Below are 111,301 nucleotides of genomic sequence, written 5' to 3' on the forward strand. Positions count from 1 at the left end.
CGGGCCATAGCTGCGGAAGAAAGACCACAGGCCGACCGCTAGCCCGGCATAGATCGAGGCGAGATAGGCCAGTGCTAGTCCGCTGTCGGCAAGCGCGGGAATGAAGACGAAAACGCCCGCCATGATGGATATCGTCCACGGCTCTACCACCGCGCGGGCGCGCACCGTGGTGGCGATGTCATAGCGATAGGCCTGCGCTGCCAGCACGATTTCGGTCAGCGCATAGCCGGGAATGGCAAGGACGATCAGCCGGTCGAGCTGGGTGAACTCGCCGCTCGGGAAGAGCGGGGCGGGCACGAACCAGAAGAAGACCGCGGCAATCGCGGAAAAGACGATCGCCAGCAGCATCCCGTCATAGACGAGGTTCGCAGGATGCGCGTCCTCCCCTTCGGCAAGACGCTGCGCAAGGCCGCGCTTCTCGCCCATGGAACACAGCAGCGCGACCAGTTCGACGACCACCAGTGCCGATGCAAAGCGGCCCAGCGCATCGGGGCCGTAAAGGCGGCCCGCGATGAACAGGAAGGGCAGGCGCGCCAGCAGGCGCAGCAGGAAGCCGAAGAAATTCTGCCGTCCGCCCTTGGCAAGGGCAGTGAGATCTTCATCCTGCGCGGCGGCACTCATCCGGCATCGCCCAGTTCGGCCTTGAGCGGGCGGGCAAGGATGCCTTCGACCACAGCCTTGGGATTGCCGCCCTGCAGCAGCGCATAGACCGCGGCGACGATGGGCATGGCGACGGCGTGGCGCGCGGCCAGTTCGACCAGCACGGGCGCGGTATGCGCGCCTTCGGCAACGGTGCGCCGGTCCGCCATCAGCGCCTCGGCGCTCTGGCCTTCGCCCAGCGCCTTGCCGAGCGAGAAATTGCGGCTGGAAGTGGAAGAGCAGGTTAGCACGAGGTCGCCGAGGCCGCACAGGCCCGCCAGCGTTTCCGCCCTTGCGCCCAGCGCCTCGCCGAAGCGCAGCATTTCGGCATAGCCGCGCGCGATCAGCGCCGCGCGGGCGTTCTGGCCGAGGCCGAGGCCGTCGACCACGCCGCAGGCAATGGCGAGGACGTTCTTCACCGCGCCGCCGATCTCTGCACCGGTCACGTCGTCGGAATAATAAGGGCGGAAGGCGGGGCGGGCGACGACGGGCGAGAGCCTGTCCCATTGCGCCTCACCGCCGGCGCAGGCGAGCGTCACGGCAGTCGGCAGCCCTGCGGCCACTTCATGTGCGAAGGTGGGGCCGGACAATACGGCAATGGCGCTGCCGGGGGCGGCTTCCTTCGCCACGTGGTTCATCAGGCGTCCCGAACCGGCTTCGATACCCTTGGAACACAGCACCAAGTCGCGCGGGTGGGACGGCATGGCAGCCAGCACGCTGCCCATGTGCTGGGCCGGCGTGACCACCAGCAGCACGTCGAGCGCGGCCATGTCGGCAAGGTCGGAGGTGGCGGTAATGCTCTCGGCGAGGCGTGCGCTCGGCAGGAACAGCGAATTGGTGTGCGCGGCATTGATCTCGGCGACCAGCTCTTCCTCGCGCGCCCAGATGCGCACTGCGCGCCCGTCGCTTGCCAGCATCTGCGCCAGCGCCGTGCCCCATGCACCGGCTCCCAGAACCCCGACGCTCGTCATGCCTTCACTCCTGCACCGCGCACGGGTTCTGCCTCGGGATCGAGCGGCCAGCGCGGGCGGGCCGAAATATCGAGCGGGTCGGGCGCAAAGCCGTCCATCTGCAGGCGCTCGACACCGGCCCAGGCGATCATCGCCGCATTGTCGGTGCAGAGGCGGGGCGGCGGCGCGGTGAAGCGCATCGAATGCTCTCCCGCGAGGGTTTCGAGCGCATAGCGCACGGTCGCATTGGCGGCCACGCCGCCTGCCACCACCAGTGTTTCAACGGGTCCCATCGCTGCCAGCGCTATCCGCAGCCGGTCGATGACGCAATCGACTGCGGCCTGCTGGAAGCTCGCCGCGATGTCCTCGGGCGCATATTTCCCGCTCTCGTGAGCGCGCATCACGGCGCTCTTGAGGCCAGCGAAGGAGAAATGCGGTTCGCCGCTGCCGACCATGGGGCGGGGCAGCGGGACGGCCTTCGCATCGCCCGTCGCCGCCAGCCGTTCGACCGCAGGGCCGCCGGGGAAGCCGAGGCCGAGGATCTTGGCGGTCTTGTCGAACGCCTCGCCCAGCGCATCGTCGATGGTCGTCGCCAACCGGCGATAGCGGCCGACCCCGTCGACGCGCAGGATCTGGCAGTGCCCGCCCGACACCAGCAGCAGGGCATAGGGAAATGCGAGCTCGGCATCGGCAAGGCGCGGGCTTAGCGCATGACCTTCGAGGTGGTTGATGGCGATAAGCGGCGTATCGCTCGCCATTGCCAGCGCCTTGGCGCTGACCAGCCCGACCATGACCCCGCCGATGAGGCCGGGGCCGGCCGTAGCCGCAATGGCATCGCAATCGTCCAACGTGACGCCTGCATCCTCCAGCACGCCCGCGATCATCGGGGCGAGCCGTTCGGCATGGGCACGCGCGGCGATTTCGGGCACGACCCCGCCGAAGGGGGCGTGTTCCTCGTCCTGCGAGGCGATCCTTTGCGCGACGATCCGCCGGTTGCCGTCGACCAGCGCGGCGGCGGTTTCGTCGCAGGAACTTTCGATACCGAGAACAAGCGTCATAACTTCGCTTTCCCTTAGCGGTCTCGCTCGCTAGGGCAAGCGACCGCAATGTCCGACACACCGATCATGCGCCTTGGAACCCGCCGTTCACCGCTCGCCATGGCGCAGGCCGAAGAGACGCGCGCGCGCCTGTGCGCCGCCCACGGCTGGGACGTGGGAGCGGTCGAACTCGTCCCCGTTATCGCCAGCGGCGACCGGATCCAGGATCGCCCGCTCGCCGAAATCGGTGGCAAGGCGCTGTGGACGCGCGAACTCGACATCTGGCTGAACGAGGGCCGCATCGACGCCGCGGTCCATTCGATGAAGGACGTGGAGACGATCCGCCCCGATGCGCTGGCCATCGGCGCGATCCTGCCGCGCGCGGACAAGGCCGACGTGCTGCTGGGCGCAGCCTCCATCGCGGCCATTCCCACAGGTGCACGGGTCGGCACCAGCGCCCCGCGCCGGGCCGCGCAATTGCTCCATGCCCGCCCCGATCTCCAAGTGGTCGGCATTCGCGGCAATGTCGCCACGCGCATGGCGAAGCTGGAAGCGGGCGAGGCAGATGCGACTTTCCTTGCCGCTGCGGGTCTGATGCGGCTGGGCGAGGACAATACCGGCACGCGGCTCGATCCGCAGGAATGGCTGCCCGCGCCTGCGCAGGCCGCCATCGGTGTCGAATGCCGCACCAGCGACGAACGCACGCGCGAGCTTCTTTCCGCCATCGACCACGAACAGAGCCGGCAGGAAGTGCTGGCCGAACGCGCCCTGCTCGAAGGGCTGGGCGGGACCTGCCACAGCCCCATCGCCGTGCTCACCACGCAAGAGGGCGAGCGCCTGCACATGCGCGCCGCCATCTACAGCCCCGACGGATCGATCCGCGTCGAAAGCGAAGCGCGCTTCGAGCCGGGCGACACGGACGAGGCCATCGCCCTTGCGGGCGACATGCTGCGCGAGGCGCCGAGGGAAGTGTCGGTCAATTTCGGGCAGATGGGGTGAGCCGCCCGGTCTTCGTCTTCCGGCCCGAACCGGGCCTGTCCGTAACGCTGGAAACCGCCCGTGCACTGGGGCTGGACGCGCGCGGATGCCCGCTTTTTGAGGTCGAACCCGCCGAATGGGGCGCGCCGACCGCCGATGATTACGACGGACTGTTGGTCGGCAGTTCCAACGTCTTCCGGCACGGCGGCATCAATCTCGACCGGTTGGTCAAGCTGCCCGTTTATGCCGTGGGCGAAGCGACAGCCGAGGGCGCGCGCGAAAAGGGATTCATCGTGTCGCGCACGGGTCGCGGCGGCCTGCAGGCGCTGCTCGACGAGGCGAAGCTGGACGGTCGCCGCCTGCTGCGGCTGGCCGGCGAGGCGCATGTCGAACTGGACCCGCCCGAAGGCACCCATATCGACACCCGCGTGGTCTATCGCACCGTGCGGCTCGATATTCCGGAGGACATGGCAGCAGCGCTGGGCAAGGGCGGCATCGTGCTGCTCCATTCGGGCGAGGCCGCAGTGCGCCTGCGCGAGGAATGCGAGCGGCTGGGCATCGACCGGTCGGCCATCACCGTCGCGGCGCTCGGCCCGCGGATTGCCGGCATGGCAGGCGATGGCTGGCAATCCGTCCACACCTCGAGCCACCCTCGCGATGCCGAGCTACTGGCCTTGGTGGAACAACTGTGCCAGACAGGAGCGGGGTAATCAGGCGTCCGGAAAGTGGCGTCGGGGTCGTGGATTGGAGTATGATGGACGAGTATTCGAGCACTCGGCGGGCCGGGGACAGCACGCGCTCCATGCTGCTTGCCGTGACCGGCGCATTTGCGCTGGGGGCTGCCCTGGTGGGCTACGTCGCCTGGCGGATGAACGCCTCGGAAGAAGTTGCGCAAGAACCGGCACAGATCGCCGAACCCGCTGCCACTGAAACTGCTGCACCCAGCCCCACGCCCAGCGCCAGTGAAAGCGCCGCCGCACAGGCGGTGGAACGTGTCGCCGAGCAACAGGGCGGCATCGACCAGCGCCTTGCCGCTGCCGAACAGCGCCTCGCCCGGCTGGACCTCCAGGCCGAAGCATCGGCAGGCAATGTCGCCCGCGCCGAAGGGCTGCTTATTGCCTTCGCCACGCGCCGCGCGATCGATAAGGGGGCCGAACTTGGCTACCTCGCCGACCAGCTGCGCCTGCGTTTCGGCGATGCGCTGCCCAATGCGGTGAACACTATCCTAACCTTCTCGCGCGAGCCGGTTACGCTCGACCAGCTGATCGCCCGGCTCGACGGGCTCGCCCCGCAATTGCAGTCGGGCGAGGGCAAGCCGAGCCTCGAACGCTTTGCCGACGAACTGGGCGCGCTGTTCACCATCCGCCGCGAAAGCGCGCCGTCGCCGCAGCCCGAAAAGCGGCTGGAACGGGCACGCCTGTTCCTGCAGTCGGGCCGCGCGGATGCCGCCGTTGCGGAGGTTCGCAACCTGCCGGGCGCGGTCAATGCTGAAGGCTGGCTGCGCGATGCGGAACGCTATGCCTCGGCGCAGCGTGCGCTGGACCTGATCGAGACCGCAGCCGTGCTCGAACCGCGCCGCCTGCGTGACGGGGCTGGCAACCGGATCGAACAGCCGAGCCCGGTGGAGTAGGCGCTCAGGCCTTCATCAGCTCGGGCACGTCGCCCGAAACGCCGCGGGCCTCGTCCATAAAGAACTTCTTGAGCCAGCCTGACCGCTGGACGCCCGCCATGCCGAGCCTGCGCACCGCGCTGGCCGCCTTGCCGGGTACGCCGAACAGGCGGGTGAGGCTGTCGGTTGCGCCCATGACCATGATAGAATCGAGCGCGCGCCACTTCTCGTAGCGGTCCAGCACCTGCGCATCGCCGATGTCGAGGCCGAGCCGGCGCGCATCGCCCAGCACTTCGACCAATGCACCGACATCGCGCAGGCCGAGATTGAGGCCCTGTCCTGCGATCGGATGCATCCCGTGAGCACTGTCGCCGACCAGCGCCATGCGCTCGCCCACGATGCGCGCGGTGTGCTGGAAGGTGAGCGGGTAGGAGGTGCGCGGACTGTTCAGAGTGAGGTCGCCGAGCAGGTCTCCCATGCGCTTCTGCACTTCGGCAAGGAAGGCACGCTCGCCCATTTTCAGCACGCCGGCCGCGTCTTTCTCGTCCACCGTCCAGACCAGCGCGCTGCGGTGCTGGCCGTCGGGCCCGTCGAGCAGCGGCAGGAGCGCGAAAGGTCCTGCGGGATAGAAGATTTCCCATGCCACGCCGCCATGCGGTTTCGAGTGGTCCAGCCCGGTGATGATGGCGCGGTGCGAATAGTCCCAGCTCGCCATCTTGAGCGCGGCATCCTCGCGCGTGGGGGAGCGGCGGCCTTCGGCGCCGACCAGCAAATCGGCCTTGAGCACCTGTCCGTCCGTCAGCGTGGCGGAGACGCCATAGGCATCGCGGTGGCGTTCGGTCACGTCGACCGGCGCGTGGAGCGTGATGAGCGGTTCCGCTTTCACCGCGTCGAACAACGCGGTGCGCAGCACGCGGTTGGCGAACATCCGGCCCAGCGAGCCTTCGTGTTCTTCGGGCGTGAAGTCGAGGCGGCCCGGCTTCATCTGATCGAGAACGGCAATGCTCTCGATCGGGCAGCCATGCGGCTCCAGCGTTTCGGCGAGGCCGATGTTGCGGAACAGGCGCCAGCTGGCGGTCGAGATGGCGGAAGCCCGCCCGTCGAAGCCTTCCGCGGTCAGTTCCGCCGGGTCGGCCCGGTCGACCAGGTGGCTGGTAAAGCCCTGTTTCGCGGCTGCCAGCGCCAGTGTGGAGCCGACGAGTCCGCCGCCGAGAATGAGCAGGTCGCGCTTGTCTGTCATGGGCACCGTCCCTAGAGCGGGCGGCGTGACACTGGCAAGGATTATGGACGTCTGGCGGGTCAGGATGGCAGCGATCCTGATCGCTGTCCTGTGCCTGCTGCCGGTGGTGTCCCACGCGCAGGAGCGCGCGCCTCGCTATGGCGACGACAATATCGCGGTCCAGCTGTACGCCAATGGTGCGCCGAAAGCGGGCGAGGAATGGCTGCTGGCCCTGCGGTTCACGCCGAGTGCGCCCGAATGGCACGGCTATTGGGCGAACCCGGGCGATGCGGGGCAGGGCATGGATCTCCAACTCGACCTGCCCGACGGCTGGGTGGTCGGAAAGCCGCTCTACCCCCTGCCGCAGACCCTGCTGATCGGCGGGCTGATGAACCACATTTTCGAGGGCGAGTATGCCGTCCTCGTGCCGGTAATGCCGCCCGAGGGTGCCGACGTGGCCGGTATCGCGTCGGTAACGGGCTATGTCGAATACCTTGCCTGCACCGACCGCGTCTGCGTGCCGCAGGATGCGGCGCTGCGGGCTACGTCAGGCGGCGACTTCGCTACCTGGCGCGCAGCAGTCGCGCCGCTGCTCGACAGCACGGCAGGCTTCGAGATTACAGGCGAACGCCTGCGCATCGGCATCCCGCTGCCCGCCTCGATGGAACTGGGCGATCTCCACCTTTTCCTCGAGAATGCCGACCTCGGGAACGGCCTGAGGCCGCAATATGCCGCGATCCAGACATGGGTGCGCGAGGGCAATCTCCTCGTTGCCGAACTGCCGCTGACCCGTATCGGGAAAGCGGGCGGAGACACGCCCGCCCAAGTCGAAGGCATTCTCTCGCTGGGCGAAGGGCGCGGCGTGCGTTTCGTCGCCGAACCTGCCGACGTACCGCTCGAAGCAGTGAAGCCCCTGAGGGGCCCGGATGTCATGCCCGAATTGTGGGTGCTGCTCCTCGCATCGCTGCTTGGCGGGCTGCTGCTCAACGTGATGCCCTGCGTGTTTCCGATCCTCAGCCTCAAGGCGCTGGCGCTGGCGAAGGCTGGCGGCGACGAGGCGGCGGCGCGGCGCGATGCGCTGGCCTATACCGCAGGCGTCGTGCTGGCCTGTGCGGGGCTGGGCGCGCTGATCCTCTTGCTGCGGTCGGCAGGGCAACAGGTGGGCTGGGCGTTCCAGTTGCAGGAGCCCGCGATCATCGCGTCGCTCTTCGTGCTGTCTGCGGCAATCACGGCCAATTTCTTCGGCCTGTTTTCCATTCCGGGGATCGCGATTTCGGGCGGAAAGCCCAGTTCGGGCGGCTCCTTCGCCACAGGCCTGCTCGCCGCATTTGTTGCCACGCCTTGCACCGGCCCCTTCATGGCGCTCGCGCTGGGTGCGGCGCTGGTGCTGCGCCCGGTAGAGGGGCTGGCCATCTTCACCGCGCTCGGCGTGGGTCTTGCGCTGCCTTTCCTGCTGGTCGGTTTCGTGCCCGCGATCCGCAAGCGCCTGCCTGCACCGGGACCATGGATGGAGCGTTTCCGCCGCTGGATGGCGCTGCCGATGGGCCTCACTGCGCTCGCTCTGGCCTGGTTGCTCTGGCGTGTGGGCGGGCCGCTTTTCTTCCTCGCCGGAACGGGCGTCGCGGCAGGCATATTGCTGGCGCTTGGCGCTTTCCTGCCCTCGCGCGCCGGAGAGAAGCGCGACACGCGGCTGACCGCGGTCGGCCTCGCCATAGCGGCGATATCGGGCCTCGCGATGGCCGAAACGTTCGACCCGCCTGTCGCGGAAGAGGCCGAGAGCCTGCTCGCTCCGCGTCCCTTCTCGCAAGACGCGCTGGCCGAAGCGCGGGCAAGCGGGAAGCCGGTCTTCGTCTGGTTCACCGCCGACTGGTGCGTCACCTGCAAGGTCAACGAGAGCGTCGCCATCGAGCGCGAGGAAGCGCGCGCGGCCTTCGAGCAGGCGGGCGTCGTATCGCTGCGCGGAGACTGGACGCGCAAGGACGAAGAAATCGCCAGCTTCCTTGCCAGCCAAGGGGCGGCAGGTGTGCCGCTTTACCTGTGGTATCCGGCCGGCGGCGACGCGCAGCAATTGCCGCAGGTGCTTACGCCGGATCTGCTTCCGCAGCTTGCTCAGTCGGGGGCGGAGCGCACTCGCCGATAAATTCGCCCGGAAGGCGGCTGGGGTTAAGTTTGAGCGATCCTGCACCCGGCACGGTCGCTTCCACGCTCCGCGGGCCGGTCAGCACTTCGAGGCGCGGATCGTCGGCGGCAATCCGGCCGCGCCAGACCCATGCTTCTTCCGCTTCTTCCGCATCGATCCACAGGCGTTCGACATGGCCGTTGCCGATGAGCGCTAGGACCGCCTTTGCATCGGGATCGGCTTCCGCGAAACGCGTGTAACGGATGCGCCCTTCCTCGCAGGCGAGAGCGAAATAGGGTGCAGCGCCAGGCTTGCCGTAGAGCAGCCGTTCACCGTCGGTGCTGCGCGCCCAGACTGCCCCGTCCGTATCGGGCGAGGCTATCGGCGTGCGCGGCGCGGTGCGTTCGCCCGCGATCCGCTCGCGCGTGACGTATTCGTCCGAGGCGGGCGGTTTGCAGGCAGACAGCAGGAGAAGGGCGCAAAGCGCGGGCAGGCGGACCATGACCGGCAGCTATGCCACGCGCTGGGTGTGCGTCAACGCGCCCGGATGAAAGCCCTGAGATCGGCGCTGAGTTTTACCCGGTCTTCGTCGCGCACATACATCATGTGCCCCGCGTCGTAGTAGCGGAAGGTCAGCCGGTCCTGCGGGATCCCCACCCGGTTGAGCGAATATTCCGCGCCGAAGAAGGGGGTCGCGAAATCGTACCAGCCCTGCGCGTTGAACAGGCGCAGCCCTGCGTTTTCGCGCATCGCCTTGCCGACGAAGGGCGCGACGTTGAGATAGGCGTTGCGGCCCCAGCCGCTGCCCAGCGACCAGTCCCAGTGCTGCCCCGGCTCGCGTCCGATCGACTGGTATTCGCGGCTCGTCTCGAAACCGAGGCTGTCGCGCAACCAGGAGTTGATCGCGGCCGTGTAGCCTGCATCAATGCCGTAGAAGCTGGGGTCGTTGTCCGGCGTCTCGCCTGCATTGTCATAATCGCGGCCGGTATAGCGCGCATCGAGGCGCCCAATGGTGAGGCCGCGGTCGCGCAACAGTTCCTTGTAGAACCGCTCCGACGTCACGCGCAGTTCCGCCTGGTCGAGATAGGCTTCGGAAAGGCCCGTCAGGCGCGACAGCTCCGCACGCACGGCCGCGCGTTCGGCGGCGGACAGGTCCTGTCCCTTCAGCAGTGCGGTCGCATAGGGGCCGATGGCGAATTGGCGTGCTTCTTCCGCGATCGCTTCGACCGACGGCGCTTGCACCTTGCCGTGATAGAATGCGGCCGCCGCCATGTTCGGCAGTGTGAGGATATAGGCCATCTCGTTGCCCGGCGTCGGTTCGCGCCCGGCGAAATCGAGGATGGTGGAAACGAGGATCAGCCCGTTCAGCCCCACATCGTTGAAGGTGCCGCCTTCCAGCTCGTCCACCACCATCGCGGTGCGTGTCGTGCCGTAGCTTTCGCCGCCGAGGTACTTGGGGCTATTCCAGCGGCCGTTGTCGTTGATCCAGCGCCGGATGACCTGCGCCACGGCCTTCGCGTCCTGCCTGAGGCCGTAGTATTTCTTCGGGTCTGTTCCGTCGGTGAGATAGCTGAAGCCCGTGCCCGGGGGATCGATAAAGACGAGGTCGGCGACGTCGATCAGGCTGTCGGGATTGTCGAGCAGCGGGTAGGGCGGCGCGCCGTCGTCGCGCGCGTCGGAGGGTATGGCGACCCGCTTCGGCCCCCATGCGCCCATCTGCAGCCACACCGAACCCGAACCGGGGCCACCATTGTAGATGAAGAACACGGGCCGCGAGGTATCGCGCGGGCTCTTCACATAGCTGGTGGTGACGATCACCGCTTCCTGCTTGCCATCGTCGCCGGTGAGGATCGTCTCGCCCACGGTCGCCTTGTAGGCGATGCGCTGCCCGCCGAAGGTGCCGGACAACTCGCGGCTCTGGACCTGCGGCGTGATTTCCCTGGCGGATTTCTCGGCCTTTTCGGCCTTGTCCTGCGCAGTGGCGGCTTGCGGGATCATGGCGAAAGCGCTCGCGGCGGCGAGGCCGGCGGCAAGGGTGCGGAATGTCATCGATTGCCCTCTCATCATTGGCCCGCGGTATGCAAAGCCATGGGCGGAGCGTCAATCTAGGGCTTGCCGCCCATGCGCTTGTAGCGCGTCTTACCGTAGCGGGTCTTGCGGGTGCCGGGGCGGCCTGCATCGCTGCGCCCGACGCGCGGGGCCTTCTTTTCTTCGTCGCCAAGGCCGAGCTCGTCGTTTTCGAGTCGGCGGATCTCGTCGCGCAGGCGCCCGGCTTCCTCGAATTCGAGATCGGCGGCGGCAGCGCGCATGCGCTTTTCGAGGTCCTCGATATAGGCGCGCAGGTTGTGGCCGACGAGGTTGTTGCGTTCGTCATCGCCCGTATCGACGGTTACGCCATCCTGCGCGGCGGTATGTGCGACGATGTCGGCGATCTGGCGCTTGATCGTCTGCGGCGTGATGCCGTGTTCCTCATTGTAGGCGCGCTGCTTCTCGCGGCGGCGCTCGGTTTCCGCCATGGCGCGCTCCATGCTGCCGGTCACGCGGTCGGCATAGAGGATCACGCGGCCATCGACGTTACGCGCGGCGCGGCCGATGGTCTGGATCAGCGAGGTTTCCGAACGCAGGAAGCCCTCCTTGTCGGCATCGAGAATGCAGACGAGACCGCATTCGGGAATGTCGAGGCCTTCGCGCAGCAGGTTAATGCCGACCAGCACGTCATAGACGCCAAGTCGCAGGTCGCGGATCAGCTCGATACGTTCCAGCGTCTCCACGTCGGAATGCATGTAACGCACACGCACGCCCGCCTCGTGCATGAATTCGGTGAGGTCTTCCGCCATCCGCTTGGTCAGCGTGGTGACAAGCGTGCGGTAGCCCAGCTTGGCGGTCTTCTTGCATTCCTCGATGCAGTCCTGGACCTGGTCTTCCACCGGCTTGATCTCGACCGGCGGGTCGATGAGGCCGGTGGGGCGGATGACCTGTTCGGCAAAGACGCCGCCGGTCTGCTCCATCTCCCACGAACCGGGCGTGGCCGAGACGGCAAAGGTCTGCGGGCGCATCGCGTCCCACTCGTTGAAGCGCAGCGGGCGGTTGTCGATGCAGGACGGCAGGCGGAAGCCGTATTCGGCCAGCGTAAGCTTGCGGCGGTGGTCCCCGCGCGCCATCGCGCCGATCTGCGGCACGGTCTGGTGGCTTTCGTCCACGAACAGCAGCGCATTGTCGGGCAGGTATTCGAACAGCGTCGGCGGCGGCTCGCCCGGCAGGCGGCCGGTGAGGAAGCGGCTGTAGTTCTCGATCCCCGCGCACGAACCGGTGGCAGCGATCATCTCGAGGTCGAAATTGGTGCGCTGCTCCAGCCGCTGGGCTTCGAGCAGGCGGCCTTCCTCGTGCAGTTCCTTGAGCCGTTCCTGCAGCTCGAACTTGATGGCCTCGGCGGCTTGTTTCATCGTCGGGCCGGGAGTGACGTAGTGCGAATTCGCATAGACACGCACCTTGTCGAGCGTGGTGCCCTTCTTGCCGGTGAGCGGGTCGAATTCGCTGATTTCCTCGATCTCGTCGCCGAAGAAGCTGATCCGCCAGGCCATGTCCTCGTAATGCGAGGGGAAGATTTCGAGACTGTCGCCGCGCACACGGAAATTGCCGCGAGCGAAGGCGGCATCGTTGCGCTTGTATTGCAGCGCCACCAGCTTTCGGATCAGCTCGCGCTGGTCGACCGTTTCGCCGGTCTTGATGTCGAAGATCATCGCCGAATAAGTCTCGACCGAGCCGATACCATAGAGGCAGCTGACCGAAGCGACGATGATCACGTCGTCGCGCTCCAGCAGGGCGCGGGTGGCCGAGTGGCGCATCCGGTCGATCGCCTCGTTCACCGAGCTTTCCTTCTCGATGTAGGTGTCGGACCGCGGCACGTAGGCTTCGGGCTGGTAGTAGTCGTAATAGCTGACGAAATACTCGACCGCGTTTTCGGGGAAGAAGCTCTTGAACTCGCCATAGAGCTGCGCGGCGAGGATCTTGTTCGGTGCCAGGATCAGGGCGGGGCGCTGCAGTTCCTCGATCACCTTGGCCATGGTGAAGGTCTTGCCCGAACCGGTCACGCCCAGCAGCACCTGCGTCTGTTCGCCGTCCTTCGCCGCGCTTGTCAGTTCCGCGATCGCGGTCGGCTGGTCGCCCGAAGGCGTGTAGTCGGACACGAGCTTGAACGGCCGCCCGCCCATCGACTTTTCCGGGCGTGCAGGCTTGTGCGGCACGAACTCGCCGGTGGTGTCGGGTTCTTCGAGTCCGCGTCGGATAACTAGCTCTGCCATGCGCGCACATATGGGGAACGTTCCGGCGCGGTGCAACGCCGCTTGCGTCGCGCCCAGCGGCTGCTAGCGTCGCGGGCAAATCACTACGGAGCTTTCCATGCGCCTTCCCATTACGCTTGCCATCGCCAGTCTCGCCCTCGCATCCTGCGGTAGCTCGGACGATGCGGACACGGACGGGGACGGCAGCGTCTCGGCCGAAGAGATCAAGGCCGCCACCGCCAAGGTGAAGCCGCTGGAAGCGGGCCAGTACAAGATGAACATGGAACTGGTCGAGCTGGTCGATCCGACCATGAGCGAGCAGGAAATCGCGCAGGCGAAGGAATTCATGGGCGCCATGGGCGGCATGGCTCCGCCGCGCTGCCTCAATGAAGAGGACGCCAAGAAGGGCATGGTCGGCGTGGCCGAGCAGCTCCAGAACGGCGACTGCAACGTCGACAGCCTGACCTCCAATGCCGACGGCATGCAGGCGGCCATGACCTGCAAGGCGGCAGGCGGCGATGCGAAGGTCTCGCTCGCCAGCACCTCGACCGGTACGGCGTCCGAAATGACCATGACCGCCATCGAACCGTCCGAACAGGGCGAGAAGAAGGTCACGATGAAGGTCTCCATGACGCGGACCGGCGACTGCACCTGACCTGCGCCATGCGGCACTTGCGTCCGTGATGTGACGCGGGGCGGTTCAAGGAACCGAAATCCGGCGTAGTGGATTATTACGGAACGATGGCAACGTTACCGTTCTACGAATCGCGCCAGGAAATGAGCCGCCGGCTGGCGCTGGCGGCCGAACCGTGCCCCGACGACGCGCGCGGGCCGCGGGCCCTGCTGCTGGCCAAGGAGTTCCTGTGGCCGGTAGAGCCGATCCGGCGCCGGTTCGAGGATTTTACTGTCGAGAAAGCGCGCAATCCGCGCCACGTGATGCTGCTGCCCGGCTTCGGAGCGCACCCGATCCGCATGCGCTGGATGGCGCGCAAGCTGGAAGAGGCGGGTCATACTGCCAAACGCTGGGGCCTCGGCTACAACCTCGGTGCGACCGCTGACCGTTTCGCCAAGGTGGAGCGCCGCCTGCTCGACCTCCATTCGCGCTATGGCGAGCCGATCGTGCTGGTCGGCTGGAGCCTTGGCGGGGTGATGGCGCGCGAACTGGCCAAGAAGCACCCCGGCAAAGTCGCCAAGGTCGTGACCATGGGATCGCCCTTTTCCGGCTCGCCCCGTGCGAACAATGGTTGGCGCGCCTATCAGGCGATTGCCGGACACCGGGTGGACGAACCCGAGATCGACACCGTGGTGAGCGAAAAGCCGCCGGTCGAAACGGTCGCCTTCTGGTCGCCGCGCGACGGCATCGTGCACCCGCGCTCCGCCTGCGGGCGGCCGGGCGAACGCGACCGTGCCGTTGCCCTGCGCTGCTCGCACATGGGTTTCGTCCTCACGCACGAGGCCATGGGCGCGCTTCTTTCGGAACTTGATCGCGCTTGAGCCTTTAGTCTGTTAAGCAGGACGCCGGGTCCTGCAGCCCCGCGCGTCCTGCGTGGGGGTCAGACTATCGGGGGTTCATGAGCGGCGAGGCCGAATTCTTCAACGAGATGCGCGAACCCGACGGATCGGTTCGCGATGCCTACGCCGACTATTGCGGCTGGTTCAACGACCAGGACAGCAAGCTGCTGAAGCGCAAGCACGCGGAGGCCGAAACCAACTTCCGCAAGACCGGCATTACCTTCAACGTCTATGGCGAGGACGAGGCGGAAGAGCGCCTCATCCCCTTCGACATGGTCCCGCGCATCATCACGGCGGGCGAATGGCGTCGCCTCACGCGCGGCATCGAACAGCGCGTGTCCGCGCTCAATGCCTTCATGCACGACCTCTACCACAGGCAGGAAATCGTGCGCGCCGGACGCCTGCCGCAGCGCCTGCTGCGCGACAACGAGGCGTGGCTGCCCAACATGGTCGGCTTCACGCCGCCGGGCGGGGTCTACACCCATATCGTCGGCATTGACCTCGTGCGCACGGGGCCGGACGAGTTCTTCGTGCTGGAAGACAATGCTCGCACGCCATCGGGTGTCAGCTACATGCTGGAAAATCGCGAAACCATGATGGCGATGTTCCCCGAGCTCTTCCTGCGCTGCCCAGTCGAGAGCGTTTCGGATTATCCGCGCCGCCTTGCCAAGAGCCTTGCCGCCTGCGCGCCCGATTGCGCGGGCGACAAGCCGGTGGTCGCGGTGCTGACGCCGGGCATCTACAATTCCGCCTATTTCGAACACGCCTTCCTCGCCGACCAGATGGGCGCGGAGCTGGTGGAGGGCAGCGACCTGCGCGTCGTCGATGGCCGCGTCGCGATGCGTACGACCAGCGGCTACAAGGCTGTCGACGTCATCTATCGCCGCGTGGACGATGAATTCCTCGATCCGCTCACGTTCAATCCCGACAGCATGCTCGGCGTGCCGGGGATCATGGATGTGTACCGCGCGGGCGGGGTAACCATTGCCAACGCGCCGGGTACGGGTGTGTGCGACGACAAGGCGATTTATTCCTTCATGCCCGAAATCGTCGAGTTCTACACCGGCGAGAAGCCCTTGCTGCCGAATGTGGAAACGTGGCGTTGCGCAGACGAGGACAGCCTGAAATATGTCCTCGACAACCTCGGCGAGCTGGTCGTGAAGGAAGTGCACGGTTCGGGCGGTTACGGCATGCTGGTCGGTCCCGCCTCGACCAAGAAGGAAATCGAGGACTTCCGCGCCAAGCTGGTCGACAACCCCTCGAACTACATCGCTCAGCCGACGCTTTCGCTCTCGACCTGCCCGATCTTCACCAAGAAGGGCCTCGCGCCGCGCCATGTGGACCTGCGCCCCTTTGTGCTGGTCTCGCCCGACAAGATCGACATCACGCCCGGCGGCCTGACCCGCGTAGCGCTGAAGGAAGGCTCCCTGGTCGTGAATTCGAGCCAGGGCGGCGGCACGAAAGATACCTGGGTGCTCAAGGACTGATGCTGGGAAGAACCGCCAACGGACTGTTCTGGATGTTCCGCTATCTCGAGCGGGCCGAGAATACCGCGCGGCTGATCGACGCAGGGCTGCGCATGGCACTAACCCGCGACCTCGTCACTGCTGAAGAGGAATGGCGCTCTGTGATCGCCACCGCGGGGCAGCGCGCTGGCTACGAGGCCAAGCACGGCACCTACACCGGTAACCAGACCTGGAATTACATGCTGCGAGAGAAGGGTAACTCGTCATCGGTGCTGTCGATGTTCAGCCTCGTGCGACAGAACGCACGGCTGGCGCGCAACGCCATCAGCGGCGAATTGTGGGAAGCGATCAACGAGAACTGGCTAGTGATCGAGGACCAGCTGTCCAAGCCCGTGGGCGAGAACCGCGTACTCGATACGGTAGCGACGATCCGCCGTGCCGGTACAATGGCACATGGCGCACTGGCCGGGTCCATGCTGCGCGACGAAGGCTATCACTTCGCGCGCGCGGGCACCTTTATCGAGCGGGCCGACAGTATCGCGCGCATCCTCGACATCAAGTACTACCTCCTGCTGCCTTCGCTCTCCTATGTCGGGTCCAGCCTCGATACGGGACAATGGGACCAGGTGCTCCGGTCGGTTTCGGGCGACCGCGCCTACCGCTGGCTCAACGCAGGCCAGATCGATGCACGCGGGATCTGCGAATTCCTGATCCTCGACGAGAGTTTCCCGCGCAGCCTCGCCTTCTGCTATTGTGCGCTGCGAGACGACCTCGCCGCCCTTGCGCGCCTGCACGGCAGCGAAGGCCACAGCAACATGCTGATGCGCGATGCCGATACGCGACTGACCGAACTGACCATCGACGACATCTTCGATCAGGGCCTGCACGAATTCCTCGTGGAATTCACCGCGAACAATGCTTCGATCGCCGATGCCATTGCCAACGACTACAGGTTCCTTGTCTGATGCGCCTCTCGATCCGCCATACGACCCGCTACCGTTTCGACCAGCCCGTGGTGCACGCATTGCAGCGGCTGCGGCTGGTGCCCAAGCAGACGCAGGGGCAGGAAATCCTCGACTGGTCGATGGAATACGAGAACGCCCGCGAGGAACTGCAGTTCGAGGATCAGCACCATAACACCACAACTCTGGTGTCGGTCGAACAGGGCACGCGCGAGGTCACGATTACCTGCAGGGGCAGGGTCGACACGCACGACCATGCCGGTGTTATCGGACAGCACGCGGGGCATCTGCCCCTGTGGAGCTTCCTCACGCAGAGCAAGCTTACCCGCCCTGGTCCGGGCATGCGCAAGTTCATCGGCGAAATGCGCAAGTCCGACGCAGACCGGCTGGAAATGCTGCACGAGCTTTCGCGCGCGATCCTGGGCCGGGTGGAATATACGATCGGAGCCACTCATCCCGGCACTTCGGCAGAGGAAAGCTTCGCCGCGCGCGCAGGGGTCTGCCAGGACCATGCGCACATCTTCATCGGCAGTGCGCGGGCCATGGACATCCCGGCGCGCTATGTCTCCGGCTACCTGATGATGAATGATCGCGTCGAACAGGACGCGACCCACGCCTGGGCAGAAGCCTATGTCGAAGGGCTTGGCTGGGTGGGCTTCGACGTGTCCAACGGGATCTCCCCCGATACGCGCTATGTCAGGGTTGCCACGGGGCGGGATTATCGCGATGCCGCGCCGGTGACGGGCATCAGCTTCGGCAATACGACCCAGGTGCTCGAAGTCGACGTGGCGGTCGAACAGCAGCAAGTGCAGCAGTAATCGCGAGAGTGGACCGGGAATGACCTATTGCGTGGGAATGGTGCTCGAAAAGGGCCTCGTCCTGATGAGCGACACCCGCACCAATTCAGGCGTCGACAACATCTCGGTCTTCCGCAAGATGTTCACCTGGCAGGTCCCGGGCGAACGGATCATTACGCTGATGACGGCGGGCAATCTCGCCACGACGCAGGCAGTCATCAGCCAGCTCGAAGAACGCGCGAAGGAACCGGACGAGCGCGACAACGCGATCCTCAAGTCGCCGACCATGTTCCAGGTGGCGACCGAAATCGGGCGACTGCTGCGCGACATCATTTCCGAACGGCAGGGCGTGAACGGCGACCGCGGGCATGGCCGCTTTACGGCCTCGATCATTGTCGCAGGCCAGATCAAGGGCATGGAGCCGCGCTTGTTCATGGTCTACCCCGAAGGCAATTTCATCGAGGCCAGCCTCGATACACCCTTCTTCCAGATCGGTGAAACCAAGTACGGCCGCCCCATCATCATCCGCGGCTACGACCGACAGATGAGCCTTGAAGACGGGGTGAAGCTGCTCATGGTCAGTTTTGATTCCACGCTGAAGGCCAATCTCTCGGTCGGCCTGCCGCTCGACCTGCAAGTCATCGAACGCGACAGCTACGAGTCCAGCCACCAGCACCGCGTGACCCATGACGACCCCTATTTCCAGGCAATTTCGTCGAGCTGGGGTGACGCGCTCAAGAACGCGTTTCACTCGCTTCCCGACTACAGTTTCTACTTCGAGGACTAAGCACGGAGAAGTACATCCGGTGCGGGTGGAGTTTTCGGTGAGGAATCCCGCCAGAGTTCCAGTCTTTACGGAAGTATTCGCTCCGCATCCGTAGTTTTACGGAATGCGCATTCTTCCCTAGGGTGGCAAAGTTCTCCTTATGGAACAACAGCATACCCTTCACATCGTCGACGGCTCCAGCAGGGCGCGGGCAGAGCAGGCGCATCTCGGCTTCGACATCGGACACCACTGCGAAGTCTATGCGGATGTCGATGAACTCATCGCCGCCGCACCGGACAGGGGCGTGGTCATCGCCTGCGACGAAGAGGGGCGCGGTTCGGTCGCCCAGGTGTTGAGGCGGCTGGCGTATGCAGGACTATGGCTGCCCGTGGTCGCCACATCGTCGGACCCGCGGCCCGGCCGGGTGGTGGCAGCGATCAAGGCTGGCGCGCTCGATTACCTTCGCCTCCCGCTGCAGGTCGAACGCCTCGCCGAAACGGTGGTGCGCATTGCAGAGGAAGCGGAAGCCTATGGCATTGCGCGCCGCAAGATGATCGACGCCCGCAATCGCCTGGCCACACTGTCACCACGCGAGCGGGAAGTGCTCGACTGGCTGGCGGAAGGGCGGAGCAACAAGATGATCGCGCGCGAGCTCGCAATCAGTCCGCGCACGGTCGAAATCCACCGCGCCAACATGATGAGCAAGCTGGGCGCACATCACGCCGCTGAGGCTGTCAGGTTGCGTATCGAAGCGCATCTGGATGGCGTGCAGGCGAGTTTCGCCTAGCTATTGCAAAAGAGCCCACGGGTCGCACCAAGGGCCGCTTATCGGCAGAAACTCCCGCTACCGAATTCCAGGTGCAGGTGATCGCGGTGCGCCGCGTTGTAATCCGGACCAAGCACGGTCCCGAAGCGCTTGCAGGCGCTGGCATGGACGGTGCGCAGGAATTCGCGTTCCTCGCGCGATGCGCTCCACCCTTCCTTTACCGTGATCCGCCGCCCGTCGGCCAGGACGAAGCCGGACACGTCGACGGCGTGCGCGCGCGAATGGGCGGACAGGCGGTTCGTTCCCGCAACATTGCGGCAGGCGTAGCTGCCGAAAGTCTCGATCCGGGCAAGCCCGCTGCCGAGGATCTGCCGCGCTGCGCGGTCGACGCCGAAACGCGCCCATGCGGCAAAATCGTTCGCAACCGGACAGGCGACGGAGGGGAGATTGGTGACACCGAAGCTCGAGCCGTCGCCCGCCAGCTGGTCGAGGCTTACAGTGTTCGAAGTGGAACAGCCGCCCGCCTGCAATTTGTCGGGCAGGGGCGAAAAACGCGCACCCGACTTGCCCAAGTCGGCCAGGCATTGCCGCCCTTCGGCGGACTGCAGGATCGGGGCAGTCGAAACGGGGCCGGCCTTGATCGGCGCCTCGCTGCGGCGATCGGGCACCATGCCGCACGACGCGGCAAGCAGCGATACGGCGATTGCGGCAAGAGACCCGATCCTCATCGCACCAGAGGATACATCGTGCCCGAATCGCGGGCAAGCGACTGATTATTCGGGTGCGGCGAGCTGTTGCCAGAGTTCGATCTTCACCCCGTTAGGGTCGAGCAGCCAGGCGAACTTGCCGTAGCCTTCGTCCACCTCGTCGAGCACGTCGACACCCTTGGCGCGAAGCTGGGCCACGAAGCCGTCGAGATCGTCCACGCGAAGGTTGATCATGAAGCTGGCCGAACCCGGCTTAAGGTAACTGTCGTCCTTGAAGTGGCTGATGAGCGAATAGGGCTGCTCACAGGTTTCCTCGCTCCAGCGGAGCATGGGGCCATAGTCGCCGTCGATACCCAGCGTGTCGCGATACCAGGCGCGTGTCGCCTCGGGGTCGTCGACCACGTAGAATACGCCGCCAAGGCCGGTGATCTTCGCCATATCCGCCTCCTTCGTCAGGCGACCGCCTGCTTGCCGTCCGGCGCCGTCGCCTTGCTGACCAGCCAGATGGCGAGCCATGCCGCAATGAAGCCCGGCACGATCTCATACAGGCCGCCATCGAATCCGGGAAGCTGCGCATTCCAGCCCAGTGCAATCCACGCCGCGACCACCGCCGCACCGGTGACGAGACCCGCCACGGCACCTGCGCCCGTCATGCGGTCCCAGGTCAGCGACAGGATAATGAGCGGACCGAAGGCCGCGCCGAAGCCTGCCCAGGCATTCGACACGAGGCCGAGCACCTGGCTTTCGGGATCGCGCGCGATCCAGATTGCCGCCAGTGCCACTAGCGCGACGCAGATGCGGCCCACGTTGACGCTCTCGCGCTCGCCCGCTTCCTTGCGGAAGAACAGCTTGTAGAAATCCTCCGTCAGCGACGAGGATGCGACCAGCAATTGCGAGCTGATCGTCGACATGATCGCGGCCAGCAGCGCTGCGAGCAGGAAGCCGGTGACCAGCGGGTGGAACAGCAGGTTCGCAAGGACGATGAAGATCGTCTCCGGATCGTCGATCACCAGCCCGTTGCGCTCGACATAGGCGCGGCCCGCAATGCCGATGCCGATCGCCCCGATCAGGGCAACACCCATCCAGGTCATGCCGATATTGCGCGCGGTCCTGACCTCTTCCACCGAGCGAACGGCCATGAAGCGCACGATGATGTGCGGCTGGCCGAAATAGCCCAGGCCCCAGGTCACCGCGCTGATGAAGCCAAGTGCGGTCAGGCCCTGCGTCAGGCTGAGGAAGCCGTCGACCGGCACCTGCGTCAGCGATCCGCCCGCACTGCCCCCGGGGCCGAACATGATGACAAGCGGCATGATGACGAGCGCGGTCACCATGATGAGACCCTGCACGAAGTCGGTCAGGCTGACGGCGAGGAAACCGCCGACCATGGTATAGGCCAGCACGACGAGGCAGGTGATCCAGATGCCGAGCATGTAATCGCTCATCCCCACATCGGGCAGCAGGCCGGCAAAGCTCGTCTCGAACAGCTTGCCCCCGCCGACGAGGCCGGCGGCCGTGTAGACGGAGAAAAAGACCACCACGATCAGCGCGGAAATGACGCGCAGCGCGACTGCCTTGTCGGGGAAGCGGTTGGCGAGGAATTCGGGGATGGTCAGGGCATTGCCGAGGTCCTGCGTCTGCTTGCGCAGGCGCGGGGCCACGATCAGCCAGTTGAAATAGGCGCCCACGAACAGACCGATCCCGATCCACGCCTCGACCAGGCCTGCAGCGTAAAGCGCGCCGGGCAGGCCGAGCAGCAGCCAGCCGCTCATGTCGGATGCGCCTGCGGACAGCGCTGCCACCGACGGGGGCAGGTTGCGTCCGGCGAGGAGGTATCCCTCGCTCGTGTCGGTCGAGCGCCGCCAGGCCCACAGGCCGATGGCAAGCATGAGGATGAAATAAAGGGCGAGAGAAATCAGTGTTCCGGTCTGCATGGCGAGGCAGGTAACAAATGCAACCGGCTTTGGCCAATCTTCTGTCTGCCGCTGCGCATCTGTGCGGCCGTCCTCGCTGTTCCGTGCAAATGCAGAGATGAAAAGATATATTTTATGGGAACATAATCTCCACAAGCAGGTTCGGACTCTTGAATTTATTAAGGGTCGTATCGATGAAAAAAATTATTAGTATTATTTCCGCATCCGTCGGTTTTATTTCAGCTCCCGCAGTAGCGCAGGAGGTGCCGACCGACACCTACGATGGATTCTACATCGGGGCAGCGCTCGGCGGCGACTTCGTCGACGATGCCAGGGATGATCGCTTGGTTTTCGATACCGACGGGAATGGGGCTTTCAACGATAACGTGCGCACCGCGACAGGCGCGAATGCGTTCTCGCCCGGATTTTGTGCCGGTGATGCAAACGGCGCGCGCTTCACGGATGGTTGCGGTGATGACGAGGCCGGTCTCGGTTATTCGGTACGCCTCGGCTATGACCAGCGCATCGGGAACTCCCCGCTCGTCGCGGGTTTTCTCGTCGAAGGGGAAATGAGCAACGCAACCGATTATACGACCGGTTTCAGCACGACACCCGCGAGCTACACCTTCGCTAGGGAACTGGACAAATCCATCGCCTTGCGTGGACGGATCGGAGCATCGCCGGGCGATGGACGCGGTCTGATCTACGCCACGGGCGGGTTCGCTTACGGCCAGATCGACCACGAGTTTTTTACGACCAACGGGGTCAACACCTTCGAGGTAGTGGACGGCGACAAGTGGCAATTTGGTGCGCAGTTCGGCGGCGGTGCCGAAGTGATGGTCACTAGCGGTGTCACCTTCGGCATTGAATATCTGTATTCCAGCTACGACGATGATGACGCCTATGTCGCAGTCGGCCAGGGTAGCGCGCCGGCTACCAACCCCTTCGTTCTCCGGAATGGTGGCACAGACTTGAAAACGAACGCGGGCGATTTCGACAAGCACAGCGTCAGGGCCACGATCGGCTACCGTTTCTGAGGCTCATACCCTCCAACTGAAAAAGGGCCGCTTCGATGGAAGCGGCCCTTTCTTATTGTGGCTGACTATGACTGCGCGGCGCGCTTGGCGCGCTTGCGCTCGTGCGGATCGAGGATGGCCTTGCGCAGGCGGATGCTTTCCGGCGTCACTTCGACCATTTCGTCATCGTCGATATAGGCGATCGCCTGTTCGAGCGTCATGACGCGCGGCGGGGTGAGGCGGATGGCGTCGTCCTTGCCGGTCGAACGGAAGTTCGTCAGCTGCTTCGACTTCATCGGGTTCACTTCGAGATCGTCCGGCTTGGCGTTTTCGCCGATGATCATGCCTTCATAGATCTTCGCGCCGCCACGGATGAACAGCTCGCCGCGTTCTTCCAGCGCATTGAGTGCGTAAGGTACGGCTTCACCCGGGACCATCGAGATGAGGACGCCGTTCTGGCGGCCTTCGATCGGCCCGCGATAGGTGTCGTACTTCTCGAACAGGCGGTTCATGATGCCCGTGCCGCGCGTGTCGGACAGGAATTCGCCGTGATAGCCGATCAGGCCGCGCGAGGGGGCCGAGAAGGTGATGCGGGTCTTGCCCGAACCCGAGGGACGCATCTCGGTAAGTTCGGCCTTACGGCGCTGCATCTTCTCCACGACCGTGCCGGAGTGTTCGTCGTCGACGTCGATGACGACCGTCTCGAACGGCTCCATGCGCTGGCCGTTTTCTTCACGGAACAGCACGCGCGGGCGGCTGATGCCGAGTTCGAAGCCTTCGCGGCGCATCGTTTCGATGAGCACGCCCAGCTGCAGTTCGCCGCGACCGGCGACTTCGAAGCTGTCCTTATCCGCGCTCTCGGTGATGCGGATGGCGACGTTGGTTTCCGCCTCGCGGTAGAGACGGTCGCGGATCATGCGGCTCGTCACCTTGCTGCCTTCGCGGCCCGCGAGCGGGCTGTCGTTGACGGCAAAGCGCATGGCCAGCGTCGGCGGATCGATCGGCTGCGCTTCGATCGGCGTCTTCACGCTGGGATCGGCGATGGTGTTGGCAACGGTCGCCTTTTCGAGGCCCGCGAGGGCGATGATGTCGCCCGCCTGCGCGCTGTCGACCGGCACGCGGTCGAGGCCGTCGAACGACAGCAGCTTGGTCGCGCGACCGACTTCGAGGACGTTGCCCTGCGCATCAAGCGCGTGGATCGGGTCGTTGAGCTTGATCGTGCCCGACTGGACGCGGCCCGTGAGCACGCGGCCCATAAAGTTGTCGCGGTCGAGCAGGGTGGCGAGGAAGCTGAACGGCGCATCGACATCGAGGCCGGGGGCCGGCACGTGGTCGACGATCAGCTTGAACAGCGGCTCGAGATCGCCCGAACGCGCGGTTTCGTCGTCGCTGGCATACCCGTCGCGGCCCGAAGCCCACAGGCTCGGGAAGTCGAGCTGCTCGTCATTTGCATCGAGCGAGGCAAACAGGTCGAACACTTCGTCCAGCACTTCCTGCGGGCGCGCGTCGCCGCGGTCGATCTTGTTCACGACCACGATCGGGCGCAGGCCGAGGCCCAGCGCCTTGCCGGTGACGAACTTGGTCTGCGGCATCGGGCCTTCGGCGCTGTCGACCAACAGGATGACGCCGTCGACCATGCTGAGGATACGTTCCACCTCGGCGCCGAAGTCGGCGTGGCCGGGCGTGTCGACGATGTTGATGCGCGTGCCGTTCCATTCGACGCTGGTGCACTTGGCGAGAATTGTGATCCCGCGTTCCTTTTCCAGGTCGTTCGAGTCCATCGCACGCTCTTCGATCCGCTGGTTTTCGCGGAAAGTGCCGGATTGGCGGAAGAGCTGGTCGACGAGCGTGGTCTTGCCGTGGTCGACGTGGGCGATGATCGCCACGTTGCGGAGGTCGCGGGACATTGATGTGCTTTCTTATGGGTGTCGTAGCGGCGGCACGGATTCGGCCTGCGCCAATTCGTGCGCGCCCCTAGCCGAGATGGTGCATTGCGGCAAGCATCGCGAACTGTTGCGTGAATGGCACACAGCGCATCGCGCTGCGAATAGACCTGCCTAAATGCTTGTCGCAAAACGGGCTGGACAATAATTCGGCGCCAGCCTGCGTGATTTTGGGGACTGCGCGGCAGACCAGAACACGTTCTTGAGAGAGGATTTACTCGATGAATTTCATTCGTACCGGCCACAAGACGGCCGTTCGTACCGCCCTGCTGGCAGGTGCCGCAGCGCTCGCGCTGCCCGGCGCCGCCATCGCGCAGGACGCCGATGCTGACGAGGACGTGGCGGCCGAAGAAGAAGCCGACAGCAACGTCATCATCGTTACCGCCACCAAGCGCGAACAGACGCTGCAGGAAATCCCTGTCGCCGTCAGCGTCACCACCGCCGAAACGATCGAGCGCGCGCAGATCCGCGACCTCGGCGACCTGCAGACCCAGGTTCCCTCGCTCCGCGTGAACCAGCTGCAGAGCTCGGCCAACACCAACTTCCTCATCCGCGGCTTCGGCAACGGCGCGAACAATGCCGGTATCGAACCGTCGGTCGGCGTGTTCGTGGACGGCGTCTATCGCAGCCGTACCGCCTCGCAGATCACCGACCTGCCCGACGTGCAGCGCATCGAAGTCCTGCGCGGTCCCCAGTCGACCCTGTTCGGCAAGAACGCCAGCGCGGGCGTCATCTCGATCGTCACCAGGGAACCGCAGTTCGACTTCGGCGGCGCGGTCGAGCTGAGCTACGGCAATTACAACGCGATCGTTGGCAAGGGCTATGTCACCGGCCCGCTCTCCGACAACTTCGCCTTCAGCCTCGCCGGCGGCATCAACAAGCGCGACGGTTACCTCACCGACATCGGCACCGGCAACGACGTCAACAACCGTGACCGCTGGTTCGGCCGCGGTCAGCTGCTGTTCGATAACGCCGATGCCCTCAAGGTCCGCATCATCGCCGATTACGACAAGATCGATGAAAACTGCTGCGGCGTCATCAACCTCCAGCAGAGCGCCGCAACGCAGGCGATCTTCGCGCTGGGCGGCCAGCTGAGCGATGCGAACGATCCCTTCGCCGACATCGTTTCGGTGAACTTCGATTCCAGCAACGACATCGAGAACAAGGGTATTTCGGGCCAGATCGATTACGATCTCGGTGCCTTCACCCTGACCTCGATCACCGCCTATCGTGAAAGCGACCTCGCCACGGACCAGGATTCGGACTTCACCACCACCGACCTGATCGGCCGCAACTTCGCCGACACCGGCCTCGAAACCTTCACGCAGGAACTGCGCGTTTCGGGCGAAATCGGCGACCGTCTCGGTGTCCTGCTCGGCGCGTTCTACTTCAACGAGAGCATCGAGCAGACCAACCAGCTGTTCTACGGCCAGGACTTCCGTGAATACGCGAACCTCCTGATCGCCCCGCAGCTGGCCGCGCTTGGCCCGAACGACCTCGCGATCCTCGACCTCGAAGCGACCATCGGCGCGCTGACCGGCCGCAACCTCATCGGCCAGTTCTTCGCTCCGGGTACCGGCCTGACCGAAGCCTACACGCTCGACAACGAAGCGCTGTCGCTGTTCGGGCAGTTCGACTTCGAAATCACCGACGGCCTGACCCTGACGCTGGGTGCCAACTGGACGAAGGACGACAAGGAAATCACCACCAATGTGATCTCCAACGACGTCTTCTCGGGTCTCGACCTCGTCGGCGTGGGCAACACCGCCATCTTCGCACAGGGCCTCGCCACGCAGGTCGGCTCGCTGCTGATGCTTGGCCGCCCCGCAACGCAGGCGGAAATCGGTGCCTTCGCCGCCGGCAACCCCGCTGCCTTCGCGCAGGTTTCGGCAGGCGTGCAGGCTTTTGCCGATGCGAACGACACCAACCCGGCCGTGAACCCGCTGCTGGCCCTCCAGCCGCTGCAGTTCCTGCCGCCCTTCCTCAATGTTCCGAACGCGGTGGAAGACGGCACGACCGGCGACGACGACTGGAGCTGGACCGCACGCCTGGCCTACGACGTCTCGCCCTCGCTCAACATGTATGTGAGTTATGCGACCGGCTTCAAGGCAAGCTCGTTCAACCTGTCGCGTGACAGCCGTCCGCTGCAGAGCGACCTGCCTGCCATCATCGCGGCCGGTATCAACCCGGTGAACCTGTCGACCGGTTCGCGTTTCGCGGGTCCGGAAGAAACCGAGGTCATCGAGCTCGGCTTCAAGGGTAACTGGGACTACGCCTCGGCCAACCTCACGTTCTTCAACCAGAAGATCGACGGCTTCCAGTCGAACATCTTCACCGGCACGGGCTTCGCGCTGGCGAACGCCGGTCTGCAGGAAACCTTCGGTGTGGAATTCGACGGTAACGTCCGTCCGACCGACGACCTGACCTTCACCGTCGCCTTCACCTACCTCGACCCGGAATACGTGAGCTTCACCAACAGCTCGATCGGCGATCTTTCGGGCCGCACGGTTGCAGGCATCTCGCAGCTCTCCGCGAGCTTCGGCATGCTCTACGACAAGGAAGTGAACGATGCGGGCGATCGCATCATCTTCGCGACCAACTACTACTACGAAGCGCCGGTCCAGGTCGCTGACGGCCTGCCGGGCTTCGTCAGCGGCGGCCAGGAAGCGGCCTTCGCTGCTGCCCGTCCGTTCCGTCGTGAAGTGGACGAGCTGTCGGCCAGCCTGACCTATGCCTTCGACATGGGTCTCGAACTCAGCATCTGGGGCCGCAACCTGCTCGACGACCGTTACATCACGACGATCTTCGACTCGGTCGCCCAGTCGCGGTCGATCTCGGGCTATCCGAACCAGCCGCGCACCTACGGCGCTGCGGTGAAGTACAAGTTCTAAATACAATCCATTCGGATATATAATTGGAAAGGGGGCTTTATCGCCCCCTTTCTTTTTGCCTGAAAGAAGAACGAATTATTTACTTGTGAATTTGTATTTCCTGCGAATTCTGGAGGGGAATACAATGGAATACATGCTTCTTCCTTATGCCCGGTTCTTCGAATTCGGTGGCAGGTCGACCCGGATGGAATACTGGATGTTCACGCTGTTCTTCTGCGTGGTCATGCTGGTCATCCTGATCGCGGGCGGCGCTTTCGATTCCTTCCTGTTCGGACAGGCCTATGTCGAACCGGACCTCGAATCTGCCGGGCTTGGCCTGCTGGTCTTCGGCCTGTTCCTGCTGGTTTCGCTGATCCCCATGCTCGCATTGACGATCCGGCGGTTCCACGATGTCGGACTGTCCGGCTGGCTGTATCTCGGCCTCGCACTGCTCTCGCTCGTCCCGTTCGTTGGCTGGCTGGCGTCGATAGGGATCTTCGTAATCACCGTGCTGCCGAGCGATCGCAGCGACAACCAGTGGGGCGACAATCCCCACGGGCTGGGCCTCGACCATCGTTATGGCCTGCGCGAGGAGTATCGCGCTGGGAAGGGCGTGCGGTACCGCTAGAGCGCGCGCAGCGCCTGCGCCGGCCTGGCGCGGAGCAGCGGCAGCGAGGCACCGACCGCAAAGGCGAGCACGACCGCCAGGCCGAGGCCAAGGACGGCAAGGATCTCGCCCCAGTCGGGCAGCCAGTCGAATTCGAACAGCTGGGTGATGACCAGCCAAGCGGTCAGGCTGCCGAGGCCGAGTGCGACCAGCGCCAGCGCTCCTGCCAGCAAGCCGTATTCGATCAGCTGCATGGTCAGTACCTGCCGCCGGTCGGCGCCAAGGACACGCAGCACGACCGTATCGTAGGTGCGCGATGCCCGTGCCGCAGCGATGGCGCCAAGCAGAACAGCAAGCCCGGCAAGGACCGCGACGCTCGCCGCTGCCAGGGTGGCCAGGCCGACCTGTTCGAGGATCGTGCGCGCCTGCTGCAACACGCCGCCCACTTCGATGACCGAGCTCGACGGAAATTCGCTTACCAGTGTCTGCAGCAGCGGACCGGTCGGCGTGCCTTCGCGGAGCTCGACAGTTGCGGCGAGGTTGTGGGGCGTGTCGCGCAGGGCATTGGGGCTGAGCACGAAGACGTAGTTGAAGCCCATGCTTTCCCAGTCGATCCGGCGGGTATTCGCGATCCGCGCATTCACTTCGACGCCGAGCACGCCGAAGGTCAGATAGTCGCCGATTTCGAGGCCGGCCGCCCGGGCAAATTCCTCGTCGATGGATACCAGCGGCTCGCCGTCGTACATCTGGCCCCACCATTCGCCGTCCGTCACCGAATTGCCGTCCGGCACCGTGTCCGAATAGGTCAGGCCGCGTTCTCCGCGCAGCGCCCAGGCACCGTCGGGAATTTCCTCCAGCGTGGCCGTGCGGGTCATGTTGTCCTTGGCCCCGAAGGCGAGAACGGCTCCGCGCAGGGCAGGAACGGTGCGGATCTTAGCTTCCGGGTCCGTCTCGTGGACGAGAGCGTGGAACTGCGCCTCGCTCTCGCGCGGGATGTCGAGCACGAAATAGTCGGGCGCCTGCGCCGGAACGCGCTTCTCGATATTGCCGTCGATGGCGCTCTGTACCGCCGCCAGCAGGACAAAGGCTGCCAGCCCGAAGCCGAGGGCGGTGACCAGCGCGCCGGTGCTGGAGCCCGGGCGATGGATATTGGCAAGCGCCGCGCGGGCGACCGGACTCGCCGGGCGGGGCAGGGCGGCGGCGACAGCGCGGATCGTCCAGCCGAGCGCTGCAAGCAGGCCGAGAACCACCGCAGCACCGGCTAGGAAGCCGCCCGACAACAAAGGCTGCTGCGCGGTGACAAGCGCCAGGCCTACGATCGCCGCGAGTCCCGCGAGCACGACCAGCAGTGCGGACTTGTCTCGGGCCAAGGGAGCCACGCGGGCCCGCATGAGCGCCATCGCAGGGAAATGCCGCGCCCGCATCAGCGGCGGCGCTGCAAACACCAGCGCCACCAGCAGGCCGTAACTGGCTGCGAGCATCAGCGCGCCGGCATCGAATACGAAGCCGGTGTCGACCGGCAGCAGGCCTTCGAGCGCGGTCGCCAGGAGCGGCACAGCAGCAACGCCGACCGCGAGGCCCGCAAGGCTTCCCACCGCGGCGGCGGCCAGTATTTGCAAGGCATAGATGCGCGCGATGTCGCTGCTGGTCGCGCCGAGGATCTTGAGCGTGGCGACCGACTGGCGGCGCGCGTCGAGATAAGAGGAAACGCCCCCGCCGATGCCGATCCCGGCGATAACCAGCGCGGCCAGACCGACGAGAGTGAGGAATTCGCTCATGCGGCTGACGAACCGGTCGGTTCCGGGCGCTGCGCGATCGGCCGTGTCGATGTCGAAACCGGCTTCGGGGAAACGCGCCTTCAGCGCCTCCTCGGTGGCCTCGAGGTCGCGCTGGGCATCGAAGGCGACGCGCGTCTTGCTCTGGTACATGGAGCCGGGCGCAAGCAGGCCTGCGCGCTCCGGCAGGTCTTCCGCAACGATGATCGTCGGGCCGAGCTGGAAGCCTTCGCCCAGACGGTCGGGCTCGTCCTCGATGATGCCTGCGACCTGCAGCGTCTCGGTGCCGATCAGGATGGTATCGCCTGCCGCGACGCCGAGCCGGTCGGCGGCGCCGGGGGCCAGATAGGCCTCGTTCCCCTCGGGCGCGCCGGCAGTCCTGCCTCCGTCCAGCACAAGCGATCCGTAGAGCGGATAGCGCGCGTCGACTGCCTTCAGCTCGATAGGGGCGGCGATGTCGTCCTTGCGGGCCATGGCCTGCAGGCGGGTGCCGGCGGATACCGTGCCCAGTTCCTCCAACGCGGCGCGTTCCTCGTCATTGAGCGAGCGCTGCCACAACTCGATCTGCAGGTCGCCGCCGAGGAATTGCTGGCCGTTCGCTGCCAGTTCGCGCTCGATCGCCGCGGTCAGCGTGCCGATCGCGGCCAGCGCTGCCGTACCCAAGAAAATGCACACCAGCAGCAGACGCAAGCCCTTGAAGCGCGCGTTGAGGTCGCGCCGGGCAATCCGCCATGCCGTGCTCCAGCTCATGCGCGCGCGGTCTTCCCGGCGGTATCGCTGGCGATGCGCCCGTCACCGAGCGTGAGGACGCGGTCGCAGTGGTCGGCCAGTTCCGGATCGTGGGTGATCACGAGCAGGGTCGCACCCGTTTCGGCGCGCCGAGCGAAGAGTAGTTCGACGATCTCGTGGCCGGTCGCCGCATCGAGGTTGCCGGTCGGTTCGTCGGCGAAAATCAGGTCGGGACGCGGCGCGATAGCGCGGGCGATGGCCACGCGCTGCTGTTCGCCGCCCGAAAGCTGCTGCGGATAATGGTCGAGCCGGTGTCCGAGCCCCACAGCCTCCAATTCCGCGCGGGCGCGGGCCTGTGCGTCGGTGTCGCCTGCCAGTTCCATCGGCGTCGCCACGTTTTCGAGAGCGGTCATGGTGGGCAGCAGGTGGAAGGCCTGGAGGACGATGCCGATGCGGCCACGCCGTGCGCGGGCCAGCGCGTCCTCGTCCAGGGCAGCGAAATCCTGTCCCGCAACGCTCAGCGTGCCGCTGGTCGCGCGTTCCAGGCCGGAGAGTACCGCCATGAGCGAACTCTTGCCCGAACCGGACGGGCCGAGCAGGGCCACCGTCTCGCCGCGTGCGATGGTGAGGTCGAGCCCCTTGAGGATTTCCACCGGCGCTTCGGCAGAGCCGAGAGTGAGCCGCAGGTCACGGGCGCAAATCGCGTCTTGAGAAGTCGTCACGCGGCTGCGATGGCAGAAGGCACAACAACTCTCAAGGAAGTCCGCCGATGGTCCTGCGTAGTTCGTCGATGCTCGCCGCCGCTCTTGCCCTCGCTGCCTGCGGGAGCGATGCCGATACGGCCGAGCGCGCGCCCGAAGCCGCAGCGAGCGCGGAAGCTGCCGCCCCTATCGAGGTCGCGGGGCCCGAACGGCACATCTTCGCGTTCGGCGACAGTCTTTTTGCAGGCTACGGGATCGGCCTTGAAAACAGCTATCCGGCCGATCTCGAGAGGGCCTTGCGCGAACGGGGCATCAATGCCCGGGTGACCAATGCAGCCGTATCGGGAGAGACCAGCGCTGCGGGTGCCAAACGTCTCGCATTTGCGCTCGACAACCAGCCGGTGAAACCCGACCTCGTGCTGCTGGAACTGGGCGGCAACGACATGCTGCGCGGCCTTTCGCCCGCCGAAACCCGCGCCAATTTCGAAAGCATGCTGGCCGAACTGAAGCAGCGGAACATCCCGGTCGTGCTGATGGGCATGCGTTCGCCGCCGAACTACGGCCCCGAATACCAGCAGGCCTTCGATGCGCTCTATCCCGAACTCGCCAAGCAGTATGGCGCGACGCTGATCCCCTTCTGGCTGGAGATGATCTACCAGGATCCCTCGCTGTTCCAGGACGACCGGATTCACCCGACCAACGAGGGTATCGACAAGCTGGTTGCGGCGACCGTCGAAGAAGTCGAGGCGGCGATCCCGCCTGCCGACTAGGCGCGCCGGATTTCGCCTGCGACGACGCGCCAGATTGCGGCTTCACCCGCGATGGCGTCGAAGGGGGCAAGCTCGGTCCCCGTCATCCACACCTGCGCGCCGCTGGCCGACAATTGGTCGAACAGCGCGGCACGGCGCACGGGGTCGAGGTGCGCGGCAACCTCGTCCAGCAGCAGCACGCCTGCGCGCCCTTGGGCGGCAATGGCGGCATGGGCGAGGGTGATGGCGACAAGCATAGCCTTCTGTTCGCCGGTCGAGCTTTGCGCCGCGGGCACGCGCTTGGCCGCATGGACAACTTCCAGCTCGTCCCGGTGCGGGCCCGACAGGGTGCGTTGGGCTGCGCGATCGCGGCTGCGGTTCTCGAACAGAACCTGCGACAGGCTTTCGCTGCTGTCGGCACCGCCCGGCGCATAGGTCAGGGCAGGGCGCGCAAAGGGTTCGGCAGGCATATGCGCGATGCGGGCCATGAGGGTATCGACGAGCAGGCGGCGGCCTTGGATAAGCCGCCCGCCGTGCTCGACCATCTGCGCCTCGATCGCATCGAGCCATGCGCCATCGGGCGTGCGGTCGTCCGACAGCAGCCGGTTCCGCTCGCGCAAGGCCGCCTCGTAGCGTGCCGCGTGGCTTGCATGGGCGGGATCGAGCGCGAGGGCCATGCGGTCCATGAAGCGCCGACGATCCGCAGCAGGGCCGGTAAACAGGCCGTCCATCGCCGGTGTCAGCCAGGTAAGCGCCAGCCATTCGCCGAGCGCTGTCGCCGTGCTTTCGGAACCGTTGATACGAACCCTACGCCTGCCGGGCGCATCGCTTTCGGTATAGGTGCCGAGCCGGACAGCCTCGCCGTCCTGCATCAAATCTGCCCCGACGCCGAACCCGGTCACACCTCCATGCTCCACCATCTCCGCCAGCGCGGCGCGGCGCAGGCCGCGGCCCGGGGCGAAGAGGGACAGGGCTTCGAGCACATTCGTCTTGCCCGCGCCGTTCTCCCCCACGAGCAAGTTGAAGCGCGCAGTATCGCGCAGCTCCGAGGCCGTGTGATTGCGGAAATGGGTGAGGGAAATGCGCTCGAGCATGGGCTGCGCGAGGGTTAGCGTGCGCGCCCCTTCACCGCCAGAAAAATGCCAAGTCCAACAGTTGGTGAAATTTCCCAACCTTTCGGATTGATGAACGGTCAGTCAGCTTGCTGTTAAGTCGAGAATGGCGGATTTCTGCCGTTTTTCGATTTTGGCACGCCCGTTGCAATGCTTGTCATGTCCCCCGGATGGTCCGGGAAACGACAGGAATAAAAGGGAATTACACAATGTCCGTCTTCGATTTCGACAGCAGCAAGGCCTTCGCAGCAGTCTTCGCCCTCGGCCTTTCGGCTCTGAGCATGGCCTTCGCCATCATCCCCGCAACGCCCGCTGGCCTCGTCGCCTGATCAACCTACTTCCAATGCAAGGATCGATAGAAATGTTCGACAGTGAAAACTTCGGTGGCCGCCTTTTCGCCGCTGCCGCATCGCTGATGATCTCGGCGGCATTCTTCGCCACCGCCATCGTCAACGCAACGCCGACCGGAGCCTTGGCATGAACGACCTCAAGTTCCGCGAAGACCAGCCCATCCGCGAAAGCCGCAGCTTTCGCCTGGATCGCCAGAACGGCAAGCTGATGGGTGTGTGCGCCGGCATCGGCCGCTACTTCGGGATCGACACCACGCTGGTTCGCGTCGGCTTCGTCCTGGGTACGCTGCTCGGCTTCGGCAGCTTCATCCTCGTCTACCTCGGCATCGCGCTGATTGCAGACTGACAGAGGACGCGGGGGCAATTCCGCGTCCTCAACCACCCGCCCGCCGTGCGGGTCACATGGCCGAAATGCCGCCGTCCAGCTTGAGTTCGGCCCCGGTCATGAAACGGCTCTCGTCACTGGCGAGGTAAACGACCGCGTTGGCGATATCGTTCGGCTCGCCAACGAATTTGAGCGGAATCTGCCGGGCGAGTTTTTCCAGCAGCACATCCTTGTCCAGCCCTGAATGCCGCGCCGTCCCGTCGAGGATCGGCGTGTCGACGAATGTGGGGTGGACCGAATTGCAGCGGATTTGCATCTGCTTCTTGGCGCAGTGGAGCGCGATTGATTTCGACAGCATCCACACCGCAGCCTTGGATGCATTGTAGGCCGGCATGGTGTCGCTGGCGATCAGGCCCGCGATCGAAGAAATATTGATGATCGACCCCGGCGCGTGCTCGCGCATCAGGGGCAGGGCTTTCTGGCAGCCGTGGAAGATCGAATCCACATTGACCGAGAAGCAGCGCTTCCAGTCCTCGAAATCGCAGGTCTCGATATTGCCCGCTACGCCGATCCCGGCATTGTTGACGAGCACGTTGAGCCCGCCGAGCTCCGCATCGGCCGTTTCGACCGCGCGCTCCCAATCCTCGGGATTGGTCACGTCATGCTGGATGCCATAGGCATGGCCGGCACCCATCTCCTCGACGATCTCGGCAGCGGTGGCTTGTGCCCCGTCTCCATTGATATCGGTGCACAGGACCCGCGCGCCTTCTTCCGCCAGCCGCTTGGCATGGGCCCGTCCAAGACCCTGCGCCGCCCCCGTCACCAGGGCCAGCTTGCCCGCACACCGTCCTGCCATTTTCCTATTCTCCCGTGAGTAATCCGGCGGATGCCATCAGCATGGCGATCCTTACGTCGACACCGTGACCCATCGCGCGCCAGCGGGCAACGAATTCCGCAAGCCCCGAGCGCGGAACACGATGCACGACGATATCCTCGCTATCGGTCCCGCCGCCATCGCCGACTTTCTCGAGGCCGTGCGCGCGCAGCAGGGTGAAGCTTTCGCTGACCATGCCGGGCGAGGAATAGAATTCGCCCAAATTCTCCATCCGCGCGGCGCGGTAGCCGGTTTCCTCTTCCAGTTCGCGCCCAGCGGCAGCTTCGGCACTTTCGCCGCTCTTGCCTTCGTCGTCACCGATAAGACCGGCGGGAATTTCCAGGCAGATACGCCCGAGCGGTACCCGGTATTGCGATACGAGGATGACGTGATCCTCGTCGTCGATGGCGATGATCGCGGCAGCACGGATGCCGCGGGACCGGCTGGCGTATTCCCAGCGTCCGCGGCGCTTCGTGGTTACGAACCGCCCCTGCCACATGATTTCTTCAGGCTTGTCGGCGTCCGCGTCGCGGCCCGGCACTTCGATGTTTTCGGCCATGGGCCGTCCCTATACCTCGATGAGGCGGTCGGGCAATTCGTTCAGGTCTTCATCGCCGCGCGGGAAGTGTTCGGCCAGCACGACGCCGACATCGCGCACGCCTGCCGCAAGGCCTTCGGCAATGCGGCCTTGCTTAATCTCGGCGAGCATGTCCGCCATGGCTTCGCCCCAAACCTCGGCGGGGACGATCGCGGCGATCGCTTCGTCTGCGACGATTTCGGCACGGTGTTCGCTCATCGAGAGGTAGAGGAGGACGCCGGTGCGGCCATGCGTCCGCCGTTCAGCACCGACCTTGAAATGCCTGATCGCGGCGTCGCGCACGCGCTGGCGCTTAACGGGCGGGGGAATCAGCCTGAACTTGACCGGCTGGATCAAATGCACGGCGATGACCGCGAGGAATACTACCAGGCCGAAACCGGTGAGGAGGGCAAAGGATTCGCCGAGTGTCGGTTCCGCAGCCCAGGCGCCCGCGAAGGCGATACGCAGATCGAGGAAGACGTCGGGAAAGATTGCGAAGGCGCTCATGGCGGTAAATGCCAAGGTGGCGGCCCACCATAGCGCCACGTCGGTATAGCCGTCCGACCTGTCCGCAAGGACCGGCACGATTTCCCCGGAAGTCGAGAGTTCGGCGGTTCGAACCGCCTCGGTCACGATCCGGTGCTGAGCTTCGTCGAGATATCGCATCACCAGCCCCCCGAGGCGCCGCCGCCATTGAAACCGCCGCCTCCGCCGCCGAAACCACCGAAGCCGCCACCGCCGCCTCCGCCGAAGCCGCCTCCGCCGCCCCAGCCACCGCCGCGCCCGCCGTCTTCAAGCCCGCGCACGACGGCCTTGCCGACTTCCCACAGGATGATGTCGCGGGCGGCGTCGCCCCACGGACCCCGGCTATACCGGCGCGCCTTGCGTCCGCCGCGCAGCATGGGAAGGATGAAGAAGAAGAATATGAAGGCCAGCCAGATGAACCCGCCCAGCGGGAAGCTCCCTTCGGTTTCGCGCTGGGCTTCGGATGCGGCTTCCGCTTCCGCGATCGCGGCTGCGTCGACCGGGTCCATGGCCAGGCGCTCGATGATCTGGTCTACCGCACCGTTGATCCCGCCGGGAAAATCGCCTTGCCGGAAGGCCGGGCGCATGGTGTCGCGGATGATCCGGCCTGCCGAAATGTCGGTCAACACGCCCTGAACGCCGCGCGCTGTCTTGATCGCCATCTGGCGGTCGTCACGCGCGATGTAGACGAGAACGCCTTTTTCCGACTCCGCACCGCCGATGTCCCAGTATTCGGCGAGATCGCGCGAATAGAGGTCGATATCGCGCCCGCCGGTCGTCGGTTCCGTCGCGACGACCACGGCATTGCCCGTGGCGAGATTGTATTCGGTCAGCCGTGCCGCCAGCGTCTCTTCCTCGGCTGCAGGCAGGAGGTCGGCGGCATCGTAGACGGGACCGTCGGGCCTAGCCGGGAAATCCTGCGCCAGTGCCGGCGACGCGAACGCCGCCAGCACCAGAGCAAGCAAGAGGATCAGGCGTTGCATGACGCTTGGTTCCGCAGCGATCAGTTTTCGCTGTTCGCCGGGTCCATGTCGCCGAAGTCGACCGTGGGAGCGCTCTGCGCCGCAGCATCGGCCTGGAAGGTTTCCATCGGCTCAGCGCCGTGGATGATCTTCGCGCCGATGATGTCGGGGAAGGTGCGGATCGTCGTGTTATAGCCCTGCACCGCTTCGTTGTAGCGGGTGCGGGCGTTGTCGATCCGGTTTTCCGTGCCTTCCAGCGCGACCATCAGGTCGGCAAAACGCTGCTGGCTCTGCAGTTCGGGATAGCGTTCGACGACGACCATCAAACGCGAAAGCGCGCTGCCGAGATTGCCCTGCGCCTGCTCGAAGGCGCGGAACTTCTCCGCATCGCCAAGCTCGTTGGCGTTGATCGTGGTCGAGGTGGCCTGCGCGCGCGCCTCGATCACCTGGGTGAGGATTTCCTCTTCCGAATTGGCCGCCGCACGGACGGTCGATACCAGGTTCGGGACGAGGTCGGCGCGGCGCTGGTAGGCACTCTGCACGTCGGCCCAGCGTGCCTTGGCGTTTTCTTCCGCCGTGGGGACCGAATTGATCCCGCACGCGGACACGGCCATCGCGAAGGCCGCCACCAGGGCGACACGGAAAGCGGCAAGACGTTTCATCGAAGAATCCCCTTCTGAAGACTGTTTTACATAGATAGCACGCCGTGCTGTGCATTCAAGGATTGCAGGGGCTTGAGATATGGCCGCCCAACTGGCAGAAAACTGCGGTTTTCAGCGGTTAAGCGTGGGAGGGACTGTAAATCATGCTCAAGGACTTCAAGGACTTCATTGCCAAGGGCAATGTGATCGACCTGGCCGTCGCGGTCATTATCGCAGGGGCCTTCGGCACGATCGTCGCATCGCTGACCGACGATATCATCATGCCGTTCGTGGGCGCTCTTTTCGGCGGAGCCGACTTCTCGAATTACTTCATCCTGCTGAGCACGCCGGAAGGCTACGAAGGCTCGATGACCGACTATGCCGCCCTCAAGGAAGCGGGTGCCGCCATGATCGGTTACGGCAGCTTCATCACCGCGATCATCAACTTCCTGATCCTGTCCTTCATCATCTTCCTGCTGGTGCGCTACGCCAAGAAGGTGATGGCCGAATTCGAGGAGAAGCAGGAAGAAGCGCCTGCCGGTCCGACCGAGATCGACCTACTCAAGGAAATTCGCGACGAACTGCGCGCTGCTCGACCGGATTATGCACCGGAGAAGGGCCCGATGGGCTGAACCCGAGGATGGCGGGGGTGCAGGCGCGCTCCCGCCGGTCCCGTCAGGCGGTCACTTCACATTAAGCCTCGCGTCGCTATATAGGGCCTGCCGGTTTCGGCCGGCTATGGCGATAAACTGCGCCGTGCAATAGGTACAACGGACCCGGGGGCAGTACCCGGCGGCTCCACCACAACCCGCGGAAAACACGCGGTTTCTGACGGGGCCGAACCAGGATCGACGTGTGCTGAAAGACGGTGTTTTTGCCCGGGCTGAGTAACCCGTAAAACTGTTCACAACACATAAGTGCCAACGACAACGAAGCACTCGCTCTCGCAGCGTAATCTGACGGCCTAACGGCCTGATCTTACAAAGCTAAAGCGCGGTTGGACCCACCGGGCAACAGAAGCGGATTCCGGGGCTCCGGGGGTAGCTAGCAACAGAAACCCCCACCTTCGCTCAAATGTATCGGATTATTCGCTGTCTTCGGCAGCTTCCGCAGCCTCACGCGCTTCCGTTTCGTAGCGGATGGCGTCGAGGATCTTCGCCCCGCCAAGGAAGACGGCACCGGCGGTTGCTGCGAACAGGAGATAGCCGCCAACGCCGGGATATTCCTGCGTGTAATGGGCACCGCGCGTCATGGCGCCAAGCGCAAGGCCATAGATGATCAGATACGCTTCGAAGCGCGTCTTGATCACGAACAGCCGTTTGAACTTGGTCCACATGGGGCCGGTCTACTCCTCTTGCTTAACCATCCGATCAGCAAAACCCGTGCCAGCGACGCAGGCCTGCGGGATGCAATGGTTAATGCAGCGAGGAGTGTAAGCCCGCCCGACAAAGCGAGTCCAGCGCGTTAACCCTGAAGCTTCCGCTTATGCGAGAGTGTCCAAGGATAGGACAGTCAGCAATGCCTCGCGCGCCTCGATGACCGTCTTCGCCAGCGCGTCTGTGCCGATGTCGGCGGGATCGATCTGGTCGGGCCAGGTTTCGGCGATCACCGCCTCGATCCGGTCTGCCTTCATCTCGTCGAGCATGAAGCGTGGATCGACTGTGGCGGGATCAGCCACGACGCGCAGGCGCAGGCAGGCCGGGCCGCCGCCGTTTGCCATCGACTGTTTCACATCGACCGGAATGACCTGGCGGATCGGGCCATTGGAGGCGAGCATCTTCTCGCACCAGGCCCAGACGCTGGCGCTGTCGCGGCACTCGGTCGGAACGACGAGCGCCATCTCGCCAGTCGGCAGCGTGAGAAGCTGGGCGTTGAAAAGGTAACTGCGGATCGCTTCATCGAGGCTGACGGCGCTTTCGGGCACTTCAACCACCAGCAGCGCAGGGAAAGCGGCTGCGATGGCGTCATAGGCGCCCTGGCGGTCGGCAAAGGCGCGTTCATGCGTAAACAGCACGCGCTCGTTCGCGACCGAGACCACATCATTGTGGAACGCGCCGGCCTCGATCGCTTCGGGGTTCTGCTCGATAAAGACGCATTTTGCGGGATCGAGCCCGTGCAGGCGTGCGACCGCGCGGCTGGCCTGTTCGTGTTGGCGGGCCGGGAATTTGCCGCCTTGCCGGCCATAGACGAAGACTTCCACGCCCTCGCTGCCGTGCCCTTCGCAGAAGCGCATGTGGTTCGCGGCGCCCTCGTCGCCGAATGTCGGCAGCACCGCGTCGTGGATGGCGAAATGCTCGCGGTTACCGAATGCGATGTCGAGCTGGGCCTTAGTGTCGCGCCATTCCTGCGCGCGGTGCGCCATGGTCACGAGATTGGCAGGCGTCAGGTGGCAGCGCCCGTCGGCCGTGTCGGGTGCGGGGCTGACAGTCGCCGCATTGGCCGTCCACATGCTCGATGCCGACCATGCCGCAGCAAGCAACTGGCGCGGTGCCGATGCGTCGATCGCGAGATCGCGGATCAGGCCGAAGTTGGGGCGGGGCAGAGGCAGGAAAAAGCCCTGCGCAAGGCCGCGCTCCATGTTGCCGCGCATCTTGGCGACACCCTGCAGTGCCGCGGCGCGCGGATAGGAAATGTCTCCGCCGTGGCTGGCGCTGGCGATATTGCCGAGGCTGAGGCCCGCGTAATTGTGCGAGGGGCCGACGATGCCGTCGAAATTGATCTCGACCAGGCTCATCGTGCCACGCTCCATACTTCGTCGCCAATGCCGACGCCGAGTGTTTCGGCGGCATTTGCATCGATCGAGATGCTCCCGTCCTCGCCGAATTCGCGCAGGCCGTAGCAGCAGCGGAATGCGTCGAGACGGCCCGTTGCAATGAGCGCCTTCTCGCCCTTTTCGAGCGTGGTGGAAGTGATCGCAGCAGCCTTGGCCTCGCGGATGCTCTTCACCTGGTCGGTGCGGGCAGTCATGGTCGGGCCGCCGTCGAAAATGTCGACGTAGCCTTCGGCAGCGAAGCCTTCGTTCTCAAGCATGCGCATGGCCGCGCGGCCGGTAGGATGCGGCACGCCGATGACCTTGCGCGCCTCGCTGTTGAGCATGGCGACGTAGACCGGGTGCTTCGGCATCAGGTCCGCGATGAACTGGTTGCCGTTGATGGCGTTGAAATAGTCCGCTTCCTGGAAGTTCATCCCGAAGAACCGGCCCGCTACGCCGTCCCAGAAGGGCGAGCCACCGCGATCGTCGATCACGCCGCGCAGTTCGGCAAGGATCCGGTCGGCAAAGCGCTTGCGGTGCATGGCAACGAAGAGATAGCGGCTGCGGGCCAGCAGCAGGCCGAGGCCGCCCGCGCGCGCTGCCGGGTGGAGGAACAGGCCTCCCACTTCGGACGAACCCTCCAGATCGGTCACGAGGCTGAGGAGTTCGGCCCGCACCGTCCGGTCGAGTTCCTGGCTGTGCTGGGTTAGCGTGTTGAGCCGGTAGGAATAGAACGGCCATTGCTGGCCGACCATGGTCATCAGCTGGCAGGTGCCGCGCACCTCGCCCGTCTCGGTGTTTTCGAGGATCAGGACGAACTGGTCGTCGCCGATCGCGTCATCCTTGCGATCGAAGGCCTTTTGCGCCCGCTCCAGCTTGCGCGTCAGGGCCGCGCGGTCGGCGGGAAGGTTGGTAAACCCGCCACCGGTCAGCTTCGCCATCTCGTAGAGATGTTCCAGGTCGCCGGGTTTCGCGGCGCGCAGGCGATAGGTCACAAATGGTCTCCGGTGGAAAGCTTCGCCAGGACGAGGGCGGACAGTGCCGCGCGCTCCCTCAGCGAGGGGACGATCAAGTATTCGTCCGGTGAATGGATGGCGCCGCCGCGCACGCCCATGGTGTCGACCACGGGCACGCCGGTGGCGGCGATATTGTTTCCGTCGCACACGCCGCCGCTCGGCTGCCAGCCGATCTGCTGGCCGAGCTGTGCCCCGCACTCCTTGACGAGATCGAACAGGGCTTGCGCCTTCGCATCGACCGGCTTGGGAGGGCGGGTGACGCCACCGTGGCGATGCACGCCGACCTCGTGCTCGACCTCGATCATGCGCAGGATGGCGCCCAGTTCGCCGTCGAAACGGTTCATGGCATCGGTCGACTTGGGCCGGATATTGAAGCGCAGGACGGCAAGGTCGGGTACGACATTGTTCGCGCTGCCACCTTCGATCTTGGCCGGATTGACGGTGATGTCTTCGGCCTCGAGCGCCTTGATCCGCAGCACGAGATCCGACGCGGCGACGATGGCATTGCGTCCTTCGTGCGGGTTGCGCCCGGCGTGGGCGGAGCGGCCGGTGATGGTGATCGAGTAATTGCCCGTACCGCCGCGCGCATGGGCCAAAGTGCCGTCGGGCAGGGCGGAGGGTTCGTAGGTCAGTGCGGCATACTTGCCCCGCGCCAGTTCCTCGATCAGTCCGCGGCTGGCGAGGCTGCCGGTTTCTTCGTCCGAGTTGATCATGACGTCGTAGCCGACGCGCGCAGCCCCCTCGGTCGTCTCGAATAGCTTGAGTGCGTGGAGGATGACGTTGAGCCCGCCCTTCATGTCGGCGGTACCGGGGCCGTTGATCGTATCGTCGTCGAGCCAGCGGACTTCCTGGAACGAATGGTCGACCGGAAACACAGTGTCCATGTGGCCGGTCAGGACGAAACGGCGCTCCGCCTCGGGCCGGACGCGCAGCACCATGTGGCGGCCATGCGGTTTTTCGAATTCGCGCCCCTCGGCACTGATCGCCGTCACCGGGGCCGGATCGACCAACTCCACCTCTCCGGGCAGCACGCTGAAAGCGTCGGCGAGCACGCCTGCCATCCGGTCGAGACCTGCGATATTGGCAGTGCCGGTATTGATCGCAGCCCAGTCCTGCACCTCGCGCAGCATGGTGTCGCCATCGACGGCGTCCAGAAGGGATTGCGGGGCAAAATCCGGTTTCATCGGCAACGTCCTTAGTCGGGCTATTTCCAGTGTCCACCCCGCGGCTTGCATTCGTCAACCGCTGGCGGCATAGGTCACCTCGCTCCTCCCCGGGTCCACATTGCCGCTACGCATACCCAAGGGAGTTCCATGACAGAATACGTGACGCGCGCCGGTATCGAAATCGACCCGGCGCTGGCCACCTTCATCGAAACCGATGTCCTTGCCCCGCTCGGGCGGGATGCAGGCGCTTTCTGGCAGGGTTTTGCCGCGCTGCTCGGCGAATTCGCGCCCCGCAACCGCGCGCTGCTGGCAAAGCGCGACGATTTGCAGGCGAAGATCGATACGTGGCACGCGGACCGTGCCGGCCAGAAAGTCGACCAGGCCGAATACCAGGTCTTCCTGCGCGAGATCGGCTACCTCGTCCCCGAACCGGGCGAGTTCACCATCGGTACGCAGAACGTAGATCCCGAAATCGCCACCATGGCAGGGCCGCAGCTGGTCGTGCCGATCCTCAACGCGCGCTTCCTGCTCAATGCCGCGAATGCACGCTGGGGCAGCCTCTACGATGCCTTCTACGGCACCGATGTGCTCGACGCGCCGCCTGCCAAACCGGGCGGCTATGACGAGGAACGCGGCGCGGCGGTGATCGCTGCCGGACGCAGCTTCCTCGACGAAGCGCTGCCGCTGGTCGACCAGAGCTGGACCGACCTCGCCAACGAGCACGACGGCAAGCTCAGGGACGAAAGCCAATGGGTCGGGCACACCGATAAGGGCCTGCTGTTCCGCAGCAACGGTCTTCACATCGAGGTCCAGTTCGACCGTGACCACCCGGTCGGCAGGACCGACAAGGCAGGCATTTACGACATCGTCCTTGAAGCTGCGCTGACCACCATCGCGGACTGCGAGGATTCGGTCGCGGCGGTCGATGCCGAGGACAAGCTCGTCGCATATACCAACTGGCTCGGCATCATTCGCGGCGACCTGTCTGAAAGCTTCGAGAAGGGTGGCCGGACGCTCACGCGCATGCTGGCGGGCGACAAGACCTACACAGGGCCGGACGGCGAGGAGCGTAAGCTACCCGGTCGCAGCCTCATGTTCGTGCGCAACGTCGGCCATTTGATGACCAATCCGGCGATGCGCTGGGGCGGCATGGAAATTCCCGAGGGCATCATGGATGCTGTCGTCACCAGCGCCATCGGCGCGCACGATGTCGAAGGGCTGGGCAAGTATGGCAACAGCCGCTGCGGCTCGATCTACATCGTGAAGCCCAAGATGCACGGGCCGGAGGAATGCGGTTTTACCGACGACCTGTTCGACGCGGTCGAGGACCTGCTCGGCCTGCCGCGCCACACGATCAAGGTCGGGGTGATGGACGAGGAACGCCGCACTTCGGCCAACCTCGCCGCCTGCATCCATGCGGTGAAAGACCGCATCGTATTCATCAACACCGGCTTCCTCGACCGCACCGGCGACGAGATTCACACATCGATGCGTGCCGGACCTATGATGCGCAAGGGCGAGATGAAGTCCTCCGCCTGGCTCAAGGCATATGAAGCGCGCAATGTCGGTATCGGCCTGCGTCACGGCCTGTCGGGCCGCGCGCAGATCGGCAAGGGCATGTGGGCCGCGCCCGACCTCATGGGGCAGATGATGATCGAGAAGATCGGCCATCTGCGCGCCGGTGCCAACACCGCCTGGGTGCCGAGTCCAACTGCAGCGACGCTTCACGCGATCCATTACCACCGCGAGGACGTGTTCGCGATCCAGCAAGGGCTGGGCGATGTGCCGGGTCTCGACGATTTGCTCACCATTCCGCTGGCAGAGGGCACCAATTGGTCCGAGGCGGAAATCCGCGAGGAACTGGACAACAATTGCCAGGGCCTGCTCGGCTATGTCGTGCGCTGGATCGACCAGGGCGTGGGCTGTTCGAAGGTGCCCGACATCAACGACGTCGGCCTGATGGAAGACCGCGCGACGCTGCGCATTTCCAGCCAGCACATCGCCAACTGGCTGCTTCACGGAGTCATCTCGGAAGCGCAGGTGATGGACAGCCTGCGCCGCATGGCCGCCAAGGTTGACGAACAGAACGCAGGCGATCCGTTCTACGAGCCGCTGCTGCAGAACGAGGACGGTCCGGCCTTCAGTGCGGCGAGGGACCTTATCTTCAAGGGCGTCGAACAGCCGAGCGGCTATACCGAGCCGCTTCTCCACGCTTGGCGCAGGGAGAAAAAGGCGCGATAACAGGCGCCTGAGAGGAGGGGCGCCGTGGGGGACATGCTCGAAAGCATCTACATGACCGTGGTGAGCACGGTCAGCCTCGTCGGCATGTTCTTCCTCCTCTATCTCATCATGCGGGCGACCACCTCGCGCTGGCGGGAGTTCGAAGCGCTCTATCCTGCACGTGATGCCGCCAAGCCGGTCTTCACCGAAAAGGCGGGCGCCATCCGTATCGCGCAGCCGGGGTTCCGCTTCGGTCACCTGTCGGTCGATCTGAAGTCGCGCGTCTACCCGCCCGTGACCTTCGACCTCTATAGCGACGGCTTGGCGCTGTCGGTGATGCCGCCCTTCAAATACGGTTGCCGCGACCTGTTCCTGCCGCTTGCGAAGATGACGGTCGAACCCGCCCCGTGGACCATCGGCAAGGGCGACTACGGCCTGCGGATGGAAGGTGTCGAAGGCATCGAGATACAGGTCTACAGCACCACCATCGCCGCGCTGGCAGAGCATTCGAAAGTGCTCCGCCTGATGGTGAAAAGGGCGGACCTGCTGCGCGAGCAGCGCGATACTTGATGCCGGCGTGAAGCTGTAGCAGACTACCTGCATAACGGGGTTTGCGGGGAGACAGCTTCATGGAAGCGGCAACGGACGCGCCGATTGCACCGGTCAGGGTGGCCAGGAACCTGAGATTTTCGGATCTCGTTGCGGCCCTGAATGCCGGGTTCGCGGACTTCATCGCTTGCCCGCAATACGGGCTCTTTTTCGCCTCCATCTATGTAGGCGCGGGCCTGTTCCTCGCCGTGGCCCTGTTCCAGTGGGGCGAACCCCTGTGGCTCATTCCCGCCTTTGCCGGATTTCCGCTCGTGGCGCCTTTCACCGCAGTCGGCCTCTACGAGGTCAGCCGCAGGCGCGAGGCGGGCGAGCCGGTGAAATGGGGCGCCGTACTTGGCGCGATAAGGGGCAAGGGCGATGAACAGCTTATCATGATGGGCGGTATCGTCTTCGTGGCCTTCAGCTTCTGGATGATCATCGCCCACGGCATCTTCGCGATTTTCATGGCGGAATCGGGCGTCGGGGAATCGCTTGAGGCGTTCACGACGCCTGTCGGCATGGCGATGCTGGCGGTCGGCACGCTGGTCGGCGCGATACTGGCGCTGGCATTCTACGCGGTGACGGTGATGAGCCTGCCGATGCTGGTGGACCGGGAAGTCGATTTCCTGACGGCGATCATCACCAGCCTTGCCGCGTTCCGGTCGAACCGGCCGATGCTGGTTATCTGGGCGGCGATCATCGCCATTGCGCTGATGGCTGCGATGATCCCGGCATTCCTAGGCCTCTTGGTCCTGCTGCCCGTTTTCGGGCACGCGACCTGGCACCTCTACCGCCGCACCGTGCGCGACGCGGATTAGTTCGTCAGCGCGCGGGCCAGTTCGACGAATTCCGCGACCGACAGCGTTTCTGCCCGTCGCTGGGGATCGATGCCGATCGTCTCGAGCGCCTCGACCGCGCCCGACACGCCCTTGAGGCTCTGGCGCAGCATCTTGCGACGTTGGCCGAAGGCAGCTTCCGTCAGCCGTTCGAGCACGCGGGCGGAGACACCCTCGGGCATGGTGCCGGGCACCACATGGACGATCGCGCTCATCACCTTGGGCGGCGGGGTAAAGGCGCTGCGGTGCACTTTCATCGCCATCTTCGCCTCCGCGCGCCACTGCGCGAGCACGGCAAGGCGACCGTAAGCCGAACCGCCGGCCTGCGCGACGATACGCTGGGCCACTTCCTGCTGGAACATCAGCGTCAGGCTGGTCCAGAGCGGCGGCCATTCCTCGCCGCCGAGCCAGCGCACGAACAGCGCGGTGCCGACATTGTAGGGCAGGTTCGACAGGACCGCGAAGGGTTCGCCGCCCATCAGCGCCGCATGGTCGATTTTCAGCGCGTCGCCTTCGATGACGCGGAGCTGGCCGGGGAATGCCTCGCCCAGTTCGGCCAGTGCGGGGAGGCACCGGCGGTCCATCTCGATGGCAGTAACGCGCGCACCCGCTCTCAGCAGGGCGCGGGTCAGGCCTCCGGGGCCGGGACCGACTTCGAGGACCTGCTTGCCGGAGAGGTCGCCGGGGATGGCGGCAATCCGGTCGAGCAATTGCTCGTCGAACAGGAAGTTCTGGCCCAGCGCCTTCGACGCGGAAAGGCCGTGACGCGCGATGACTTCGCGCAAGGGGGGCAGGTCAGCCATGCGCTGCGCGCCTGCGTGCCATGTCGCCCGCCATGCGAAGCGCCGCGATCATCGCGCCCGGATCGGCCAGTCCCTTTCCCGCGATGTCGAAGGCGGTGCCATGGTCGGGGCTCGTGCGCACAATCGGCAGGCCGAGCGTCACATTGACGCCCTCGTCGAAATCGAGCGCCTTGAGCGGGATGAGCGCCTGGTCGTGATACATGGCAAGAGCTGCGTCATAGGACTTGCGCGCGCGGGGCGTGAACAGCGCGTCACCGGGGTGCGGCCCGGTCACTTCGAGCCCTTCGGCACGCAGGCGGGCGACGGCAGGCGCGATGATGCGCTGCTCCTCGTCGCCGAAGCGCCCGTCCTCTCCAGCATGAGGGTTGAGGCCGCAGACCGCCAGCCTCGGATTCTCGATGCCGAAATCGCGTTTGAGATCAGCGCGGACGATGCGGGCGCGGTGGCAGATGAGGTCCTCGCTCAGCCGATCCGGCACTTCGGACAGCGCGCAATGGACTGTCAGCGGCACGGCACGCAGGCTGGGGCCGGCCAGCATCATCACCGCATCACGCTGGTCGAGCCCGCAGGCGGCGGCAAGATATTCCGTCTGGCCCGGATGGTCGAAACCCACACGGGCCAGTTCGCTCTTGGCGATCGGTGCGGTGACGACTGCGCCTGCCTCGCCGCGCAGAGCCAGCCCGGTCGCCTGCTCCAGCGAATGCAGGGCAAGGCGCGCGCCGCCTTCGTCAGGCTGGCCTGCGCGAAAAGGCGCATCCTCCAGCCCGAGCACAGGCAGCGCGCGGTCGAATACCTGCGCCGCATATTCCGGCCTCGCGATCCGCTCTACCGGCACCGAAAGGCCGCGTGAATGCGCTGCGGCACCAAGAACGCCAGCGCCGCCTGTAACGAAGAAAGGCGCAAGTCCTTCTGCCCGGCGGTTAGACCAGGCTGCGGCGATGATTTCCGGCCCGATCCCCGCAGGGTCGCCCAAGGATACGGCGAGGGGGAGCGGGGCGGGCGTCAATTATATTCGATATAGGCGTCGTTGCGCAGGTCGCGCAGGTAACGCTGCGCGGCGCGGTTGATACGCTCGTCCTCGATCTGCTGCATCAGCGTGTCGAAGTCCGGACCTGCCTGCACTTCGGGATCGTCCCGGCCGCACAGCATAAGCACGCGCACGCCATCCTTCGCATCGCCGAAGGGCGGGGTCATTTCGCCGATGTTGAGGTTGAGGATCAGCTGCTGGAGCTGCTCGGGAAGCGCGCGGGCACGCAGCTGGTCGTTGTCGACCACGCTGGCACCGATTGAATCCGCGATCTCGTTCGCGCTGCCGCAACCGCGCATGGTTTCGAGGCCCTGCAGGAAGCCCTGCAGCTTGGCTTCGTTCTGCGCCTGGGTCGCGTTCGGGTCGAACTGGATCTGGATCTGCTTCAGGCTCAGCATCGCATCGCGCGGATCGGCGGTAAGCACCTGGCGCTTCTCGATCAGGTAGAGGATCGAATAGCCGCCCGGAATGGCGATCGGGCCGACCAGCTGGCCGGGCTGCATTTCCCGCGCGACGGCTTCGAGCTGTGCGTTCTTGAGCTGCGGCAGGCGGATCCAGCCAAGGTCGCCGCCAACGGCAGCGGTGGACGCTTCGGAGAACTGGCGCGCATAGGCGACGAAGCTGCCGCCCTGGCGCAGCTGTTCCACGATCTTCATCGCGTTGGCTTCGACTGCGGCCTGGTTCTCAGGCGTTGCCGAGAGGTAGATTTCGCCAAGGCGGTATTCCTCGGTGCCCTTCGAGGCTTCGAGGCGCTGCATCAGCTCGTTCACTTCTTCGGCCGACACGTTCACGAAGAAAGCGACCTTTTGTCGCAGCAGGCGCTGCCAGGCGAGTTCGCCGTGGATCTGGCGCTTGAGCGAGGCCGGTGCCGAGCCGATGGAGCGCAGGTAGCTGTCCATTTCCGCGAGCGGGCGTTCGTTCTGCGCGGCGAGACGGGCGTAGGTCTGGTCGATTTCCGCCTGCTCGATCTTGATGTCCTCGGCTTCGGCAGCCTGGATCTGCAGGGTTTCATCGATGAGGTTGCGCAGGACCTGTGCGCGCACGCGCTGCATTTCTTCGGGCGACATCTCGCCGCGGCTCGCATCGACGAGCAGCGCCACGCGCTGGTCGAGATCGGTGCCGGTGATGACGTGGCCGTTCACCACCGCGGTCGCCTTGCGGACGTTCGGGTCGGGATTGGTCAGCATGGTGACCTGCTGCGGCAGGTCGAGCGTGTTCGCGGTCACGCTGGCTTGCGCAAACAGTCCTGCCGGGCTGGCAGCGAAGGCAAGTGCGGCGGCGACCGGTGCGGCAGCGCCGCAATATTTGGCAAGCAGTTTTGCGTTCACGCGTCTCAAATCCAGTTGCGGCGCGGCCAGCGCGCCCGGGTAGTTCCGGCCTTTGCCGCACAGCGGCTTAACCGTAGCTGATTGGTGGGCGCGGATAGCGCGTTTGCTCCGCGCTGCCAACCACGCCCGGCCAAGCGATCACCGCCTATCTGAAGCCGAGGTTCTTGAGGCTGAAATAGAGCTGGAAGGTATCGCCGCGTTCTGCGTCGCCGGCTGACACGTAATCGCGCCGCCACGTCAGGCCCATTTCGAGGCAATCGTCCTGGTAGGCAACGCCCAGGCGCGTTCGGATCGGCTGGAATCCGTCGCTCGACAGTGTCGGGTCCTCGTCGCGATTGGTGAGGTTGAACACGCCCGATCCGAAGACGGACCAGTAATTGGCGATCGAAACGCGAGCAGCCGCGCGCAATTCCTCGCGGTCCTGGAGATCTTCCACCGTCGTGATGTCGCGGTTGAGGCGCAGATAGCCGACTTCCATGTAGGTCTTGCTCGACCCGACCGTGGCATCGAGTTCGTTGCGGCGCACAGCGAGGTTGTCCTTGTCGAGCCGGAACCGGTGGGTGAACTTCACGAAATCGCGGAAACGCAGTTCCGTGCGGCCCACGATGTCGCTGACACGTTCGGACAGGCCCGTGCCGTCGGGAAAAATCTCGCGGTCGGCGTCGAGGCGGTAGGACTGGCCGAGGGTCGTCTTGATCTCCCAGCCAGGGCGGCGCAGCTCCCAGTCGAAGCCATAGGTCACGCGCGCGCCGTCCTCGACCCGGTCGTATCCGGGGAAGCGGTTGAGCGCGAAGAGGTTCGAATCTTCGAGGTCGATCGCGCGCGCATCCTCGTTCGGGATGGCAAGGTTGCGGATCGGGGGCGTGGCGACCAACTGGACGCGGGGAGTGAAGACCTGCGTTCCGCCGAACAGTTCGCCGACGAACGGCCATTGCACGTCGATCGCGCCAAGTGCGACGCCGCGTGCCTGCCAGCCCGTATCCCCGCGATAGGAGACTGTCTGGGTCAGGTCGTTCTGGTCGGAATGGTAGACATCGCCGCGCAGCATGCCGGTGACCGTCACCACCTGACCCATGCCGGTGACTCGCCGCAGGTCCCATTGCGCCTTGGCAAAGGCGCGCTGCGTATCCTGTCCGATGTCGCGCGTGATGGCGAGCGTATTGGCCTGCAGCAGGACATTGCCGCCCAGCACCGGATCATCGAGCTTGAGCCGGTAATCGAGCACGGGAAGGGCGATGGGCACCTGCCCCTGGTCCTGGTTCAGCCGCAGCGTCTGCGTGGCCCAGCCGGCCAGCGAGAAATAGGAATTGCGGTCGATCCGCTCCAGTTCGACCATGGACCGCAAGCGGTCGTCGCGGCTGATGTCGTAGCGGCGCAGGAAGGTCCGGTCGCTGGCGAGCCGGATCGAACTCGTCAGGCTCCATTCCGGGGTGAACTGGAAAGTCCCGTTGGCAAAGACGTAGCCACGCGCTTCGCTGTCGAAGGATTCATTGCTTCCGGCAGCGGTCAGGCGGCGGCTGTGCGTGGCATAGCCGGTGATCTGGTAGGCACCCTTGTCGGTCAGGTGGCGCCATTGCGCGGAAACCATGGGCGGCGCTTCGGTGAAGACATAGCCCGAAACCGTCAGGTCCTTGTTGTCGTCGAAGCGGATGTAATAGCTGCCCGAAACCTCGACGCCGTTGCTTTCCGAAATCCGCAGGTCGGGCACCAGGAAACCGCTGACTGCTCCGCCATCGGTGCGGATGGCAAGGCCCGGAAGCGGCAGCAGCCGGGCACCGAACAGCTCGAGGTAGGCGCCCCTGAACCGGACTTGCGAATCGGCGGGGTCATAAATCACCCGCTCGGCAGTGATGCGCCAGCTGGGCTCTTTCGGGCAGCCGTCCGGCGATACCACTGCGCAGGCGCTATAGGCGGCCTGCTCGAGCGAGATGGTACCGTCGGTCTCGCCAATCCCGCGATTGGCGGCAAGCCGGCCGCCCTGGCGCAGGGCCAGGAGCAGGTTCTCCAGCGCGCCGGCTTCGAACTCGTCGGTCAACTCGACCTGGTCGGCGAAAAGCTGGTTGCCGTTGTCGTCGACGAAGCGGACGTTGCCGGACGCGACGATGACGCCGGTGCGCCTGCTCCAGCTGACGCTGTCCGCGCGCACCGATCGCTCGCCCGAACGAAGCACCACATTGCCTTCGGCCGTGACGATTTCCGCGTCGGCATCATAGCTGAGGATATCGGACGCAAAGGCGATCTGCCGTTCGCCCGCCTCGTTGAATTCGGGGCCGGGAGGCGGATCGAGCTCGCTGGCCGGATCGAGCAGATCTACCTCGCGGCCGAGCGGCGGCGGCAGGTCGCTCGGCGCTTCGCCCTGCGGCTCCTCGATGGTGCCGGTTCCGGTCGCTGCTCCGTCCTGCGCAGCCAGCGGCGCTGCTGCCATGAGCGCAAGAAGGCCCGCACCTGTCCCCAGGGCGTGCAAAAGGGCAGGGCGCGAAGTCCGGGGGTGCTGGCGCATGGCTTGCCTATCGCACCGCCCACGCCTAATCGCAATCGCCATCCTTGGCGGCCCGGCAGCGAGCGAAAGGGCCGCTTCAGACAGAATTCCGGGAGTTTCCATGCACATCCAGTTCAGCCAGACCCTACCGCAAGCGGCGCGCCTCATTGCGCATGTCGTCGACAAGGGCAAGCTTCCCTCGTCGCTGCCTGCCGCAATGCGTGCCGGCGCGGACGCCGCGCGGTTCAAGGGCAATACCGGCCAGACCTTCGATGGTTTCATCGAAACCGCAGACGGCGCTGCACGGCTGGCGCTGGCCGGTTCGGGCGAGGCATCGGACGATGCACGTCTCGCCAACCTCGAAAAAGCGGGTGCTGCTCTTGCGGCGAAATACCAGTGCAGCGGCGACGAGGAACTGGTGCTCGACGTGACCGAGAACCGCCTCTCGGCCGAAGAAGTCGGCCATGTCCTGCTGGGCCTGCGCCTGCGCAACTGGCGCTACGACATCTACCGCACGAAAATGAAGGACGACCAGAAGGTCACTCTGAAGAAGGTGACCGTCGTCGGCGCACCCGACGATGCCGACACAGCGTGGAACGAGCTGACGGCGCTTGCCGAAGGCGTCGAGTTCACGCGCGAGTTGGTGACCGAACCGGCCAACATCATCTACCCAGAAACCTTCGTCGAACGTTGCAAGCAGCGCTTCGCGGGCACCGGCGCGGAACTGATCGTGCTCGACGAAAAGCAGATGGAAGAGCTCGGCATGGGTTCGCTGCTCGGCGTCGGCCAGGGCTCGGTACGCGAATCGCGCATCCTCGCCATCCGCTGGAACGGCGGCGAGCCGGGCGAGCGCCCGGTGGCTTTTGTCGGCAAGGGCGTGACCTTCGACACCGGCGGTATCTCGATCAAGCCGGGGCCGGGCATGGAAGACATGAAGTGGGACATGGGCGGTGCCGGCGCGGTTGCGGGCGGCATGCTCGCCCTCGTCAAACGCAAGGCCAAGGCCAATGTCGTAGGCGTCATGGGTCTCGTCGAGAACATGCCCGACGGCAATGCGCAGCGCCCGGGCGACGTCGTCACCTCGATGAGCGGACAGACCATCGAAGTGCTCAACACCGATGCCGAAGGCCGCCTGGTGCTAGCCGACGCGCTGCACTGGACGCAGCAGGAATTCGAGCCGAGCCGCATCGTCGATTTCGCCACGCTGACTGGCGCAATCATCATCTCGCTCGGCAATGAATATGCCGGCCTCTTCTCGAATGACGACAGCCTTGCCAAGGACCTCATCGAGGCGGGCGAGGCGACCGGCGACACCATGTGGCGGATGCCGCTGGGCAAGGCCTATGACAAGCTGATCGACAGCCCGATCGCCGACATGAAGAACATCGGCGGCAAGGGTGCAGGCTCGATCACCGCGGCGCAGTTCCTGCAGCGCTTCATCGCCGACGACACGCCCTGGGCGCACATCGACATCGCCGGCAAGGCATGGTCGGACAAGCCGGGCCGGACCTGGGGCAAGGGCGCAACGGGTTACGGCGTGCGCCTGATCGACCGGCTGGTTTCGGAAACCGTCGAAGGCTGATCGAAAGGGCGATCCCATTCCCAAGATGCGCCGAAAGGGAGACCTGCCGACCAAGGTCTGCGAGGCCTGCGGGCTCCTTTTCGCCTGGCGCAAGAAATGGGAACGGGACTGGGACAATGTCCGGTACTGTTCGGAACGGTGCCGACGCAGCAAGGGCAAGGCCAGCGCATGACCCGGGTGGATTTCTACCAGCTCAGCCGTGATCCCGTCGACGTGACGGTGGTCAAATTGGCGGGCAAGGTCATGCAGGCCGGTGAACGGCTGCTGGTAGTCGCCGCGGATCCCGCGCTGCGCGAAAGGCTGGGTAACGCCTTGTGGGCGAAGGGCGGCGGCACTTTCTTCGCCAATGGCCCGGCCGATGCGCCCCATGCCGCGCGCCAGCCGATCCTCGTGTCCGACGGCTGTGCGGCGCCGAACGAAGCCTCCATCGCGATCCTCGCCGACGGTGTCTGGCGGGAAGAGGCGAGTGCTTTTTCGCGCGTCATGCTGCTGTTCGACGAGGCCGCGACAGAAGCGGCGCGCAATCTCTGGCGCGACCTTGCCCCGCGCGAGGATATCGACAACCGGATCTTCAAGCAGACCCCCGAAGGCGGCTGGCGCGAGGGGCGCTGAGGCGCGCAGGAACACAAGCGCCTCCCGCCCGTCATCAGGTGTATGGGGCGTTTCCTGATACCTGCGACAATCGTTGCCATGCTGATCTCCGCTTGTGAGAGCAGGGATAGTGCTCCGCGCGCAGAGGAAGACCCTTCCGCTGTGGCGGATGCCAGCGGAAGCTACACGGTCGACCGCAAGACGGGCGAGGTCCGCGCCACGCACACCGATGCCGAGGGAGTGACCACGACCCTTGCTTCAGGCGAAAGGGTCGATCCGGGACTTCCTGCACCCTTCACACTACCGCGCGGTGCGACGGTCATTCGCGCAACCCGCGTCGAGCAGGGCAAGGGCAGGCTGGTCACGGTCGAATTCACCAGCGACATGGGAGTGGCGGAACTGGCGGACTTCTACCGTAAACTCGCGAAGTCGAGTGGTTTCGATCTCACGTCCGACTTTCCCGGAGAGTCAGGCGCAATCCTCGCCGGACGCAAAACGGCAGGCGCAATGACGTTTACGCTCCAGGCCAAGCCGCAGGATTCGGGGACCGATGCGCAGATCACCGTCGGGCAGGGCATCGGCTAACAAGCTTGCCCGCGCGCCCTCCCGGCGCTAGGGGCGCGCGCGAGAACTCTCTCCCCCATAAAAGACACTTCGCAAGGAACACACATCATGGCGGTTACCCGCACCTTTTCGATCATCAAGCCCGATGCCACCCGCCGCAACCTGACCGGCGCGGTCACCAAGATGCTGGAAGACGCCGGCCTGCGCGTCGTTGCTTCCAAGCGCATCCACATGACCCGCGAACAGGCCGAAGGCTTCTACGCGGTCCACAAGGAACGCCCCTTCTTCGGTGAACTGGTCGACTTCATGATTTCGGGTCCGGTCGTCGTGCAGGTCCTCGAAGGCGAAGACGCCGTGAAGCGCAACCGCGACGTGATGGGCGCCACCAACCCGGCCGATGCCGACGAAGGTACCATCCGCAAAACCTATGCCGAATCGATCGAAGCGAACTCGGTCCACGGTTCGGACAGCGACGAAAACGCCAAGATCGAAATCGACTTCTTCTTCAATGAAGACGAAATCGTCGGCTAACATTTGTTGGCTTTCGGGGAGATCATCCTCGGGGACTCTGACGAGTTAGGTAACGGGCGCATCCTCTGGTAGGATTGCGCCCGTTATGGTTCCCGCGATTCTCCCCTCTACCCGGGAGCGCAGGCGTCACGTGCGCGCTGTGCAAAGCTTTCGGGATGCCCTCAACCGGCGAGACATGGATGCCGTGCGCAACCATGTGGCGCCGGATATCGTGGTGTGCGACCAGTCAGGACACCGGATCGAGGGGCGGGAGCGGTACCTCGCCATGCAGGATTCATTTCTGAAAGCGGCGGGGTATCCGACCATCATTCTGGACTCGGTCGAACCCAATCGGGACGAGGTCCTTGTACGGGGTCATGTCGAGGGCGGGGATCAGCGCGTGAACGGCACCATCATGTGGCGCGTCAGCTTCGAAGGGCAGTCCATTTCTCAGATCGAGATCACGCGGAATGCCGACGGTATCAGCCTGCCGCGTTTCGCATCGGTATTCCGGAAGAGGGAAGAGCGGGTGACCAGCTTCGCCTGACGGCTGATAGTGACCCTATCGGGCGTCGTCGCCATCCCGAGCTGCCATCCACCGCTTTACGAGAAAACGCAGCGCGTGCGCGCCGGCGAACGCACCCGCGACGACTAGCACGGCCTGCAGCGGGTTCACTTCTTCCTCGAAACCGGCATCGCCCTTGACCGCGATCATCACCAGCGCAGCTGCGGCGAGAATGAAGAAGAGGTAGGGGGTAATACGCTGCATCAGAAATCCTCTGCCGCGTTGATCAGCTTCGCCAGCCGCGCAGGGGCTACGCTGCGCCAGCTGCGTTCGAGCCATTCGGCAACGTGGTCCCAGTCGATACCCGGCCGGTTGAGGATCACCCCTATCCAGCCGCTCGCACCGTAATAGGCCGGTTTGAAATAGGCATGGGGCTGGGCTTCGACGAGATCGAGCAGTTCATCCATGCTGCCCGTTTTCACCAGCAGCGCGATGTGTTCGGAGCCGTGGTGCTGGTCGTTGAAATAGGCGAAATACTTGCCCGACTTCTCGCTGCCCGCACGCCAGCCGGGCGAACCATGGCTTTCGCGCTCGTGTGCCTCGGGCAAGGAGAGTGCGAGGGCGCGGACCTTTTCCAGAAGATAACCAGGATCGCTTCCGCGCGAGACGTAATCGGACAGGACGCGCGGGTAGAGCTGGTGCTCGGCGAAGCGGACCCGTTCCGCGAGGCTGTCCGCCGTCTCGCCAGCACGTATCGCGACGGGCAGGCTGCCCAGCACTTCGCCTGCGTCGAGTTCCTCGGTCACCAGATGGACCGACACGCCGCCATGGCTGTCACCGGCCTCGATCGCGCGCGCATGGGTGTCGAGACCGGGATATTTCGGGAGCAGCGAAGGGTGGATGTTCAGCATCCGTCCTTGCCAGCGGGACACGAATTCGGGGCTGAGTATCCGCATGTATCCGGCGAGAACGATATATTGCGCCCCGGCTTCCTTGGCAGCCGCTTCCATCGCGGCATCATGGTCTGCACGGGTCCTGCCCTTGTGCGAAAGGGCAAAAGTCGGCACGCCCTCGGCCGAGGCAAGCGTAAGCCCTTCCGCATCGGGATCATTGGCCGCGACGAGGCAGACCTCGTAGGTACTGTCCGGCAGCAGGCTAGCATAGAGCAACGCGGCCATGTTGCTGCCGCGCCCTGAGATGAAAATCGCGACCTTCGCCTTGTCAGCCAAGGTGCAGGGCCTCCCAGTCGGACTTGCCGGACCAGGTGCCCTGCGACCCGCGCACGGTGCAGCCCTTCTGGCCTTCGACGATGCGGCCAACCGCGAACACAGTCTCGCCGGCCTCTTCGAGGCGCGAGCGGACGATTTCGACATTGGCCGGATCAACCGCCAGCACCATTCCGACGCCGCAGTTGAAAGTGCGCGCCATTTCGGCCGGCTCTATATTCCCCTGTGCTTGCAGGAAAGCCATCAGCCCGGGCTGTTTCCAGCCGTCGGCATCGACTTCGGCGTGGGCACCTGCGGGCAGGACGCGCGGGATATTTTCCAGCAGGCCGCCACCGGTGATGTGCGCCATCGCGTCGACTAGCCCGTCGCGCACGATCGGAAGCAGTGTCTTCACGTAGATTCGGGTCGGCTCGAGCAGTGTCTCGGCCAGCAAGCGGTCCTGGTCGAACAGGGCAGGGCGGTCGAGCTTCCAGCCTTTGTCGGCCGCAAGGCGGCGAACCAGCGAGAAGCCGTTCGAATGGACACCCGAACTGGCGAGCCCGAGCAAGATGTGGCCGGGTGCCACGCGCTCGCCCGTCAGCTGTTCGCCGCGTTCCACCGCGCCGACGCAAAAACCGGCAAGGTCGTAGTCACCTGCCGCGTACATCCCCGGCATTTCGGCGGTCTCGCCGCCGATCAGCGCGCAGCCGGCCTGTTTGCAGCCTTCGGCGATGCCCGCGATGACGCGTTCGGCAATGCCGTTCTCCAGCTTGCCGGTGGCGAAATAGTCGAGGAAGAACAGCGGCTCTGCACCCTGCACGATCAAATCGTTCACGCACATTGCGACGAGATCGATGCCGACCGTGTCATGCCCGTTCGTATCGATCGCCAGCTTCAGCTTGGTGCCCACACCGTCATTGCCGGCAACCAGCAAGGGATCCTTGTACCCGGCCGCCTTGGGGTCGAAAAAACCCCCGAACCCGCCGATTTCGCCGTCTGCGCCGGGGCGCATTGTCGACTTCACCAAGGGGCCGATCGCCTTGACGAGCGCATTGCCCGCATCGATCGAAACGCCGGCTTGTTCGTAGGTATAGGACTGGTTGTCGCTGCTCATGTTTGCCCCCTTGCGCATTCGCGCTTGGATTTCCAGAAGCGATTGGGCAAAAGGCGCGCTGTTTTCCCCATGCGGCACCTTTTTTCCCTTTCCCGACCCAAGCGCCTCGCGCTCGTTGCATCCGGCCTGGCCATGGCTGGCGGTGCCGGCTGGCTTGCGCTCGCCCAAGTGGGCGGCGAGCGCGGTATCGCGCCGATCGCTGCTTCCAGCGACATAGAGGTTCTTGGCATCGAGGTCGATGTGAAGGCCGATACGGGCCTCGAAGCGCGCGACAAGGCATGGGTGGAGGCGCAGGTGAAGGCCTGGGAAAAGATCGACGGGCCCAAGCTACCGGATTCGGAAATCGCCAGCCTCGTCTCCGCCATCGTGGTTCAGCGTGAACGCCTTGGCCCCAAGCGCTACATTGCGACGCTGGGCGTGGTCTTCGACCGAGCTCGGGCTTCGCGTTACCTCGGTACGGAGGGGCAGGCCCAGCGCAGTGCGCCGATGCTGCTGCTGCCGGTCACCATGTCCGGCGGCACGGCCATGGTCTACGAGCAGCGCAATCCTTGGCAGCGCGCCTGGGCCGAGTACCAGGCCGGGGCGAGCCGTATAAACTACGTCCGTCCCGCCGGTGCAGGCGGCGATTCGCTGCTGCTGACCTATGGCCAGACCGGCCGCCGCAGCCGCGTGTGGTGGCGTGATATCCTCGACGATTTCGGGGCGGCCGACGTGCTGATCCCGATCGCGGACCTTCATTACACCTTCCCCGGCGGGCCGGTGGAAGGGCGCTTCACGGCGCGGCACGGCCCGGACAGCGAATTCCTCGCTTCGTTCGAACTGCGCGCGGACAGTCCCGAACAGCTACCCCAGATGCTTGCGCAGGCGGTTACGCGCTTCGATGCAATCTTTGCCCGCGCGCTGGCCGACGGCACGCTGAAGCCCGACCCGACGCTCAATATCGGCATGGGCGACCTCGATCCGCGCATCGCGCGTCTCGTCGAACTCGGCCGCCGCCTGAAGGCGCAGGATGCCGTAGCCGAGCAGCGAAGCGAGGTTCCGACTGAAGAAAGCGATGGCACCATCACCGCCGCGCCGATCAACACGCCCCCGCCGGAAGGGTCCGTTGCACTCTACACCGTGCAGGTGGTCACACCCGACGCGCCTTCGTTCGACGATGCCATGGCGGGTATCCGCGGAGGCAACGGGGTTCGCGCCATCGGCGTGCGCAGCACCGCTATCGGCGGCACCACCGTCCTCACTGTCAGCTACGCCGGATCGATCGGCCAGCTGGCGCAGGCCCTTCGCGACCGCGGTTTCACGGTCCGACAGGGGAGCAACGCGCTGCTAATCAGCCGTTGATGGACCGGGTTTTCGCATGGCCCAGTCGCAAATCGCCCTTCCGCTCCTGCACCCCCGTTCCGGTGAGCCCGAACGCATAGTGATCGGTGCCGGCAATCGTTCGGTTGCCGAGGCACTTGCTAGGGCGGAGGACTGGCCCTTCCGCACTGCCGTGCTTGCCGGGCCGCCACGGTCGGGCAAGTCGCTCTTCGCCCGCTGGTTCGCCTCGCACACCGGCGGCGGGGCAATCGACGATGCGCAGGGCCGCGACGAGACCGAGATATTCCACGCCTGGAACCGCGCACAGGAGGACGGTTACCCCCTGCTGCTGACGGTGGGAGAGGGCGGTTGGGACATTGCCCTGCCGGACCTGCGCAGCCGCATGGGCGCTGCCCTGCAGCTCGAGATCGGTCCGCCCGACGATGAAATGGCCGCCGAACTCATCCTCAGCCAGGCTGCCCAGCGCGGCCTCTCGCTGGGCGAGGGTGCACCTGCCTATCTCGTCCCGCGCATGGAGCGGTCTTACGCGGCAATCGAGCGGATCGTGGCCGAGATCGATCGTCTGAGCCTTGAACGGATGGCGCCCGCCACCATGTCGATATGGCGCGATGCGCTGGAAGCCGTGCAAGGCCCCGAGCAGGGCCGCTTGCTTTAAACCGCCCTTGGTGGGAGAATTACCCCGATGCTGGAACGGCTGATTGCCTATCTCGATAGCGTGAAAGCGCGCGATCCCGCACCGCGGAGCCGGTGGGAAGTCCTGCTGTATCCCGGCGTCTGGGCGCTGGCCTATCACCGCGTCGCGCATTGGCTGTTCGAGGCGGAGCTATTCTTCCTGGCGCGACTGGTGAACCATTTCAGCCGGATGGTGACGGGGATCGATATCCATCCCGGCGCCAAGATCGGCCGCAATTTCTTCATCGATCACGGTTTCTCCGTTATCGGCGAGACGGCCCATATCGGGGACGATGTGACGATCTATCAGTGCGTCACGCTGGGCGGCACCAACCCGGCCAACGGCAAGGGCGGCAAGCGCCACCCGACCATTTCCGATGGCGTCATCATCGGCTCTGGCGCGCAGGTCATCGGCCCGATTACCGTAGGCCGGCGTGCCCGCATCGGCGCGAATGCCGTGGTGACGGATGATGTGCCCGAAGGCGCCACGATGATCGGCCTCAAGGCCCGCAGTACGCTGGTCCCGGCAGAGGACTGGCTGAAGGAATTCATCCCCTACGGCACGCCCTGCGACGATCCATGCGCCGAAACCAGCGGTCCGGCGCGCGATTGCCTCGAGAAGCTGGAAGCCGAACTCAAGACCCTGCGCGAGGAAGTCGCAGCCCTGCGCGCCGAGCGTGAACCTGCACAGCGGAGCGGGACGGACGATTGATGAATTTCCTCGGTGACAAGGTCGTCGCCTTTCCCGGTCGCAAGCCGCTGCAAGTGGGGTTCACCCGCGAGGAACTGACCCGCATCCTCGACCTCTATGGCCGCATGGTCGCAGCCGGCCAGTGGCGCGATTATGCGATGGATTTCAATCGCGACATGGCGAGTTTCGCAGCCTTTCGCAGGACCGCCGAACGCCCGCAGGCGCGCATCGAGAAACGGCCTGCCCTGCGCGCCAAGCAGGGCATGTGGACGCTCTATGGCGAGCACGGACAGATCCTGAAGCGCGGCCACGAGTTGGCAGGCGTCATGGCCCCGGTCGAACGGCGGCTCATGAAAGCGGTCGACGACTAGGGACGCCCAGCCGCTTCCATCACCTGCGATAGAGAAACGCCGTTGTGATGATCGAAGGGAAGATCAGGCCCTTGAGATAGGAAAGCGGATGACGCCCGACGGTGAAATCGGCGGTGATCGGTCCGAAATGGGCCCAGTAATGCGTTGCGATCAGGCATCCAATGCTCAGCCACATCATCCAGAGAGCGAAGCGCTTCCCGAGCAAGACGATGGACAGGCTGACGATGATCGCTGCCCGCAACACGCCTTGTATGCCATTGTAGAACGGGCCGCTGGCCGGATCGTGCGAGTTGCTGAAATCGGCCAGCATCGTGGTGTGATAGAAAATCAGCAGGCCGGCGAGCACGAGTATCACGAGACTCTGGAAGAGGCGAAGTGGGCCTTCCCTTGCGGCCGACAGGATGTGCATTCGCTTTCCCTCCACTCTTGAAAAAAGGCCCGCGTCGAAACGCGGGCCTTCTCTTGTCCAGTACCGGGCCGGTCAGGCCGTGGCAGGCAGCCTTGTCTTGAGGTCGGCCGGCAGGCCTTTCACCACGGCGCGGCGGATCGGGGTCCACAGTGCCGAGAGAGTAAGCAGCGCCGAACCGATGACAAGGGCCGTAAGCGCGAAGTTCAGCTCCACCGCGCCGAACTCCCTGAACAGGAAGGTCAGGGCGATCAGCACGTAGGCGAGAGCCGAGACGAGCAGCGCACGGCGGTCGACGGCAAGGGCGACGAGGCCGAAGCCGATATAGACCATCAGCACCAGCACGGCGGCAAGGGCGCCGATATTCTCGCCCTCGGTGACGCCGATCAGGGCGAAGATCGGGTGGGCGATCATCGGTGCGGCAAGCAGGTGAAGCCAGAAGGCTACATCACTGCGGCGCGTCTCGCGGGTGGGATCGCTCATGTCCCAGCGCATGGCGAAGCCGAAGATGACGAGGCCGACCGCAAACACGAGGCCGAGGATGATGTTTTCGATATTCGCCGTGTCCGGACCGATCGCCGCGACGATCAGCGCGATGGCTGTACCGGCCAGTGCGGCGGTACCTGCAGCAATGGTGATCGGCACCATGAACCGTTTCCAGTGCAGCCAGGCCGCACCGGCGGTGAGCAGGCCGGAACCGGCGAGCAGCAGCATGCCGAGCGTATCGTTGGGCGCCACATCGTTCAGCGTAGCGATGATCAGGCCGACGAAGGTGAGGAATGTACCCATCACGAAGGCGAGCAGCAGGATGATGCTGGGCAGCGCCATCCGGCGCTTGGCGGTGAAGAATTCGGCCAGCATCCAGGCCGTGCCGGCAACCAGCGCCGCCGAAACGGGTGAAGGGCCGTCATTGCTCGACCAGATGGCGTCGCCGATGGCCGCCATGGCAACCAGCATGATTACGACGCCGATGCTGACGAAGATGTCGTTGAAGCCGGTGATGAGGCGGAAATGTTCCGCATCTGCCGGCACTGCGTCGCGGCTGGATGCGACATGGGCGCGCAGGGCATCTGCCGCGTCCTTGCTGATGGCACCCGCAGCGACGGCGGAGTTCAAGTCTTCCTGGCTATACATAAGCCGTTCTCCCCGTTGAGAATGGCAGAGGTATAGCTATGGTGTATTAATACGTCAATACGCCTCGATTTTCAGGTTCCGATAATGGTGACCGTGGGCCGCGCCGGCGCGGCATCCGCGAGGGCGCTTGTATCGACCTGCGGCAGGTATTCGGCCTGCGCAGCGGTGATGGAGCGGGTCAACCTGCCGAAAAGCCACGCCGATCCCAGCAACAGGACCAGAGCGAATGCGATGATCGTGAACTCCATCCATATCGGCGTCATGATGACGAGATTGGTCCCCACGTCGAGCGCGAATTTCACGATCATGGCGCTGAAGATGAGCATGCCGACCATCATCGCGGTCCACCATGCAGTGACGTCCTCGACCGGGCTGTGGGCGAAGTCTTCCTCTTCCCCGTGACTGCGGTTGTGCAGTTCGCGCATCGATTCAAACGGCAGGGACAGGTTGGCGACCGGGATGAGATAGGCCGCAGTGGCAAGCGCAGGACTGTATTTGCTCTTGATTCCGACCTGCGCCAGATTGCTGTTGGCGCGAAACACCCAGAACAGCGCTGCGCCGACGAATACCAGTCCTGACAGGAGCAATACGATAAGGCTGATCAACCCGGGCGCGTCGGGCTTCATCGAATCCTCGGACGGCATGAAACGCCCCTGGATGAAAAAGGCACTGCTCGAGCGGTTGTATTGCTGATCGATCGCGCGTTGCTGAAGCTGGTAGCCGTAATAGGTGTTCTGCCGGCTCAGCTCCTCGATTTCGGCGATCCGCTCGTATTCCTGCTTCACCGCGATCCCACCCAGGACGAGCTGTGCGACGCCTGCCAGCAGGACGACGATGGCGCTGATGCGCACCACCAGCGACGAGGTGCGCAGCGCGCGCAGTCCGTTCTCGAGATTCATGCGACCCCCCAAAGAAAAACCCCGCGCCGTTCTGCAACGGCGCGGGGTTTCCCGCAATATAGGACTTCGCGATTATCCGCGGGCCGAGGACGGTCCCGTTCCGGTGACCTTCTGCATGGCGGTCAGGATTGCACCCGACTGCTCGCTGCCCGACTGGGGTGCCTTGAGGTTCGAGAACTCGCTGATCTTGTCCCAGTTGGCGGCAAAACCTTCAACCGTACGCTCGCCTTCGGGCAGCCAGACGGCGTCGTTCATGACGGTCCAGGCCGAGTGATAGCCGCCGGCACCTGCGCCGACGATGGCATTGGTCGGCGCGTCCTCGCTGACGAGGAAGAGCGCGGCCGGAACGACGTTCACCGGGTCGAAGAGCTTGAAGGCTTCTTCGGGGAAGAGGTCTTCGGTCATGCGCGTGCCGGCGACCGGCGACAGCGTGTTGACGCGGACATTGTACTTCGCGCCTTCGAGAGCCAGCGTCTTGGTCAGGCCGGCAAGGCCGAGCTTCGCCGCGCCGTAGTTGGCCTGGCCGAAGTTACCGAACAGGCCGGTCGACGATGCGGTCATCATGATGCGGCCATAGGCCTGCTCGCGCATGGTTTCCCAGCATGCCTTGGTGACGAAGGCCGAACCGGTCAGGTGGACCTTGAGGACGAACTCGAAATCTTCCGGGCTCATCTTGGCGAAAGTCTTGTCGCGCAAGACGCCGGCATTGTTGATGAGGACGTGCACGCCGCCCCACTTCTGCTTGGCATCGGCGACCATCTTTTCCATCTGGTCGTATTCGGTGACCGAGCCACCGTTCGACATGGCTTCGCCGCCCATCTTCTCGATTTCCTCGACGACCTGGAGGGCCATGTCGGAGTGGCCGGTGCCGTCACGCGAGCCGCCGAGGTCGTTGACGACGACCTTCGCGCCGCGGCGCGCCAGTTCGAGAGCGTATTCGCGGCCGAGCCCGCCGCCCGCACCGGTGACGATGGCTACCTTGTCCTTGAAGTCGATGGTCATGGGGCTGCTCCTGCTTTGTCGTTTACGTAAAGGTCAATTGCCGCGCGGATTGGCACTTTTGCACCCGTGTTGCAACCGTATGCGCGGTGATCCGCCATGCCGTAAGGGCAGGGCGAAGGCCGGGCGGTGCCCTACAGCGTTTCGAGGGCGGAAATGAGGCCCGCCAGCGATTCGATGACCGCGTCTGCTCCCAGTTCGTGGGGAGGCTTGTCGCAATAGCCATAGGCGGCGGCGACCACCGGAACCTGCGCTGCGCGGGCCGCCCTCACATCGTAGGAACTGTCGCCAATGAAGGCGAGGCGACCGCCGCCGCAGCGCGCGCGGGCCTCGATCACGGAATCCGGCTCGGGCTTTGCACGGCCCTTGCCCATGGTGTCCCCGCCGATGATCGTTTCGAATCGATGGGCCAGGTCGAGAGTCGTCAGGATCTGGCGAGCGAAGCTTTCGAACTTGTTCGTCACCACAGCCATCTTCACTCCGCGCTCGGCCAGCGCATCGAGCGTTTCCACCGCGTGCGGATAGGGTCGGGTGTGGACTGCATTGTTCTCAGAATAGTAGCCGAGCATTTCCTTGTAGAGCCGGCGGAACTCGTCTTCCGGCAGCCCGCCCTGCTGGTCCACGGCGCGGGCCAGCATGATCTTCGCGCCGCCACCGATGAGGTCGCTCGCATGGTCGGCAGGGACCGGATCGAAACCGCCCAGCGCCAGCGCGTGATTGACCGCCGCGCCCAGGTCGCGGTGCGTTTCGAGGAGAGTTCCGTCGAGGTCGAAGCCGACGGCGGCAAAGGGGAAGTCGCTCATGCGGGGGAGGGGTGGCGGATGGTTCTTCAATCCGCAAGCATTTGGTGGCATTGCCGGTGACATGAGCCAGACCAGACAATTCGCCGCCGTCATTCTCGCCGCGGGCAAGGGTACCCGCATGAAGAGCGCGCTGCACAAGGTGCTGCACCCGATCGCGGGCCGCCCGATGCTGCATCACCTGATGGCGAGCGTCGACAGCCTCTCGCCCGCGCACAAGGTCGTGGTCGTCGGCGCAGGGCGCGAACAGCTGGAAGAAGCGCTGGCGGGCAGCGCGCGCACGTGCCTGCAGGAACCCCAGCTGGGTACCGGCCATGCGGTCCAGCAGGCGCAAGGCGAACTGGACGGGTTCGATGGCGACGTCTTGGTCATGTACGGCGACGTGCCTTTCGTGCGCCCCGCCACGATGGAGCGGATGCTCGGCCGGCTCCATGCTGCGGACACACCTGCAGCAGTGGTGCTGGCGTTCGAGCCGGAAGACCCGCTCGCCTATGGCCGCGTCATCGCCGACGACGAAGGCCGCATCGCCAAGATGGTCGAATTCAAGGATGCCGACGAAGGCGAGAGGGCATGCCATTTGTGCAATTCCGGCCTCCTCGCCGCGCGGGCAGCGGATTTGTGGGATTTGCTGGGCCGGGTGGGCAACGACAATGCGCAGGGCGAATACTACCTCCCAGATATCGTCAATATCGCCATCCATGACGGCCGCATCTGTGCCGCTGTCACCACGGACGATCCGAACGAAGTCGCGGGCATCAACTCGCGCGGCGAACTCGCGGCGGCAGAGGCCCTATGGCAGCAGGAGCAGCGCAACTACTGGATGGCCGAAGGCGTGACCCTGCGCGCGCCCGAAACCGTGTTCTTCAGCTACGATACCGAGCTTTCCAGCGACGTCACGGTCGAACCCAATGTCGTTTTCGGCCCCGGCGTGAAGGTCGCCACCGGTGCCACCATCCGCGCATTCAGCCACTTGGAAGGGGCCAGTGTGGGCGAGGGCTGCGAAGTCGGCCCCTATGCACGCCTGCGCCCCGGCGCAGTGATGGAAAAGGGCAGCAAGGTCGGCAACTTCGTGGAGATGAAGAAGGCGGTCCTCGGTGAAGGGGCGAAGGCCAACCACCTCACCTATCTTGGCGATGCGGAAGTGGGCGCGGGCGCGAATATCGGTGCCGGCACCATCACCTGCAATTACGACGGCTATTTCAAATACCGCACCAAGATCGGCGAGCGTGCCTTCATCGGCTCGAACAGTGCGCTGATCGCCCCGGTCGAGATCGGGGCGGACGCCATCGTTGCTGCCGGTAGCGCGGTCAGCCGCGACGTGGCAGCAGGCGACCTGCGAATGGTGCGCGGCGAACAGATCGTAAAGCCCGGTTGGGCCGACCGCTTCCACGACGCGATGAAGAAGAAAAAGGCGTCGGAGAAAAAGGGCTGACCGCAGGGCGCACCACCTGCTGGCTGTGCGGGCGCGATATCGGCACGCGCGTCCAGCTCCACCATCCGGTGCCCAAGGCGAAGAAGGGGCGGTTCACCGTCCCCGTCCACCCGATCTGCCACAAGGCAATCCATGCCAATTTCACCAATGCCGAACTCGCCCGCATCGGCGAGGATCGCGAAGCCTTGTTGCAAAACGAGGCGCTGGCGAAATTTGTCCGCTGGGTTTCGGACAAGCCGCCCGACTTCCATGCGCCCACCCGGACCGCGCGATAGCAGGAAACGACGGGGTGACACGGGCGTTGTGGGTCAAAGACCAAGGAGCCCGAATTCATGAAACTCTGGAAAGCCGCAGCCATCGGCCTCGGCGTTCTCGCTGCTGGCGCAACTGCCACCTACGCCTATTACCGCCAGGCGGTGGATGAGCCGGACTACACGCTCGTCAGGGAAGATGGCGATTTCCAGCTGCGCGAATATGCCCCGATGATCGTTGCGGAAGTCATTCACACCGGCGACCGCAGGCCCGCATTGAACGCGGGCTTCCGGCGTCTTGCTGCCTATATCTTTGCCGAGGACCGGCCGGACCAGGAAATCGCGATGACCAGCCCGGTGATGCAGGACCAGGGTGCAAAGATCGCGATGACGGCACCGGTCATCCAGGACCAGGGCGCGGAAATCGCCATGACTGCGCCCGTCATGCAGGACGGCAATGACGAAAGCGGCACGTGGCGCACGCGTTTCGTGATGCCGCCGCAGTACACGAGGGATACGCTGCCCACGCCGCCGCAGGACATTACCCTGACCGAAGTGCCATCCCGCCGAGTGGTGGCCGTGCGTTTCTCCGGCCGCGGCAGCGATGCCGATCTGGCAGAGAAGGAAAAGGCGCTCCGCGACTGGATCGCCAAGGAAGGGCTGGTGGCCTCGGGCCCGGCCGAATTCGCGTTCTACGATGCACCGATGGTGCCGCCACCGCTCCGGCGCAACGAGGTGATTATTCCGGTTGAGTAACCGCAAACGAGAAGGGGCGACCGCGAGGCCGCCCCTTTCCATTTCAGTGCAGCGACAGCCGGATCAGCCGCCGTTGTTGTCGTCCATGAGGCGCTGCATCAGGTAGACCATCTGCAGGGCTTGAAGCTTGGCGCGCTGTTCGTTGTCCACGCCGCCCGAATGGCCGCCGGTCATGTCCTCGAAATACCAGTAATCCTGGCCGAGTTCCTTGAGCTTGGCGGCACCCTTGCGGGCGTGGGCGGGGTGGGTGCGGTCATCTGCGGTCGAAGCCCAGAGGAAGGGCGAGGGGTAATCCACGCCTTCGACGATCTTCTGGTAGGGCGAATAGCCTTCGATCCATGCGCGCTGTTCGGGGATGCGCGGATCGCCGTATTCACCGATCCACGAGGCGCCGCGGCCGATTAGGTGATAACGCAGCATGTCGAACAGCGGGATCTGGACGATCGCCGCGTCGAACAGGTCGGGCCGCTGTGTGAAGGCCGTGCCCACCAGCAGGCCGCCCTGCGAGCCGCCCTGGATACCGAGGTGGTCGGGCGTGGTGAAGCCGCGCTTCACCAGGTCTTCGGCCACGGCGATGAAGTCGTCCCACGTGCGCTGCTTGTTCTCGCGAATGGCGCTCTGGTGCCACATCGGCCCGAATTCGCCGCCGCCACGCATGTTGGCAAGGACATAGGCGCCGCCCTTTTCAACCCACAGTTTGCCCGTGGTCCCGAGATAGGAGGGCAGGCGCGGCACCTGGAAGCCGCCGTAACCGGTCAGCAGGGTTGCGGTGGAACCGTCCAGCGTCATGCCCTTGGGTTTCACGATGAAGTAGGGGATTTTCGTCCCGTCCTTGCTCGTCGCCTCGTGCTGCTCGACTTCCATGCCCATGGCGTCAAAATAGGCCGGCGAGGTCTTGAGCACTGCCGGATCGCCCGATCCATCGGTGTAGTAGAGCGTGGTCGGCGAGAGGAAATCGGTGACCGAGAACATGATCTGGTCGCTCTCGTCAGAGGCCGCCGCCACACCGACCGTGGCATTGTCGGGCAAGGCGACTTCGGTCGAAACCCACTTGCCGCCTTCGAAATCGAATTTCAGCACCTTGCCCACGACATTGTCGAGAATGGTGATGAAGGCGCTGTTAGCGGTCGAGCTGATGCCCTGCTTGGTCTGGCGTTCGGCAGGGGCCCAGACGAGGGTCTTCTTCGCCCCGTTCGGGTCGCGCTTCCACTCTTCAAGGTCCACCGAGACGAGCGCGTCGGCGGGGAAGGTCTGGCCGCCGACTTCCCAGTCCACATCGGTGGAATAGAGCAGCTGCCCGTCGATGATGCCGGCCAGGTTCGCCTTTTTCGGCATGTCGAGTTCGAGCCACTCGCCTTCATGCCAGACGTAGTTGATGCTTTCGTGGAAGCTCACGCCGCGGAAGGCGGTGCGGGCATGGACCACGCCCTTGTTGTCGCGGAGCAGACCGGCACCCGACCACACGTCGCTCGATTCACCCCGGAAGATTTCGGGGGCATCGGTGACGTCGGTGCCGCGTTTCCAAATGCGGGTGGTGAACGGATATTCGCTATCGGTCAGCGTACCTTCACCGAAATCGCGGCTGACGAGCAGGGTGTCCTTGTCGAGCCACTGGACGCTGCCCTGGCTTTCGCTGTCGAGCACGAAGCCCCCGTCGATGAACTGCTTCGTCGCGGTGTCGAATTCGCGCATGATGGTGGCATCCTTGCCGCCGTCGCTCAGCGCGATCATGCACATGCGCTGTTCGGGCGGCAGGCAGGTGCTGCCCTTGTAGACCCATTCCTTGCCTTCTGCTGCGGCGAGCGCGTCGACATCGAGGACGGTTTCCCAGGCGATATCGTTGCTCTGGTAGCTTTCCAGCGTGGTGCGGCGGAGCAGGCCCTTGGGATTGGCCTTGTCCTGCCAGAAATTGTAGAGGCCGTCGGGACGGATCGACACGAAGGGAATACGATCCTCGCTGTCGTAGATCGCCAGCGCCTCGTTCTTGAGCTGCTCGAAGCGTGGGTCGGCTTCCATATGGGCAAGCGTGCGGTCGTTTTCGCTGCGGACCCAGTCGAGCGCGCGGTCACTACGGGCTTCTTCCAGCCAGATGTAGGGATCTTCGTCCGGGCCGGGAACGCCGTCCTGTGCGGCGAGCGAATTGGGGGCGGCGATGGTCATGACAGCAGCCATTGCCAGCGTGGAAACACGTTTCACAGTCCTCTCCTGCAGATAATGCGGGTTGCTTGTACCCTGCCGCACGCAGGTGGAAAGGACAGACTTGCTCGACGAGGGACAAACCACGACGGACAAACGAAAAAGGGCGACCCGAGGGCCGCCCTTTTCCTGTTTGCGATGATCCCGAAAGGCTCAGCCTTCGACGTGTTCCGCAAGGACCGTAAGGCCGTTCTCGCCGACTTCGGCAAAGCCGCCGCGAACCTCGATGGTTTCCGGAGCTGCGCCTTCGGTCTTGTAGACCTGCACAGCACCGTCGCGGATGGTCGACATGAAGGGCGCGTGGCCCTCGAGCACGCCGAATTCGCCTTCCGTGCCGGGAACGACGACCATGTGGACGTCTTCCGAACGGACCAGCTTCGCCGGCGTGACGAGTTCGAAGTGGAGGGCCATGTCCTTACGCGTCCTCGGCCAGCTTCTTGGCCTTTTCGACCGCCTGGTCGATGCCGCCGACCATGTAGAAAGCGGCTTCCGGCAGGTGGTCGTATTCGCCGTCCACGACTGCCTTGAACGACTTCACCGTGTCTTCCAGCTGGACGAACACGCCCGGGATGTTGGTGAAGACTTCGGCGACGTGGAACGGCTGCGAGAGGAAGCGCTGGATCTTGCGGGCACGAGCCACGGTCAGCTTATCTTCTTCCGACAGTTCGTCCATGCCGAGAATGGCGATGATGTCCTGCAGGCTCTTGTACTTCTGCAGGGTTTCCTGGACGCGGCGGGCGGTCTCGTAGTGCTCCTGGCCGACGACGCGCGGTTCGAGAACGCGCGAGGTCGAGTCGAGCGGGTCGACTGCCGGGTAGATGCCGAGCTCCGAGATGGCGCGCGACAGGGTGGTCGTTGCGTCCAAGTGGGCGAACGAGGTTGCCGGTGCCGGGTCGGTAAGGTCGTCGGCGGGAACGTAGATGGCCTGGACCGAGGTGATCGAACCCTTGGTGGTCGAGGTGATACGTTCCTGCAGGTTACCCATGTCGGTGGCGAGCGTCGGCTGGTAGCCCACTGCCGAAGGAATACGGCCGAGCAGTGCCGACACTTCCGAACCCGCCTGGGTGAAGCGGAAGATGTTGTCGACGAAGAACAGCACATCCTGGCCTTCGACGTCGCGGAAGTATTCCGCCATGGTCAGGCCCGACAGGGCGACGCGTGCGCGGGCGCCCGGGGGTTCGTTCATCTGGCCGAAGACGAGTGCCACCTTCGAACCTTCCGAGGTTGCGTTGCCGTCGGCGTCCTTGGCGATAACGCCGGCGTCGAGGAATTCGTGGTAGAGGTCGTTACCTTCACGGGTACGTTCACCGACGCCCGCGAAGACCGACACGCCGCCGTGACCCTTGGCGATGTTGTTGATCAGTTCCTGGATCAGAACGGTCTTGCCGACGCCGGCGCCGCCAAACAGGCCGATCTTGCCGCCCTTTGCGTAGGGAGCGAGAAGGTCGATGACCTTGATGCCGGTGACGAGGATGCTGGCTTCGGTCGACTGGTCGATGAACAGCGGGGCTTCGGCGTGGATCGGGCTGGTGCTTTCGGCGCCGATCGGGCCGCGCTCGTCGATCGGCTCGCCGACGACGTTCATGATGCGCCCGAGCGTCTTCGGACCGACGGGGACCGAGATCTGCGCGCCGGTGTTCACGACTTCCTGACCACGGGTCAGGCCGTCGGTGCCGTCCATCGCGATGGTGCGGACGGTGTTCTCACCGAGGTGCTGCGCAACTTCGAGGACCAGCGTGTTTTCGCCGTTCTTCGTTTCGAGCGCGGTCAGGATCGGCGGCAGTTCACCTTCGAAGGCGACGTCGACGACGGCGCCAATGACCTGGCTGATGACGCCGTTGGGGCTCTGGTTAAGCTTGGGTGCGGTGGCCATGATATTGGTATCCTACTGGCTCAGGAGGCTTTGTGGTGTGCGCCGTGTTCGGCACAGAGGGCTTCTGCGTTGTCGATCATCCAGTCCGAACCGTCTTCGTTCGCAACCAGAGTGGCTTCGTGACGCATGTATTCGTCTTCGCCGAGACCGTATTCGCACAGGGCCTGTTCGGCACCCATTGCGCGGCGGCAGACGGCGTTCTTGACCGGTTCGGCACCTTCGCAGGTTTCTGCGAACTTGGCGCTGAAATAGGCCTGGTCGGTCGCGGGCAGGCTGGCAACCGGTTCCGGCGTCGCGGTTTCGGTCGGGGTCGGCTCGGGAGCCGGCTCTTCGCCGCAGGCTGCGAGCAGCGCGAGGGGGAGGATAAGGGCGAGTTTCTTCACTTTTCCGGTCCTTGTCAGAGCGCTTCCGCGCCCGCGATGATTTCGACGAGTTCGGTGGTGATCGCGGCCTGGCGGCTGCGGTTGTACTGGATCGTCAGCTTGTTGATCAGGTCGCCGGCATTGCGCGTGGCGTTGTCCATGGCGGTCATGGAGGCACCCTGTTCGGAAGCCTCGCGTTCCAGCAGGGCACCGAAAAGCTGCGTCTTCACGTAGCGCGGGAGCAGGTCTTCGAGGATTTCCTCTTCGCCCGGCTCGTATTCGACCACGGCATCGCCCCCGACCGCGCCTTCGGGCGAGGGGACGGGGATAAGCTGGTCCACGGTCGGGTCCTGCGCCAGTGCCGACTTGAAGATCGGGTAGACGAGATGTGCGACGTCGAATTCGCCCTTCTCGAAACGTTCGAGCAGGTCGTCAGCGATGGCCTCGGCTTCTTCGAAGCCCGGCTGGCGGACGTTCGAGGTGTCGAAGTGCTTTTCGATCTTGTCGGCAAAGTCGCGCTTGATCGGGGCACGGCCCTTCTTGCCGACGAGGTAGAAGGTCACGTCCTTGCCTTCGGCAATCAGTGCCCGCGCCTTGGCCTTGGCGGCCTTGACGATGTTGGCGTTGAGACCGCCGCACAGGCCCTTGTCGGTGTTCACGACCACCAGCAGGTGGCGCTTGTCCGAACCGGTGCCGCGCAGCAGCAGCGGGGCGCTGTCGCCGCTCACCTTTGCGGCGAGCGATGCCATCACGCCCGACAGGCGTTCGGCATAGGGGCGTGCCGCTTCGGCAGCCGCCTGCGCACGGCGCAGCTTTGCGGCTGCGACCATCTGCTTGGCCTTGGTGATCTTCTGGGTCGACTTGACCGAGTTGATCCGACCCTTGAGTTCCTTGAGGCTAGCCATTTCGGCTCCCTATCTCGTGTGCTCTTGGGGCTTAAGCGAACTGCTTGGCGAAGGTCTTAAGCGCGTCGACGACCTTGTTCTTCACGTCGTCTTCGAACTTGCCGGTCTCGCGGATTTCCTTGAGCACGTCGGCGTGTTCGCTGCGCATGTAGCTCAGCATCTGCGCTTCGTAGTCGTTGACACGGTTGACCGCGATATCGTCGAGGTAGCCATTGGTACCGGCGAAGATCGACACGGTCTGCTCTTCGAATGGCATCGGCGAGAACTGTGCCTGCTTCAGCAGTTCGGTCAGGCGTGCACCGCGGTTCAGCAGCTTCTGCGTTGCGGCGTCGAGGTCCGAGCCGAACTGCGCGAAGGCAGCCATTTCACGGTACTGCGCGAGGTCGAGCTTCATCGAGCCCGAGACCTTCTTCATCGCCTTCGTCTGGGCAGCGCCGCCGACGCGCGAAACCGACAGGCCGACGTTAATTGCCGGACGGATGCCCTGGTAGAACAGGTCGGTTTCGAGGAAGATCTGGCCGTCGGTGATCGAGATCACGTTGGTCGGGATGTAGGCCGACACGTCGCCTGCCTGCGTTTCGATGATCGGCAGTGCGGTCAGCGAGCCGCCGCCGTTTGCCTTGCTCATCTTCGCCGCGCGCTCGAGCAGGCGGCTGTGCAGGTAGAAAACGTCGCCCGGATAGGCTTCGCGGCCCGGAGGACGACGCAGCAGGAGCGACATCTGGCGGTAAGCGACGGCCTGCTTCGAAAGGTCGTCGTACACGATGACGGCGTGCATGCCGTTGTCGCGGAAGAATTCACCCATCGCGCAGCCGGTGTAGGGTGCGAGGTACTGCAGCGGAGCGGGCTCCGAAGCGGTCGCGGCGACGACGATCGAATATTCCATCGCGCCGTTTTCTTCGAGCTGCTTGACGATCTGTGCGACGGTCGAGCGCTTCTGGCCGACGGCGACATAGACGCAGTAGAGCTTCTTGCCCTCGTCGTCGCCCGCGTTCAGTTCCTTCTGGTTGATGAAGGTATCGATCGCGACGGCGGACTTGCCGGTCTGGCGGTCACCGATGATCAGTTCGCGCTGGCCGCGGCCGACGGGAACGAGCGCGTCGATGGCCTTGAGGCCCGACTGCACCGGTTCCGAAACCGATTCACGCGGGATGATGCCCGGCGCCTTCACTTCGACGCGGCGGCGTTCGGTGGCTTCGATCGGGCCCTTGCCGTCGATCGGGTTGCCGAGAGCGTCGACCACGCGGCCGAGCAGGCCCTTGCCGACCGGAACGTCCACGATGGTGCCGGTACGCTTGACCGTGTCGCCTTCGCCGATGTCCTGGTCCGAACCGAAGATAACGGCACCGACGTTGTCGGCTTCGAGGTTCAGTGCCATGCCCTGAACGCCGTTGGCGAATTCGATCATTTCGCCGGCCTGGACCTTGTCGAGGCCGTGGATGCGGGCGATGCCGTCACCCACCGACAGCACGGAGCCGACTTCGCTGACTTCGGCTTCGGTGCCGAAATTGGCGATCTGGTCCTTGATGACCTTGGAGATTTCTGCGGCGCGGATATCCATGATTATCGTCCTTTGATCAGGCTTTCATCGCCTGGGCGAGGGAATTGAGGCGGGTGCGGATCGAGGCGTCGATACGCTTCGATCCGATGGTAACGACAAGGCCGCCGAGGAGATCGGGGTCGACCTTGGAAGTAAGCTTTACGGTGCGGCCCTCACGCGCGGTGAGCCTGGCCTTGAGCTGTTCCAGCTGCGTATCGGTCAGCGCGTGGGCGCTGGTGACTTCGGCCGTCACTTCGCCGCGCTGGGCAGCTGCGATGGCGCGGAACGCGCGGATGATGCCCGGAAGCTGGCCGAGGCGGCGGTTCTGCGCCAGCGTGCCGAGGAACTTCTGGGTGAGATCGGACAGGCCCATGATCGCTGCCACACCCCACAGTGCCTTTTCGGCCTGGCCGCGGCTGACGCGCGGATTGGTGGTCAGCATCTTGAGCTCGGCCGATTCGGCCAGGCCCGCTTCGAGCTTGTCGAGGTCCGATTCGACCGCGGTTACGGTCCCGGCCTCGCTGGCCAGATCGAACAGGGCCGAGGCGTAACGCCCTGCCAGGCTAGCCTGAATACCGGCGGAAATATCCACGCGTCTGTCGTCCTTTAAGGATCGGAAAAAAGGTCTGTCGTGCCATGCCGGAGGTGGGCGAAAATGAGTCGCCCCGGCAAGGTTGGCGCGCGCCTAGCAAAGGGCCTCGGCGAAGGCAACCCGAGTCAGCTTGTAACGTGGAGGAACCTTGGACATACTTTCCTACTAGAGGGAGAGCGAGCATGGAAACCACGCGGCTGGCACCGCATTGCGGGGTCGAGGTATCAGGAGTCGAACTGGCGAAGATCGAGAGACACGACCTCGAAGCGATCCGCGACCTTATATATAGGCACGGCGTAGCGGTGTTCCGCGACCAGTCCTTTTCGCCAGAGGATCACATCGCCTTCGCCAGGCGCTGGGGCGGCATTGACATCAACAACTACTTCCCCCTGACGGACGAGCATCCCGAAATTGCCGTGGTCCGCAAGCGCAAGGACCAGGTGACCAATATCGGCGGGGGCTGGCACACCGACCATTCCTACGACCAGGTGCCCGCCATGGGCTCGATCCTAGTCGCGCGCGAGCTGCCGCCGTCGGGCGGCGATACGCTTTGGGCGCATATGGGCGCTGCGTTTGAAAGCCTGCCGGATACGACCAAGGAGAAGATCGAGGGGCTCACCGCCTGGCACACTGCGGACCATATATATGCGCCTGACGGTATCTATGCGCAGACCGATCAGGGCAGCGATCTTCGTGGGCAGGAATTGAAGACCGGCGCCACCCATCCGGTAGTCGTGCGTCACCCGCACACCGGACAGCGACTGCTCTATGTAAATCCGGGCTTCACGATCAATTTCACCGGCATGAGCCGCGAGGAGAGCCTGCCCCTGCTACAGGAGCTGTTCGCCCACGCGATGAAGGCGGAACACCAGTGCCGGGTGGAATGGCAGCCGGGAACGGTCGCCATCTGGGACAACCGCACGACCTGGCATTACGCGATGAACGATTACCAGGGCTATGCGCGGGAGATGCACCGGATCACGCTGAGCGGAGAGCCGCTGGCCGCGTGAGCTAGTCCCGGGCCACGCATTCGTAGACCAGGCGCTCGTTCGGCTGCTGCGGCAACTGGGAGAGCACTTCGCCCTGCAGGTCGCCGAGCTTGGTCGCGGCGCCATCGTCACCGCATTGGGGCGCAGCATACTTGGCGCGCGCCTCGCGGGCTGCCGTCATGGCACTGCGCGGGAGGAGATAGCGTTCGGACCTGAAGGTACGGCGATCGGGATCGAAGCTGTTCACTGACACCGCGTCCTCGTCGTTCGGGACGAAAACCCGCGACCAATTGCCCGCGGCATATCCGTATTGCGTGCGTTCGTTGACGCAGCCGGCCGTGGTCCAGTCGAATTCGATATCGGGCGTCTCGGCGCTGGTGACGCGGCTGCGTTCCGGAACGAGGCGGCAGGTCAGCGCAAGGTCGCCCCCTTCCTCTCCGGCGAGCGGACGGTCACCGTCCCCTTCGCCTTCTGCCATCAGTCCGGCCACGCGCCGGTCCACCTCGTCGAGGCCGGGACGGGTCAGGAAGGCGATGAGGGCCACCACTACGAGGAAACCCGCGAGGGCGAAGGCGATATTGGTCTTCTTCACCCGGAGCGCGGCATCCTCCGCTTCCGGATCGATCCGCTCCCGCTGGCTCCATGCCCAAAGGCCAAGGCCGAAAGAGACAAGGACGAGGATGAACGCCAGCGCCATGCGATCCTCGCGGTCGTGGGCGACGGAAAGCTGGGCTTCCAGCTGCGCGCGCTCGCGTTTCTCGCGCGTGGCTTCGGCGCGTTCGGCGAGGCTCTGGCGTGCCTCTGCTTGCTCGCGCTCCAGCCTCTCGCGCTCTGCTTCTTCAAGGTCGGCAATGCTGCGGCAGGGCTGCTCGTTGAGGCGCGGCTCTATGTTGTTGGCGCGCAGGAAGGGGACCAGTTCGCGATTGGACACGGCAAAGAAGAATTCCGCATCGCCGCCGTCATTGTCCGCGCCGAAACTGTTGACCCCGACGACGCGGCCGCACTGGTCGAGCAGGGGGCCGCCGGAATTTCCGCGCGCGATGGGCGCGGTGTGGAGGATGGTATCGAATTGCCTGCTGGGGCGTTCGCCGGACACGAAGCCACGGCTCTTCACCGGAGGCTGGCTGCGAAAGAGGTCGGAAATGTCGAGGCCCTGCGCGCGGTCCACGTTCATCGGGTACCCCACGCTAGTCACCTCGCCCGAACTGGCCACAGGGCCGCCGGACAGGGCGAGGGGCGGCAGGCGCAGATTTCCGGTCAGCCGGACAAGCGCAAGGTCGTTGCGGGAACTGGCAGCGACGATCTGGCCGTAGACCGCATCCGCCCCGCCTGAGGGAACGATCCCGACCCGCAGGTCCTCGTCGCGCATCGCGTCGCGTACCACGTGGGCGTTTGTCACGATCATGGTGGAGGTAACGGCGAAACCCGTACCGTGGCTGACCGGATAAAGCTCTCCGCCGTCTTCTCCGATGATGACGACACGCACGACCCCTCGCGCAGAAGCGTCGATATCGGCCGGTTCCGCTCCGGCGAACGAGGGCAGGGCGAGCGCCCAGAGTGTCAGCAAGATAGCAAGGAAGCGTCCCATTGGATGCGTTTCTGGCGTTCAATGGCTTTGACCGCAAGCTTCGGGATGCGACCGGTGCAATTCATCCGCACATTGTCCTCCAATCGGCTATGGAGCAGGCAGGATGATCGACAGCGACAAGGCATGGCAGGCGGTATTGCGGCGCGACCGCTCCTTCGACGGGCGGTTCGTCACCGGCGTGCTGACCACCGGCATATATTGCCGCCCTTCCTGCGCGGCGCGCCATCCGGCGCGATCCAATGTGCGCTTCTTTGTCGACGGCGCAGCCGCACGTGAACATGGGCTCAGGGCGTGCAAGAGATGCCTGCCGGACGACGTGGCCAGGGACGAGGCCGCCGTGCTGGCCGCAATCGACGAGATCAGGCAGGCTGAAGATGCGCCTTCGCTCGCCGCGCTGGCCCGGATCACCGATTATTCGCCCACGCACTTCCAGCGGGTATTCAAGCGTGCCACCGGGCTTTCGCCTGCTGCCTATGCCCGCGCACTCCGCGAGGAACGCGCACGCGATGCCCTTACGTCCGGCGACAGCGTGACGGGGGCGATATACGCCGCGGGTTACGGGTCGGCTTCGCGGTTCTACGAAGGTACGAAAGGAAAGCTGGGAATGAGTGCGAGCGACTGGCGCGACGGGGGGAGCGGGCGGACCATCCACTGGACCATGGTAGATACCAGCCTGGGTGCGATGCTTGTGGCCGCGACCGATAAGGGTGTTTGCTGCCTGTCTTTCAACGAGGGAGAAGACCACTTGCGCGCCCGTTTCCCCAAGGCCGAACTTGTTGAAGGCGGGGAAGAGTTCCGTGACCTGTTCGAAGAAGTCACGGCTGCCGTAGAACAGCCGTCGACAGCGACGACCGTCGATATTCCTCTCGATGTTAAGGGCACGGCGTTCCAGCATCGCGTGTGGGAAGCGCTCAGGCGGATTCCTGCAGGTCAGACGCTCAGCTATGGCGAGCTGGCCGCCGCCGTCGGCAATCCCAAGGCCAGTCGGGCCGTAGGCGGCGCCAACGGAGCCAACAACATCGCCGTGCTCATTCCATGCCACCGCGTCATCGCTGCCGATGGCGGTCTGGGGGGCTATGCTTATGGAACGGCAATCAAGGCCGAACTGCTGCGCCGCGAAAAGGGCGATTGAGACAATCGGCAGCTTTCCTTTGACAACGCTCGTCTATCGCGGAAAATAAAGCCCGTAAGTCGCGCTCCGCCATTGGCGGATTAGAACAATTTTCGTGTGGCTCCTGCTGCTATGCTGCGGGTGCGAATAAAGACAGGTTCACGCGGATTGGGCGATGGATAGCGGACAGGAATTCGTAGATTACTATGCGCTGCTCCAGGTCAATCCGACCTGCGATGCGAAGATGCTGGAAAAGGCATACCGCTACTCTGCGCAGATGTATCACCCGGACCACACCGACACCGCCGATGTCGACAAGTTCCAGGAAATCATCGCCGCATACAGCGTCCTCCGGAACCCGGAAAAACGCGCGGAATACGACCGCGTCTACCGCGAACACAACAAGGGCGCGTTCTTCGCCTTCCCTGCCAACGAAGCGGCGCAGATCAACGAGGAATCGGCGATCGAGGATGCCGAGGCACACGAGAAAATCCTGTTCCACCTTTACAAGCAACGGCGTGAGAACGCGACCGACCCGGGCGTGATGGGATATTACCTCCAACGGATGCTCGACTGCTCCGACGAGAATTTCGAGTTCCACGCGTGGTACCTGAAATCCAAGGGGTACATCGAGATCACGCAGGAAGGGAAGCTTGCCATCACCATCGATGGGGTCGACCACGTCATCTCGATGAGCCGGACCGCAGAGGCGGAAAAACTGCTGATCGCGCAGGCTAAGACGGGCACCGACGAGGCGGCCTAGGCGCGGGCCCACCCTTTCTTAGCCGCGGAAAGGTTGGCGAGGAACGCTTCCGCGCTGTCGAGGTATTCCCGGCGCTTTTCGGCGTCCATTCTGTCCCAGGTCGAATAAACCCGCCCGATCCGTGCGTTGCGTTCCAGCCTCTCGCGATGCCGGTCCATGAAATGCCAGTACAGCGGGTTGAAGGGGCAGGCGTCGGGCCCGGTTTTCTTGCTGACCGAGTATCGGCAGCCCGAGCAGTAGTTGCTCATCTTGTTGATGTAGTTGCCCGACGCGGCATAGGGCTTGGAAGCCAGCTTGCCGCCGTCCGCGTACAGGATCATCGCCGCCACATTGGGCAATTCCACCCACTCATACGCGTCGGCGTAGACGATGAGGAACCAGTCCTGCACCTCCTGCGGGTCGATGCCCGCGAGCAGCGCGAAATTGCCGAGCACCATCAGGCGCTGGATATGGTGGGCGTGCGCATTGTCGCGTGTCGAGCGGATGCAGTCGGCGAGGCAAGCCATGTCCGTTTCGCCGGTCCAGTAGAATTCCGGCAGGCTGCGCGAAGCACCCAGGTCGTTCGCCGATTGGAGTTGCGGCATCTGGTGCCAGTAGAACCGCCGGACATATTCGCGCCAACCGATGATCTGGCGGATGAAACCCTCGACCGAATTGAGCGGTGCCCGGCCATCGCGGTACGCCTTTTCTGCCCGGCGACACAGTTCGAGCGGGTCGAGCAGGCCGAGGTTGATGCTGGTCGAAAGCATGGAATGGAAAAGATCGTCCTCGCCTGCGACCATTGCGTCCTGGTAGGGGCCGAAGCATTCGATACGCTCGGCAAAGAAGGCATCGGCCGCCTCTTCGGCCTCTTCCCGGGTAACCGGCCATTCGAACCGCTCGAGGCTGCCGAAATGATCCGCGAACCGCTCTTCGACGAGAGCGATGACCTCGCGGGTTATTTCGTCCGGCTCGAACTTCGGGCGCTCCGGCGCGGACAGACCCTCCTTGGGCGGCTTGCGGTTTTCGCTGTCGTAGTTCCACTCGCCACCCTCTGGGTCGTTGCCGTTCATCAGCAGGCCGGTCTTGCGACGCATTTCGCGGTAGAAATACTCCATCCGCAGTTCCTTGCGCCCTTCCGCCCAGTCATCGAATTCCGCCTGGGTGGAGACGAACCGGTCATCCGGCAGGATGTGAACTTCGCAGGGAAACTTGTCGGCCCATCGGTCGAAATCCTCTCGCAGGCGCCATTCGCCCGGCTCGACAACGTGAATGGCTCGCGGCGAGTATTCTTCCACCGCGCGGGCTACCTCGCCGGTCAGACTGCCTGCATTGTACTCGGCATCGAGGCGCACATAATCGACCGACCAGCCTGCATCGCGCAGTTCGGCAGCGAAGTGGCGCATGGCGGAAAAGACCAGCACGATCTTCTGCTTGTGGTGCCGGACGTAAGTCGCCTCGTCCCAGACTTCCATCATCAGGACGACCGTATCGTCCTTCGACCTGCCCCTTAGGCTCGCGAGTTCGCGGGTCAGTTGGTCGCCGAGGATGGGGACGAGGATCGGGCCGCCGGTAATGTCTGCCATGCGCCCTCAATGCGCGAGGGGGGCGCCGGTGCCTAGAAGAGAGACGATTGCGCGGATCGCCCGGCCCACGGGATGTCCGTGCGGTCGATCGCCAGCTCGCCCTCGAACGGGCGGCAGAGGGCAAAGGCCTCGTCCGGCGAGCCGCTCATCCACGTTTCGCGGTCGCCGGCGGTCAGGATCACGGGCATCCGGTCATGGACTTCGGACATCTGCTCCGACGCATCGGTCATGACCATCGAATAGCAGTCGCCCCATTCCGCGCTCTTTCGCCAGATCCCGGCGACCGTGAACACCTCGCTGCCCGGTAGTGTCATCCAGGTCCGGGTCATTGCACCCTTGGGGCCCTGCGCTTCGGCAAAGCTTTCCAGCGGGATCAGGCATCGCCGCTCGACGAAGCTGCTCTTCCAGAACGGGCCTGACAGCTTGTCGGTCCGCGCGTTGTTGACCGGCTTGGGCTTGAGCGGCTGGCCCTTCGCGCCCTTGCGCGGCAGCGGGAAGCCCCAGGTCATCGTCTCGACCTTGCCGCCGGCAAGAACGAGGCCGGAGTATCCCGGATAAATCTCCCCGCCAGCATTGCTCCCGATTTCCGCCACCGCGTCGAACAGCTGGGCGACTTCGGTCGCATTCTTGGTCATGCGATAGAGATTGCACATGGGCTCTAGCTATCGCCTCAAAAGCGCCTTGGCTCAATCCTCATTGCCGCGAAGCAGTTGTGAAAGGGCGGCGGACGACCGGCGCCCGCCGTCCATGGGATCAGGCGGTCTCGGTGCTTTCGCCGCAATCGGAACCTTCGGTGGCTTCTCCGTCGGCTGCCGGTTCCGCATCGTCCTTCGGCTCTTCCTTCTTCTCGTCGGCGGCCGGATGCTTGGGCTTCAAGCGTTTGAGCAGCGGTTCCTTGTCGCCTTTCTCGAACAGGTCGAGTTCGTAGGCAAGGCAGCGCGCCACTCGCGTACCGTGACCCGTCTGGATGAGCGGGTTGAGCAGCGATTTGGCGATGCCGATTTCGCCTTCGAGCAGGAACATGTGGGTCAGTGCCTGGCGAATGCCGGTGTCGAAAGGAGCATATTGATAAGCCCCCTCGAGCGCGTTCTTGGCGGAATCGGGCGCTTCCTCACCGGCCAGCAGGTAAGTCAGGTAATAACCGTAGAGCGGGACCGGATGGTCGTTCTCCATGTTGTTCGCCGCGATGAAGCGTTCGCGCGCCTGCGCCATCATCGCCTTGTCGTCGAGCGAGCGCATGAGCGAGGTGTTGGCAAGGTTGATCGCCGCCTCGGTCGATTTCGGATCGATGGCGAGCGCCTTGTTCGATAGGGCTTCCGCCTCGGCATAGTTCTTGTTGTCGAACTCGACCTCGGCAGCGGCAAGGAGCACCGGCACGCTTTGCGGGAATTGTTCGGCCAGCGCACGTGCCTTCGGGAGCTGCTTGGCTGCAGCCTTCTCGTCGACGCCGACCTTCGATTCGATCATCAGGTCGATGCGCGCTTCCTCGTCGGCGCCGAGCTGGCGGATCGCCACCTTCGGCTTTTCGGCGTTCATGTAAGGCACTTTGAGCACCTTGGCCGAGCCGCGGCGATAGGAATCCATTTCCTTTTCGAGCTGGTCGAGGTCGCCGAATGCCGCCTTGGCCGCTTCGAGCCGCCCTTCACCCCGCGCAAGGCGCGTGACGTAATCGGTGATCTGCGGGCGGCGTTCCGGCGTGAAGTTCAGCAGGCTGGCGAGGAGCCAACCGTGGCCGTAGGTGCGCGCGCCGGTTTCGCGATCAGGCTTGGCCGGCGGATCCATCATCTTCTCGATGTCGAGGTTCACCGCCATGATTTCGAGGCTGCGCCACGTCGGCGCATCGCCGATGACGAAACGGTTGCCTTCCGAACGCAGTGTCGAGAACACTTCTGCAAAGCCTTCGCGGTACCAGGCCGGGTACGGGGCATTGCGGTGCTGGAACATGAAATAGTGGACGTATTCGTGGAACAGCACGGCCTTGGGTTCCAGCTCCAGCCCGCTGAAACGGTCCTGGTTGCTGCGGTCATAGGTCACGTTCTGGCGGCGCGGCACAAATGCGTAGGAACCCGAAGCGCGCGGAATGAAGAACCCGCCGATGCCGCTTCCCGGCTGGCCTGCCAGGACAGCCATGTCGCGCGTCTCGCCGAAGCGGAAAACGATGACCTTGGAGGAGGGCGGCAGGCTACCGTCGTCAGGTCCGACGCCGCTGATGATGCGCAGGACCTCGTCCAGCCGTTCCAGGTCCTGGGCGAATTCTTCCGTGCTCGACTTGGAATCGCGCGAGTAAATCTTGAAGTGATCGGTTTCGGCAAGGAACCAGTCGGCGGCATGGGCCGGCACGGCGACGAGTGCCGCGAAAGCAGCAAGAATTTTGGCGAAAAGACGCATGTGCAGACCCCAACTTTATGCGGGTCGGCCAATGCCTTGGCCTTGCAGTCCCCGCGAATCCCTGAGGTCGATGCTAATCCAGAGAACGGGCCAAATCAAACGAAGGAATACGGGTCGATATCCACACCCACGCGCACGCCCGGCGGGTGGTCGAGACTACCCAGCCAGCGCCTGATGACGTCCTGCAATTGCACCGAACGGCGCGCATTCATGAGCAGGCGATACCGGTATCGCCCCCGCAGCAGGGCCATGGGGGCAGGGGCGGGGCCGAGGATCATGAGATCGTCCACCTGCGGGCGGGTATCGCCGATCCTGCGCGCGGCCTCGCGGGCTTCCGCCTCGTCTTCCGAGGAGATTATGATCGACGCCCAGCGACCGAAGGGAGGAGCACCGGCTTCGCGGCGCATCTCGGTCTCGACCGAATAGAAGGCATCGCGGTCGCCCGCTGCCAGAGCGGCTATCACGCTCGCTTCGGGATGGCGCGTCTGGATCAGCACTTCGCCCGGTTTTTCACCGCGTCCAGCACGGCCTGCGACCTGTGCCACCTGCTGGTAGGTCCGCTCGCCCGCCCTCAGGTCGCCACCCTCAAGGCCGAGGTCGGCATCGACTACGCCGACCAGCGTCAGTTCCGGAAAGTGGAAGCCCTTGGTCACGAGCTGTGTGCCGACGATGACATCGATGGCGCCGCCTTCGACCTGCGCGATGAATTCGGCGGCGCGTCCGGGCGAATTGAGCGTGTCCGAAGTCGCCACGAACACCCTTGCGTCCGGCAAACGCTCCGCAACTTCGTCCGCAATTCGTTCAACCCCGGGTCCGCAGGCGACCAGGCAATCCGGCTCGCCGCATTCGGGGCAGCGATCGGGGCTGGGGGTCTCGTGGCCGCAATGGTGACAGGCGAGGCGGCGGGTGAAACGATGTTCGACCAGCCAAGCGCTGCAATTGGGGCACTGGAAGCGGAAACCGCAGTTACGGCAGAGCGTCAGCGGGGCATAGCCGCGGCGGTTGAGGAACAGGAGCGATTGTTCGCCTCGTTCGAGGCGTTCCGCGATGCCGTCGACCAGCCGCTGGGCGAGCCACATGCCGTGGGGTGGTTTCTCCTGCGTGAGATCGACGAGGTCGATGGAAGGCAGCTCCGCTCCGCCGAAACGGCTGGGCAGGTCGAGCTTCGCGTAGACGCCGCTTTCGGCCATCTGGAGGCTCTCGAGGGCCGGCGTCGCGCTGGCGAGCACCACCGGGATGCCTTCGAAATGCGCGCGCATGACGGCAACGTCGCGGGCATTGTAGCGCACGCCGTCTTCCTGCTTGAAACTGGTCTCGTGGGCTTCGTCCACGACGATGAAGCCGAGCTTGCGGAACGGCAGGAACAGGGCAGAGCGGGCCCCCACCACCACCTGCGCCTCGCCGCTGGCGACATTGCGCCAGGCGCGCCGCCGCTCGGTCGACTTGAGCGAGGAGTGCCACAGCACCGGCGCGACACCGAAGCGCTCTTCGAAACGGTGAAGGAAATTCTCGGTCAGCGCGATTTCGGGGAGGAGGACGAGCACCTGTCGACCCATCCGCAAAGCCTCGGCCACAGGCTCGAAATAGGTCTCGGTCTTGCCCGAACCGGTTACCCCGTCGAGCAGGAAGGGCGCGAATTTCGCGTCCCTGACCGCCTTCGACAGAGTGTCGGCAGCTTCCGATTGCTCGGGCGAGAGCTCGACCTGCGTGAAATCGGGCCGCGCCTCGTCATAAGGCCGGTCGCAATCGACCTCGACCGGTTCGAGCACGCCCTGGTTGACGAGGCCGCGAAGTACCCCCTCGGACACGCCAGCAATGCCCGCCAGCTCGCGGATGGTCGCCTGCTCGCCCTCCAGCGCCTCCATGGCGGCAAGCCGCTGGGGGGTGAGGCGTTCCGGCATGCCGCCGGTCAGCCGGTACTCGGTAATCGTCGCAGGCCCCTTGAGCGCGCCGCCCGACGACAGTGCCATCCGTGCCACCCCTGCCAGCGAGGCTACGTAATAGTCGGCCGTCCATTCGATCAGCCGCCGCAGCGGGGCGGAAAGTGGAGGGACCGGCAGGATGCCCCTGATCGGGCGCAGCTTCTCGGCAGGAACCTCGGTTCCGGGAAGCCGTTCAGCCTCCCAGACGATCCCGATGATCGTGCGCGGGCCGAGCGGGCATTCGACCACGTGGCCCGGTCCGACCTCCATGCCGTCCGGCACCTTGTAGTCGAGCGGGCCGAGAGCGGCATTGAGGACGAGGCAGCGCACGCGGTTCATCGGAGAGTTCATATGGGCGGGCTAGATACCGCGCGACAAGGGTGGGACCTTCGAGGAGCAGATTTAATGAACGATATTCTCGCCACTACCACCCACCGCCGCAAGTTCCTTGGCGGACTCACGCTCGGCGGTGCTGCACTGGCGCTGCCGGCCTGTTCGACGCTAGGCGGTTTCAGCCTGGTCGATGCCGTCCAGCGCCTGCTCTACCTGTCGAGCGAGCGTGCCTTTGCGCGCATGCTCGACGAAGGCGGCTTCTGGGACCAGCAGGTCGCGCAGGTCGGGCTGGAGAACCTGCTTGGCGCAAGGGGCGGGGTGCTTGGCACGATCCTGACCTCGTCGCTGTTCAAGGACCGGCTGTACGATGCCTTCGGCGACATTGCCTATGAAGGCGCCGAACGGGCCGCGCCCATCGTGACCGACGCGGTTCGCGTGATCGGCATCCAGAACGCCGTGGCGCTCGTGAACGGCGGACCGACCGCTGCCACCGGCTTCCTTCGCGGCGAACTCGGCACGCGCCTGATCGATGCCATGGTGCCGGAACTGGGCACGGCAATGCGCGTGGCGCAGGATCCGCTGGTAGGCCAGGCGCTGGCCGCCCTGACCGGCGTCAACGTGTCGCAGGTCGCCACCCGTGTCGCCGATACGATCGACGATACGATCTGGAACGAGATCGGCAACGAGGAAGCGGCCATCCGCCGCGATCCGCGCTCTACCCGCGACCCGCTGATCATCGGCGTTTTCGGCGGCGCACAGGCGTTCTGATCCGCAGCAAGCTGGGGACAAACGGGGCGCACGGTGGCTCGCAATCTTGAGCGACTCGCCGGGCGCCCGTTAGCCTTCCCCCCATGACGGATACCTTCGTCGCCCTGTCCGATCCCACCCGCCGCCTCCTGCTCGACAGGTTGAGCGAAGAGGGCGGATTGACCCTTTCGGAACTGAGCGAGGAACTGCCGATCACCCGGCAGGCGGTCGCCAAGCATCTCGCCGTGCTGGAAAGCGCGGAACTGGTGGCGAGCGAGCGCGACGGGCGCTGCAAGCGCCACTACCTAAACCCCATGCCGCTGGCGAAAATGGCCAAGCGCTGGCTCGTCCGGTTCGAGGACGTGCCGCTGGGCGCGCTGGCGGGCTATCATGCCGCGCCGGCTACTCGACCAGCACACCACCCTTGATCACGGCATCCACGTCAGCCAGCTCGCCGACGTCCGCCAGCGGGTCGCCGCTGACTGCAATAATGTCGCCCCACGCGCCGGGCTTGATCACGCCGACCTGGCCTTTCTGCCCGAGCGCGTCGGCGGCATTGACCGTGGCCGCGCGGATCGCCTCGATCGGGGTCATGCCGTATTCGACCATGACGCGGAACTGACCGCCGACGAGCTCGTGCGGCATGACCGCCGCATCGCTGGCGAAAACCATTTTAACGCCCGCTTGGTGGGCTTTGCGGAAATTGTCGCGCTGCGCCTGGCTGAGCGCACGTTCCTTGGCGATGTTTTCTTCCAGCACGCCGTTCGCCGCGCCCTGGCTCAGCGTGTATTCGGTGTTGTAGATATCCATCGAGAAGAAGGTGCCGTGTTCCTTGGCAAGCTTGATTGCCTCGTCATCGGCGTAACTGGCGTGTTCGATGGTGTCGAAGCCTGCACGGATCGCAGCCTTGATGCCATCGGCGCCGTGCGCATGGGCGGCGGTCTTGAGGCCCCAGAAATGCGCTTCGTCGGCAATGGCTTTCAGCTCTTCGAGCGTCAGCTGCTGGATGCCGGGAGCAGTGTTGCGGCTGAAGACGCCGCCAGTGGCGCAGGCCTTGATCACTTCCGCCCCGTACTTGCGCTGTTCGCGCACGCGCTTACGCAGTTCGTCCGGGCTGTCGCCCACAGCCGGGCTCTTCGCATCGAAACTGGGGGGAAGGAACGTCTCGTCGCAGTGGCCGCCGGTCGCGCCCAGCGCATGGTTTGCGTTGACGATGCGCGGCCCCGGGATCCAGCCTTCCTCGATCGCCTGGTCGATCCCGGCGACATTGTAATCGCTGTCGCCCACATTGCGCACGGTGGTGAAGCCGACCTTGAGCATGGTGCGCGCATTGGCGACCCCGATGGCGGTCCAGAAGCGGTCGGTGAACTGGAGGCCGGAATAGCCCCCGTATTCGGGCCGTCCGTCGAGATGGACATGCATGTCGATGAGGCCGGGAAGGAGCGTGTGCCCGGCAAGGTCGATCCGCTTCGCATCCGCCGGGATCGCGCTGCCGGAGCCGACGCTTGCCACCTTGCCGTCCACCACCGTCACTACCGGATTTTCGACGAACCGGCCCGTTTCGACATCGAGCATGCGGTCGGCAGTGACCACTACGGTTTCGGCGGCAGCGGGTGCGGCGCAAAGCGCGATGGCAGCGGCGGCGCCGCGAAGGACGGGCTTCATTCTCTCATTCCCCTTAAGGCGGCACGACGTGCCGCGGAGGGCAAGTCATACAGGATGCGGCCTTGGGGGGAAGGGGCGTGTTTGCGGCTTGGCGAGAGGGGCCTTCAGGGGGCGGTGGCGGGCCAGTGCGAACAGCGGGCGGCGCGGCATGATCTCATTCATAGCTGACCACCTCGAACTCGATCCCGTCCCAGTCGAAGAAGTAGAAGCAGCGCGGGCCGGGTTCGTATTTGCCGTGGCTGAAGGGTTCTAGCCCGTGGCGCACCACGACCTTTTCCGCCGCGTCGAGATCGTCGACCATGAAGGCGATGTGGTTGAGCGGCTGGCCCTTGCGATATTCGCCGGCGACGCCGGGATTGGTGTAGAGCGAGACGTAATTGTCCTCGCCGCCGATATGGATCGTCCTGCCATCGTTCATGGACGGTCCGCTCCAGCGTTCGTGCCAGCCGAGCAATTCGGCCAGCAGGGCGGCGCTGCGGTCGGGATCGGTGACGGAAATATTGGCGTGTTCGATACGGCCCTTGGGCATCGCGGTTCTCCTTGTCTGCACGGACCGGAAAGCCGGCCCGCGATGTGCGATGCAGGGACATATGCAATCTCAAGCTAAGTTGAGGTCAAGGTTTGAATTTGCTATGACGGTAATCGATGAAAGCGAACGACCTGCTCACCATCGGCGAACTGGCGCGGCGCACCGGCCTGTCAGTTTCGGCCATCCGTTTCTACGAAGACAAGGGGCTGGTCGCGGCGCTGCGAACCTCCGGCAACCAGAGGCGATTCCTGCGGGGTGACATCAGGCGGCTCAGCTTCATCCTGATCGCGCAAAGGCTCGGACTGTCGCTGGCGGAGATCGAGCAGGCCATGGCCTCGCTACCCCAGGGGCGAACGCCCAATGCGCCGGACTGGAAGAAAATCAGCCGCACCGTGCGCGAGCGCATCGAGGCGCAGATCGCGGCGCTGGAGAAGGTCCGCGAAGACCTCGACGGTTGTATCGGCTGCGGCTGTCTCAGCCTGAAGAAATGCGCGCTCTACAATGCGGACGACCGGTGGGGGGAGAGCGGCAGCGGGCCGCGCGTGCTGCGCTAGTTTCTGAATCCACGGGATAGATAACGGACTATCCTGCTCATCGTGAGAGCGCGGTCCTTTTCCAGTCTGATAGTCGGGGGTGCGCTGGTGGCTGCGCCCGTCACGCCTGTGCTGGCGCAGCAGGCCGAAGATTCCACGCTCAACTCCGCAGATGCAGGCTGGAGGGATGCCCCCCGCAGGTGGAGCTTGCGGGTGGCGAGCCGGGCGCAGCAGATCTACCAGCTTGAAGTCGTGCGCCTTGGCTTCGAGGGCCGGGTGGAGGCGATGGTCAGGATCGGTGTCGACGGGACGGTACGCGACTGTGCCGTGCACCGGTCGAGCGGAGCAGCCGAGCTCGACGCACTGGTTTGCCGGGCCATAGCCCAATCGCCTCCCGCGCCCGTCAATATGGACGCCGGAGGACAGGCGCAGGAAGTGGCCGTGGTCCTCCGGGTGGAGTTCGTCATGGTCGACGATTTGCCTCCTGCGGGAGAGGGTAGCGAAACCGACTAGTATTCCGGCCCCAGCTCCGCATCGAGATCGCGCGGGCGGGCGAAATGGACCAGTTTGCCGCAGCCCTCCTTCAGGTCGGCCCAGCTGTCGATATCGAGCTCGAAGACCGCAAAGGCGGCCGTCGGGAATTTCACCTTCGCTTCGTCGAACAGGTCGTTCTCGTTTTTGGGTGAGACCAGTTCGAAGACCATGTCGCCGAAACCTGGATTATGGCCGGCCATCAGCAGGGCATCGACGCTGTCGTTGGTTTCGCCGATCACGTCGCAGATCGTCTCGGTAGAGGCGAGGTAGAGGCGGCGGTCCCATTCGGGCTCGGGCCCAACGGCCGCTTCGCCAAGCGTGAGTTTCACCCGCTCGGCAGGGCTTGCCACGAGCCGGTCCCACTTGACCCCGTGATCGCGGATATGTTCGCCGATCAGGCGTGCTCCCTTGCGGCCGCGCGCATTCAGGCCCCGGTCGAAATCGCGCTTGTCGCTCTGCCCCCAATCGGACTTGGCGTGGCGCAATAGGCCCAGGATCTTCACGAGGATTCGCTCTCCACAGCTTCGAATGCTTTCGTTCCAACACCCTTAGCGACGCGCTGTAAAGCCTCGTCGAGCGTGACGCGCAAAACAGGCGTGCCTTCGGGAAAGGCCGACAACAAGCGGGTGGGAAACGCCGGCGAGAGCACGACGAAATGGCCCGAATCCTCGCGGCTGCGGATGAGCCGCCCAAAGGCCTGCGCCAGCCGCGCGCGGATGATGCGATCATCGTAGCGCTGCGCGCCGCCTTCCTCCTCTGCCGCTGCCGCACGGCGTGCTCGGTGGAGGATGGTGGGACGCGGCCACGGCACGCTTTCCATGACCACGCAGCGCAGCGAACGGCCGGGCACGTCCACCCCGTCGCGCAGGGCATCGGTGCCGAGGAGGCTGGCGCGGGGGTCATCACGGAAAATGTCGGTCAGCGTGCCGGTATCGATCGGGTCGACGTGCTGGGCATAGAGCGGCAGGCCCGCCCGGGCGAGCCGGTCGGCAATCCGGCCATAGACCGCCCGCATCCTCCTGATGGCGGTGAACAGGCCGAGCACGCCGCCATCGCTCGCCTCGATCAGGCGGGCATAGGCACCGGCCAGCGCGGGGATGTCGCCTTTGCGGATATCGGTCACGATCAGGACCTCGGCGCGCCCGGCATAGTCGAACGGGCTGTCCGCCTGCTGGGTCTTGGGCACCAGTTCTAGGTGCGGGGTGCCGCTCTTGGCGATGGCGTGGGGCCAGTCGGGTCCGCCCTCGTCGCGATCGGTCAGCGTGGCGCTGGTCAGCATGACGCCATGTGCGGGCTCCAGCACGACCTTGGCGAAAGGCTTCATCGGGTCGAGCCAGTGACGGTAGATGCCGACATCGAATTCGCGCGCGTCGTTCCGGTCCACTGCCAGCCAGTCGACGAATTCCGGGTCCGAAGGGCCACCAAGGCGCGATAGCAGGGCTTCCCATGCCGCAATGAGGTCCACCCTCCAGGCGAGCGAGTGGCGCGCGCCTTCGATCCGTGCGCGGCCTTGTCCGTCGAGCCAGTCGGGCGCGTCTTCCAGCACCGCTTCGAGGCGGCCTGCAAGCTTCAGCAGCGGCGAGCGGATCGCGGCAAGCGCCTGCGCCGCGGTACCTGCGGCCTCGACCAGTTCGCCGGGCAATTGAGAGGTTTCGGTCTCGATCCCGTATCCTGCCTCCTGACCGCTTTCATCGCGCGCATAGGTGACGGCGCGAACCTGCGCGAGCAGCGCCTCGAGCGGTCCGAAAGGCGTGCCTTCGACCAGCCGCCCGAGCCACCCGTCGGAAGGCAGCGCCTGCGCCGCTTCCACCGCGGCCTCCACCGCTTCGCCGCCCGCATCGTCATAGCTGGCGACATCGGCAAGGCGTGCGGCAAGGCCGCGGCGCCGTCCGCGGCTGTTCTTTTCCGGCCCGATGATCCAGCGCCGCAGCTCGATCGCTTCCTGCCCGGTCAGCGCGGCCGAGAAGGTGCTGTCGGCCGCGTCGAACACGTGGTGGCCCTCGTCGAACACGATGCGCGTGGGCCGTGCGTTCGGATCGCGTCCGCGGGCAGCATTGACCATCACCAGCGCGTGGTTGGCGATGACGAGATCGGCCTGCGCCGCGTTCCGCGCGCTGCGTTCGATGAAGCATTTGCGGTAATGCGGGCAGCCGGCATAGACGCACTCGCCCCGCTGGTCGGTCAGCGCCGCGATGCCGCGCTTGCGGAACAGCGTTCCCAGCCAGCCGGGCAGGTCGCCGCCGATCATGTCGCCGTCCTGCGTATAGGCGGCCCAGCGCGCGACCAGCTGTGCCAGCACTGCCGGCCGGCCCGAGAACCCGCCCTGCAACGCATCTTCAAGGTTCAGCAGGCAGAGATAATTCTCGCGCCCCTTGCGCACCACCACGGGGGGCGAGCCGTCGGGCCGGGTGGCCGGCCAGGCCCGCGTGCTTTCGCGGCGCAGCTGGCGTTGGAGGTTCTTGGTGTAGGTGCTGACCCAGACCGTCCCGCCGGATTTCTCGGCCCACAGCGAGGCGGGGGCAAGGTAGCCCAGCGTTTTGCCGATGCCGGTTCCTGCCTGCGCGAGGAGGACATGGGGCCGCTTTTGCCGGTCTCGCGGCGAGAAGACATGGCCCGCTCCGCGCGAGAACAGCCGTTGCCCGTCCCGCCGCTCTGCTCCTTCGCCGGTCAGCCGTTCGAGCTGCGCCTCGATCTCAGGCTCGTCGATCAGGACCTGTGCGGGTTGGGGACGCTCTGCCGCCTCTTCCCACTCGGGAAGTTTGGTGAAGAGCCATTTCTCGGCCCTTTCGGGCTTGCGCACATGGGGTGCGAGCACGTTTGCCCATGGCCAGCGCAGGCGGGTCAGCGATTGCAGCGTGGACCACGCGCCCTCGCGTTCCGCCCAGTTCTCGCTTTCGCACGTCGCAACCAGCGCGCCTGCCGCCTTTTGCAGGAGCAGCGGCACGTCCGCGTCATCCGCAGGCTCATCCAGCTCGAGGGCATGGGCCAGCCCCTTCGGCGTGGGAACGCAAAAGCGGGCCGGATGGACGAAAGCGAACAGCTCCAGCAGGTCGAGGCCGGACAGGTCGGGATAGCCCAGCCTGCTCGCCACGAGCGGCGCGTTCATCATGAGGAGCGGCGTGTCGGCAGCCGCCATGACCGCCTCGCCCTTGGAACAGCCGCGCGTCGATCCGTTCGCATCGCGCAGCCAGGTTCCGGCATGGCTGGCGTGGAGGGCAGGGAGGGGCAGCGGCTGGCTCACGGATTCGACCATGCAAAGACCGGAACGAAAAGTAAACAGAAGCGCGCAGTAATGTGCCGAACCCCGATCGGTTCGTCGCAAGCCGTTTGCGTGCCGTCGGGAATTGGCGAACGCCTCCTGTTTGTTTTCAGCCGCTTATCCTTGTCTGAACGGCAGATTACAGGAACAGGGCCGGAATCGTGGTCGTTTTTAGACCCATGACCAAGACCCGCCATATGCTCACCAGCGCCCCCCTCGCGATTGCAGCGATGGCCGCGCTCCCCCTGTTCCCCGCATCGGCGCAGGAACAGCCCGTGATCGTGCTGCCGGACACTGCTCCGACCACGACTACAAGCGTGCCTGCAGCCACCGCTACACCCGCGCCGGTCATCGTCCTGCCTGACCCGGAGCCGGTCACGACCCTGCCTGCGAACGAGGCGGCCCCCACCGATAGCGCGACACGCGAAGCAGCACCCGCACCGGTCGTGGCCAGCCGAGCCACGCCGGCACGCGAAGTCTCGCGTCCCGTCGTCGACGCTGTGGCAGCGACGCCGGTCGAATCCAATTCCGAGCCTGCGACAAGCGAAGAAATCGCTCCGCTGCCTGCGGCCTCGGCCGAGACGATCGCTGCGAACCGCGCTGCGCTTGAACCCGTCCCCGCGCCGGTTGAAGACGCCTCGAGTGCCGCCCTGCTGCTTGCGCTCTTGGGTGTCGGCGGTGTCGGCCTCGCGGCATTCTTCCTGATGCGTCGCCGCCGGAAGGAGCCGGTGCCGACCATCGAACGCCCGCATGTCGCAAATGCTACTGTAGCTTCGCCGCCGGTCCTTGATCGCGATCCGGTCGTCACGACGCATGACGCGGCTCCTTCGGCGACAGTGATTGCGCCGGCTATTCCGACACGCGCTGCGGCGCTTAGCAATGGTGCCGCCGTCGAACTGCCCCGCGAAGCGCCGAATACCTTCGCCGAGCGTGACAGCCTGCTGAAGCGCATGATCGCCGCGCGTCCGGACCGGGCAAACCCGTTCCGCTCGCCCAAGGCGCGCGCCAAGCGGGCGCGACTGATCCTCCAGTCGCTGAACATGAACTTCCACGACCGCAAGCCGTGGATCGACCTCAGCCAGTACACGAACATCTGGCCCGAATTGCGCGGGCACGGCCCCCGCACTGCGACTGCCTGAACCCTCTCCCCGACCCCTCAGCAGGTGTCGCAGCGGTAGGGGCGTCCTCCCGAAAGGGTAGGGCGCCCCTATTGATTCACGCGGCGATGGAGAGTTCCGATGCAGCCAGTGCCTGCTCGAGATCGGCGAAGATGTCCTCGGCCTCTTCCAGCCCGATGGACAGGCGCAGCAGGCCTTCCCCGATGCCGTGGGCCGCGCGCTCTTTGGGCGTGTAGGTGGAATGCGTCATGCTTGCCGGGTGCTGGATCAGCGTTTCGGCATCGCCGAGCGAAACGGCGCGGATGATCATTTCCAGCCGGTTCATGAAGCGGATGCCCTGGTCGTAGCCGCCGACGAGGTCGAAAGCGATCATCCCGCCCGGAAGCGCCATCTGACGCTTTGCCAGTTCGTGTTGGGCGAAGCTTTCCAGCCCCGGATAGTGGACCGCTGCGACCTGCGGCTGCGCTTCGAGCCATTGCGCGACTTCCAGCGCGGTGCGGCTATGGCGTTCCATGCGGAGGGACAGCGTCTTGAGGCCGCGCATGATCAGCGTGGCGGTGAAGGGGCTCATGACGGCGCCCGTCATGTCCTTCAGGCCTTCGAGGCGGACCTTCTGCATCATCTCGGCCCTGCCCGCGACAAGCCCTCCGACAAGGTCGCCATGACCACCGAGGTATTTCGTCGCGGAATGGACGACGATATCGGCGCCAAGCTCGATCGGGCGGGTAAGGGCAGGCGTCGCATAGGTGTTGTCGACGACGACCTCCGCACCGTGACGCTTCGCAACCGCGCTGATCGCGGCGATGTCGACGAGCCGCATGTTCGGGTTCGCCGGGGTTTCGAAATAGACCACTTTGACTCGATCGTTCATGGCCGCTTCCAGCGCTTCGGGATCGGTCAGGTCGACATGGGTGACCTTGACGCCGAACTTCGCCAGCCCGTGCCGGAAGAAGGCGAAGGTGCAGCCGTAAAGAGTCTCGTCGGTGACGATTTCGTCGCCGGCTTGCAGGATGCTCCACATGACCGCCGTGATCGCGCCCATTCCGCTGGCGGCGGCAACTCCCGCCTCCGCACCTTCGAGCACGGCAAGGCGCTGCTCCAGCAGGTCGACCGTAGGATTCGAGATCCGCGAATAGAAATAGCCGGGCTGTTCGCCGGCAAAGATGGCGCCGCCCTGTTCGGCGCTTTCGAAGGCAAAAGTGGACGCAAGGTGCATGGGCGGCGTGAGAGCGCCTTGGTTTTCGGCCGGATCGTAACCGTGATGGATGGCGCGGCTTGCGAAACCGGAAAGCTTGGTGCGACTCATGATATGCCTCTTTGCATGCGTTTGAGGCGAATATACCGAAGCAGGCGTGGCATTTCCCTGCAAAGGATGCCATTAATTGGCTTTAAATTGGCATATTATGCTAACAGGAGGTCGGTTTGGACGGGAAAGATCGCCAGATCCTGAGAGAGCTGCAGCGCGACGGGCGCCTCACCAATGCGGAACTGGCGGACCGCGTGAACCTATCCCCTTCGCCCTGTTTGCGACGCGTGAGGAACCTGGAGAAGGCGGGCGTCATCGAACGCTATGTCGCGCTCGTCGACCGGGAGGCGGCAGGCTATCCGGTGACGGCGTTCGTGCAGGTGACGCTGGCTCGCCATGACCGCGAGGTGGTCGATACTTTCGAGCAGCGAGTGCGCGAAACGCCGCAGATCCTCTCCTGCCACCTGCTGACCGGGAGCTCCGATTACCTGCTGCAGATCGTGGTCGCCGGTCTCGACGATTACGAGACCTTCATGCGCGAAACGCTTCACACCACGCCGGGCATCGCAACCATCAACACCAGCTTCGTCTACGGCACCGTGAAGGACACGGTCGAGCTTCCTTAGAGGCGGGTTGCGGGCGTCCGCACCTGGTCGGAGCGTATCCGATTGAGGGCCAGCGCCGCGTCGGCAAGCTGGGCGAACTGGCGGATCGTCTCGCTCACGAGATGGCCATCCTCGTGGTGGTCGAGCGACCCACTTTCGAACATGTCGCCGCCGTTGATCGCCATGACCATCGTGCCGCCGGTGAACAGGACCGAGCTGTCCCTGCCGCCGAAGGCGCTTTCCATCGACAGCAGGCGCTCGATATATTCGGGATGCATCATCCAGCGCGCCTCGGTCTGGTCGGTGGAATAGACATCGTAGCGGTCCTCGAATTCGGGGCTCACCATCTGCGCACGGTCGAGAATGGTCCCCTCGACCTTGATGGTGTCCTTCGCCCCGCCGAAGAACTTGCTGAAATGCCCGTCGGGGGCGAGCAGGGTGGTGCCGTGGAATCGCTCTTCGAACCCGATCGACAGGATCGCGCCGCGAAAGACAGTGACCCAGCGCTGGTTCTTGCCCGACCCGCGCCGCTCCTCGAGATGTGCCTCGTGCAGCAGGAAGGGGTGGGGGCCTGCATGGCCCGACCACATATCCTCGAAGCTGGAACGGTCGTGCGAAGGTAGCATGTGGAATGCGCGCGACTGCTCGAATGCCTCGCTTCCCTCGCAGTCGTGGCAATATTCGAGCCCCAGCGACTTCGCGATGGCTTCGTTGATGCCCGATTTGACCTGCTTCTTCGCGTCGAATTTGGGTTTCTGGGTCCATGCCCAAGCGAGGCCACCTGCGACCACCCAGACGAATATGGGAATGTCGAAGGGCGAGAAGCCGAACACCCAGAGGACGCCGAGCAGGGGCAGTAGGACGATGGCGATATTGAAGATGCGGTTGTTCGACTTCTCGATCGCGAGGCGGCGCGTGGTGCGTTGGCCATCCAGCCATTCGCCCAGTTCGCCCGCCATCAGCCGATCCGCATCGGGATATTCGATCACCCGTACTTTCCCCCTTAACCCTTGCGCCCTATCATAGCGCCCGGCTTGGAATAAGGGGTTAAGATATGAGCGTTTTCGCAATGGTTCTGATCGGCGTCATCGTGCTTGTCGCCATCATGCTGGTGGGCATCTACAACCGGCTGGTCGGCTTGCGGCAGACGGTCAACCAGGGCGTGGCCGATATCGACGCGCAGCTGCGGCAGCGCCACGATCTCATCCCGAATCTCGTCGAAACCGTGAAAGGCTATGCCGGACACGAGAAGGAAACGCTCGACGCCGTGATTTCCGCACGCAACCAGGCTGCGAACGGCTCGATTTCCTCGGGCGACGAACAGGGGCTGCGCGTGGCCCTCGATCGGCTGCTTGCGCTCGGTGAAGCTTATCCCGACCTTAAAGCCTCGGCCAATTTCCAGGAACTGCAGCGCGAACTGGCGCATGTCGAAGACAAGCTGGCGGCTGCACGCCGGGCGCTCAATGCCGCGGTTTCGCGCTACAACACGGGCCGCGAGACTTTCCCGGCCGTGCTGTTCGCCGGAATGCTGGGCTTCCAGCCGGCCGATTTCCACCGGCTCGACGACAGCGAGAAGGGCACGGTCGACCAGGCGCCCAAGATCGCGTTCTAGCCGGGCTCGACCCACCGCAGCACAGGCCCGAGACACCCCGGGAAAGGTTGCAATCGCAGGGTAACATTTCACTTGCGATTCATGATGCACGAGATATATGCGCCGCTCCCGCTGCCCCAAGGGGACTTCCTAACCGCAAGGCAGCTTGTCGTTTCATGGTCCGCAAGGACTGTTTAGGGGGTCCCTTGAGTTGCAGCATTTCCCTGACGCCTGGTCCGTAGTTCGCGCGCTCCGCCCGGACGAGCCGATCATTCTCAATCGCCCGCACGCCGCAGCGCGTGCTGCCCGCTTCTTCGTCGAGAAGTTCCCGGGCAAGTCGCTCTATGCGGTCAAGGCGAATCCGTCGCCCGATCTCGTGCAGATCCTGTGGGACAACGGCATCACGCATTACGACGTCGCATCCATCGCCGAAGTGCGCATGGTGCGGCAGGCGCTGCCCGATGCGACGCTGTGCTTCATGCATCCGGTCAAGTCGCCCGGCGCGATCCGCGAGGCCTATTTCCAGCACGGCGTGAAGACCTTCAGCCTCGATTCGGTCGAGGAACTGGAGAAGATCGTCGATGCGACCCGCGGCGAAGACGGGGAACCGGCAGCCGACCTGCGGCTGTGCGTGCGCCTGCGCGTCTCGTCCGAACATGCCGCGCTCAGCCTCGCATCCAAGTTCGGCTGCGACCTCACCGAAGCGCCTGCGCTGCTGCAGGAAACCCGCCAGTATGCCGACTGGCTGGGCGTGTGCTTCCACGTAGGTAGCCAGGCGATGAGCCCGTTCGCCTATGTCCAGGCGCTCGACCGCACCCGTGCGGCCATTGCCGAAGCTTCGGTCGTTATCGACATGGTCGATGTCGGCGGCGGTTTCCCGAGCGTCTATCCGGGCATGGAGCCTCCGCCGCTCGAAGACTACTTCACCATCATCCACCAGCACTTCTACGCGCTGCCGATCGCTTACAACGCCGAACTGTGGTGCGAGCCCGGCCGCGCGCTGTGCGCCGAATACAGCAGCCTGGTGGTGAAGGTCGAAAAGCGCCGCGGAGAGGAACTCTACATCAACGACGGTGCCTATGGCGCCCTGTTCGATGCCGCCCATGTCGACTGGAAATTCCCGGTCCGTGCGCTGGAAGAAGACCTGATCAAGCCGGCGACCGATTTCGCCTTCTACGGCCCGACCTGCGACGATGCCGATTTCATGCCCGGTCCGTTTTCCCTGCCGGAAGACATCCAGGCCGGCGATTACATCGAGATCGGGATGCTGGGTGCCTATGGCGCGGCGATGAAGACCGATTTCAACGGCTTCGGCGCGGCCGAGCGTATCATCGTGACGGACGAGCCCATGGCGAGCCTTTACGACGGCAGCCGTGCACGTCCGGCAGCGGACAATGTCGTCAGCCTGCGCTGACGTTAAGCGATAGCAAATGGAAAGGGCCGCGCGACCGGATAGTCGCGCGGCCCTTCCTGTTTCTGCGCTACCTTACTGGCCGAAACGGTAGAGGATTTGCGCACCGCCGCCGATGTCCGGGCTGCCATCGGCAAGGCCGGTGTAGGCATAGCCCTGCAGGCGCAGCGCATCGCTCAGCTTCTGGGTCAGCGAACCGGTAACCTCGCTCCGATTGGGGGCAGTGGGCAAGGATCCGTCGCGCCAGTCGTAATCGAGCCCCACGGTAGTATCGCCGAGCACGGCATAGGCGCCTGCTCCTGCCAGCCAGACGTCCTGCAAGGCGAATTCATCGCTGCTGCCGTTGAACCGGCGACCGCCGCGCACGGCTGCGCTGACATTGCCGAAGACCTGCAGCAGCTCGCCCTGCAGCGTAATGTCGGTCGTGCCCGTTCCCAGCGCCTTTTCGGTCGATGCGGTGGGCAGCTTTACCTTGCCGGTCACGTCGAAGAAGGTGCTGTCGGACACGCCGAGAGAATAGGTCGCCGCCACGATCACATCGCCGAGGCCGGAGCGGGAAGAAATCTCGGCGGCGTTGTTGTTGCCGCGCACGCCGCCATCGCCGGGGATGACGTCGGCGGGGCCGGTCACGTCGAGATAGGGGATGGTCACGCGAATGTTGAAGTCGCCCGACTGGACCTTTGCCGTCACCGGAATGGCTAGGAAGTCGGTGTCGACGTCCTCGCCATAGTCGCCGGAAGAATAATCCACGCCGGCGGCGATCTGGACATAGTCCTGCGCGGCAACTGCCTGGGGTACTGCAAGTACGGTTAGCGCGAGCGGGCCCGCGATCATGCGTTTCATGTCGTTGTCTCTGTTCAGGCGGATCGAAACCCGCCCCCGGCCTCCTGAACGACCGGGAGCGGGCCCTTTATCGGGCTGTCAGCCCCCGCGGCCAGGTCGCTCGGGGCGTTCCGGCTTTTCGGGCTTCTCGGGCTTTTCGGGACGTTCCGGCTTCTCCGGACGGTCTGCCTTGGCCACCCGCTCGGGCTTTTCGTGCGTCACGACCGCGCGCTCGCCGTCGGCCTTGGTAATCGTGTGGATATTGCCCGAGGGCGTCTCCACGGCCTGGGTAAAGCCGATCTCGACCGTTTCGAACGTGGGGTTCCCGTTTTCGTCGAGAACGGGATTACCTTCCTCGTCCAGCACTTCGCGTTGTTCGGTCAGTGCCTCGCGGGTGACGATGGCGCCATTGGGTTCCGCCGTTTCGGTTTCGGTTTCCGTGCCGCCCGCGTCCTGCGCGAAAGCAGGGGCGACGATGGCCATGGCCAGTGCGGTCGGCATTGCGACCAGATTCAGTTTTTTCATTTGCAACCCTCCATCAAGCAGGAACGCACACCGAGTGCGTCCTGTCTGGGTGGGCGAACGAACTTAATTTCGCGCCAAGAGGCAAGGTTAGTCCGACAGGGCGAACGGCGTTTGCGCCCGACCGCAAAGCGGCGGGCCTGCGGTCGTATCGATAGTTAAAACCAGCCTGCGGGCCTGCAGGAATCAGTCTTCGAAACCCACGAAGCGCGCCGCCTCGCTCACCTCGCGGCGGGTAATCTTTACAGGGTTTGCGGGGAAGTCGGGATCGGGCCAGCCCATGGCGACCGCCTTCATGATCACCTGGTCGTCGGGGATGCTGGCATGTTCGCGCACGACCGGGCTTTGCATGATGCCCTGCGAATTGATCACGCAGCCGAGACCCCGGCTCCACGCGGCATTGACCAGCGCGGTGGTCACGGCGCCGCAGTCGAAAGCCGTGTCGTCGCTGTCCGAAAGCTCCTTGTCATAGGTCACGATGACGCAGACGGGGGCATCGAACTGTCGAAATCCGCGCAGCACCCAGTCCTGTCGCTTCTCCTTGTCGTCGCGCTCGATGCCCATCGCCTCGAACAGCTGGATTGCGCAGCCGATCTGCCGTTCGCGGTGGACGCCTTCGAACGGATGACCGCGGCGGAATTCACGGCTGTCGGGCACGCCGGCCAGGATGTTCTCGGTATTGCCCTTGCGAATGCGATCGAGCGGTTCGCCGGTAATGACGTGGAAGTGATAAGGCTGCGTATTCATCGAGGAGGGTGAGCGCATCGCCAGTTCGAGCACTTCCTCGATCAACGCACGCGGGACCGGTTTGTCGAGATATCCGCGGATCGAACGGCGGCCGTGCACCACCTCTGCGAAAGTCTGTTCCGGATTGCCGCTCATGATTCCTCCTGCTCTCTCGGTCAGGAGTGCTAGCCCAAGCTTTGCCGGAGGCAAAATCCCTTACGGCACGGTCATGCATCGACCCACTTGCGCGCGGATTCGCGGCGGTGGGGGCACCCCGGCCAGCAGCAGGGGCGCTTCTTGCCGTCGAGCACTTCCTCGCGAAGGCGCGTGCGGCGCTTTTGCCTTGTGGCCTCCTGCTTGGCGGAGATGGTCCAGCAGATCCACTCGTTCCGCGCGAGCGGGGTCAGGGCCTGCCATTTGCCCGAAAGCGCTGCATCGCCATCGAGCATGGCCTGGAGCTCGGGAGGGTGGGGTGGCGAAAGTCCGGATCGGCAGCTTTCGCCATCGGATCACGCGGCCTTACGCAGTTCCAGTTCCATGCGGTCCCAGATTTCGACCAGCGCGCCCACCAGCTCGTCCATCATGGCTTCGGTATGGGCAGGGCCGGGCGTGAAGCGCAAACGTTCCGTACCGCGCGGGACGGTGGGGAAGTTGATCGGCTGCACATAGACGCCGTATTCGGCGAGCAGGATGTCGCTGATCTTCTTGGCGCGCACCGGATCGCCCACCATCAGCGGGACGATGTGGGTGACGCTGTCCATGACCGGCAGGCCGGCCTCGCGCATCTTCGCTTTCAGATAGGCTGCGGCAGCCTGCTGGGCGTCGCGCTCGACGCTCGATCCTTTGAGGTGGCGAACGGCGGCCAGCACGCCTGCGACCAGCACGGGGCTGAGCGAGGTCGTGAAGATGAAGCCGGGCGCATAGGAACGGATGCAGTCGATCACGCGCGTATCGGCAGCGATATAGCCGCCCATCACGCCGAATGCCTTGCCCAGCGTGCCTTCGATGATGTCTACACGGTGCGCCGCTTCGTCGCGTTCGGTAATGCCGCCGCCGCGTGCGCCGTACATGCCGACCGCGTGGACTTCGTCGATGTAGGTCAGCGCGTTGTACTTTTCAGCGAGGTCGCAGATCGCGTGGATCGGGGCCACGTCGCCGTCCATCGAATAAACGCTTTCGAAGGCGATCAGCTTGGGCGTGTCGGGATGTTCCGCCTCGAGCAGTTCCTCGAGGTGGGCGAGGTCGTTGTGGCGGAAGACGCGCTTCTCGCAGCCCGAATTGCGGATGCCGGCGATCATGCTGGCGTGGTTCAACTCGTCGGAAAAGATCACGCAGCCGGGCAGCAGCTTGGCAAGCGTCGACAGCGTCGCGTCGTTGGAGACGTAGCCGCTGGTGAAGAGCAGGGCACCATCCTTGCCGTGCAGATCGGCCAGTTCGCGTTCCAGCTGGATGTGAAGGTGCGTGTTGCCGCCGATATTGCGGGTGCCGCCCGAACCTGCGCCCACGTCGTGCAGCGCCTCTTCCATCGCCTCGATCACCTTGGGGTGCTGGCCCATGGCGAGATAGTCGTTCGAACACCACACGGTGATCGGCTTGGGACCGTTGTGACCGTGGAAGCAACGCGCGTTGGGGAAGGCCCCCTTGTTGCGCAGGATGTCGATGAACACGCGGTAGCGGCCTTCCGAATGAAGGCGGTCGATCGCTTCGTCGAAGATCTGGTCGTAATTCACGCGGCAAGGGGCCCGTCAGCGCCGCCACGGCGGCCATACATGGGCCGTCACATAAGCGAACGGGGCGGCTTTCGCCACCGCGATCTTTGCGAACGATTCGCAAGGATTAGAAGCGTTCGAGGCGCTCGATACCGTGCTGGGCGAAGGTGGAGGCGAGCCGCTCGAAATCGGCCAGATCGCCGGTGGTCACGGCAAGGCCCGGCTCGGCGCGGGTGAAGGGCTGCCCTTCGACGAGATGCGCGATCCGGCGCGCGATACCTGCGGCGCCGTGGACGAAGGTCACGTCCTGCCCGAACGCCTCGCGCAGTTCCGGCTCCAGAAGCGGGAAGTGGGTGCAGGCGAGTACCACCGTGTCCATGTTCTCGCCGCCCGGCTGGAGGACGAGGCCGGACGCGGCGCGCGCGACATCGTCCACGCTGATCGTCTCGCCGCGAAGCTTCGCCTCGCCCAGCGCCACGAGGTCGTTCGCGCCGTAGCGCAGCAGCACCTTGTCGCTGGCAAATTCCCGCTCGAGATCGTCGACATAGCGCTGGCGCACAGTCGCTTGCGTGCCGAGCAGGCCGATCGTGCCGGTCTTCGTAACCGCTGCGGCGGGCTTGATCGCGGGAACGGTGCCGACGATGGGCGTTTCCAGCACCTCGCGGACCATGCCGAGCGCAATCGTGCTGGCGGTGTTGCAGGCGATGCAGATGAGGCGCGGCTGGTAGCGTTCCGCCATGCGCCCCAGAAGCCCGGCGACCCGCGCGGCGACCTCCGCCTCGCTTTTCGCGCCATAGGGCAGGCCGGCCATGTCGGCGGCGTAGATGACCGGCGCATCGGGCAGCAGCTTGCGCATTTCGGCAAGGACGGTGAGCCCGCCTACGCCGGAATCGAACAGCAGGATCGGGGAAGAAGCGTCCAAAATCGATAGTCCCCTGGCCCCGGCGCTTGTCGAAGGGGCGCGTTTCACATTAGGGCGGTAGAGGTAGAGGGGCGCAGGCTGCAAGCCAAGTCCCGACAGTCGCGGGGAAAAGCAGTGCCGACCGAACTCACCATCAATGTCCTCTGGGCCGCCCTGTTGGGCTACGGCTTCGGTTCCATCCCCTTCGGCCTGATCCTGGCCAAGCTGGCGGGCAAGGGCGATATCCGGACCATCGGCAGCGGCAATATCGGCGCCACGAACGTCCTGCGCACCGGCAGCAAGGGGCTGGCTGCGGCAACGCTGCTGCTCGACCTCGCCAAGGGTTTCGTCCCCGTCTGGCTGGCGGGAATGTGGTTCTGGCAGGACATGGGCTGGACCGCGCTGTTCGCGGTGATCGGCCATGCCTTTCCCGTCTGGCTGGGCTTCAAGGGCGGCAAGGGCGTGGCGACCAACGCGGGCGTCAGCTTCGCGCTCGCCTGGCCGATCGGGCTGGCCTACGCCGTGGTCTGGATCGGCATGCTTGCGATCACTCGCATCAGCTCGCTTGCCGGGATGAGCGCGGTGGTCGCCGCTGCCGTCGCCGCCTTTGCGCTCGGCGTTCCCACCTTCGCCAAGGTGCTGGCGGTGATCGCCGTGCTGGTCATCTGGCTGCATCGCGAGAACATCCGGCGCCTCGTCGCAGGGACCGAGCCCAAGGTCGGCTCCAAGGGGTGAACGAACTCGCCCGGCCGCCAGCGGCATCGCTCACGCAGGAAGAGGCTTTCGCGCGCATCCGGCTGCTGCGCTCGCCCAATATCGGTCCGGTCAGTTATGCCATGTTGCTGGCGCGGTTCGGCACGGCCGTCGCCGCGCTCGATGCCCTGCCGGACCTCGGCAAGCGCGGGGGGCGCCAGTACCGCGCCGCGCCCGCAGACCGGATCGAGCGCGAGGTCGATGCCGTCAGGCGGGCAGGGGCCAAGTACCTCTTCCACGACCAGCCCGATTTTCCTGCGCTGCTGGCCGAGGTGGACGGTGCGCCGCCGATCCTGACCTATCGCGGCGACCTGTCGCTGGCCTCTGCACCCTGCGTTGCCCTGGTCGGCGCGCGCAACGCCAGCGCGGCTGCGGTGAAGCTGGCCCGCGAATTCGGGAAGGGCCTTGCCGAGGCAGGCTTCACCGTTGTTTCCGGCCTTGCCCGGGGCATAGACGGCGCGGCGCACGAGGGAGCCTTCCCGCGCACCATCGGGGTCATCGCCAGCGGTATCGACATCGCCTATCCGCCGCAGCACGAGGCCTTGCAGGAGCGGATCGCGAGCGAGGGCCTGCTGATCGCGGAACAGCCCCCCGGCACCGAACCGCGCGGCAGCCACTTCCCCAGCCGCAACCGCATCATTGCAGGGTTGGCCAGCGGCACGCTAGTGGTCGAGGCGGCGGTCAAGTCCGGCAGCCTGATCACGGCGCGGCTGGCGGGCGAGGCGGGGCGCGAGGTCATGGCAATCCCCGGCTCCCCGCTCGAAGCGCGCAGCCACGGCTGCAATCACCTGATCCGCGAAGGCGCGGTGCTGGTGCAGTCGCCAGAGGACGTGGTGGAACTGCTCACGGGCTTCGACGGCACCCCGCGCTCGACCTTCCGCGAGCCGGTGTCGCAATTCGATTTCGAACCGGGCGAAATGGCCGAGGCGCAGCCGGCAGACATCGCCGCGCTGCTGACGACCGCGCCGGTCGCTATCGATGAACTCATCCGCCAGTCAGGCGAAAGTGCGGCGGCAGTGCAATTGGCGCTGTTGGAACTGGAGATTGCCGGTCGGCTGGAGCGGCATGCGGCAGGCCGGGTGAGTTTGGCCTGACGTCAGCAATTGGGGTGGCTAGCTGCCGTTCGGTTCCAGCCGCCAATTCTTTGGTAAATCGGCGAAATAACCCCATGATTGCCAGGAATTTTCGCTGCCAGATGGTCGGCTCGACAACCGCCACTCTGGCGGGTCGGGAAAGCCATGCCACGCCAGCTGCATCAGCAACAGGTCTTCGCCATTTTCCGTGGCATAATACTCGACATCGTATCCTGTCAGCTTTTCTCTTTCGATACCAAACACCGACGATCCAGCTTGTCTTATCGATGCCCAGCGAATGGGCTTTGTCGCTCTTTCTAGAAAACCGGCGAGTTGGGCGTCCGCTATTTCGTCGGAAGCGTCCCATGGGTCAGCTTCCCAATCGTTTGCAGCGGAATTCATACGGTCGTCTTGCGACATTCATGCCTCCTGTCTGACACTAATTCGCCACTCGAACGTCCGCAATCGGGTCGTTAGCTGACTGTCGGCTCCTGTCACATCGATAACTCGGAAAATCCTTCATGAACTGGGGTGGGAATCTGCCGTCAGAGTTCAACCGATCCAGCTAACACCTTTGTGCGATCCACTTGTGGGAATACCCCTATTGCCTCTGCAATTATTCGACGCCCTTCAACGGTCTCGGGCGTTTCGCATTGGGGATCGAGCACGGTCAAAGCGGACTTTTCGCCACTTTCAAATCCCACGTAGTATTCGATAGCAGGATGAAGCCGTTCGGGGCATCCGGGCATGGAAGTAAAGAGGTCTTGTGCGTTGTCGGAACGAAGACGCGCTAAACTTCGACGTAATCGATTGGCGGTAATGGGGAGAAGCTTGCCGTCAGCGCGACTGAGAGTTTCTGGTGGGGTTTCGTTCCGGTATCCGATGATCTCAATCTGGTAGGAGTTGTCGGGGTGAATTAAGACATTGAGGGTCCTTGAGGGAGACTCCTCGCTTTCCACCTCGAAGTTCCAACCGAAGCCTACATCGGCCTGAGCGAGCCGCTCATCGCTCCAGACTTCCTCGCCTAGCAAGTTTTGGTCAGAGCATCCGGCCGCGCCAAGAGCGAGAATCGCAAGGAAAAAAGCGGGTCGCATCGGTCTCAGGATAGTGAAATCCTGAATGTCCGCAAACGGGTCGTTAGCTGCCATGCGCTCTCACCCATTCGAAACCCGCTTGACGCCTTCCGAACCCGGCCCCCATTTTCGCGCGTATACGCATACGTACACGTAAGGGACCGAATTTACCCCCATGCAACTGGTCATCGTAGAATCGCCGGCCAAGGCGAAAACCATCGAGAAATACCTCGGCAAGGATTTCAAGGTCCTCGCCTCCTACGGCCATGTCCGCGACCTGCCGCCCAAGGATGGCAGCGTGCGTCCGGACGAGGATTTCGCGATGGACTGGGAACTCTACCGGGACAAGCAGAGCCGGTTCAAGGAAATCGCCGACAACGCCAAGAAGGCGGATCGCCTGATCCTCGCCACCGACCCCGATCGCGAGGGGGAGGCGATTTCGTGGCACGTTCGCGAACTGCTGGCCAAGCGCAAGGCGCTGCCCAAGGAAGTCGACCGCGTGACTTTCAACGCCATCACCAAGCAGGCGGTGACCGATGCGATGAAGGCCCCGCGCGAGCTCGACCAGCCGCTGATCGACGCATATCTCGCCCGCCGCGCGCTGGATTATCTCTACGGTTTCACACTTTCGCCGGTCCTCTGGCGCCGCCTTCCCGGCGCGAAGAGCGCGGGCCGCGTGCAGTCGGTGGCGCTGCGCATCATCGTCGACCGCGAGATCGAGATCGAGCACTTCAAGGCCGACGAATACTGGTCAGTCATCGCCAAGCTGGAGCAGGACGGGACGCAGTTCGACGCCCGGCTGGTCAAGGTCGACGGGCAGAAACTCGACAAGCTGACTCTCGGTAACGAAGGCAGCGCCAAGGCCGCCAAGAAGGCGGTCGAGGATGCGCGCTTCACGGTCGAGGATATCGAAACGAAGCCGCTGAAGCGCAATCCCGCGCCACCGTTCACCACCTCGACGCTGCAGCAGGAAGCCGCCCGCAAGCTGGGCTTTTCGGCCAGCCACACGATGCGCCTCGCCCAGTCGCTCTACGAGGCGGGTGCCATCACCTACATGCGTACCGACGGCGTGCAGATGGACGGCAGCGCCATCAATGCCTGCCGCAAGGCCATCGCCGATCGCTACGATGCCTATTACCTGCCCGACAAGCCGCGGTTCTATTCGACCAAGGCCAAGAATGCGCAGGAAGCCCACGAAGCGATCCGTCCCACCGATTTCAACCGCGACCGCGCGGGCTCGGGAGACGAGGGCAAGCTTTACGACCTGATCTTCAAGCGCGCGATGGCGAGCCAGATGGCCGCCGCGCAGCTCGAACGCACCACCATCACCCTGCGTGATGGAACCGGCAAGCACGAGCTTCGCGCGACCGGCCAGGTGGTGAAGTTCCCGGGCTATTTCGCAGTCTACCAGGAAGGCTTCGACGACAAGGACGACGACGAAGACGGCCTGCTGCCGGTAGTGAACAAGGGCGATGCCCCGGCCAAGAAGGCGGTCGAGGCGAACCAGCATTTCACCCAGCCGCCGCCCCGCTATTCCGAGGCGAGCCTGGTCAAGAAGCTGGAAGAGCTCGGTATCGGGCGTCCGTCGACCTATGCCAGCACTATCCAGACCATCCGCGACCGCAATTACGTCAGGATGGAGAAAAACCGTTTCTTTGCAGAGGAATCGGGCCGACTCCTGACAGCATTTCTGGAACGTTTCTTCCCGCAATATGTCGCGTTCGATTATACGGCCGGGCTCGAGGAAGAGCTCGATACGGTGTCCGACGGGCGCGAGGACTGGAAGCAGCTGCTCGAGGCCTTCTGGCGCGATTTCAAGCCCAAGACCGAAGAGGTCATGGACAAGAAGCCGTCTGAAGTGACCGAGGTGCTCGACGACTTCCTCGCCGACTACCTTTTCCCCGAACGCGCCGACGGCAAGGACCCGCGCCATTGCCCGCTCTGTGAAACCGAGGGGCGCGATGGCGGCAGGCTAGCCCTGCGCGGTGGTCGTTATGGCGCTTTCGTCGCCTGTGCCAACTATCCCGAGTGCAAGTTCACCCGCCAGTTCGCCAAGCCCGGTAGCGAGGGTGAAGACGGCGGCCAGGACGCGGTGCTGGGCGAAGATCCGGAAACCGGCCTTCCGGTCGAACGCAAGACCGGCCGCTTCGGGCCGTACGTCCAGCTTGGCGAGGGCAAGGACGCCAAGCGGGCGAGCATTCCCAAGGACCTCGACGATTTCGATCTGGAGTGGGCACTCAAGCTGCTCGCCCTGCCGCGCATCGTCGGTGCGCATCCGGAAACCGGCAAGGAAATCGAAGCGAATATAGGGCGTTACGGGCCATATCTTCGTCATGATGGAAAATACGGAAAGCTGACCTCGACCCGCGAAGTGTTCGAAGTCGGCATGAACCGTGCTGTGGCGATCCTGTCCGAGGCGGCTAACCGAAAAGGCGGCGCACGCGGCAAGGCGGAACCGATCAAGACGCTGGGCGCGCACCCGACCAGCGGCGGCGAGATCAAGGTCATGCCGGGCCGCTATGGCCCCTATGTCACCGACGGTACGACCAACGCGACGATCCCCAAGGACGTGAAGCCCGAGGACGTGACCGAGGAACAGGCCATCGCGCTGATCGATGCCCGCGCAGCCAAGGGACCGGCCAAGAAGAAGGGGCGCAAAAAAGCCGCCCCGAAGAAGAAGGCAGCGCCCAAGAAAAAGGCCTCGGCGAAGGACTAGCGCCGGACTTGCTGGCGCGCTCTTCCTAGAGGAGCCAGGCGATCGGGAGCTTCGACAGCCCCCGGACGACGAAGCGGCTGAATGCGCTGGTACCGGGTTCGGTCGTGTGGACCTTTGGCGGATCCCTGTCGGATACGGTCCAGGTCAGCCCGCCGTCCTCGTCCGCGCTGACGCGATAAGCGTTGGCGGGAAGGCGCTGGTCGAGCCGCGCCACCATTTCCGACGCCAGTTCCGGAGCGTCGATCACGAAGCCCATCTCGCAATTGAGCAGGGCACTGCGCGGATCGAAATTGAAGGAGCCGACGAACAGGCGCTTGCCGTCGATGGCGAAGGTCTTGGCGTGCAGGCTCTCCCCGCCGCCGCTGAAGCGTGACGTGCCCAGCGCCTTCATTTCGAGCCGAGCGTCATCGCCATGAGGCCGCGCTTCGTAGAGTTCGACCCCGGCATCGACCAGCGGCTTCCTGTTCGGGATATATCCCGCATTCACGATCGGCACGTCGGTTACGCCGATGCTGTTGGTGACGATCCGCGTCTCTACTCCCCTCCGGGCAAGGTCCGCCAGCATATCGGTGCCGCGCTCGGCAGGCACGAAGTAGCCCGAAAGCAAGTCGAACCGTGTCTGCGCATCCGCGATAATCGGCGCGAGATGCGCTGCAAGCAGGTCCTCTTCGGGAATGGGGCCTGCTGCCTTGCGCGGATCATCGGCCAGCAGCTCGATTTCCGCCCATGTAAAGCCGCCATCGCGCATCGTGCGCTCCAGGCTGGCGAAGGCATCCGTAGCAGCGGCGGCATAGGCGCTTGCCAGGTCGCTGTCCGCGTGCCGGGGATTGCGCCAGTTTTCGATCATGCGGTCCTCGACCCCGTCAAGGATCAGTTCCGCGGGGTAGGAGGCTTCGCTGGCCCAGTAACGCTGGAATTCGGCCGCGACCTGCGGGACCACCGAACCGATGGCGAAGGCGTCTAGGTCGATGAACAGCCGTTCGCTTGCCGCACCGAAATAGACGTCGCCGACATTGCGCCCGCCGACCACCGTGATCGCGTCGTCGACAGTCAGCGACTTGTTATGCATCCGGCGGTTCAGGCGGGGAAAGTCGAACAGGTAGTTGATGCCGCGCGGCTTGCGAATGGTCATCGGATTGAAAATCCGCACGTCGATCCGCGGATGCGTGACCACCGCAGCCCACATCGGGTCGAGGCCGGCGGTGGGATTGTCGTCTATCAGCAGGCGTACCCTTACACCGCGATCGGCGGCGCGGACGATCTCCGCCAGCAGCATCGAGCCCGACAGATCGTCTTCCCAGATATAGTACTGGGCATCGATGGTGCGTTCGGACTTGCGAACCATGGCGGCGCGCATGGCAAAGGCGTCGAGGCCCGTGCCGAGGAGCATGACACCCGACTTACCGGGCTGCGTCGCGGCATGTCCGGCCAAGCGTTCGGCAAGGACGCTGTCAGTGGTGGTAACGGCTGCATCGGCAGGAAACAGGTCACGCGATGGCAGCGGATTGGCGAGTTTCAGGACCAGCCCGAGCACCGCCAGGGCAGTGATTATCGAGACGAGGACTATCGCGATACTGGCCAGCCTGGACCTGCCTTTCCCCGGTTCGCGGCTTTCCTTGCCCATGACCCGGTCAACCCGACCCTAAAGTCCCAGATAGCCGACTGTCAGGCTGACCGCCAAGGCTACCATGCTTGCACCCAGCGCAATGGCGGCAGGGCGAGCCTCACGCTTGCCGTAGACGAGCGTGACACCGAGCTTCACTGCCATGTTGGCAAGGATGGTGCCCGCGATGGCCAGCGCTGCCAGCTCCGGTGCGATCGTGCCCGGCTCCAGCCCTCCGGCAGTGACGATTGCCGCGTCGACATCCATGCTGCCCATGAGCAGCAGCAGGATGGCGATTCCCTGTTCGCCGAACTCGCTTTGCGCCCAGCGCGCTGCCACGGCCGCTACGGCGACAAAGGTGACGAAGGTCAGCGCAGGCAGCAGCGCGATCGGGTTGCCGGGCGGGGCGGGGCCGGTGCTGCTGGGTGCCTTGCGGTAGAGCAAGTAGGCGACCCCGAAACCGACGATCAGAGCGGGTGCGACAACCAGAACGAAATGGGGCAGCAGGCTGGTTGCCAGCAGCGCCACAAGCACAATGACGCGCAAGT

The 111,301-nt window shown here is 64.5% G+C and carries 112 protein-coding genes and 1 other RNA gene (2 of these 113 only partly in view); 50 read left to right on the forward strand and 63 right to left on the reverse strand.

Going from position 1 to position 111,301, the window contains the following annotated elements; genetic code table 11:
• The 3 genes in view from GRI42_RS01450 to tsaD are tightly spaced (each overlapping or abutting the next) and all read right to left on the reverse strand, a layout consistent with a single transcriptional unit that may run on beyond the window.
• Nucleotides 1–621 carry the 5' portion of a lipopolysaccharide biosynthesis protein gene (locus tag GRI42_RS01450; RefSeq protein ID WP_160606289.1) on the reverse strand. The gene continues 873 nt to the left of window position 1, outside the view, so 621 of the gene's 1,494 nt are visible here — the first part of the coding sequence; it begins with the start codon at nt 619–621; its stop codon lies beyond the left edge, outside the window.
• Nucleotides 618–1,610 carry an NAD(P)H-dependent glycerol-3-phosphate dehydrogenase gene (locus tag GRI42_RS01455; protein ID WP_160606290.1) on the reverse strand — a complete coding sequence of 331 codons (993 nt, stop codon included), beginning with the start codon at nt 1,608–1,610 and terminating at the stop codon, nt 618–620. Before GRI42_RS01455 ends, GRI42_RS01450 begins: the two co-directional genes overlap by 4 nt.
• A complete protein-coding gene (gene tsaD / locus GRI42_RS01460) occupies nt 1,607–2,647 on the reverse strand; it encodes a tRNA (adenosine(37)-N6)-threonylcarbamoyltransferase complex transferase subunit TsaD (protein WP_160606291.1) in 1,041 nt (346 codons plus the stop codon). Before tsaD ends, GRI42_RS01455 begins: the two co-directional genes overlap by 4 nt.
• Nucleotides 2,648–2,695: 48 nt before the next feature.
• Here tsaD and hemC point away from each other — a divergent pair, with 48 nt between their 5' ends.
• From hemC to GRI42_RS01475, 3 genes are read left to right on the forward strand one after another with little or no spacing between them, the layout of a single operon-like run.
• Nucleotides 2,696–3,625, forward strand: a complete 930-nt coding sequence (gene hemC, locus GRI42_RS01465; RefSeq protein ID WP_234033756.1) for a hydroxymethylbilane synthase — start codon at nt 2,696–2,698, stop codon at nt 3,623–3,625.
• Nucleotides 3,622–4,314: a uroporphyrinogen-III synthase gene (locus GRI42_RS01470; protein ID WP_160606292.1), complete on the forward strand. Its 693-nt coding sequence runs from the start codon at nt 3,622–3,624 to the stop codon at nt 4,312–4,314. The genes hemC and GRI42_RS01470 overlap by 4 nt, the downstream gene beginning before the upstream one ends.
• Nucleotides 4,315–4,355: 41 nt before the next feature.
• A complete protein-coding gene (locus tag GRI42_RS01475) occupies nt 4,356–5,234 on the forward strand; it encodes an MICOS complex subunit MIC60 (protein WP_325065280.1) in 879 nt (292 codons plus the stop codon).
• A gap of 4 nt (nt 5,235–5,238) precedes the next feature.
• On the opposite strand, the gene GRI42_RS01480 is transcribed toward GRI42_RS01475, so the two are convergent.
• A complete protein-coding gene (locus tag GRI42_RS01480; protein ID WP_160606293.1) occupies nt 5,239–6,453 on the reverse strand; it encodes an FAD-dependent monooxygenase in 1,215 nt (404 codons plus the stop codon).
• A 64-nt stretch (nt 6,454–6,517) separates the two neighbouring features.
• Between GRI42_RS01480 and GRI42_RS01485 the strand changes: the two genes are divergently transcribed.
• Nucleotides 6,518–8,572 carry a protein-disulfide reductase DsbD family protein gene (locus GRI42_RS01485; RefSeq protein ID WP_234033781.1) on the forward strand — a complete coding sequence of 685 codons (2,055 nt, stop codon included), beginning with the start codon at nt 6,518–6,520 and terminating at the stop codon, nt 8,570–8,572.
• On the opposite strand, the gene GRI42_RS01490 is transcribed toward GRI42_RS01485, so the two are convergent.
• From GRI42_RS01490 to uvrB, 3 genes are read right to left on the reverse strand one after another with little or no spacing between them, the layout of a single operon-like run.
• Nucleotides 8,514–9,053 (reverse strand): hypothetical protein, encoded by a 540-nt coding sequence (locus GRI42_RS01490; protein WP_160606294.1) that lies wholly within the window; start codon nt 9,051–9,053, stop codon nt 8,514–8,516. The two genes, GRI42_RS01485 and GRI42_RS01490, sit on opposite strands and share 59 nt — an antisense overlap.
• Before the next feature lie 32 nt (nt 9,054–9,085).
• Nucleotides 9,086–10,600, reverse strand: a complete 1,515-nt coding sequence (locus GRI42_RS01495; RefSeq protein ID WP_234033757.1) for a S10 family peptidase — start codon at nt 10,598–10,600, stop codon at nt 9,086–9,088.
• A 56-nt stretch (nt 10,601–10,656) separates the two neighbouring features.
• On the reverse strand, nt 10,657–12,852 hold the full coding sequence (gene uvrB, locus GRI42_RS01500) for an excinuclease ABC subunit UvrB (RefSeq protein WP_160606295.1): 2,196 nt from the start codon (nt 12,850–12,852) through the stop codon (nt 10,657–10,659).
• 97 nt (nt 12,853–12,949) lie between these two features.
• Here uvrB and GRI42_RS01505 point away from each other — a divergent pair, with 97 nt between their 5' ends.
• From GRI42_RS01505 to GRI42_RS01535, 7 genes are all read left to right on the forward strand, one after another.
• Nucleotides 12,950–13,486, forward strand: coding sequence for a DUF3617 family protein (locus GRI42_RS01505; RefSeq protein ID WP_160606296.1), 537 nt, complete (start codon nt 12,950–12,952; stop codon nt 13,484–13,486).
• Nucleotides 13,487–13,572: 86 nt separating this feature from the next.
• On the forward strand, nt 13,573–14,325 hold the full coding sequence (locus GRI42_RS01510; protein WP_160606297.1) for an esterase/lipase family protein: 753 nt from the start codon (nt 13,573–13,575) through the stop codon (nt 14,323–14,325).
• 77 nt (nt 14,326–14,402) lie between these two features.
• Complete coding sequence (locus tag GRI42_RS01515) at nt 14,403–15,830, forward strand: circularly permuted type 2 ATP-grasp protein (RefSeq protein WP_160606298.1); 1,428 nt, start codon at nt 14,403–14,405, stop codon at nt 15,828–15,830.
• On the forward strand, nt 15,830–16,774 hold the full coding sequence (locus GRI42_RS01520) for an alpha-E domain-containing protein (RefSeq protein WP_160606299.1): 945 nt from the start codon (nt 15,830–15,832) through the stop codon (nt 16,772–16,774). Before GRI42_RS01515 ends, GRI42_RS01520 begins: the two co-directional genes overlap by 1 nt.
• Complete coding sequence (locus GRI42_RS01525; protein ID WP_160606300.1) at nt 16,774–17,589, forward strand: transglutaminase family protein; 816 nt, start codon at nt 16,774–16,776, stop codon at nt 17,587–17,589. The genes GRI42_RS01520 and GRI42_RS01525 overlap by 1 nt, the downstream gene beginning before the upstream one ends.
• A 19-nt stretch (nt 17,590–17,608) precedes the next feature.
• On the forward strand, nt 17,609–18,355 hold the full coding sequence (locus tag GRI42_RS01530) for a proteasome-type protease (RefSeq protein WP_160606301.1): 747 nt from the start codon (nt 17,609–17,611) through the stop codon (nt 18,353–18,355).
• Between the two features lie 139 nt (nt 18,356–18,494).
• The gene (locus GRI42_RS01535) at nt 18,495–19,121 is read left to right on the forward strand and encodes a response regulator transcription factor (RefSeq protein ID WP_160606302.1); all 627 of its coding nucleotides are present in this window, start codon (nt 18,495–18,497) and stop codon (nt 19,119–19,121) included.
• Between the two features lie 38 nt (nt 19,122–19,159).
• On the opposite strand, the gene GRI42_RS01540 is transcribed toward GRI42_RS01535, so the two are convergent.
• Genes GRI42_RS01540 through putP form a run of 3 tightly spaced genes read right to left on the reverse strand, consistent with a single transcriptional unit; the run spans nt 19,160 to nt 21,738 of the window.
• The gene (locus GRI42_RS01540; protein ID WP_160606303.1) at nt 19,160–19,828 is read right to left on the reverse strand and encodes an extensin-like domain-containing protein; all 669 of its coding nucleotides are present in this window, start codon (nt 19,826–19,828) and stop codon (nt 19,160–19,162) included.
• A gap of 45 nt (nt 19,829–19,873) precedes the next feature.
• On the reverse strand, nt 19,874–20,245 hold the full coding sequence (locus GRI42_RS01545; RefSeq protein ID WP_160606304.1) for a VOC family protein: 372 nt from the start codon (nt 20,243–20,245) through the stop codon (nt 19,874–19,876).
• A 14-nt stretch (nt 20,246–20,259) separates the two neighbouring features.
• Nucleotides 20,260–21,738, reverse strand: a complete 1,479-nt coding sequence (gene putP, locus GRI42_RS01550; RefSeq protein WP_160606305.1) for a sodium/proline symporter PutP — start codon at nt 21,736–21,738, stop codon at nt 20,260–20,262.
• Between the two features lie 173 nt (nt 21,739–21,911).
• On the opposite strand from putP, the gene GRI42_RS01555 reads away from it, so the two are divergent.
• Nucleotides 21,912–22,754, forward strand: a complete 843-nt coding sequence (locus tag GRI42_RS01555) for an outer membrane protein (RefSeq protein WP_160606306.1) — start codon at nt 21,912–21,914, stop codon at nt 22,752–22,754.
• 65 nt (nt 22,755–22,819) lie between these two features.
• On the opposite strand, the gene typA is transcribed toward GRI42_RS01555, so the two are convergent.
• Entirely contained in the window at nt 22,820–24,640 is a 1,821-nt protein-coding gene (gene typA / locus GRI42_RS01560; protein WP_160606307.1) for a translational GTPase TypA, read from the reverse strand.
• 257 nt (nt 24,641–24,897) lie between these two features.
• Here typA and GRI42_RS01565 point away from each other — a divergent pair, with 257 nt between their 5' ends.
• Together GRI42_RS01565 and GRI42_RS01570 are read left to right on the forward strand one after the other, a co-directional pair.
• Entirely contained in the window at nt 24,898–27,567 is a 2,670-nt protein-coding gene (locus GRI42_RS01565) for a TonB-dependent receptor (RefSeq protein WP_160606308.1), read from the forward strand.
• A 124-nt stretch (nt 27,568–27,691) separates the two neighbouring features.
• Entirely contained in the window at nt 27,692–28,174 is a 483-nt protein-coding gene (locus GRI42_RS01570; protein WP_160606309.1) for a DUF805 domain-containing protein, read from the forward strand.
• Here the strand turns inward: GRI42_RS01570 and GRI42_RS01575 are convergent.
• Both GRI42_RS01575 and GRI42_RS01580 read right to left on the reverse strand, forming a co-directional pair.
• Complete coding sequence (locus GRI42_RS01575; RefSeq protein WP_160606310.1) at nt 28,171–30,678, reverse strand: ABC transporter permease; 2,508 nt, start codon at nt 30,676–30,678, stop codon at nt 28,171–28,173. The two genes, GRI42_RS01570 and GRI42_RS01575, sit on opposite strands and share 4 nt — an antisense overlap.
• Nucleotides 30,675–31,379 carry an ABC transporter ATP-binding protein gene (locus GRI42_RS01580; RefSeq protein WP_160606311.1) on the reverse strand — a complete coding sequence of 235 codons (705 nt, stop codon included), beginning with the start codon at nt 31,377–31,379 and terminating at the stop codon, nt 30,675–30,677. The genes GRI42_RS01575 and GRI42_RS01580 overlap by 4 nt, the downstream gene beginning before the upstream one ends.
• A 47-nt stretch (nt 31,380–31,426) precedes the next feature.
• On the opposite strand from GRI42_RS01580, the gene GRI42_RS01585 reads away from it, so the two are divergent.
• Nucleotides 31,427–32,128 (forward strand): arylesterase, encoded by a 702-nt coding sequence (locus GRI42_RS01585; RefSeq protein ID WP_234033758.1) that lies wholly within the window; start codon nt 31,427–31,429, stop codon nt 32,126–32,128.
• Here GRI42_RS01585 and recF read toward each other — a convergent pair.
• The gene (gene recF, locus GRI42_RS01590; RefSeq protein WP_160606312.1) at nt 32,125–33,201 is read right to left on the reverse strand and encodes a DNA replication/repair protein RecF; all 1,077 of its coding nucleotides are present in this window, start codon (nt 33,199–33,201) and stop codon (nt 32,125–32,127) included. The genes GRI42_RS01585 and recF overlap by 4 nt on opposite strands.
• Before the next feature lie 227 nt (nt 33,202–33,428).
• Between recF and GRI42_RS01595 the strand changes: the two genes are divergently transcribed.
• From GRI42_RS01595 to GRI42_RS01605, 3 genes are read left to right on the forward strand one after another with little or no spacing between them, the layout of a single operon-like run.
• Nucleotides 33,429–33,548: a recombination protein F gene (locus tag GRI42_RS01595; protein ID WP_160606313.1), complete on the forward strand. Its 120-nt coding sequence runs from the start codon at nt 33,429–33,431 to the stop codon at nt 33,546–33,548.
• A gap of 32 nt (nt 33,549–33,580) precedes the next feature.
• Nucleotides 33,581–33,700, forward strand: coding sequence for a recombination protein F (locus GRI42_RS01600; protein ID WP_160606314.1), 120 nt, complete (start codon nt 33,581–33,583; stop codon nt 33,698–33,700).
• Nucleotides 33,697–33,915, forward strand: a complete 219-nt coding sequence (locus GRI42_RS01605) for a PspC domain-containing protein (RefSeq protein ID WP_160606315.1) — start codon at nt 33,697–33,699, stop codon at nt 33,913–33,915. Before GRI42_RS01600 ends, GRI42_RS01605 begins: the two co-directional genes overlap by 4 nt.
• Before the next feature lie 52 nt (nt 33,916–33,967).
• Here the strand turns inward: GRI42_RS01605 and GRI42_RS01610 are convergent, their stop codons facing one another.
• Genes GRI42_RS01610 through GRI42_RS01630 form a run of 5 tightly spaced genes read right to left on the reverse strand, consistent with a single transcriptional unit; the run spans nt 33,968 to nt 37,494 of the window.
• On the reverse strand, nt 33,968–34,750 hold the full coding sequence (locus GRI42_RS01610; RefSeq protein WP_160606316.1) for an SDR family oxidoreductase: 783 nt from the start codon (nt 34,748–34,750) through the stop codon (nt 33,968–33,970).
• 4 nt (nt 34,751–34,754) lie between these two features.
• The gene (locus GRI42_RS01615; RefSeq protein WP_160606317.1) at nt 34,755–35,327 is read right to left on the reverse strand and encodes an NUDIX hydrolase; all 573 of its coding nucleotides are present in this window, start codon (nt 35,325–35,327) and stop codon (nt 34,755–34,757) included.
• A 9-nt stretch (nt 35,328–35,336) separates the two neighbouring features.
• Complete coding sequence (locus tag GRI42_RS01620) at nt 35,337–36,011, reverse strand: TPM domain-containing protein (RefSeq protein WP_160606318.1); 675 nt, start codon at nt 36,009–36,011, stop codon at nt 35,337–35,339.
• Nucleotides 36,011–36,853, reverse strand: coding sequence for a TPM domain-containing protein (locus tag GRI42_RS01625; RefSeq protein WP_160606319.1), 843 nt, complete (start codon nt 36,851–36,853; stop codon nt 36,011–36,013). The genes GRI42_RS01620 and GRI42_RS01625 overlap by 1 nt, the downstream gene beginning before the upstream one ends.
• Nucleotides 36,854–36,873: 20 nt before the next feature.
• Nucleotides 36,874–37,494 carry a LemA family protein gene (locus tag GRI42_RS01630; protein WP_160606320.1) on the reverse strand — a complete coding sequence of 207 codons (621 nt, stop codon included), beginning with the start codon at nt 37,492–37,494 and terminating at the stop codon, nt 36,874–36,876.
• A 143-nt stretch (nt 37,495–37,637) separates the two neighbouring features.
• On the opposite strand from GRI42_RS01630, the gene mscL reads away from it, so the two are divergent.
• Together mscL and ssrA are read left to right on the forward strand one after the other, a co-directional pair.
• Nucleotides 37,638–38,105 carry a large conductance mechanosensitive channel protein MscL gene (gene mscL, locus GRI42_RS01635; RefSeq protein ID WP_160606321.1) on the forward strand — a complete coding sequence of 156 codons (468 nt, stop codon included), beginning with the start codon at nt 37,638–37,640 and terminating at the stop codon, nt 38,103–38,105.
• A gap of 51 nt (nt 38,106–38,156) precedes the next feature.
• Nucleotides 38,157–38,501, forward strand: a transfer-messenger RNA (tmRNA) gene (gene ssrA, locus GRI42_RS01640).
• Between the two features lie 56 nt (nt 38,502–38,557).
• On the opposite strand, the gene GRI42_RS01645 is transcribed toward ssrA, so the two are convergent.
• The 4 genes from GRI42_RS01645 to GRI42_RS01660 all read right to left on the reverse strand — a co-directional run bounded on the left by GRI42_RS01645 (nt 38,558) and on the right by GRI42_RS01660 (nt 42,425).
• On the reverse strand, nt 38,558–38,809 hold the full coding sequence (locus tag GRI42_RS01645) for a hypothetical protein (protein ID WP_160606322.1): 252 nt from the start codon (nt 38,807–38,809) through the stop codon (nt 38,558–38,560).
• 147 nt (nt 38,810–38,956) lie between these two features.
• A complete protein-coding gene (locus tag GRI42_RS01650; protein ID WP_160606323.1) occupies nt 38,957–40,207 on the reverse strand; it encodes an N-succinylarginine dihydrolase in 1,251 nt (416 codons plus the stop codon).
• Nucleotides 40,204–41,220 carry an arginine N-succinyltransferase gene (locus tag GRI42_RS01655; protein WP_160606324.1) on the reverse strand — a complete coding sequence of 339 codons (1,017 nt, stop codon included), beginning with the start codon at nt 41,218–41,220 and terminating at the stop codon, nt 40,204–40,206. Before GRI42_RS01655 ends, GRI42_RS01650 begins: the two co-directional genes overlap by 4 nt.
• Complete coding sequence (locus GRI42_RS01660) at nt 41,217–42,425, reverse strand: hydrolase (RefSeq protein ID WP_160606325.1); 1,209 nt, start codon at nt 42,423–42,425, stop codon at nt 41,217–41,219. The genes GRI42_RS01655 and GRI42_RS01660 overlap by 4 nt, the downstream gene beginning before the upstream one ends.
• A 129-nt stretch (nt 42,426–42,554) precedes the next feature.
• Between GRI42_RS01660 and GRI42_RS01665 the strand changes: the two genes are divergently transcribed.
• The 3 genes from GRI42_RS01665 to GRI42_RS01675 are packed head-to-tail and all read left to right on the forward strand — an operon-like array spanning nt 42,555 to nt 46,033.
• A complete protein-coding gene (locus tag GRI42_RS01665; RefSeq protein WP_160606326.1) occupies nt 42,555–44,648 on the forward strand; it encodes a malate synthase G in 2,094 nt (697 codons plus the stop codon).
• 24 nt (nt 44,649–44,672) lie between these two features.
• Nucleotides 44,673–45,197, forward strand: a complete 525-nt coding sequence (locus GRI42_RS01670) for a hypothetical protein (RefSeq protein WP_160606327.1) — start codon at nt 44,673–44,675, stop codon at nt 45,195–45,197.
• A gap of 59 nt (nt 45,198–45,256) precedes the next feature.
• Nucleotides 45,257–46,033: a DUF2189 domain-containing protein gene (locus GRI42_RS01675; protein WP_160606328.1), complete on the forward strand. Its 777-nt coding sequence runs from the start codon at nt 45,257–45,259 to the stop codon at nt 46,031–46,033.
• On the opposite strand, the gene rsmA is transcribed toward GRI42_RS01675, so the two are convergent.
• The 4 genes from rsmA to GRI42_RS01695 all read right to left on the reverse strand — a co-directional run bounded on the left by rsmA (nt 46,030) and on the right by GRI42_RS01695 (nt 51,634).
• The gene (rsmA, locus tag GRI42_RS01680) at nt 46,030–46,854 is read right to left on the reverse strand and encodes a 16S rRNA (adenine(1518)-N(6)/adenine(1519)-N(6))-dimethyltransferase RsmA (protein WP_160606329.1); all 825 of its coding nucleotides are present in this window, start codon (nt 46,852–46,854) and stop codon (nt 46,030–46,032) included. The two genes, GRI42_RS01675 and rsmA, sit on opposite strands and share 4 nt — an antisense overlap.
• Nucleotides 46,847–47,827, reverse strand: a complete 981-nt coding sequence (pdxA, locus tag GRI42_RS01685) for a 4-hydroxythreonine-4-phosphate dehydrogenase PdxA (protein ID WP_407692148.1) — start codon at nt 47,825–47,827, stop codon at nt 46,847–46,849. The genes rsmA and pdxA overlap by 8 nt, the downstream gene beginning before the upstream one ends.
• Nucleotides 47,828–47,856: 29 nt before the next feature.
• Complete coding sequence (locus GRI42_RS01690; RefSeq protein ID WP_160606331.1) at nt 47,857–49,209, reverse strand: peptidylprolyl isomerase; 1,353 nt, start codon at nt 49,207–49,209, stop codon at nt 47,857–47,859.
• 145 nt (nt 49,210–49,354) lie between these two features.
• Entirely contained in the window at nt 49,355–51,634 is a 2,280-nt protein-coding gene (locus GRI42_RS01695; protein WP_234033759.1) for an LPS-assembly protein LptD, read from the reverse strand.
• Between the two features lie 175 nt (nt 51,635–51,809).
• Here GRI42_RS01695 and GRI42_RS01700 point away from each other — a divergent pair, with 175 nt between their 5' ends.
• The 6 genes from GRI42_RS01700 (at nt 51,810) to GRI42_RS01725 (ending at nt 55,482) form a co-directional block, all read left to right on the forward strand.
• Nucleotides 51,810–53,270, forward strand: coding sequence for a leucyl aminopeptidase (locus GRI42_RS01700; protein ID WP_160606333.1), 1,461 nt, complete (start codon nt 51,810–51,812; stop codon nt 53,268–53,270).
• A 25-nt stretch (nt 53,271–53,295) separates the two neighbouring features.
• Complete coding sequence (locus GRI42_RS01705) at nt 53,296–53,442, forward strand: DUF2256 domain-containing protein (RefSeq protein WP_160606334.1); 147 nt, start codon at nt 53,296–53,298, stop codon at nt 53,440–53,442.
• Nucleotides 53,439–53,882, forward strand: a complete 444-nt coding sequence (locus GRI42_RS01710) for a DNA polymerase III subunit chi (protein WP_160606335.1) — start codon at nt 53,439–53,441, stop codon at nt 53,880–53,882. Before GRI42_RS01705 ends, GRI42_RS01710 begins: the two co-directional genes overlap by 4 nt.
• 78 nt (nt 53,883–53,960) lie before the next feature.
• Entirely contained in the window at nt 53,961–54,446 is a 486-nt protein-coding gene (locus GRI42_RS01715; protein WP_234033760.1) for a hypothetical protein, read from the forward strand.
• 87 nt (nt 54,447–54,533) lie between these two features.
• Complete coding sequence (gene ndk, locus GRI42_RS01720; RefSeq protein ID WP_160606337.1) at nt 54,534–54,956, forward strand: nucleoside-diphosphate kinase; 423 nt, start codon at nt 54,534–54,536, stop codon at nt 54,954–54,956.
• Between the two features lie 85 nt (nt 54,957–55,041).
• A complete protein-coding gene (locus GRI42_RS01725) occupies nt 55,042–55,482 on the forward strand; it encodes a nuclear transport factor 2 family protein (protein ID WP_267904346.1) in 441 nt (146 codons plus the stop codon).
• A 15-nt stretch (nt 55,483–55,497) separates the two neighbouring features.
• Here GRI42_RS01725 and GRI42_RS01730 read toward each other — a convergent pair whose 3' ends face one another.
• The 3 genes from GRI42_RS01730 to purM are packed head-to-tail and all read right to left on the reverse strand — an operon-like array spanning nt 55,498 to nt 57,759.
• On the reverse strand, nt 55,498–55,704 hold the full coding sequence (locus GRI42_RS01730) for a hypothetical protein (RefSeq protein ID WP_160606339.1): 207 nt from the start codon (nt 55,702–55,704) through the stop codon (nt 55,498–55,500).
• Entirely contained in the window at nt 55,704–56,669 is a 966-nt protein-coding gene (gene purN, locus GRI42_RS01735) for a phosphoribosylglycinamide formyltransferase (RefSeq protein ID WP_160606340.1), read from the reverse strand. Before purN ends, GRI42_RS01730 begins: the two co-directional genes overlap by 1 nt.
• Nucleotides 56,662–57,759: a phosphoribosylformylglycinamidine cyclo-ligase gene (gene purM / locus GRI42_RS01740; RefSeq protein WP_160606341.1), complete on the reverse strand. Its 1,098-nt coding sequence runs from the start codon at nt 57,757–57,759 to the stop codon at nt 56,662–56,664. Before purM ends, purN begins: the two co-directional genes overlap by 8 nt.
• A gap of 132 nt (nt 57,760–57,891) precedes the next feature.
• Here purM and GRI42_RS01745 point away from each other — a divergent pair, with 132 nt between their 5' ends.
• The 4 genes from GRI42_RS01745 to GRI42_RS01760 are packed head-to-tail and all read left to right on the forward strand — an operon-like array spanning nt 57,892 to nt 60,813.
• The gene (locus tag GRI42_RS01745) at nt 57,892–59,100 is read left to right on the forward strand and encodes a heavy-metal-associated domain-containing protein (RefSeq protein ID WP_226700402.1); all 1,209 of its coding nucleotides are present in this window, start codon (nt 57,892–57,894) and stop codon (nt 59,098–59,100) included.
• Nucleotides 59,101–59,116: 16 nt separating this feature from the next.
• On the forward strand, nt 59,117–59,734 hold the full coding sequence (locus tag GRI42_RS01750; RefSeq protein WP_160606343.1) for a P-loop NTPase family protein: 618 nt from the start codon (nt 59,117–59,119) through the stop codon (nt 59,732–59,734).
• Nucleotides 59,735–59,761: 27 nt separating this feature from the next.
• A complete protein-coding gene (gene epsC / locus GRI42_RS01755) occupies nt 59,762–60,463 on the forward strand; it encodes a serine O-acetyltransferase EpsC (RefSeq protein WP_160606344.1) in 702 nt (233 codons plus the stop codon).
• Nucleotides 60,463–60,813, forward strand: a complete 351-nt coding sequence (locus GRI42_RS01760; RefSeq protein WP_160606345.1) for a DUF2794 domain-containing protein — start codon at nt 60,463–60,465, stop codon at nt 60,811–60,813. The genes epsC and GRI42_RS01760 overlap by 1 nt, the downstream gene beginning before the upstream one ends.
• A 19-nt stretch (nt 60,814–60,832) precedes the next feature.
• Here the strand turns inward: GRI42_RS01760 and GRI42_RS01765 are convergent, their stop codons facing one another.
• The 5 genes from GRI42_RS01765 to GRI42_RS01785 all read right to left on the reverse strand — a co-directional run bounded on the left by GRI42_RS01765 (nt 60,833) and on the right by GRI42_RS01785 (nt 65,054).
• The gene (locus GRI42_RS01765; protein ID WP_160606346.1) at nt 60,833–61,222 is read right to left on the reverse strand and encodes a hypothetical protein; all 390 of its coding nucleotides are present in this window, start codon (nt 61,220–61,222) and stop codon (nt 60,833–60,835) included.
• Between the two features lie 72 nt (nt 61,223–61,294).
• Entirely contained in the window at nt 61,295–62,353 is a 1,059-nt protein-coding gene (locus tag GRI42_RS01770) for a hypothetical protein (protein ID WP_160606347.1), read from the reverse strand.
• Between the two features lie 71 nt (nt 62,354–62,424).
• Nucleotides 62,425–63,252 carry a DUF4328 domain-containing protein gene (locus GRI42_RS01775; protein ID WP_160606348.1) on the reverse strand — a complete coding sequence of 276 codons (828 nt, stop codon included), beginning with the start codon at nt 63,250–63,252 and terminating at the stop codon, nt 62,425–62,427.
• Nucleotides 63,253–63,324: 72 nt separating this feature from the next.
• On the reverse strand, nt 63,325–64,254 hold the full coding sequence (locus GRI42_RS01780) for an SDR family NAD(P)-dependent oxidoreductase (protein WP_160606349.1): 930 nt from the start codon (nt 64,252–64,254) through the stop codon (nt 63,325–63,327).
• Nucleotides 64,255–64,385: 131 nt separating this feature from the next.
• Nucleotides 64,386–65,054, reverse strand: a complete 669-nt coding sequence (locus GRI42_RS01785) for an HAD-IA family hydrolase (RefSeq protein WP_160606350.1) — start codon at nt 65,052–65,054, stop codon at nt 64,386–64,388.
• A gap of 61 nt (nt 65,055–65,115) precedes the next feature.
• On the opposite strand from GRI42_RS01785, the gene glmU reads away from it, so the two are divergent.
• From glmU to GRI42_RS01800, 3 genes are read left to right on the forward strand one after another with little or no spacing between them, the layout of a single operon-like run.
• Nucleotides 65,116–66,483, forward strand: a complete 1,368-nt coding sequence (glmU, locus tag GRI42_RS01790; protein ID WP_160606351.1) for a bifunctional UDP-N-acetylglucosamine diphosphorylase/glucosamine-1-phosphate N-acetyltransferase GlmU — start codon at nt 65,116–65,118, stop codon at nt 66,481–66,483.
• Nucleotides 66,480–66,758 (forward strand): HNH endonuclease, encoded by a 279-nt coding sequence (locus tag GRI42_RS01795; RefSeq protein ID WP_160606520.1) that lies wholly within the window; start codon nt 66,480–66,482, stop codon nt 66,756–66,758. Before glmU ends, GRI42_RS01795 begins: the two co-directional genes overlap by 4 nt.
• A 57-nt stretch (nt 66,759–66,815) precedes the next feature.
• Nucleotides 66,816–67,490 carry an SOUL family heme-binding protein gene (locus GRI42_RS01800; protein ID WP_160606352.1) on the forward strand — a complete coding sequence of 225 codons (675 nt, stop codon included), beginning with the start codon at nt 66,816–66,818 and terminating at the stop codon, nt 67,488–67,490.
• Nucleotides 67,491–67,553: 63 nt separating this feature from the next.
• Here GRI42_RS01800 and GRI42_RS01805 read toward each other — a convergent pair whose 3' ends face one another.
• From GRI42_RS01805 to GRI42_RS01835, 7 genes are all read right to left on the reverse strand, one after another.
• On the reverse strand, nt 67,554–69,686 hold the full coding sequence (locus GRI42_RS01805; RefSeq protein WP_325065283.1) for a prolyl oligopeptidase family serine peptidase: 2,133 nt from the start codon (nt 69,684–69,686) through the stop codon (nt 67,554–67,556).
• Between the two features lie 153 nt (nt 69,687–69,839).
• Entirely contained in the window at nt 69,840–70,097 is a 258-nt protein-coding gene (locus GRI42_RS01810; protein WP_160606353.1) for an ATP synthase F1 subunit epsilon, read from the reverse strand.
• A 4-nt stretch (nt 70,098–70,101) separates the two neighbouring features.
• Nucleotides 70,102–71,559, reverse strand: a complete 1,458-nt coding sequence (gene atpD, locus GRI42_RS01815; RefSeq protein ID WP_160606354.1) for a F0F1 ATP synthase subunit beta — start codon at nt 71,557–71,559, stop codon at nt 70,102–70,104.
• Nucleotides 71,560–71,579: 20 nt separating this feature from the next.
• Nucleotides 71,580–71,942 (reverse strand): hypothetical protein, encoded by a 363-nt coding sequence (locus GRI42_RS01820; protein ID WP_160606355.1) that lies wholly within the window; start codon nt 71,940–71,942, stop codon nt 71,580–71,582.
• Between the two features lie 14 nt (nt 71,943–71,956).
• On the reverse strand, nt 71,957–72,826 hold the full coding sequence (locus GRI42_RS01825; RefSeq protein WP_160606356.1) for a F0F1 ATP synthase subunit gamma: 870 nt from the start codon (nt 72,824–72,826) through the stop codon (nt 71,957–71,959).
• A 31-nt stretch (nt 72,827–72,857) separates the two neighbouring features.
• Nucleotides 72,858–74,387 (reverse strand): F0F1 ATP synthase subunit alpha, encoded by a 1,530-nt coding sequence (atpA, locus tag GRI42_RS01830; RefSeq protein WP_160606357.1) that lies wholly within the window; start codon nt 74,385–74,387, stop codon nt 72,858–72,860.
• Between the two features lie 16 nt (nt 74,388–74,403).
• On the reverse strand, nt 74,404–74,958 hold the full coding sequence (locus GRI42_RS01835) for a F0F1 ATP synthase subunit delta (protein ID WP_160606358.1): 555 nt from the start codon (nt 74,956–74,958) through the stop codon (nt 74,404–74,406).
• 182 nt (nt 74,959–75,140) lie between these two features.
• Between GRI42_RS01835 and GRI42_RS01840 the strand changes: the two genes are divergently transcribed.
• A complete protein-coding gene (locus GRI42_RS01840; protein ID WP_160606359.1) occupies nt 75,141–75,968 on the forward strand; it encodes a TauD/TfdA dioxygenase family protein in 828 nt (275 codons plus the stop codon).
• A 1-nt stretch (nt 75,969) separates the two neighbouring features.
• On the opposite strand, the gene GRI42_RS01845 is transcribed toward GRI42_RS01840, so the two are convergent.
• Entirely contained in the window at nt 75,970–77,535 is a 1,566-nt protein-coding gene (locus GRI42_RS01845; RefSeq protein ID WP_160606360.1) for a S1 family peptidase, read from the reverse strand.
• A 103-nt stretch (nt 77,536–77,638) separates the two neighbouring features.
• On the opposite strand from GRI42_RS01845, the gene ada reads away from it, so the two are divergent.
• Both ada and GRI42_RS01855 read left to right on the forward strand, forming a co-directional pair.
• Nucleotides 77,639–78,667 (forward strand): bifunctional DNA-binding transcriptional regulator/O6-methylguanine-DNA methyltransferase Ada, encoded by a 1,029-nt coding sequence (gene ada / locus GRI42_RS01850; RefSeq protein WP_160606361.1) that lies wholly within the window; start codon nt 77,639–77,641, stop codon nt 78,665–78,667.
• A gap of 154 nt (nt 78,668–78,821) precedes the next feature.
• Nucleotides 78,822–79,409 carry a J domain-containing protein gene (locus GRI42_RS01855; RefSeq protein ID WP_160606362.1) on the forward strand — a complete coding sequence of 196 codons (588 nt, stop codon included), beginning with the start codon at nt 78,822–78,824 and terminating at the stop codon, nt 79,407–79,409.
• Here the strand turns inward: GRI42_RS01855 and GRI42_RS01860 are convergent.
• The 4 genes from GRI42_RS01860 to GRI42_RS01875 form a co-directional block, all read right to left on the reverse strand.
• Nucleotides 79,406–80,974 carry a cryptochrome/photolyase family protein gene (locus GRI42_RS01860; protein ID WP_160606363.1) on the reverse strand — a complete coding sequence of 523 codons (1,569 nt, stop codon included), beginning with the start codon at nt 80,972–80,974 and terminating at the stop codon, nt 79,406–79,408. The two genes, GRI42_RS01855 and GRI42_RS01860, sit on opposite strands and share 4 nt — an antisense overlap.
• A gap of 32 nt (nt 80,975–81,006) precedes the next feature.
• On the reverse strand, nt 81,007–81,627 hold the full coding sequence (locus GRI42_RS01865) for an SOS response-associated peptidase (protein WP_160606364.1): 621 nt from the start codon (nt 81,625–81,627) through the stop codon (nt 81,007–81,009).
• A 100-nt stretch (nt 81,628–81,727) separates the two neighbouring features.
• Entirely contained in the window at nt 81,728–83,362 is a 1,635-nt protein-coding gene (locus tag GRI42_RS01870) for a hypothetical protein (protein WP_160606365.1), read from the reverse strand.
• A gap of 95 nt (nt 83,363–83,457) precedes the next feature.
• Nucleotides 83,458–85,623 (reverse strand): primosomal protein N', encoded by a 2,166-nt coding sequence (locus tag GRI42_RS01875; protein WP_160606524.1) that lies wholly within the window; start codon nt 85,621–85,623, stop codon nt 83,458–83,460.
• Nucleotides 85,624–85,689: 66 nt separating this feature from the next.
• Between GRI42_RS01875 and GRI42_RS01880 the strand changes: the two genes are divergently transcribed.
• Complete coding sequence (locus GRI42_RS01880) at nt 85,690–86,385, forward strand: DUF4197 domain-containing protein (RefSeq protein WP_160606366.1); 696 nt, start codon at nt 85,690–85,692, stop codon at nt 86,383–86,385.
• Nucleotides 86,386–86,468: 83 nt separating this feature from the next.
• The gene (locus tag GRI42_RS01885) at nt 86,469–86,792 is read left to right on the forward strand and encodes an ArsR/SmtB family transcription factor (protein ID WP_160606367.1); all 324 of its coding nucleotides are present in this window, start codon (nt 86,469–86,471) and stop codon (nt 86,790–86,792) included.
• Here GRI42_RS01885 and GRI42_RS01890 read toward each other — a convergent pair.
• Together GRI42_RS01890 and GRI42_RS01895 are read right to left on the reverse strand one after the other, a co-directional pair.
• Nucleotides 86,767–88,029 carry a Xaa-Pro dipeptidase gene (locus tag GRI42_RS01890; RefSeq protein ID WP_160606368.1) on the reverse strand — a complete coding sequence of 421 codons (1,263 nt, stop codon included), beginning with the start codon at nt 88,027–88,029 and terminating at the stop codon, nt 86,767–86,769. The two genes, GRI42_RS01885 and GRI42_RS01890, sit on opposite strands and share 26 nt — an antisense overlap.
• A 154-nt stretch (nt 88,030–88,183) precedes the next feature.
• A complete protein-coding gene (locus GRI42_RS01895; protein ID WP_160606369.1) occupies nt 88,184–88,558 on the reverse strand; it encodes a VOC family protein in 375 nt (124 codons plus the stop codon).
• Between the two features lie 116 nt (nt 88,559–88,674).
• Here GRI42_RS01895 and soxR point away from each other — a divergent pair, with 116 nt between their 5' ends.
• Nucleotides 88,675–89,112: a redox-sensitive transcriptional activator SoxR gene (gene soxR / locus GRI42_RS01900; RefSeq protein ID WP_160606370.1), complete on the forward strand. Its 438-nt coding sequence runs from the start codon at nt 88,675–88,677 to the stop codon at nt 89,110–89,112.
• A gap of 87 nt (nt 89,113–89,199) precedes the next feature.
• Nucleotides 89,200–89,604, forward strand: a complete 405-nt coding sequence (locus tag GRI42_RS01905; protein ID WP_325065284.1) for a TonB family protein — start codon at nt 89,200–89,202, stop codon at nt 89,602–89,604.
• Here GRI42_RS01905 and GRI42_RS01910 read toward each other — a convergent pair.
• Together GRI42_RS01910 and GRI42_RS01915 are read right to left on the reverse strand one after the other, a co-directional pair.
• Entirely contained in the window at nt 89,601–90,128 is a 528-nt protein-coding gene (locus tag GRI42_RS01910) for a SixA phosphatase family protein (protein ID WP_160606371.1), read from the reverse strand. The genes GRI42_RS01905 and GRI42_RS01910 overlap by 4 nt on opposite strands.
• Nucleotides 90,125–92,878 carry an ATP-dependent DNA helicase gene (locus GRI42_RS01915; RefSeq protein WP_160606372.1) on the reverse strand — a complete coding sequence of 918 codons (2,754 nt, stop codon included), beginning with the start codon at nt 92,876–92,878 and terminating at the stop codon, nt 90,125–90,127. Before GRI42_RS01915 ends, GRI42_RS01910 begins: the two co-directional genes overlap by 4 nt.
• A gap of 185 nt (nt 92,879–93,063) precedes the next feature.
• Between GRI42_RS01915 and GRI42_RS01920 the strand changes: the two genes are divergently transcribed.
• Nucleotides 93,064–94,023, forward strand: a complete 960-nt coding sequence (locus tag GRI42_RS01920) for a hypothetical protein (protein ID WP_160606373.1) — start codon at nt 93,064–93,066, stop codon at nt 94,021–94,023.
• Between the two features lie 76 nt (nt 94,024–94,099).
• Here the strand turns inward: GRI42_RS01920 and GRI42_RS01925 are convergent, their stop codons facing one another.
• Complete coding sequence (locus GRI42_RS01925; protein ID WP_160606374.1) at nt 94,100–95,308, reverse strand: methionine gamma-lyase; 1,209 nt, start codon at nt 95,306–95,308, stop codon at nt 94,100–94,102.
• A gap of 116 nt (nt 95,309–95,424) precedes the next feature.
• Between GRI42_RS01925 and GRI42_RS01930 the strand changes: the two genes are divergently transcribed.
• Complete coding sequence (locus tag GRI42_RS01930) at nt 95,425–95,874, forward strand: Lrp/AsnC family transcriptional regulator (RefSeq protein WP_160606375.1); 450 nt, start codon at nt 95,425–95,427, stop codon at nt 95,872–95,874.
• Here the strand turns inward: GRI42_RS01930 and GRI42_RS14110 are convergent.
• Entirely contained in the window at nt 95,871–96,842 is a 972-nt protein-coding gene (locus tag GRI42_RS14110) for a DUF3137 domain-containing protein (RefSeq protein ID WP_160606376.1), read from the reverse strand. The genes GRI42_RS01930 and GRI42_RS14110 overlap by 4 nt on opposite strands.
• Before the next feature lie 65 nt (nt 96,843–96,907).
• Here GRI42_RS14110 and GRI42_RS01940 point away from each other — a divergent pair, with 65 nt between their 5' ends.
• On the forward strand, nt 96,908–97,465 hold the full coding sequence (locus GRI42_RS01940) for a LemA family protein (RefSeq protein WP_160606377.1): 558 nt from the start codon (nt 96,908–96,910) through the stop codon (nt 97,463–97,465).
• A gap of 190 nt (nt 97,466–97,655) precedes the next feature.
• Nucleotides 97,656–98,858 (forward strand): type III PLP-dependent enzyme, encoded by a 1,203-nt coding sequence (locus tag GRI42_RS01945; protein WP_160606378.1) that lies wholly within the window; start codon nt 97,656–97,658, stop codon nt 98,856–98,858.
• 72 nt (nt 98,859–98,930) lie between these two features.
• On the opposite strand, the gene GRI42_RS01950 is transcribed toward GRI42_RS01945, so the two are convergent.
• From GRI42_RS01950 to murI, 6 genes are all read right to left on the reverse strand, one after another.
• On the reverse strand, nt 98,931–99,698 hold the full coding sequence (locus tag GRI42_RS01950; protein WP_160606379.1) for a transporter: 768 nt from the start codon (nt 99,696–99,698) through the stop codon (nt 98,931–98,933).
• Between the two features lie 78 nt (nt 99,699–99,776).
• Nucleotides 99,777–100,202 (reverse strand): hypothetical protein, encoded by a 426-nt coding sequence (locus GRI42_RS01955; RefSeq protein WP_160606380.1) that lies wholly within the window; start codon nt 100,200–100,202, stop codon nt 99,777–99,779.
• Between the two features lie 183 nt (nt 100,203–100,385).
• The gene (locus GRI42_RS01960) at nt 100,386–101,081 is read right to left on the reverse strand and encodes a nitroreductase (RefSeq protein WP_160606381.1); all 696 of its coding nucleotides are present in this window, start codon (nt 101,079–101,081) and stop codon (nt 100,386–100,388) included.
• Nucleotides 101,082–101,152: 71 nt separating this feature from the next.
• Nucleotides 101,153–101,374 (reverse strand): YdeI/OmpD-associated family protein, encoded by a 222-nt coding sequence (locus tag GRI42_RS01965; protein WP_160606382.1) that lies wholly within the window; start codon nt 101,372–101,374, stop codon nt 101,153–101,155.
• A gap of 60 nt (nt 101,375–101,434) precedes the next feature.
• Entirely contained in the window at nt 101,435–102,655 is a 1,221-nt protein-coding gene (gene hemA / locus GRI42_RS01970; protein ID WP_160606383.1) for a 5-aminolevulinate synthase, read from the reverse strand.
• A 106-nt stretch (nt 102,656–102,761) separates the two neighbouring features.
• Nucleotides 102,762–103,556, reverse strand: coding sequence for a glutamate racemase (gene murI / locus GRI42_RS01975; RefSeq protein ID WP_160606384.1), 795 nt, complete (start codon nt 103,554–103,556; stop codon nt 102,762–102,764).
• A 114-nt stretch (nt 103,557–103,670) separates the two neighbouring features.
• Here murI and plsY point away from each other — a divergent pair, with 114 nt between their 5' ends.
• Complete coding sequence (gene plsY, locus GRI42_RS01980; protein ID WP_325065285.1) at nt 103,671–104,270, forward strand: glycerol-3-phosphate 1-O-acyltransferase PlsY; 600 nt, start codon at nt 103,671–103,673, stop codon at nt 104,268–104,270.
• Nucleotides 104,267–105,382, forward strand: coding sequence for a DNA-processing protein DprA (dprA, locus tag GRI42_RS01985; protein WP_160606385.1), 1,116 nt, complete (start codon nt 104,267–104,269; stop codon nt 105,380–105,382). Before plsY ends, dprA begins: the two co-directional genes overlap by 4 nt.
• An 18-nt stretch (nt 105,383–105,400) precedes the next feature.
• On the opposite strand, the gene GRI42_RS01990 is transcribed toward dprA, so the two are convergent.
• Entirely contained in the window at nt 105,401–105,781 is a 381-nt protein-coding gene (locus GRI42_RS01990) for a hypothetical protein (protein ID WP_160606386.1), read from the reverse strand.
• A gap of 125 nt (nt 105,782–105,906) precedes the next feature.
• Nucleotides 105,907–106,509 carry a hypothetical protein gene (locus GRI42_RS01995; protein WP_160606387.1) on the reverse strand — a complete coding sequence of 201 codons (603 nt, stop codon included), beginning with the start codon at nt 106,507–106,509 and terminating at the stop codon, nt 105,907–105,909.
• 100 nt (nt 106,510–106,609) lie between these two features.
• On the opposite strand from GRI42_RS01995, the gene topA reads away from it, so the two are divergent.
• Entirely contained in the window at nt 106,610–109,150 is a 2,541-nt protein-coding gene (gene topA / locus GRI42_RS02000; RefSeq protein WP_160606388.1) for a type I DNA topoisomerase, read from the forward strand.
• Between the two features lie 25 nt (nt 109,151–109,175).
• Here topA and GRI42_RS02005 read toward each other — a convergent pair whose 3' ends face one another.
• On the reverse strand, nt 109,176–110,774 hold the full coding sequence (locus GRI42_RS02005) for a phospholipase D family protein (RefSeq protein ID WP_160606389.1): 1,599 nt from the start codon (nt 110,772–110,774) through the stop codon (nt 109,176–109,178).
• A gap of 18 nt (nt 110,775–110,792) precedes the next feature.
• On the reverse strand, nt 110,793–111,301 hold the end of the coding sequence (locus GRI42_RS02010) for an MgtC/SapB family protein (protein WP_160606390.1). Its footprint extends 745 nt past the window's final position; the window shows 509 of its 1,254 coding nt (coding positions 746–1,254); the start codon falls outside the window, past its right edge; the stop codon is at nt 110,793–110,795.

It is taken from the genome of Qipengyuania gaetbuli (assembly GCF_009827315.1).
Taxonomy (GTDB): domain Bacteria; phylum Pseudomonadota; class Alphaproteobacteria; order Sphingomonadales; family Sphingomonadaceae; genus Qipengyuania; species Qipengyuania gaetbuli.

Excerpts from the sequence above, each read along its gene's own strand:
- GRI42_RS01630 (WP_160606320.1), bottom strand. The coding sequence starts at position 37,494 with ATGAAACGTCTTGCCGCTTTCCGTGTCGCCCTGGTGGCGGCCTTCGCG.
- GRI42_RS01920 (WP_160606373.1), top strand. The coding sequence starts at position 93,064 with ATGACCAAGACCCGCCATATGCTCACCAGCGCCCCCCTCGCGATTGCA.
- uvrB (WP_160606295.1), bottom strand. The coding sequence starts at position 12,852 with ATGGCAGAGCTAGTTATCCGACGCGGACTCGAAGAACCCGACACCACC.
- GRI42_RS01605 (WP_160606315.1), top strand. The coding sequence starts at position 33,697 with ATGAACGACCTCAAGTTCCGCGAAGACCAGCCCATCCGCGAAAGCCGC.
- rsmA (WP_160606329.1), bottom strand. The coding sequence starts at position 46,854 with ATGGCTGACCTGCCCCCCTTGCGCGAAGTCATCGCGCGTCACGGCCTT.
- soxR (WP_160606370.1), top strand. The coding sequence starts at position 88,675 with ATGAAAGCGAACGACCTGCTCACCATCGGCGAACTGGCGCGGCGCACC.
- GRI42_RS01925 (WP_160606374.1), bottom strand. The coding sequence starts at position 95,308 with ATGAGTCGCACCAAGCTTTCCGGTTTCGCAAGCCGCGCCATCCATCAC.
- GRI42_RS01510 (WP_160606297.1), top strand. The coding sequence starts at position 13,573 with ATGGCAACGTTACCGTTCTACGAATCGCGCCAGGAAATGAGCCGCCGG.
- GRI42_RS01940 (WP_160606377.1), top strand. The coding sequence starts at position 96,908 with ATGAGCGTTTTCGCAATGGTTCTGATCGGCGTCATCGTGCTTGTCGCC.
- GRI42_RS01665 (WP_160606326.1), top strand. The coding sequence starts at position 42,555 with ATGACAGAATACGTGACGCGCGCCGGTATCGAAATCGACCCGGCGCTG.
- topA (WP_160606388.1), top strand. The coding sequence starts at position 106,610 with ATGCAACTGGTCATCGTAGAATCGCCGGCCAAGGCGAAAACCATCGAG.
- GRI42_RS01745 (WP_226700402.1), top strand. The coding sequence starts at position 57,892 with ATGGCTGGCGGTGCCGGCTGGCTTGCGCTCGCCCAAGTGGGCGGCGAG.
- GRI42_RS01995 (WP_160606387.1), bottom strand. The coding sequence starts at position 106,509 with ATGGCAGCTAACGACCCGTTTGCGGACATTCAGGATTTCACTATCCTG.
- GRI42_RS01730 (WP_160606339.1), bottom strand. The coding sequence starts at position 55,704 with ATGCAGCGTATTACCCCCTACCTCTTCTTCATTCTCGCCGCAGCTGCG.
- GRI42_RS01480 (WP_160606293.1), bottom strand. The coding sequence starts at position 6,453 with ATGACAGACAAGCGCGACCTGCTCATTCTCGGCGGCGGACTCGTCGGC.
- GRI42_RS01715 (WP_234033760.1), top strand. The coding sequence starts at position 53,961 with ATGCTGATCTCCGCTTGTGAGAGCAGGGATAGTGCTCCGCGCGCAGAG.
- GRI42_RS01855 (WP_160606362.1), top strand. The coding sequence starts at position 78,822 with ATGGATAGCGGACAGGAATTCGTAGATTACTATGCGCTGCTCCAGGTC.
- GRI42_RS01495 (WP_234033757.1), bottom strand. The coding sequence starts at position 10,600 with ATGACATTCCGCACCCTTGCCGCCGGCCTCGCCGCCGCGAGCGCTTTC.
- GRI42_RS01880 (WP_160606366.1), top strand. The coding sequence starts at position 85,690 with ATGAACGATATTCTCGCCACTACCACCCACCGCCGCAAGTTCCTTGGC.
- GRI42_RS01530 (WP_160606301.1), top strand. The coding sequence starts at position 17,609 with ATGACCTATTGCGTGGGAATGGTGCTCGAAAAGGGCCTCGTCCTGATG.
- recF (WP_160606312.1), bottom strand. The coding sequence starts at position 33,201 with ATGCTCGAGCGCATTTCCCTCACCCATTTCCGCAATCACACGGCCTCG.
- tsaD (WP_160606291.1), bottom strand. The coding sequence starts at position 2,647 with ATGACGCTTGTTCTCGGTATCGAAAGTTCCTGCGACGAAACCGCCGCC.
- GRI42_RS01785 (WP_160606350.1), bottom strand. The coding sequence starts at position 65,054 with ATGAGCGACTTCCCCTTTGCCGCCGTCGGCTTCGACCTCGACGGAACT.
- GRI42_RS01840 (WP_160606359.1), top strand. The coding sequence starts at position 75,141 with ATGGAAACCACGCGGCTGGCACCGCATTGCGGGGTCGAGGTATCAGGA.
- GRI42_RS01885 (WP_160606367.1), top strand. The coding sequence starts at position 86,469 with ATGACGGATACCTTCGTCGCCCTGTCCGATCCCACCCGCCGCCTCCTG.
- GRI42_RS01610 (WP_160606316.1), bottom strand. The coding sequence starts at position 34,750 with ATGGCAGGACGGTGTGCGGGCAAGCTGGCCCTGGTGACGGGGGCGGCG.
- GRI42_RS02005 (WP_160606389.1), bottom strand. The coding sequence starts at position 110,774 with ATGGGCAAGGAAAGCCGCGAACCGGGGAAAGGCAGGTCCAGGCTGGCC.
- GRI42_RS01845 (WP_160606360.1), bottom strand. The coding sequence starts at position 77,535 with ATGGGACGCTTCCTTGCTATCTTGCTGACACTCTGGGCGCTCGCCCTG.
- GRI42_RS01705 (WP_160606334.1), top strand. The coding sequence starts at position 53,296 with ATGCGCCGAAAGGGAGACCTGCCGACCAAGGTCTGCGAGGCCTGCGGG.
- epsC (WP_160606344.1), top strand. The coding sequence starts at position 59,762 with ATGCTGGAACGGCTGATTGCCTATCTCGATAGCGTGAAAGCGCGCGAT.
- purM (WP_160606341.1), bottom strand. The coding sequence starts at position 57,759 with ATGAGCAGCGACAACCAGTCCTATACCTACGAACAAGCCGGCGTTTCG.
- GRI42_RS01675 (WP_160606328.1), top strand. The coding sequence starts at position 45,257 with ATGGAAGCGGCAACGGACGCGCCGATTGCACCGGTCAGGGTGGCCAGG.
- GRI42_RS01760 (WP_160606345.1), top strand. The coding sequence starts at position 60,463 with ATGAATTTCCTCGGTGACAAGGTCGTCGCCTTTCCCGGTCGCAAGCCG.
- GRI42_RS01915 (WP_160606372.1), bottom strand. The coding sequence starts at position 92,878 with ATGGTCGAATCCGTGAGCCAGCCGCTGCCCCTCCCTGCCCTCCACGCC.
- GRI42_RS01955 (WP_160606380.1), bottom strand. The coding sequence starts at position 100,202 with ATGAAAAAACTGAATCTGGTCGCAATGCCGACCGCACTGGCCATGGCC.
- GRI42_RS01615 (WP_160606317.1), bottom strand. The coding sequence starts at position 35,327 with ATGGCCGAAAACATCGAAGTGCCGGGCCGCGACGCGGACGCCGACAAG.
- GRI42_RS01540 (WP_160606303.1), bottom strand. The coding sequence starts at position 19,828 with ATGAGGATCGGGTCTCTTGCCGCAATCGCCGTATCGCTGCTTGCCGCG.
- GRI42_RS01515 (WP_160606298.1), top strand. The coding sequence starts at position 14,403 with ATGAGCGGCGAGGCCGAATTCTTCAACGAGATGCGCGAACCCGACGGA.
- GRI42_RS01650 (WP_160606323.1), bottom strand. The coding sequence starts at position 40,207 with ATGAGCCTGGTCGAGATCAATTTCGACGGCATCGTCGGCCCCTCGCAC.
- GRI42_RS01875 (WP_160606524.1), bottom strand. The coding sequence starts at position 85,623 with ATGAACCGCGTGCGCTGCCTCGTCCTCAATGCCGCTCTCGGCCCGCTC.
- GRI42_RS01890 (WP_160606368.1), bottom strand. The coding sequence starts at position 88,029 with ATGAAGCCCGTCCTTCGCGGCGCCGCCGCTGCCATCGCGCTTTGCGCC.
- mscL (WP_160606321.1), top strand. The coding sequence starts at position 37,638 with ATGCTCAAGGACTTCAAGGACTTCATTGCCAAGGGCAATGTGATCGAC.
- GRI42_RS01695 (WP_234033759.1), bottom strand. The coding sequence starts at position 51,634 with ATGGCAGCAGCGCCGCTGGCTGCGCAGGACGGAGCAGCGACCGGAACC.
- GRI42_RS01825 (WP_160606356.1), bottom strand. The coding sequence starts at position 72,826 with ATGGCTAGCCTCAAGGAACTCAAGGGTCGGATCAACTCGGTCAAGTCG.
- GRI42_RS01780 (WP_160606349.1), bottom strand. The coding sequence starts at position 64,254 with ATGACCATCGACTTCAAGGACAAGGTAGCCATCGTCACCGGTGCGGGC.
- GRI42_RS01570 (WP_160606309.1), top strand. The coding sequence starts at position 27,692 with ATGGAATACATGCTTCTTCCTTATGCCCGGTTCTTCGAATTCGGTGGC.
- GRI42_RS01645 (WP_160606322.1), bottom strand. The coding sequence starts at position 38,809 with ATGTGGACCAAGTTCAAACGGCTGTTCGTGATCAAGACGCGCTTCGAA.
- GRI42_RS01575 (WP_160606310.1), bottom strand. The coding sequence starts at position 30,678 with ATGAGCTGGAGCACGGCATGGCGGATTGCCCGGCGCGACCTCAACGCG.
- GRI42_RS01625 (WP_160606319.1), bottom strand. The coding sequence starts at position 36,853 with ATGCAACGCCTGATCCTCTTGCTTGCTCTGGTGCTGGCGGCGTTCGCG.
- GRI42_RS01810 (WP_160606353.1), bottom strand. The coding sequence starts at position 70,097 with ATGGCCCTCCACTTCGAACTCGTCACGCCGGCGAAGCTGGTCCGTTCG.
- GRI42_RS01765 (WP_160606346.1), bottom strand. The coding sequence starts at position 61,222 with ATGCACATCCTGTCGGCCGCAAGGGAAGGCCCACTTCGCCTCTTCCAG.
- GRI42_RS01860 (WP_160606363.1), bottom strand. The coding sequence starts at position 80,974 with ATGGCAGACATTACCGGCGGCCCGATCCTCGTCCCCATCCTCGGCGAC.
- atpD (WP_160606354.1), bottom strand. The coding sequence starts at position 71,559 with ATGGCCACCGCACCCAAGCTTAACCAGAGCCCCAACGGCGTCATCAGC.
- GRI42_RS01585 (WP_234033758.1), top strand. The coding sequence starts at position 31,427 with ATGGTCCTGCGTAGTTCGTCGATGCTCGCCGCCGCTCTTGCCCTCGCT.
- GRI42_RS01660 (WP_160606325.1), bottom strand. The coding sequence starts at position 42,425 with ATGAAACCGGATTTTGCCCCGCAATCCCTTCTGGACGCCGTCGATGGC.
- GRI42_RS01990 (WP_160606386.1), bottom strand. The coding sequence starts at position 105,781 with ATGTCGCAAGACGACCGTATGAATTCCGCTGCAAACGATTGGGAAGCT.
- GRI42_RS01965 (WP_160606382.1), bottom strand. The coding sequence starts at position 101,374 with ATGCTCGATGGCGATGCAGCGCTTTCGGGCAAATGGCAGGCCCTGACC.
- GRI42_RS01525 (WP_160606300.1), top strand. The coding sequence starts at position 16,774 with ATGCGCCTCTCGATCCGCCATACGACCCGCTACCGTTTCGACCAGCCC.
- GRI42_RS01775 (WP_160606348.1), bottom strand. The coding sequence starts at position 63,252 with ATGAATCTCGAGAACGGACTGCGCGCGCTGCGCACCTCGTCGCTGGTG.
- GRI42_RS01505 (WP_160606296.1), top strand. The coding sequence starts at position 12,950 with ATGCGCCTTCCCATTACGCTTGCCATCGCCAGTCTCGCCCTCGCATCC.
- GRI42_RS01485 (WP_234033781.1), top strand. The coding sequence starts at position 6,518 with ATGGCAGCGATCCTGATCGCTGTCCTGTGCCTGCTGCCGGTGGTGTCC.
- GRI42_RS01475 (WP_325065280.1), top strand. The coding sequence starts at position 4,356 with ATGATGGACGAGTATTCGAGCACTCGGCGGGCCGGGGACAGCACGCGC.
- GRI42_RS01455 (WP_160606290.1), bottom strand. The coding sequence starts at position 1,610 with ATGACGAGCGTCGGGGTTCTGGGAGCCGGTGCATGGGGCACGGCGCTG.
- GRI42_RS01865 (WP_160606364.1), bottom strand. The coding sequence starts at position 81,627 with ATGTGCAATCTCTATCGCATGACCAAGAATGCGACCGAAGTCGCCCAG.
- ndk (WP_160606337.1), top strand. The coding sequence starts at position 54,534 with ATGGCGGTTACCCGCACCTTTTCGATCATCAAGCCCGATGCCACCCGC.
- GRI42_RS01595 (WP_160606313.1), top strand. The coding sequence starts at position 33,429 with ATGTCCGTCTTCGATTTCGACAGCAGCAAGGCCTTCGCAGCAGTCTTC.
- GRI42_RS01545 (WP_160606304.1), bottom strand. The coding sequence starts at position 20,245 with ATGGCGAAGATCACCGGCCTTGGCGGCGTATTCTACGTGGTCGACGAC.
- GRI42_RS01520 (WP_160606299.1), top strand. The coding sequence starts at position 15,830 with ATGCTGGGAAGAACCGCCAACGGACTGTTCTGGATGTTCCGCTATCTC.
- hemC (WP_234033756.1), top strand. The coding sequence starts at position 2,696 with ATGTCCGACACACCGATCATGCGCCTTGGAACCCGCCGTTCACCGCTC.
- putP (WP_160606305.1), bottom strand. The coding sequence starts at position 21,738 with ATGCAGACCGGAACACTGATTTCTCTCGCCCTTTATTTCATCCTCATG.
- ada (WP_160606361.1), top strand. The coding sequence starts at position 77,639 with ATGATCGACAGCGACAAGGCATGGCAGGCGGTATTGCGGCGCGACCGC.
- GRI42_RS01895 (WP_160606369.1), bottom strand. The coding sequence starts at position 88,558 with ATGCCCAAGGGCCGTATCGAACACGCCAATATTTCCGTCACCGATCCC.
- typA (WP_160606307.1), bottom strand. The coding sequence starts at position 24,640 with ATGTCCCGCGACCTCCGCAACGTGGCGATCATCGCCCACGTCGACCAC.
- GRI42_RS01700 (WP_160606333.1), top strand. The coding sequence starts at position 51,810 with ATGCACATCCAGTTCAGCCAGACCCTACCGCAAGCGGCGCGCCTCATT.
- GRI42_RS01750 (WP_160606343.1), top strand. The coding sequence starts at position 59,117 with ATGGCCCAGTCGCAAATCGCCCTTCCGCTCCTGCACCCCCGTTCCGGT.
- GRI42_RS01535 (WP_160606302.1), top strand. The coding sequence starts at position 18,495 with ATGGAACAACAGCATACCCTTCACATCGTCGACGGCTCCAGCAGGGCG.
- GRI42_RS01555 (WP_160606306.1), top strand. The coding sequence starts at position 21,912 with ATGAAAAAAATTATTAGTATTATTTCCGCATCCGTCGGTTTTATTTCA.
- GRI42_RS01710 (WP_160606335.1), top strand. The coding sequence starts at position 53,439 with ATGACCCGGGTGGATTTCTACCAGCTCAGCCGTGATCCCGTCGACGTG.
- GRI42_RS01490 (WP_160606294.1), bottom strand. The coding sequence starts at position 9,053 with ATGGTCCGCCTGCCCGCGCTTTGCGCCCTTCTCCTGCTGTCTGCCTGC.
- GRI42_RS01600 (WP_160606314.1), top strand. The coding sequence starts at position 33,581 with ATGTTCGACAGTGAAAACTTCGGTGGCCGCCTTTTCGCCGCTGCCGCA.
- glmU (WP_160606351.1), top strand. The coding sequence starts at position 65,116 with ATGAGCCAGACCAGACAATTCGCCGCCGTCATTCTCGCCGCGGGCAAG.
- atpA (WP_160606357.1), bottom strand. The coding sequence starts at position 74,387 with ATGGATATCCGCGCCGCAGAAATCTCCAAGGTCATCAAGGACCAGATC.
- GRI42_RS01770 (WP_160606347.1), bottom strand. The coding sequence starts at position 62,353 with ATGTATAGCCAGGAAGACTTGAACTCCGCCGTCGCTGCGGGTGCCATC.
- GRI42_RS01620 (WP_160606318.1), bottom strand. The coding sequence starts at position 36,011 with ATGCGATATCTCGACGAAGCTCAGCACCGGATCGTGACCGAGGCGGTT.
- GRI42_RS01800 (WP_160606352.1), top strand. The coding sequence starts at position 66,816 with ATGAAACTCTGGAAAGCCGCAGCCATCGGCCTCGGCGTTCTCGCTGCT.
- GRI42_RS01565 (WP_160606308.1), top strand. The coding sequence starts at position 24,898 with ATGAATTTCATTCGTACCGGCCACAAGACGGCCGTTCGTACCGCCCTG.
- GRI42_RS01870 (WP_160606365.1), bottom strand. The coding sequence starts at position 83,362 with ATGCGTCTTTTCGCCAAAATTCTTGCTGCTTTCGCGGCACTCGTCGCC.
- GRI42_RS01960 (WP_160606381.1), bottom strand. The coding sequence starts at position 101,081 with ATGAGCGGCAATCCGGAACAGACTTTCGCAGAGGTGGTGCACGGCCGC.
- GRI42_RS01725 (WP_267904346.1), top strand. The coding sequence starts at position 55,042 with ATGGTTCCCGCGATTCTCCCCTCTACCCGGGAGCGCAGGCGTCACGTG.
- GRI42_RS01950 (WP_160606379.1), bottom strand. The coding sequence starts at position 99,698 with ATGAAACGCATGATCGCGGGCCCGCTCGCGCTAACCGTACTTGCAGTA.